This window comes from Bacillus sp. V2I10, from assembly GCF_030817055.1.
In the GTDB taxonomy this organism is placed as follows: Bacteria; Bacillota; Bacilli; order Bacillales; family Bacillaceae; genus Bacillus_P.
Genome location: NZ_JAUSYV010000001.1, coordinates 2413367 through 2528709, shown reverse-complemented (window position 1 = coordinate 2528709; position 115343 = coordinate 2413367). Strand labels below are relative to the sequence as shown.

The window sequence follows — 115343 nt, the reverse complement described above, 5'->3', positions numbered from 1 at the left end:
AAGAAATCTTTACGTTCCTCTTTAGTAGGAACATATACTACATCCTCCTCTCTGCTGACAGCGACAGGATTTAGCATGTTTGCAATCAGCAGTGCGTTTAAACAGTTTAATGGAATAGCAACAAACACATATGTTGCAGGAACCATGGATAAATAAGCCCCGATAATGGATCCGCTTATACTGCTCATGCCCATTATTCCAAATGTCAGCAATCTCTGAGTTTTTATAGCACCAAGTTGAAGACGCAAAACAGCAAGAGCTTCGGTATTTCCAAGAAACATCATCTGGATGGAAAAAAAACTCTCAAGTTTTGGCAAACCTGACACTTTTGAGATAAGCCAGCCTACTTTATCGATAATCCAGGTCAGAATACCGAAATACGATAATATGTCAAAAAACGTAATAATGAAAATAATCGGCATTAATGCACTGAAAAAGAAATCAACCTGCTCATTTGCCATTGCAGATGGGAAAACAAAAGATATCCCTTCATTTGCGCATGAAATCAGCCAGGTAAAGAAAGCTGCAATTTGATTAATGACCCATGTCCCGATTTTAGTCGATAACATGAACCAAGTAATTATGAATTCAACAACGATCAAGGCTAGAATAGCTTTCCATTTAACATTCCTTTTATTAGGTGAACAAATATAAACAATTCCAATTACAACTAGTACACCTAGTATATTTAACAAGAAATACATACTATCACCCTCCTTGATTTATCATTGCCAATATCTTTTTTTATATTATGTGAAAGATTACCGCTCTTCCATTCCATCCTGTCAGCATTGGAACAACAGGATGAAGGGACATAGACAGCGTTCCATTTAAAAATGAATGATTTATTTACAATAAGAAAAAACCTTGATGCATCAAGGTTTTTGTCCGTACAGTTGTATTATGTAATGTAAGAATTCTGTGCAGTAAAATTCGCCTATTTTAAAGAAAATAAGAACTATAAGATAATCTTATATACCCAAGATATTTTAAGTTCTATTTATCTGATTATTCCATTCTTATCTAGTCTATTTGGCCGTAATGATAAAAAAACAGTTTTATTGCTAAGCTGACGGGTATAAAAAAAGTGTAGTTAAAAATCCAAATTTATTAGGAGGAATTTTTAATGACTAATCAAAACAATGGCAAAATGAGCCGCGAAGAAGCAGGACGGATGGGCGGACAGGCTACAGCTGATTCTCACGACAAGGAATTTTACCAGGAAATCGGAAAAAAAGGCGGCGAAGCAACTGCCTCTCAGCAAAACCAATCGAATACTAACAACAGCAGTTCAGACAATAATGGTAAAATGAGCCGTGAGGAAGCAGGACGCAAAGGCGGACAAGCAAGCTCCTCTAACCAAAATCAATCGAACGCTAACAACAGCAGCTCAGACGATAACGGTAAAATGAGCCGCGAAGAAGCGGGACGCAAAGGCGGACAAGCAAGCTCTTCTAACCAAAATCAATCGAACGCTAACAACAGCAGCTCAGACGATAACGGTAAAATGAGCCGCGAAGAAGCGGGACGCAAAGGCGGACAAGCTACAGCTGATTCTCATGATAAGGAGTTTTACCAGGAGATCGGGCAAAAAGGAGGCGAAAAAAGCAGACGATAAAAAAATAGACGATAATCACACCTTCCGGTAATGGAAGGTGTTTTTTGTTAGTTGAATAGTATATGCCATACAGATAAATTGCTGAAAACCCTCTTCAAATCACAAATAACCTTTATTAAAGATATGATCAATCACACCTTCTTTTATTCATATCGAATGTACCCCATTTCCTCCACAATCTCCTGCTCCCTCTTTAACAGAACTGTTTTTAAGAATCGGTTTACTTTTTTAGTTTTCATGGTAATCTTATAACCGCAGCACTAATCCTGAACATTATGTTTACAACTTATAAACACAGTATTAAATCTTTTTAATAGCGTTTCAAACTTTTTTAAAAAATTATTGATAAAAAAATTCATGTTTTTTTTTATTAAGGGAAATATAAAACAGAATTAACTTAATGGAAGGAGTAACACAATGAATAAAAGATGGTTATCTGTACTATTTAGTGTATGTTTCTCTGCTTTAATTTTAGCTGGATGCGCTACAAATGGTGATCAAGATCCGGCACCACCAGAAGAAGAGCAAAATGATGAAGCTCCTCAAGAAGAACAAAATGGAGATGCACCTGGTTTAGATGAAGATGACGCAATGAACAAAGATGCCGAAGAAGATGCAGAGAAAGACTCAGAAGATCCAATTGAAGACCCTGAAGATATGAATGATCAAGATAGACAAGATGACTAATGAAAAAAGTCCTCCTAGGAGGACTTTTTTTCGTAGTATCAGCAGTCTGTTATTGAATGATAAAATCTTTCTCTGCTTTTACTGCACCATTAATAACAATGGATAAAGTGTGTATTCCTTTATAATGCTTTCTTGTTGTTAAATCTTTAAAAGGATGAGTTTTTGTGATGATGTTTTTTTCCCCCTGCTTCATATTGCGTGTTTTCAGCATAAATACCTTTCGATTTCGCTGTCCCCGTGATTTCACATAATCAATTGCATATTCCACCCTGACTGGAATTGTGCTTTCTGCTGAAATATGAAATGTAAATTGAATACTGTCTCCAATCTGGATAGTATCGGGATGAAGGGTCAGGTGCTCAATTTTTATTGGACTGTCATTTCCATATCCAAATAGCGCAAGTGCTTCTCTGTTTCCTTTTTTAAGTAATGAACGACAGGCATGCTTGATTATCCAATCCGTATATTTGTTCTTTCCGCTCCATTCATTCGCTATGCTTAAAACAAACTCAGAGTGTGTGTAGGAAATATCATTTAGATGATTGGCAACACTCTTGCGAACATATAAAGAATGATCATTTTTCAGGTTTTCTAAAATCGGCAATGTTTGCCGGGGGTCTTCTTTTAATGAAGGAACCGCTGCTCCCCAAGGAAGTCTTGGTCTGCTCCCCTCGCTCGCCAGTCTTCTTACATTCTCATTTGAATGGGTGGACCACTTCAGCATTTGTTCAAGCATACGCTTCCCATCTTTAATTAAAAAAGGTCGGACTGCAAATTCTGAAGTTGAGAATACTGTAAAGTAAGCTAACGCATGCATTGATTCGTCCCATTCCTGCAAACCATATTGCTCCACGTAATCGGGGAAAATGATGCCGCCAAGACCATTAAATTGCGGTGCAATTTTATATAAAATCTGGAGAGCATCCTGATAGTCCTCAGGCAGTGAATTTTTTAAACACACTGTAATCTTTCTCATCCGCTGCTTTAACGCTAAATTCTCCCAGCCTTCTTCAAAAAAACGAGTGCGGAATTGTTCGGAATCAAATAAAGTGTATTCCTGATCTATTGCATAAAGCAACGTCTCAATAAAAGCTTCATTATAAATATTTTTTAGTGCCTCAGCCATCATTTCTACCTTCTTTAATAGGAAGTATTATCTTAATTAACTATACACGAACGTATATTCGTTTACAATCCTTCTCTATTATTTCCTGTTTGCTTCCAAAATAAAAAGACAGGAAGGACCTGTCTTTCATCAATCATGAAAATTTGTACCGTCTGTTACTTCTTTTATGACTCCTGCCCGAACGGCAAAGTCTCCAAAGTGTTCTTTCTCTGTCCTCTCTTTTGCGTAGCGTGAAAGAAGGACGCGAAGTTCGCTTAAAATCTCTTCTTCCCCGATGTTTTCACGGTACATCTTGCTCAGGCGGCTGCCGTCAAAAGCTGCACCCAAATACATATTGTACTTGCCGGGCGCTTTGCCTATAAAGGCAATCTCACCCAAAGCATGGCGTGCACAGCCGTTCGGACAGCCGGTCATTCGAATGGTAATCTCTTCGTTTCGCAGCCCGTTTTCATCAACGATGGCTTCAATTTTATCGATCAGCACCGGTAAGTAACGCTCTGCCTCAGCCATTGCAAGGCCGCATGTCGGCAGGGCAACACACGCGAGTGAGCTGCGGCGCAGTGCAGAGTAATGCTTGCCGTCAGTCAGCCCGAATTGGTCAATCAGATCGTTGATTTTTTTCCTTTGATGGCTTGGGACATTAGATATAATTAAGTTTTGATTGGCAGTCAGACGGATTTCACCTTTATGGACTTTTGCAATCTCACGCAGACCTGTCATCAGCTTGTAGCCATCAAAATCTGCTACGCGTCCGCCTTCTACAAAAAGAGTAAAGTGCCACTTGCCATCCATTCCTTTTACCCAGCCATATCGGTCCCCGTTATTGTCAAAGTGATAGCTCTTTGCTTCTTCAAGATTCCATCCCAGGCGGTTTTCAAGTTCTTCTTTTACCGCATCCAGCCCTAAGCGGTCAACTGTGTACTTGAAACGGGCATTTTTGCGGACAGAACGATTTCCATAATCCCGCTGAATGGTAATGATCTTTTCAGCAACATCGACAATTTGATGAGGAGCGCAGAATCCAATTACTTTTGCAAGCTGAGGATACGTCGCTTTGTCACCGTGGGACATTCCCATTCCCCCGCCGATTGCAATATTGAACCCTGTGAGCTTACCTCCTTCAACGATCGCGATGAAGCCCAGATCCTGTGAAAAGACATCGATGTCATTTGAAGGCGGGACTGCAATACCGATTTTAAATTTACGCGGCAAGTACAGCGGCCCATACATCGGCTCAATTTCTTCCGTGTCAGGCGTTCCCGCTACTTTTTCTTCATCAAGCCAAATTTCATGATACGCTCTCGTGCGCGGAAGTAAATCATCACTCAATCTTCTTGACCATTCATACACTTCAGAATGGATATCAGATTGATAAGGGTTCGAAATGCACATCACGTTCCGGTTTACATCTCCGCAGGCGGCAATGGTATCGAGCATCGACGCATGAATTTCCTTAATGGTCTGCTTCATATTCCATTTTAAAATGCCGTGCATTTGAAAGGTCTGGCGCGTAGTCAGCTTTAACGTGCCATTTCCGTACTTTTGGGCAAGATCGTCCATGACAAGCCATTGTTCTGGCTTTGCCACCCCGCCCGCCATGCGGACGCGGAGCATAAACTGATAAGCAGGTTCAAGCTTTTGCTTTTGACGCTCATTTCGAAGATCACGGTCATCCTGCAAATAACTGCCGTGATGCTTCATGAGACGGTTGTCATCATCAGGAATTCCGCCACTGATCCGGTCCTGCATGACCTCCTTCAGTGTACCGCGCAAATAATTGCTTCTTTCCTTAATATCTTCTACATCACTTGGCGGGCCATCCGGCGCTGTTAATAGTTTGTTCACCATGCTGAAATACCCCTTTCAATCTAGATCTCAGTATACATCACGCTGATAGCGTTTTTGCTGCTGCATATCTGCAAGATACTCTTCTGCTTTTTCACGGCTCATGCCGCCTTCATTTTCAAAAATCTCAATTAAAGTGTTATGGACATCATGGGCCATGTTTTTCTCATCGCCGCAGATGTAAACAACCGCTCCCTCTTGGATCCATTTAAACAATTCTTTGCTCTGCTCAAGCATCCGGTGCTGCACATAAACTTTTTCATTCGTGTCGCGGGAAAACGCAACATCTATTCTTGTCAGCACTCCGTTTTCGAGCCATTTTTGCCATTCTGTCTGGTATAGGAAGTCTGTCACGAAATGCTGATCACCGAAGAACAGCCAAGATTTTCCTTCTGCACCTGTTTCTTCTCTTTCCTGAATGAAAGAACGGAAAGGCGCTATCCCAGTTCCAGGTCCAACCATGATGATCGGTGTATCCGGATTTTGAGGGAGCTTAAAATTTTGGTTCCGCTGTATGTAAACCGGAAGGGTATCTCCTGGCTGAAGGCGCTCTGCACATAAAATCGAGCAGACGCCGTTTCGCTCACGTCCATGTGTTTCATAGCGAACAGCCCCGATTGTCAAATGGACTTCATCAGGATTTGCTGATAAACTGCTTGCAATTGAATAAAGACGGGCCGGCATTTTTCTTAGAATCGAAACGAATTCTTCTGCTGATGCATTCCATGGTCCGAAATCGCGGACCAAATCAAGCAAATCGCGGCCTTCAAGGTATGCTTTACATTTTTCTTTCTGTTCAGACTTTGTCAGCTCCTGCAATTCCGTGCTGGACGAAAGCTTGACTGCATGTTCTAAAAGAGGTTTTGTTAAAACCGTGATTTCAAAATGGGATGTAAGTGCTGCTTTAAGCGGGAGGTCCCCTTGTTTAGTGACTGATATTTTTTCATCAGGATTCCAGTTCATCTCCTGAATAAGCAAGTCTACTAGTGCAGGATCATTTTCCGGATATACTCCCAGACTGTCACCTGGCTCAAACGAGAGACCAGATCCTTCAAGGGATAGCTCAAGGTGGTGCGTTTCTTTATTTGAGCCGCGGCCGTTTAAATTAAGATTCTCAAGCACTTCTGCACGAAACGGATTTGTTCTGGAATAGACGGATTCTGTTGCCTGTGCGGATGCTGTCTGTTCAGATGCTTCCTGACTTCTCCCCTGCACCTGTTTAAAGCTGTCAAGGACTCCCTGAAGCCATTCAGCAGCTTGATCATCATAATCAAGGTCACAGTCAGTCCGCGGGTATATCCGTGTGCCTCCAAGTTCTTCAAGTTTTTGATCAAAATCCTTTCCTGTCTGGCAGAAAAACTCATATGAGCTGTCACCAAGAGACAGAACTGAAAAGCTAAGATCATCGAGCTTTGGCGCGCGTCTTCCATGTAGGAATTCATGAAACGAGAGCGCATTATCCGGAGGTGTGCCTTCTCCATGTGTACTTGCAACGATAAGAAGGTTTTTGACCTTCTTTAATTGATTCGGCTTAAAATCATTCATCGAAGATATTGTCACCTGCAAACCCTGCTCAGCAAGTATTTTACCTGCATTCTCAGCAAGACCCTGGGCATTTCCTGTTTGTGACCCGTATAAAATGGTCACTTCTTTAGAGACGGCTGCCTCACTGCTTTGTACTGACAGCTCTGATGCATGAGTCTCCTCTTCTGTCTGAAGGATCTGAGACTGGGATGCTGTCAAATACCCTGTCAGCCAGATTTTCTGTGTTTCTGACAGCGTTGGCAGAAGCCGATTAAGGAGTTCTGCCTGCTCTTGATTGAACGGACTGTTAGTTACCTGAAGTTGCAACTTTTCCCACCTCACAAAGAAATTAAAAACGTTTAATACATCATTTTTCAGTGAAAAACCTGTTTTTTTATAGAAAGAAAGAATCATTTTGATTATCCCTATAAACTAAGTTGGTTTTTAGGGTAAAATCATACATATCGATTTACCTTTTTCTCCAATTAAAAAATACTATTTCTACTTTACCCGAAAACAGAAAATTAGTAAAATACATTTAATTTATTGTTATAATTAAGATTACTAATCATAAGGTGGGCTTCTTTTGTATTATGACGCATTAAAAACATTTGTAACCCTTGCGGAAATTAAGAACTTTACGAAAACAGCCGAAAATCTCCGCATGTCACAGCCGAGTGTAAGCTTGCATATAAAAAATCTCGAAAAAGAATTTCAGACGACATTATTTTTGCGTTCGCCAAAATTCCTGCAAATTACTCCGACAGGCGAGATTTTATATGATCGCGCAAAACGGATGATTACCCTCTATGAACAAACTAGACAGGATATCCTGGAGCATCAAAATTCAGTAAAAGGAGAACTGAAGATTGGCGCCAGTTTTACAATCGGCGAGTATATATTGCCTTCTTTACTCCTTGACCTTCAAAGTGAATACCCGGAACTTGAGCTGCAAGTTCTCATTGGAAATACAGAAGAAATCGTTCAATCTGTCCGGATGCATCAAGTAGATATAGGATTAATAGAAGGGCAGACAAATGACAAGGAACTTGCTGTACACCCATTTATGCAGGACGAACTATTTATTGTATCTTCAAGAAATCATAACCTCGCTTCAAAAGATGAGGTTACATTTGCCGATCTTCACAATCAGCCTTGGGTCACAAGAGAAGTTGGTTCTGGTACACGCGAATTTCTAAATCATGTGATTCGAACTAACGGATTAAAAGTAAAATCCCTTCTAACCATAAGCAGCAATCAGGGAATTAAAGAAACACTCATAAACGGCATGGGTCTCTCCTTTTTATCAAAAAGTGTTATAGAACGAGACGTGCAAAATAAAAATCTCTCAATCATCAAAATGAAAAACCAGACTTTTAATCGGACACTTTCTTATATCTATTCACCGGTAATAGAAGATAAAAAGATTGTCAAAACGTTTATTAATGCCCTGAACAAAAAGTGGCCAAGTGTTCAGGAGAATGGAATTAAAAAGTAACAAAGATGTTAAGTAAATGAAGAAGCGGGCCTGAGACCTCTTATGAAATCGGCAAAATGCTTCTCTTTTCGTTCATAAAACAAAAGAGAAGCATTTTTTCGATTATTTATTTATTAACTTAATTAAGCAAGACAATCTCCCTGGCCTCTACTTTTCTGCTTTCCTTGCTCTTGCTGATTTTTTTCCGATCGGCTAAAACAACTCGAATATCTAATCCAGTCGTAAAATGTCGAATCTTCAGCTTCTCACCTTGATTGTCCCGGAAAACCGTTTTAGCTGACAGCTTAACTGAACATGGGTAGGCGGCGGATTCCCTGTTTTTCTCATCTTTCAGCACCTCTTTAGAACAATCCACTTCAAAATGACCTTTTTTAATATCGCTGATCCTTCCTTCAAAAGACTTCGTTTGTGAACAACTAACTAAGAAGATGCTGACAAAGGTCATAAGAAGAATCATTTTTCTCAATATGACGCACTCCCTTATTCATTCTATGTAGTTATATAGTTCTCGTTTGAGCAGGTGATCTCCTCTTCCTTTCCTTTGGGATTTTTTAACTATAAAGAATTTTATTCCTATTAAATCACATAAAAAGACACTCCTCCCCCTCTGAAAGAAATGTCTTTTCTATTTCTAAATTTATTTATTCTCTTTTTTCTTTAAAAATAAAGCAATGATCAAACTCAATACAGAACTGAGCATCAAAGTAAGCGTTAAATAAATCGTTATCAGGATTGATTCTAAATTCCGCTCACTGACGTTCGCCCAATCAAGAAAATATGGTGCAACAAATACAGCAGCAGCAAGCAGTGCGAGCGTAACTGGAGGCAAAAACCTTTTTGTAAAAGGCATTTTCATTGTCCAGAAAAGGGATGCTGCGATGATGATCAGCGGAAGTCCAATGCGCATTAAATTAGTAATCAGTACAGAATCCAAAGGTTCTCCCTCCTCTTATTATATACAAAACCAGGTTCAATTCGGTTCAACATGAACATGTACATTGTACACGTCATGCTCATTCATTAAAATGTTTTCAACTTTTGTTGAGATATCATGTGCATCCCGAATATCCAAATTAGAATTGACGAGAATGACAATGTCGACGACAGTATTGTTTCCATAATTTCTTGCTTTAATTTCCTTAACGCCTTTTACCCCGTACAGAGAAAGAGTCGTTTCTTTAAAAGCCTGTATTTCCTGTTCATCAAAACCATCCGTTAAATGATGTGAGGCATCTCTGAAAATATCCCACGCCGTTTTGCAAATCAGAAATCCTACAACAACAGCAGCGAGAGGATCCAGCCAAGGAAGAGAGAATTGGGATCCGATAATTCCGACTACTATCCCAATGCTGACCCATGCGTCAGAAAGGTTATCTTTTGCGGCTGCAATGACTGCCTGACTATTAATTTTTTCACCAAGTTTTTTATTATAGCGGTATACGAAATACATAAGGACTGCACAAAAAATCCCTGTCCAAGCTGAAACAAGATCTGGTGATTCCCGTTTTCCTTCAAAAACTGACATGACTGCACCGTACAGAACTTGAAGCCCTACTGCCATCATAATGAATGATGCAACTAGTGAAGCCACCGTTTCCGCTTTCCAATGCCCATACGGATGATCCTGGTCCGCTGGCTTTTGAGATAGTCTTAACCCTATTAATACTGCAATTGACGCAACGATATCGGTCGCATTATTTAATCCATCAGCCTTTAAGGCTTCTGAATTTGCTGTATATCCGATCATTAGTTTTAAAGCAGATAAACACAGGTATGCAATGATGCTTATGATGGCGCCGCGCTCACCCAGTTTTAAATCCGCATATTTTTGTTGTTCCATCCAAAAGTCCTCCACTTTTTATTCCTTGACCATCTTACCAAGTAAGGACTGAGTGGGTCTACAGCAACCTTTTTTCATAATTCAACAATAGTAATGGCAGTCAAAAAAAGTTTGCTTCAACTAAAACTTCTTCCTTTAGAAAACCTTTTATTTCGTGAGGCGAAAGAACTTTTGTCTGTTAGGAAAATAGATTGAAAGAAATAGCAAACTGAAAGTTCTTGTAGAACCTTTGCGTCATTTTTGTCAATTTACAAAGGATTGGTGAATTTTTTGCAGAAAATTCTGATTGTAGTTCAACTATTAAGGATGAGGTGACTGGATTGAAAAAGAATTCATTGACAAAGATTTTAGGTACAGCTGTTTTAGCTTCTGTTCTTGTCTTTCCGCAGGCAGGAAACATGGAAGCCGCTAAACCATCTGCAGGAGAAACACTATCAACACAAGGTTTTATTGATTATGCGGAGCTTAAGCAAAGGCTTATTCAAATTGAGCAGAGCAGCAGCGGAAGAGTCTCTGTGGGTGTGGCAGGTTATACGAATCAGGGGCGTGAAATTTACACGGCCAGAGTCGGTGAAGGAGACAAAGTTCTGCTCGTTCAAAGTGAAATTCATGGAAATGAAAAAACAGGAACCGTTGCATTATTGAATACGCTTCAAAACATTGGCTCAAGCAATTCGGCTGAAGCCCGTAAAATCAGAGAAGAAATGACGATTGTGGCCATTCCAATGATGAATGTGGATGCTTCTAAATTAGATCGCAGAGGAAATGATTTAAGCTGGTCGGAGGTTGTGGAAAGATACCCTCAATTAAGTTCAGCCACGCCTTCATGGAACTATTATACGAGAGTCCTGCAAGGTGATGATTATGCAGCAAACCCAGGATTTGATGTAAACCGTGATTTTCATCCTGACTTAAACTATGTGCCAAATGCAGCTGATTTCCCTGGTGCTTCCAACAAACCAGGCTGGTACATAACACCTGAAGCTCAAACAGTAAGAGATGTGTATAAAGATCTTCAGGCAGAGTTCGGTAAAGTCGATGTATTCATGGATCTTCATCATCAAGGATTTCCATATGTAGGTGATACTGAAGAAATTGCGACCATGTCAATATCCGCACAGTTTGTTCCAGATCCAAGCACGGCTGATGGAGCAAAATATGCACAGTATGCAAGTAATTATGATTATGATTTTTCAAGACAGCTGAATGTTGCTGCATATGAAGCCCTTCAGGCAAAAGGAGACTCTGTCTTCACGAATATCTCCCTGTACCAGCAAGGTCTTGATTTGCCGGGCACTGCTCTAGGTTCATTTGCTTTAAATGGAAGCGGAACTGTTCTTTTTGAAGTAAAAGGACAAACTCAGAATTTTGGACAAAAACAAAAAGGAATGCTCGTAAACACAGTGGAAACTGGTTTAATGGGCATTATCACCGGAGTAGCAGATGAATCTGTTCATTCGCTAGATCCTGAAAAGTATGAAGAGATTCCTGAATCAACTTATTAATCTATTTAATAGATGGATCAGCATACTTTCACAATTAATTCACGGCCATTCAAAAATAATTCGCCATAATTGTGAACAAAAAATGGTCCCTTCTCTAATAAGAAGGGACCATTTTTTTATAAAGTCAACGCCTCATTTTCTTCAAAATCAAACTCTACTTCGAATCCTAAATCCTTCAGCATTTCATGGTCACTTGTGCTTTCCTGGCCTTTAGTCGTTAAATAATCGCCCACGAAAATAGAGTTCGCCGCATAAAGTCCAAGCGGCTGAAGGGATCGAAGGTTCACTTCACGTCCTCCTGAGATGCGGATTTCTTTTGTCGGATTAATAAAACGGAATAGCGCAAGGACCTTCAGGCAATAGCGCGGATCAAGGTCGTCCGTCCCCTCAAGCGGTGTGCCGTCAATCGCATGAAGAAAGTTAACAGGTATCGAGTCTGCATCAAGTGCTCTTAAGCTGTATGCCATATTGACGACATCTTTTTTCGTTTCTCTCATGCCGATGATGACACCTGAACATGGTGAGATCCCTGATGCCTTGACAGCTTCTATCGTATCAACACGGTTATCATATGTATGGGATGTTGTAATCGATTCGTGGTGTTCCTTTGATGTATTAATATTGTGATTGTAGCGGTCGACTCCTGCTTCTTTTAAGCGTGAGGCCTGATTTGGCTTTAAAAGACCAAGACACGCACATACTTTAAGTCCATATTGCTCTTTTATGTCTTTCACAGCAGATACAACCGTGTCCAATTCTTTTTCAGATGGCCCCCTTCCGCTTGCCACGATGCAGTACGTGCCAACCTTCAGATTATAAGCCCTTTCTGCTCCTGCAAGAATGCTTTCCCGGTCCATCATGCGGTACTTTTCAATCGGCGCCGTTGAAATACTGGATTGTGAACAGTACCCGCAATTCTCAGGGCAAAGACCTGACTTCGTATTGATGATCATGTTCAGCTTTACTTTTTTTCCGTAGTAGTGCTTGCGAATCGTAAATGCACCCTGCAGCAAACTTAATAGTTCATCATCATCAGAGTTTAAGATACTCAGTGCTTCTTCTTCATTTAATTCTTTTCCATCTACTACTTCGTTTGCAAGTGTTAACCAGTCCATGTTTATCCCTCCATCGTTTCCTTCTCTCTAATGGTAAAGAATGGAGTCGTTTTATGTCAACTTATTTTTATTTTAGTTTACTTAAAAACTATATTCAATGTGATTGAAAGTTTACTTTCCAAAATGAGACTTTTACTATCCGAAATGATCTGTTTACTAGCAAAAATAAGGTAAATACTTTCCGATTTTAGAGAAATACTTCCTTTTTTCCAGGCGCTTCCTAATTTCAGAAAGAAAAGAGTTTTTTGCATAAACAGAGGTACAAGTGATACCGTAAAAAACCTACCTATCGAGTCCGTTTCCTTTGACCATCACTGCTCATATATCCGGTACAATAACTGCTGGAAAATAGAAAAAGAAGAGGGATCCTCTCCTCCTCTTTCTCAGCTCTCAAGCGTATTTTTAATATCATATTCATCTTTTTTCTCTTCAAGCCATGTTGTGTAGACCGTTTGCATCTTTTGATCAAACAGTGTTTCTTTTATTTCCTCTTTTTTGTCATCAAAGGCTGCTTCTGCAGCTGCTTTTTTATCTTCAAATTTAATAACGTGATAGCCAAACTCGGTTTTGACCGGCTCGCTGATTTCTCCTTCTTTCATAGCGAATGCCACATCTTCAAATTCAGTAACCATATCGCCTTTTGCAAAGTAACCTAGGTCACCGCCTTTTTCACTGTTAGAAGTGTCTGTTGAATATTCTTTCGCAAGCTCTGAAAAATCCTCGCCTGCGTTCAGTTTTTCTTTTACTTCTTTTGCTGTTGCCTCATCTTCTACTAAAATATGACTTGCCTTCACTTGTTCAGGCTCTGCAAAGCTCTCTTTATTTTCTTCAAAATAGGTTTTCATTTCATCCTCTGAAATGGATATTTCAGGTTCAAGAAGTTTTTCGATTTTTAAATTTGTTTTTAAATCTTTTTTCACATCTTCTATAGTTCCGCCGCTAGTTTCTAACTGTTGTTTAAAGGCTTCCTCGCCTCCATATGAGTCCACAACGGATTGATATTCTTCTTCGACTGCATCATTGGATATTTTTATGTTCTTCTTATCGGATTCCTGTTCAATGATCTTTTCAGTAATCAAGTAATCGACAATCTGAGTTCCCCCTTGATCCATCAGTAATCCGTACAGCTCGTCCTTGCTGATTTTTTCTCCATTAACACTTGCAACTGCCTCATCGTTAAAAGAAGCAATTCCCCATCCGACAGCAATGCCAATGATCGCTGTCAGCAGAAAATAATAGGTCATCTTATTTTTTAAACCGTTCTTCATTACGTAATCTCCTTTGTTTCTGGTTTTCTTTCGTATTCATTTTGATACATATCTTTTGCTGAACTTGTCTCTTATCTTATCGTTTAAATATGAATAAACTATGAACAATTCGAGAAGAACTTATTAAATAAAAGAAGGGAAAGGCGAGTCCTCTTCCTTCTTATTTTATCCAATTTGTTTTGCTAAACTTGGCTGAACCATCATGGAATGTTCTTTTAATAATAGGTTTGATCTCAATATGTCACCCTCTCCCTAAATTCCCGTCATTCTGTTATACATCTCTAAAAAGGATTGGGCAGCAAAAAAAAACGCACCTCTTGAAAAAAGAGGTACGTTTGCTGATCATAAAAAGTGATTTCCTAACTCACCCTATGTATAAAATATCTAAATATTTTTCTGATGAGCAGCAAGAGAAATAGGATGGCAAGGATATTAATGAATAATCCCAGAACCCCTCCAAAAAACCCTAAATTACTAAGTAGTCCGCCAAGAAGAAGTCCAGCAATTCCTCCATAGAGCAACCCCCTCATGATGCCTCCCCTGGCAAAATTGTTCCTTCTGTTAAAATTGGAACGAGGTTGATTTTGTCTTGTATCAGGCTGTTTATAATTGCTGTTGGGATTGTAGCGGCGTTTTCCTGACTTGAAGGATTTTGCGCTTACAAATGAAGTTTTATTATCAATCAAGCTGTCTCCTATAGGTGTGAAAATAATCGATGCCATTAATACAAGTGAAACTATAAATTTTACCATCATCTGATTCTCCTTAATTTAAGATCAGGTATATTATTTCCCTGGTCGGTTCAGCCATTCAGAATCTTAACAGATGTTTTATGTGAGGACCTATCAATTTTAATATATGTGATGATGATGTCAGGAGGTATACTTTTGAAGGTTGAATGTAGAGAACTATCTGCTTTAGGTGGAATCAATATCCATGAAATGATGAAAGAAATAAGACTAGGTTACGGCAATATATTGCTCGTGAGGTTTTAATGACGGCAAGAGAAATAGGGATAAACCATTTACCTCTTATAAGTATGGAGAAAATACGGTTTCTAGGAGAAATTATTGAAAACAACAATGAAATATGCGGAGGTACATGCAAATATCGGTTTAAGCTAGAATGAATGCAGAGTTTTTTTGAAGGCATTTCTTGACAAATAAATGCCTTCAAATACATCTTCCCTTGGGGATGTAAGAATAGGCTCCAATAAATGATAGAAATATGTTACTTCCTCTGTTTCCTGCTTCGCTTTTTAGTACATCTCGTGATTCGGCGAACAAGGCAGCAATATGAGAGGTATTTGGATGACAATACCCATGATATTTTCCCGTTTGATTTTTATAATCAGTTGTAAAAGCTGTTGGAAGAATTTTTTCTTACTCGCTTTTTCGGCTGTTTCTCATTGCGTTTAACACTTTCATTTTCCCATCCTTGTTCTCTAAGAATTGATGGTACTCAGGAGATTCGACACCATAGAGGGCAATTTTCCCATCTTCATCAAAATGAAGTCCCCAGCCATATTTTTTTGGAAGCATAGAAGCCCTCAGACATGCCTGCGACTTTTGGAATAACTCGTTCCTGATTTGATCAGCTCTATTCTCGATTTCCTCCTCTGATATCGCCTTATGTCTGATATGTACTTCGTAAATAAGATCTGTCTGGGTATAGATATAGGGATTGGCAGCCAGCAATTCATATTCTATGCTGGGTTTGGTTACTTTTCCTTTCCTGACAGGCGGAACGAGTCCTTCAGATGCTGGGCTATCTAATGAAACGGCAATAAATGTTTGATAATAATTCAAATCAACATTCTTCATTTGCTTCCCCCTTTCTAAACTTAATCTTTTTCAATTGTTCTAAACTTCTTTTTATCCCTCAATCCGTATTTCTTTCCAATATGTACCTCCTTATCTTATTTATTCACTATTGAATAACAACTTGAATTTTTCATCTGAAATTCTCTTGGCAACGCTTCTTTGAGAACATTCATAGATTTTTTAATACCTGTAAGGGGTTCCATAGTCAAATCTTCCATTTCAAGAACGAATGGACCATCATAGCCAGCCATTTTAACGACCGTAAAGAATTCCTTCCACCAACTAACGTCATGTCCATGTCCAAGTGCTGCATAATTCCATGAACGAGCAGCAAAACTCTCCATTGGTTTCACATCAATAAGGCCATTTGCATCATTTATCCCTCTTTCAATCCGCACATCTTTAGCATGAACATGATACATCACACTGCCTAATGCTCTTGCTGCTGCGATAGGATCGCCACCCATCCAAAATAAATGACTAGGGTCTAAATTCATGCCAACCATGTCTCAAACTTCATTTCTTAATTTAAAAAGTGTTTCTGGATTATAAACTAAATTATACCCAAGATTTTCGATGGTAATTTTTTTGACGCCAAGTTCTTTCGCAACTTTCACAGCTTTTTCCCAGTACGGGAAGGCAACTTCATTCCATTGTCATTCTAGCGTTTCAAAATGAGAAGGCAAAATAGGATGTGTCAGCCAGTTAGGTGTCACATCGTTTTGGCCCCCACTAGGACAACCAGACATCATGACAATCGTTTCTACTCCTAAATGCCCTGCATGTTGAAATGATTTTTCAACAACTGTTTTATGAGCTTCTCCCTCTTCCGTCAGTTCGAGTTGATTTACTGAACAATTTAAAGCTGCGATTTCAAGTCCTCTGCTTTTAATAGCATCTATAAATTTTTCACGTTTAACGGTACTCTCAAGCAATCCATCTAAATCAACATGCGGCGCTTTAGACCAGTTACCTCACCCTAACTCAAGCGCTTCAAATCCCAAATCAACACATGTATCAAGCATTTCTTCGGAATGGCAAGTATCCTAAAATATCAGTTACTAGACCCACCTTCACCATCTTAATTCCCTCCTATTCAAAATATTTTTTCCCCGCTTCACTTTCATTTTCACTTCTATTCCAAACGATCATAAAAAGAGCAGCGATTACACCTAATATACCTGCAAAATAAAACCCTGCTGCAATCCCCAAATATGAATTCAAGATACCTGAAAAAAAGGGTCCAGCAAACATACCGATTGCGTACAGCGCCTGATATGCTCCCATCGCTGTGGCTCTTTTTTGATGGGGAATAGATTCTATCGCCATTCCCAACAAAAGTGGGAAAAGAAGTCCAAGCGACATTCCATTAAACCCCTGTATGGTACAAAGCCAGCCTTTTGAGTCAATAAATGGGGTAATAAGCGTAAAAAATGCAGTTAACCCAAATGCTATTTTCAAAGATTTCCACTGACCAAACAACGGAACAAATAATTTTCCGCCAAATAGAGTGGCGATGGCATGAGGGATCATAAATGAAAATACGATCAGGCTAATGTCACTGGCCTGCAGCCCAATTTTCAGTGCATAGGCAGGGATGAACCCAAACATGGTAGTAAAAATAATACTGTGTGCCAAAATAGACAGTAAAGAAATTTTCAGCAGCAGCGGTTCTCGCATTACGGAAGCCAGATCATTCAATTTTACAGGTTCTCTTTGAATTCCTTCTTTGGGTTCAAAAATAAAAAGAGAAAGCACTGCGCCCATTGTACCGAAAATTCCTCCAATCCAAAATGGAGCATGCCACCCCCATTCATCTACTATATATCCACTTACACTCATGCCTAAGAGTTGTGCTAAAACCACAACAAATGAAATGCTGCCCATGGCACGATGAATTTCCCGATCAGCAAAATAACTAGCGTATAATACTGTAAATGCAACCCAAGTTGCTGCAGCCAGTCCGGCTAGGGAGCGAGATAAAAGGACCCATCCTAAACTATCGGTTAATGAAAATGCCAAACAACTAAACGCACTTACTAACATTCCAAATATAATAAACGGTCTCCTTAATTTCATAAGATCTGAATAGATTCCAAGAGGAAACCGAAATAGAAACTGCATAAGTCCGTAGCTGCTCAGCACAAGACCAATAAAGGTATACTTCCCCCCCATTGATTCAATATAAGGAGACAAAATGGGAATATAGATAAAATGCGAAAACCAAAAAATAAAGGAAACAACTAAAAAAAGGTATCTGTCTCGAGTAGCATGTAAGGTATTCAATGTATCACTTCCCAATTACTTGCCGTCCAATATAATTTTTAATTTCTATAGTCCCGTGAATAGTAATTCGGGGAATTCTATATTTCACTCAATCAAGCTTTCTTATGGTATTTATGCCAAAAAGGGCGTCCACAGGTTTCTTTTAGGACACCCTCTTCCCTTATGCTTTATGGCTTGTTTTAAACTCTTTCATTTTGCTTTTGACCGTGGCTATGATTGCCTTTTTACCTGGTGTGATAATAGCCCGCGGCTCATATACTCTCTCGTCAGCGGCTAAAACTTCACGAATAGCTTGTCCCCAGGCTTGTATACATTCAGTATTGACATTAATCTTGGCGTGCCCGAGTTTAATCGCCTTCTGAATTTGATAACCAGGTATTCCGGAACCTCCATGAAGGACAAGTGGTACATCCGTCGCTTCAGAAATATGTTTCATCTCATCAAAGCCCAGTTTAGGTTCACTCTGATATGGTCCATGAACCGAACCCAGGGCGGCTGCCAAAGCATCTATCTCCGCTTCTTTTACAATTCGTAAACATTCATCAGGATCAGCATATTTGATTCCGCCAATCAGCCCGTCTTCCATGCCGCCGACTGTGCCAACTTCCGCTTCCACAGATACTTGTCTTGGACGTGCATAAAGAACAACTTGTTTCGTCATGGAAATATTCTCATCAATCGGATAATGGGAGCCGTCGAACATAACCGATGTAAACCCGGCATCAATCGCCTTTTTGCAGCGTTCAACACTCATACCATGATCCAAATGCAGCACAACCGGAACGGTTATCGACATTTCTTCTACAAGGCCTTTAACCATTGCAGCAATGGTCTTAAAGCCCCCCAAATAGTCAACAAGTCTGTCAGAAGCTGCCAATATAACAGGTGCGCGTTCTTCTTCAGCAGCCTCTAAAAAGGCTTGTGCGGATTCCAGGCTGTTGATATTGTATTGGCCGACAGCATAATTACCTTCCTTAGCTTTAAGCAGTATATCTTTCATTGATACTAAAGCCAACAGGACCGCCACCCTTTCATAAAGATATTAATCTTCCAAATTATACTGGCTGTAAGTCGTAATACTTGGATACCACTTTGAGTGTTGTTTCTTTTGCAGTCTTGATGGCTTCTTCAGCATCCATTTTATAGTATTCCGGCCGGAATAATTCAACAGAGACAACCTCTGAGAACCCGATTTCCTTCAATGTCGATAAAATACTGTCTAAATCGATAGCACCAAGCCCAGGCCATACCCGATCTTCATCAGTCAGAAAGCCAATCGGAAAATCTTCCGTATCATCGATATGCAGAATAAAGATCTTTGACCCATCAGCTTTTTTAAGATGTTCCAAATTTGATCCCATTGCATGGAAGTGGAAACAATCCAGTACTAATCCAACATTCTCACGATTAACGGTTTCGACAATATCGTAAGCCTGGCCGAAGGTGTTGACTGTGCATTGTGGATGTCCGACAAATTCGACTGCAATTTTCACTCCATACGGCTCTGCGATATTTGACAGCTCTTTCAGCACCTCTACACAACTGTTTTTGATATCTTGTTTCAATATCTTCTGATCCGTTACTAGCGGCACTGCTACCACATATTTCACACCTAATTTCTTGGCTGTTTCCATCATCTCTTTGAATTCATTGATAATTTCCTTATACCCGGCTTCGTCGCGATTATTGAAAAACACTAAAGCATTGAATGCCAGAGGCTTAATATGGTGTGTATTGAAGAACTCAGCCAGATCATCAATGGACTTCTCCTTTAAATACTCTGGTAATTTGTCCATTGTGCGGATTTCGATATAGTCGTAGCCGTGTTTATTGCAATACTCCAAATCTATGGCTAGATTGGAGTTTTCAAGTGTCGTAGCTTGGTTAAAACAAAGTTTCATTATTGATGATCCCCCATTATTTTTTATAAAGATCCGCAAATATTTCTTTTTGCCTTGATTCTATATCTAATCCTTTTTTTACTTCTTGCAGCATAAATCTGCTGGAGTCATCTGCTCTATCTTCTTCCCCGAACACTGCAACAGTAGCGATACCATCGAATTTTATCTCACGTAATTTTGAGAAAAGTACGTCCCAGTTAATATCCCCTTTGCCGATATCCATATGTTGATGAACGGTCGCATGAACACCAGGCGGGTTAACGACATATCGAAGGCACGAGGATGCTTTATGGTTATAAGTATCCGCAATATTAATATGCTTCAGCTTATCCCCTGCGTACTCTAACATGGAAGCGATGTCACCTTTACCATTATCATAGAAAAAGGTATGCGGTACCGCATAGAAGTAGCCAACAAAGTCTTTATCAAGTCCACGGATCAGGTCTACAGCATCATTGTTGCGTTCAATAAAATCAAATGGGTGGGCTTGAATATGAAGATTAATACCTTCTTTCTCGATAATAGGAAGCAGCTCTTCCATGGAACGCATGAACATCTGTTCACATTTATATGGTTTGTCTGAATGACCAGTAAATTCTGTATTCAAAACGTCAACGTCCATCTCAACAGCGATTTCAATACAGCGCATCCAGTTTCTAACTGCTGCTTCTCTGTCTTCTTCTTCTGGACCAGCCCAATGCTGCATAGGCAACAAGGATGAAAGTTTCACACCTGTATCACGTAATGCGTTTTTAAATTCTCTAATTCTAGCTTTGTCTACACGAGGGTATTTATAAAAAGGCAAGAAATCTTCTCGCGGTGATAATTCAATATACTCATAGCCCAAGTCAGCAACTTTTTCAACCATTTTTGGGATTGACAGGTGTCTATACATATATGGATCAAGTGCAATTTTCATTTTCATTCCTCCATTATCCATTAGTTAATTTATATCAGACCTCAAGCGAAAGGTTTTGATTATTTTGATATTTCAGACCGCTATAGCACTTGCTTTTTTATAAAATTCTGGCTTTTCTACTAATGTGACAGGCTCTTTCTCCCCTGTTTGCTGTGCTTTCAAACAAGCATCTGCTGTAACAGCTGCAATATAGCCATCCCATGAAGTCGGACCATTAGGCTCACCTGTCATTTTGATCGAATCCATGAAGTCCTGTAATTCTTTGTCATAAGCATTAATAAAACGCTGTTTCCAATCCATCAGGATGTTTGTACCCAGCTTGGCTTCCTTACGGGTGATAATGCTTGAGACTTCCGGCAGACTCACAACTCCTTCTTCACCAATAACCTCACATTGGATGTCATAGCCGTACTGGCAGTTTACAAATACTTCCGCATTTATAGTAATGCCGCTGTTTGTTTCAAGCATGATAATTTGCGGATCCTGCAAGTGAGCTGATGCATGTTTTGTTTTCTTTGGAAATACTACTTGTACAGATTTATAATCATCGTTAATCAGCCAGTGCAGGACATCAATCTCGTGAACCAAAGTATCACTAATGGCCATATCTGTAGTATAATTATCGCCAACTTCCGGGTTTCTGTGTACGGACCTGATCATTAATGGTTCACCAATATAATTACTGTCAATCGCTTCCTTTAATTGTACATACCCATTATCATAACGGCGCATAAATCCCACTTGGACTAAACGCTTGCCATGTTTCATTTCTGCTGCAACAATTCTCATGCACCCTTCTGCTGTTGTGGCTAAAGGTTTTTCGCAGAATACATACTTTCCAGCCTCAATTGCTGCCAGTACGCTTAGTTCATGGGCAGGACCCCAGCTTGCTATGAGTACAGCATCAACGTTTTCAGCAGCCACAAGCGCTTTATCATTCGGATATACAACGGCATCCAAGCCGAATTGTTCAACAACGCTATTTGCAGCATCCTGATTGACATCTGTAACAGCGACAATTTTTCCTCCAGATAAGTTATTTGTAATTCTTTTAATATGCTCTCTGCCAATCGCACCTGTTCCTATCACACCAATATTCAAAGTCATAATCATGTTCCTCCTGGTTTGTTTATTTTGCTGCTGTATGATCCTTACATTTTTTTAAGCATCGACCTTCTCTAAATAGTCCTGGGCGCCTCGATCATCATAGGTTCGGAAGTTATGTTCCAGCTGCTCAAGTGTGAGTCCCTTGGTTTCCGGCAAGTATTTCTTCACGAATGTGATTGCAGCAAGACCCAAAGCTACGAAGATGAAGAATGTTGTGGACAAACCGACCTTATCGAGCAGTACCGGGAACGTCAAGCCTATGAGGAAGTTCACTATCCATAGGCAAAACACGGTGACGCCCATTCCGAGACCTCTCAACCGCAGCGGAAATATTTCCGAGAGCATTAACCATGTTACCGGTGAAATGGCTCCCTGCTGGAAAGCAAGAAACGTGACTGTCAGAGCAAGCACAACATATGGAAGTGCAGCAGTCCCTTCAAGCATGATTGAGAATATCCCAATGAGCAGAAGTGCCGTGGTAGTTCCTATCAGGCCAGTCAGCAGCATAGGTCTACGGCCGACCTTTCCAAGGAGCCAGATGCCGACGAAAGTTGCTAAAACCGAGATTACACCATTGGCAATGTTACCGATAAGTGCGGCCTTCGTTTGGAAGCCAGCATCTTTGAGGATTTCAGTACCATAATACATAATCGAGTTGACACCCGTAATTTGCTGCACAATGGCAATTCCAATCCCGAGAAATACGATGCGGCGTACCCATGGTACAGCCAGATCCTTATAAGTTGCTTTCTTAATCCCAGACTCTTCCGTGAAAGCTTTCTCAATTTCGCTTAGTTCTAATTTAGCCCGCTTCTCATTTCGAATCTGACAGAGGACACGCAGCGCATCCCCATTTTTCCCTTTTGATACAAGCCAGCGCGGGCTCTCCGGTACTCTAATCATGCCAAAGAACAGGAAAACTGCCGGAAGTGCCGCGATACTCAGCATGTATCGCCAAACATGCGAGCTGTCACCCATTGTATTACCAATGATGGCGTTGAAGATGAAGGCCAATAGTTGTCCAGTAACAATCATCAGTTCGTTTTGGGTAACCATTCTGCCCCTGCTCTCCGCAGGTGACATTTCCGCTAAATAGGTTGGAACCGTTACAGACGCACCTCCTACAGCAAGTCCCAGCAGGAAACGGCAGATTACCATAACAGTAACGTTCGGAGCAAGGGTACATCCAAGTGTGGCTAAGAAGAACAGCACTGCAAGATAAAGAATGTTTTTGCGGCGGCCATTGTAATCGGATAGGCGGCCGCCGAGCACTGCACCGAATGCGGCTCCAAAAAGAAGCGAACTCGTAACGAAACCTTGAGTGAATGAATTGAGGTTGAGCTGATCTCCTTCAGACATATAAGGCAAAGCACCGTTGATGACGCCAGTGTCGTATCCAAATAGAAGTCCACCAAATGTAGAGACTAAAATAATGGTACGCATAAACGAATTTTGGTTTACCTGTTTATTCATGATAATTTCTCCTCGCTTCCTTTTAGGAACGAATAAGTAATTTTTCATCTATATATTTCCGAGTCAATAAAGCATATTCCAATGGATGAGCTACAGATGGATCCTGTTCAGCTTCAATTACAATCCATCCCTTGTAATTTTGATCCAGCAGCGTCTTATAAGATTCTGTAAAATCAATGCACCCATCACCTGGCACTGTAAACATGCCACATAAGAAGGATTGCAGGAACGACCTGCCTTCTTTCTTGCATTCCTCCAGCACTTTTTTTCTGGCATCTTTAAAATGGACATGTTTAATTCGATCAATATGCTTGTTTAATAGTGTCATATAATCACCGTCGGAAATGTAGATGTGGCCTGTGTCATAAAGTAAATGCACATAGCTTGAATCGGTACTTCCCATTAGCCGGTCGATTTCGGCCAGTGTTTGGACACCCGTCCCCATATGATGGTGATAAACTAATTTCAAATCGTATCGCTGGGCGATTTTCCCCAGTTCGTTTAGTCCCTCGCATAATTTATCCCATTCGGTATCCATAAAGTATGGCTTTTCAGAAAAGACATTTTTCTCTGTACACTGCACACTATAAGTCTGCTCCGACACCACCGCCACATCTGCATTGACCTCGTGTAGATATTGGCAGTGTTTGTGGAAGGCCTGAGCTACCTCTCGAATACCGTCACGAATGATAAAACTACTAAACCACTGACCTGCTACTTTTAAGTTTCGAAGTTTAAGTTCTTTGTTTAATTCTTCTGGTTCAGGAAAAAAACCGCCAACTTCAGTCCCTTGAAAACCTGCTACGACAATATCACTTAATAGGTGCTGCAATGTATTCTCTGCACCGATTTCCGGTATATCATCATTTCGCCAGCCGATAGGGGCAATTCCCCATAAGATACCTTGATCTTTCATCATCGGTCCCCTTCTATTAATATTGTTTTGCATTTTTAAGTTTTTGCTGTTTTAATTCATATGCTTTTTGAATGCCTTCTTGATTAGACACTTCAGGCACTCCAAGATTCCACCAACTGCCTTCATAGCCATCTGTCATTGTTTTTGGAAGCACTTTCATTTCTATCAAAGTAGATTTATCTTGTTTTTTTGCATCTTCCAGGGCCGCTTTTAATTCTTCTACAGTATTCGCCCGATATGCCTTTGCACCATATCCCTCAGCTACTTTTGCATAATCAATATTTAAAATTTGGTTGTCATTTGTTCTGAATTCACAAAAGTAACTGCCATTGCCAAAATCTATTTGTAAATTATTAATACAGCCATATCCAGAATTGTCGAAAAGGAGCACATTAATCTTTTTATTGTACTGAATTGCTGTAATCAATTCAGAGTGAAGCATAAGGAAGCTGCCGTCGCCAACTATTGTGTATACTTCTTTTACTGGTTCAGCCAACTTCAATCCTAATGTGCCTGACACTTCATATCCCATACACGAATAACCGTATTCAAGATGGTATGTGTTTGGTACATCTGAATGCCATAAACGCTGCAGGTCTCCTGGGAGTGAACCGGCTGCACAAATAATGATACTGTCAGGATCGATGGTGTCATTTATCGCAATCAATGCTGTGGTTTGTGCTAATTCTGTGTTTAAAACATCAGCATATTCGTTTAAAACTTCTTGCGAAAAATGATTTTTAATTTCAGGATCAAAAAACTCTCTGTTAAATATTACTTTACTTAAACGATTACGCTCGGCTAACCACTCTTCTTTTAATTCAGTAATGCTATCGCCAAACTCACTCATATAACCTTCTAGCATAGGGGTTAATGACTCAAAAGTTGTTCTGGCATCAGCTACAACTGGAAACGCATCCAATTTATAAGCTTGCATGCGACTAACATTGATGTTTAAGAACTTTGTAGTCTCAAAATCAAAAATAGTTTTAGAGGAGGTTGCGAAATCTGTAAATCTCGTACCAACACCAATAATTAAATCTGATTGACGTGCTGCTTTATTTGCCGCTAACGTACCAGTAATTCCTAGTCCCCCTAGATTGTTTTTGAACGAGGACTCAATAGTTGATTTACCAGCTTGAGTTTCTACTAATGGGATGTTGTATTTTTCCGAAAATTCAATCAAACATTCGCGCGCTTCTGAATATTTAGCTCCACCACCGACAACAACTAATGGGTTTTTGCTCTCTTTAATTAATTCAGCTGCCCCTTTTAATTCACGTTCAGTAGGTAATTTACGATCGATATAATGAACACGCTTTTCGAAGAACCTCTCATCATAGTTGAATGCTTCCCCTTCAACATCTTGTGAAATACAAATCGTAGCAGGGCCTGCTTTTGCTGGATCTGTCATCACTTCAAATGCTCGAATTAAACTGGACATCAGTTGCTCAGGGCGAGTAATACGATCCCAATATCTTGACACTGGCTGAAGTGCATCATTTGTGGTAACAGCAATACTGTATTCTTGTTCTACCTGTTGTAAAACTGGATCAGGCTGACGTGTAGCATATGTATCAGCCGGTAGCAACAATATAGGAATATTATTAGCAAGTGCTGTACCTGCTGCAGTTACCAAATTTGCTGAACCCGGTCCACTCGAAGTTGTAACAGCATATATTTTTTTACGGAGCATTTGTTTGCTGTAAGCAATGGCTGCATGCGCCATTCCTTGTTCATTTTTTCCTTGAATTACTTTTAAATGACCTGAACCTTGTTCAAGCGCCTGACCAATCCCTAAAACATTACCATGTCCGAATATATTGAAGACACCTTCAACAAAAGGGGACTCCTGTCCATCAACATGAATATATTGCTGATTGAGAAATTTAATCAAAGCTTGCGCTGCTGTCAATCTGATTGTTCCCATCAGTAACTCACCTCTACCTGGATTGCTTCACTTTCCCTAATTAATTGCTCGATTTCCTCTACTGTTGGCATCGCTTCTGAAGAACTGTGTTTGCTAACAACAATAGAAGCTGATGCACTGCCGTATTTTAAAGCGGTTACAATCTCTTTGCCGCTGATTAAAGCATATAAGAATGCTGAAGCGTATGAATCACCTGCCCCAAATGTTTTTAATACATTTGTCGGATAAACTCGGCCTTTGAATGTTTCTCCTGATTTTGTGTAGGCATATGAACCTTCTACTCCGTGTTTAATAACAATTAATTCTGGTGAATAATTAAACAGATAATTAATGGTATCCTCGTTTTTACCTTCTGTTTTGTTTTCCATCACATTGTATTCATCACGAGTACCGATCACAACATCCGCTTGTTCTGCAACTAATGAACAATAAACAGCTGTTTCTCCCAAGGAATTCCATGAATACGGGCGGTAATCCAATTCAAAAATAACTTTGACATCATTTTTTTTAGCCAGGCTGACTGCTTTCAGCACTGCTTCACGGGATGGGCTTTTTGACAAGGCTGTCCCTGAAACTAGCAGGATTTTTGATCTTTTTATGTAATCCTCATGAACCTCAGAAGGCGTCAGGTAAAGGTCTGCCACGTCTTGGCGGTACATTAAGATACTGCACTCTTCAGGGCTCTTAATCTCTGTAAATGCCAATCCTGTTTTATGTCCTTCTTTATCAACTACAATATTTGATGTGTCAATTCCAACGCCGCGCATATACTGCTCGATATATCGTCCATGCTGGTCATCTGAAATTTTACCGATAAATCCGACTTTTAATCCTAATTTGGATCCGCCAATTACAATATTTGCAGGCGAACCTCCCACATATTTTGTAAATGTCATTGTGTTTTCCATTGGCCGGTTGTACTCTGTAGCATTTAAATCGATGCATGCACGGCCAATCGCAATAATGTCATATACTTTATCAGCACCAAATTCATATTTCATCCCAGATAACATCTCCTTGCTTTTTTTGTTAACGTTTTAATATCCATTCGTGATCCGGATCGTTGTAAAACTTCCAAATACGTGTCGGTCCTGCCATTACATTTAGATAATAAGACGTATAACCATCTGGCACACCAACTGGATGATATCCTGCTGGCACGATAACCAGGTCACCGTTTTCAACAGACATAGTTTCATCAAGGGAACGATCATCAGTATAGACTCGCTGGAATACAAAACCTTGCTGTGGATTCATTTCATGATAGTAGGATTCTTCTAAAAATGACTCGTCCGGCAAGTTATCACGATCATGTTTATGCGGAGGATAGCTTGACCAGTTTCCGCTTTCTGTGTACACTTCAACGACCAGCAGACTGTTAGCAGATGGATCAGAATCAGGCAAAATATTATGCACCAAACGCTTATTGTTAAGTTTTCCTCTTTTTTCGGTACCAATATCTGAAGCTTTAATTAGTTTTGTAGGCAATTGTTTTTCAGAAGGCGAATAACATAATGCCACACGAGCCTGGCTGACTCCCTCTATTTCAAAAAGGCGATTATTTGATAGATACACACTGTCTGTTGGCACCTTATTGAATACGCTTTCACGAGTGCCCAGATTTTCAAAAGTTTTTTCATGATCAGTGACATTAATTTTTCCAGTTAGGGCCACAATGCAGCATTCTTGTTTTCCCAGTGATTCTGAATATTTGGCACCTGGAGATAAATCAACTATTTTAAATCCAACATACTCTAATGGCGAATTTTCTGTCGTTACTTCATGAACAATAGTAACTCCTTGAGAAATTTCGTTTTTTTCTGGTTTCCGGAGCAATTTACTCATAGGTACCTCCTTATTATTACGCTAAAATAACCCGTCTCAGCATCCCGTAACCATTGCGCTTTCTTTGGATTCGGTCTGTCTTAAATGGTCTTTATTATAAACCGGCCCCATCATATGATTTAGCAAATATAAGAGGCCGGATGCTCGAACTTCCAAATACGGACATCATGGTTTAGTCTATTCATGTATCAGAAATCTTGAAGAAGAAAGACCAAAACATTTCTTATTCAAATGCAGGTTCTGTATAGCGTGCTGTTACAACTTTTTTACGAGTATAGAACTCAACACTATCTTTTCCGTTGGCATGTAATGTTCCAAAGAATGACGATTTCCACCCGGAGAATGGGAAGAACGCCATAGGCGCCGGCACACCCAGGTTAACGCCTAACATACCGGCATCAATATTTTCACGGAAGTAACGGATAGATGCAGCGTTTGTTGTAAAGATACATGCGCCATTGGCAAATTCTGATTTATTGGCAACTTCAATAGCTTCTTTTAAATTCTTCACACGCATGATTGATAGTACCGGAGCAAAGATTTCATCTTTCCAGATAGTCATGTCTGTTGTTACATCATCTAGAATGGTAGGACCAATGAAAAATCCTTCATCTAATGAACGTTCGCGCCCGTCACAAACAACGGTTGCTCCTTCTTCAATTCCTTTTTCGATATAATTGATAGTGCGTTTTCGATTTTCTTCCCTGATGACTGGCCCCAACAATACACCATCATCCAGGCCATTGCCCATTTTTATAGAAGCCGTTCTCTCTTTCAACTTTGCTAAAAATTCTTCGGCAATTCCCTCTTCTACTGTGACAACTGAGCATGCCATGCAGCGTTCACCTGCTGAACCAAATGCTGAAGAAATAATATTTGTGATTGTTTCTTCAAGATCAGCGTCATTTAAGACGATGGTATGGTTTTTAGCACCTGTTAATGACTGAACGCGTTTCAAATTCTCGCTGCCTCGTTTAAACACGTATTCACCTACAGGCTTGGAGCCAACAAAAGAAATCGCTTTAATTTCAGGGTGATCTAATATTCCGTTAACGACGTCATGTGCTCCGTGTACTAAGTTGAATACACCTTTTGGAAGTCCTGCTTCAGAAAATAGCTCAACTAATTTTTCTGTTAAAAGCGGTGCTCTTTCGGAGGGCTTTAAAATAAACGTATTTCCCATCGCTATTGCCATTGGAAACATCCAGCACGGTACCATCATTGGAAAGTTAAATGGTGCAATTCCACCGACAACTCCAATTGGATAGCGGTAATTTGTCGCTTCGACATCTGTAGCAATTGAAGATAGTGAATCCCCCATCATTAAAGTAGGCGCCCCTGCTGCAAATTCAACATTCTCTATACCGCGTTGGACTTCACCTAATGCTTCCGAAAGGCTTTTTCCATTTTCTATTGTGATAAGGTGAGCCAACTCTTCTTTATGCCTCGTCAGCAATTGCTGATAGTTGAATAAGATTCTTGCACGCCTTGGCACTGCGACTTTTTGCCATTTTTCAAACGCTTTTGCAGCAACTTCTATCGCAAAGTCAACATCCTCTTTTGTTGATAGCGGAACTTGAGCAATAACCTCTTTTGTGGCTGGATTGAAAACATCTTCATATTTTGTTGTATTGCTTTCAATCCACTCACCATTTATGTAATTTTTCAGTTTTACTGCTTTCGTTACTACTTCCGTCATGCTTCCTGCCTCCTTGAATAATATGTTTTCATCTCTATCATTTAATTACAAAACATAATCCGCTTTTTGGAATAAATTTTTCACTACATAATTTCACTGTCACAATCTATTTCTTTACTCTTTTCACCTCTTTTCATATTAAAACGTTCAAGAAAGGACATAATAAGCTATCAGTCCTAACACTTTCTTGCATTTTTCTTATAAATTAGAGGGAGAGCGCTTACAAATCTTTCAATGTGATAGATTTATACATTGTTCACTCAAACGAGGATATAACTCTTCCATTTTTTCATTGCTAAAACCTTAAAGATTCCTTTGTTGATAAAATGAAACTTCATTTTTAAGCGAATCTTGATGTCAGCTAATACAGAATAACATCAGGTTTATCGATTACCCTAAAAGCAAAAAAATAATATGAAATTCTATCAATACATTCTATTCATTTTCTATATATCTTCTTATTTCCATGTAAAGATCTGTCTTTATGTCTTTTGCAATTTAGGATTATCGATTACCCTAAGATTTGTTTTTATTTTATCCTATACTCTATGATATTTCAATCGATTTTTTAAAAAAAATTTTATATTCAGATTATTTTCTATATAACCTGTTTGTATAGTAATCTTTATCTTCTCTTTTCTTTAGGTAAGATCGCAGAATTTCGTATATGCGGAAACATGAGAATACGTTGTAAGGCTCTTTGAAAAAAGGGCATTTGCTGAATGAGCCAAACATTAATAAAGCGGCAAGAAAATCCTGGTTTTACTGGATTCTCTATGCCGCTTTAGTTTATGAAATTACCACATGAGCTAAAAAATGCTTTAATGCTTATTTAATTTTCATTAAGTATTGCTGTTGACTGACGAATAACAAGCTCCGGCAGCAGAGAAATACGTTGTTTCAAGTTATCCTTTTGTTCAATTTGCTGGATCAATAGTTCCATCGCCTGTCTTCCTATTTCATGTGCCTGTATAGCTACAGAAGTTAGCTGAGGTTCTACAATCTTGCACATAACCGTGTTGTCAAATCCTATAACAGACAGTTCGTCTGGAATGATAATTCTGAGTTCCTTTGCTGCCAGCATCGAGCCAATAGCTAATATATCATTACAGCCAAAAATCGCCGTCGGCCTCTGTTCAGTATTAAGCAGCTTTCTCGCATGCATCTCCGTTCCTTCAATTGTTGGTTCATTGATTGTCATGACTAAACTTTCATCAACCTCTATCCCTGCATTCATCAGAGCCTTTTGATATCCCTTAATACGTTCCATCCCGCTTAATGTTGCTACTTCTGCAATAACTCCAATTCTGCGGTGTCCTAGAGACAACAAGTGTTCAGTCGCAATATAGCCTCCTAAATAATCATCGCCGGTTACACTGCCTACGGGAAGTTCTGGCCGTTGAAGTGCAATAAGTACTATCGGGACTTGTTCCTCAATTAATTGTTTTAAAACCTCTTCATTTTTAAATATAGAAGCTATGATAAATCCGTCAACATGTTTCTGCCTTAATAATGCAATATGCTTAGCTTCCTTTTCAGGATCACTTCGAGTGCTGCACATCACAATACTAAACCCCAGCTCTTGACCGTATTCCTCTATATATTTTAAATATTGAGCATATATAGGGTTAGTCATGTCTGGAATTAATAATGCAATTGTGTAGGTGGATTTTCCTTTCATCGCAGAAGCCAATAGATTGGGCTGATAACGAAGATCTTCTATAATTTTCATAATTTTTTCCCTGGTTTTCTCACTTATCCGTCCCTTATTATTAATTACTTTAGAAACCGTAGTTGCAGATACCCCTGCTTCTCTTGCAATATCATAAATGGTTGGTTTCATTTCTCCACACTCTTTCACCTGATCTATGTTTTTTCTTATTATAAAGTGATATAGTTTTCTAACATCTTTCTCGATTGTATATAATATGGTAAGTATATCATATGTTATTAAGGTTAGATCAGATCATACATACCCGTACAGCTTCAATAGAGCTTTTATTTCCTTTTCCTTCATTGAATCGTTGAATAGCTATAGTAAGCGGAAAGAAAGCTTGGGAACCTTGTGTTTTCTTGTGAGGCAATGAATCAATCATTTGCTTATAGCTGTCTTCGTTCGCCCGCGCTTTTTTCACATAATATCGTACCCTATCATATTGCCATCCAACCAACCAAGCAATAAGCGTAAAAATAAAGAAATCTATCGTAAAAAAAGGCTTATATGCCAAAATCTTTTGATAGGCGGTAAATAATACCGATATAAGTACCAGAATAATTTGTCCCGATTTATTCATTAGGTTGCCCCTTAAATATTTAATGCATTTACCATAACATATAGTTCATCAGAAATATTACTGATTAAAGCAAACACAAATATTATAGGTATAGCTGCATCCTGTTAGTAGCTATTCAACTTATAAAAACTGCTAAATAACAAATAAAATAAGCAGATGCATCACATCATATTAATCCTGCTTTCCCGCTTCGCCGTGATTTTCTATTTTCACATTGTCTCTCCTAATCTCCAAATAATGATCTGAAATTTAAATGATTTAAAGGAAACAAGCTGCAAAAAAAAGGTTTGACACTTATTGTAATGTTTCATATAGTGACTATAGCTAAATAAGTCTTCTGTTAGGTGAGGCTCCTGTATAGAGATAAGCTGCTGCCCAAAAATGTCGAGAGACGCCAATGGGTCAACAGGAAAAATCGGATTAAGGTTTTTCTTAATGCAGCTGGTATAATCCTATGCTATACAGTGCTAAAACTCAAAACAAGGGGAGACATTTAAAGCTTGCTATTTATGCTGTTTTATGACCCCTTTCTTATGAAAGGGGTCTTTTTAACAAATAAGAAAGTTTAAAATTTTGAGCATTGATAGCAAGCGGATCGCCCAACTCCTCGGGCAGAACAAACTATTGGCGCTTGCGTTTTTCTTTATAATGGGGGTGAGGAAATAATGGGCACAGATGACCCTAATCCGGCAGATGAAAACAGAGACAGCATAAGCATGAGGCAACCAGTGTGCACCAGTTCCTCTTTTCCTGCCAAAGAAGATCTAAGCTAGCACGTTTGCCTCGTAGAATAAACTTTTACGGGGTGTATACAGATGATTAAAACGTATCTCTATAAAAACGATACACAGGAAATGATCGCAGATATCAAAATGAATGAAATCAACAATTATTTAAGCCATTCAGACAGCTTACTATGGATTGATATGTATGATGTACAAAACCGCGAATTATATGAAGTCGCAAAAATATTTGATTTTCACCATCTGGCCATTGAAGATTGTCTCCATGACAGCCCCCGGGCTAAGATGGATAACTACGAGGATTATAAATTCTTTGTCTTTCACGCTCTCCGGTACAATGAGGAAAGCGATAATGAAATCACGACCCTTGAATTAAACGTTTTTGTCGGCCCTAATTATGTGGTAACGATTCATAAGCACAAATTAAAATGGCTTGGACAAATGGACGCGATTTGCTCTAAACACATTAAATATATGAATAAAGGCGCTGACTTTCTTTTATACACGCTCATTGACGGTATAACAGATGAATATTTCCCAATCCTTGACCGCATAGGAATCCGGATTGATGAATTAGAAGATGAGATTTATGATGAAGAAGTCCGTGGTGTAACCGAAGAATTTCTCGCCTTAAAACGAACCATCATCTTAATCCGAAGAGTCATACTCCCGCAGCGGAGAATCTTTATCAATGTTGATGGTAAATGGAAATTTGATATAAGAGAAGAAAATGTCCCTTTCTATACAGACTTAATAGATCATTTAGAACGGATTGTCGACTCTACTGAAACGTTCAGAGACTTAGTAAATAGTGCTCTCGATACCTACTACTCTATTATTAATGCGAAGTCCTCAGAAAAACTGAATGTCCTGACACTGATTTCAACCATTATGCTTCCATTAACGTTTGTAACAGGATTTTTCGGAATGAATGTTCCGCTTCCCTACCAGGACTCGCCTTTTGCGACAATCATTATCTTTTCTTTTCTTATTCTATTAACATTTGGAATGTGGAAATATTTTAAAAATAAACAGCTTTTATAACATTGGCGACAGCTCATTTGCTGTCGTCTTTTTTTATTCAAGTATATGATTTCAATTAGAACCCTGATATAATTATTCAAAAATGAATAATTATTCAAATATGAATAATATTTCTTATATTCATTCAATGGAAGGGTGAATTTCAGATGACGGCATCGACTAACTGGAATGAAAATGAACAAATTCTTCACTCCCTGAAGGATGATATTCTTGTTACCAATTTAGATGGAATTATTTTAAAAGTCAGTGAGTTTACAGGGAAAATCTACGGGGTAGAATCTGATAGTTTAATTGGAAAATCAGTCTATGATCTTGAGGCGCAGGGGCTGTTCACCCCCATTTTGACTCCAATTGTAGTGAAAGAGAAGAAAAAAATTACGTTTGTTCAAACGACGAATAAAGGAAAAAAGCTATTGGTCACAGGCATACCTGTCTACAATGAAAATGGCGAACTCTACAGGGTTGTCAGCTATTCACACGATATCACGGAACTCGCAGACTATAAGAATTTCCTCATTACAATGGAAGAAGAAATGGAACGGGTAAAAAGCGAGCTTGATCTTTTGCGGAGCAAACAGCTTTATGATGCCGGAATTATTGCAAAAAGTGACGAAATGCAGAAAGTAATCAGCACGTCCCTCCAAGTATCAGAAGTAGATGTAAACGTATTAATACTGGGTGAGTCAGGCGTTGGCAAATCCCTGCTTGCAAAATTTATACATAATAAAAGCGATCGAAAAAGCGGACCATTTATTGAAGTAAACTGCGGTGCGATACCGGATTCCCTAGTAGAAGCAGAGCTGTTTGGATATGAAGCCGGAGCCTTTACCGGAGCCAATCGGAAAGGCAAAATCGGCCTGATTGAACTTTCTGATGGAGGAACCCTTTTCTTAGATGAAATTGGCGAACTGCCTCTTGCCCATCAGGTAAAAGTATTGAAAGTCATTCAGGAAAAACAGTTTTACAGGGTTGGCGGAACAAAGCCGATTCACGTTGATTTCAGACTCATTTCTGCTACAAATAAAGATTTGCAACAGGCCATCAAAGAAAAATTATTCAGGGAGGATCTGTACTTCAGATTAAACGTAGTGCCGATAACCATTCCCCCGCTCAGACAGCGGACAGAAGACATTGTGCCGCTCATTCATCTTCTTTTAAAACAATTCGAAGAAAAATACAACAAGGAAAAGACGCTGGATGAAGCTGTTGCACATCACCTTTTGCATTACGATTGGAAGGGCAATGTCCGTGAATTGATAAATATTCTGGAACGGCTGGTTGTAATTTCTCCTTCCGCTCTAATTACGGTAGATCAGCTGCCTGAATATATAAAAGATGCTGATGCACCTGCTCTCTTTCCGATTGATGAAAATCAGACCTTATCAGAAATGATGGATGCAATGGAAAAGCAAATTCTATTAAAAGCAAGGAAAAAGTATAAAACGACTGTACGTATGGCAGAGGCACTCGGCATCAGTCAGCCTTCAATTGTTAGAAAAATGAAAAAACATCAGATTCTATAACTTACTTGGCACGGTTCTTGCAAGTGTTTAAGTATAAGCAGATTACTTTTTAAACATGATGCAGGATTGATCAAGGAGGATGAAGATGGAGAATAATTGGAGTCATTTAGTTGCAGAAATGCCGGATTTATTAGCGCCGAGCATGGCGAAGGATCACCCGAATCTGCCCGTTGTAAAGGCTGAAGGCTGTTATTACTACGGGCTTGACGGCCGAAAATATTTGGATTTCACATCTGGCATTGCGACAGCCAACACAGGGCACAGACATCCTAAAGTAGTACAAGCCATCAAGGATGCAGCTGACCAGCTGATGCATGGTCCATCAGGCGTCATTATGTATGAATCGATTTTGAAGCTTGCTAAAGAATTAAAGCTGGTTCTTCCTGAAAATCTCGATTGCTTTTTCTTCGCCAACAGCGGAACGGAAGCGATAGAAGGCGCGATAAAACTAGCAAAACATGTAACGAGAAGACCATATGCTGTCTCGTTTATCGGCTGCTTTCATGGCCGATCGCTTGGAGCATTAAGTGTAACGACCTCGAAAAGCAAATACCGTAAATTTCTTCAGCCGAATGGACTCGCCTACCAAGTACCCTATGCTGATGTTTCAGGATGCCCAAAAGGGGCTGATCCAGAGGTTTATTGCACGGAGAAATTAGAAAAAGATTTTGAAACACTGTTTAATCATCAAGTAACACCAGAAGAAGTCGCCTGTATAATCGTTGAGCCGGTCCTTGGAGAAGGCGGATATATCGTTCCACCGAAAAGCTGGCTGAAAAAAATAAGGGAGATCTGCAGCAGGCATGGGATTCTCCTTATCTTTGATGAGGTTCAAACAGGCTTCGGACGGACGGGAGAATGGTTTGCTGCTCAAGCATTTGATGTTGTGCCCGATATTATGGCCATCGCAAAAGGCATAGCTTCAGGTCTTCCATTGAGTGCCACCGTTGCTTCGAAAGAATTAATGCAGCAATGGCCGCTTGGCAGTCACGGCACAACGTTCGGAGGCAACCCGATCGCATGTGCGGCAGCACTTGCAACCATTGAAGTGCTGAAAGAAGAGAAGCTCATTGAGAACTCTAAAAAAATGGGCAAATATGCAGTAGAGAAGCTGAGATTTTTGCAAAGAACCTCCCCTGTGATCGGAAGCGTACGCGCAATCGGTCTGATGATCGGGATTGAAATTGTTGACCCTGTAACAGGAAAACCAGACGGAGAAGCGCTCATGTCCATTTTGGACCGCTGTCTGGAAAAAGGTGTGCTCTTCTATTTATGCGGTAATCATGGCGAAGTCATTCGGATGATCCCTCCGCTTACTATCAGCAAGGATGAAATTGATCATGGCCTCAAAGTATTAGAAGAAGCCGTTTATGAGTACCAAAGCTCTCATTTATCTAAAGCATTACTAAATTCGTAACCATTTAAACTAAAAAGGAGGCTTTTCACATGCAGCTGCTCGATACGCTCGTGGTTTTAGTGTATTTTGGGGTTTTAATAGGTGTTGGGGTTATCGGTTCCAAAAAAGCAAAGACATCGGAAGATTTTAACCTGGCCGGACGGAATCTTGGAATGTTCATGTATCTCGGCTGTCTCTCTGCTGTCATTCTCGGAGGCGCCGCAACAATTGGAACGGCAAAACTTGGATATATATATGGAATCTCAGGGATCTGGTTTGTCACCATGATTGGTCTTGGCATTATTATTCTTGGCACTATTTTTATTAAGAAAATTGATTCTTTGAAAATCACAACCATCAGTGAGCTGCTCGGCAAAAGATATACTTCTGAAACCCGCCTGCTAAGTGCAATTGTAGCTGCCATCTATACTTTAATGGTCGCTGTAACACAGGTTATAGGAATGGGAGCAATCATCAACGTCCTTTTAGGCTGGAATATTACGACTTCAATGCTTGTCGGGGGCGGAATCGTTCTTTTTTACACCATCCTAGGCGGCATGTGGAGTGTAACGGTTACAGACATTATTCAATTTGTTGTCATGACCATCGGAATCTTTTTCATTATGCTGCCAATGAGCATTTCAAAAGCGGATGGCTGGGGAAATCTATTGACCCAGCTCCCTCAGACTCACTTCAGCTTTTCATCTATCGGTTATCAGCAAATCTTTCAATACTTCCTGCTTTATGCCTTGGGCATGGTCGTATCACAGGATATTTGGCAGCGGGTATTTACTGCAAAATCGAATAAAATAGCCAGAAACGGCTCTATTTTTGCAGGTTTCTACAGCATTGCCTATGCCCTTGCAGGAAGCATCATCGGGATGTGTGCATTTATCGTCATCCCATCCATCAGCAATCCTCAAAACACCTTTGCAGAAATGGCCTTTGCCATTCTTCCATCGGGAATTTTAGGGCTTGTTCTTGCAAGTGTCTGCTCTGCTCTCATGTCAACAGCATCAGGAACTCTGCTGGCGTCAGCCACCCTTATTACAAATGATATTTTAAAGCAATATTTCATGAAAAATATGACGGATAGACAGCTTTTAAGAGCTTCAAGAATCACAACGCTTATTGTTGGATTAATCGCGATTACATTCTCGATTTGGATCCAGGATGTTTTAGTTGCTTTAGATGTGGCATACGCCATTTTATCCGGTGCGATCTTTATCCCGCTTGTCATGACATTCTTCTGGAAAAAAGCGACGCCGAATGCAGGCTTTTATTCTATTTTGGTCAGCACGGTCGTTGTCCTTGCCGGGTTGTTTTTTGAAGGACTTACATCAACAAACCCGATCATTTATGGAATGTCATCTGGATTTATCGTTTTAGTGGGGATTTCATACCTTACTAACTACAGAAAGAAAACAAGCAATGTGGAGTATTTAAAAGAGACAAAACAATTATAGAGAAATGTGGAACCGCCCGCCCCGACAGACAGATAAAGATTCGACAGAAAAGTCCGGGCTTGACTTTTTTGTCGAATCTTTCTGGCCGAGGGGTTGGGTGATGGAGCTGGACAATAAAAATCCAACATCGCTTTAAACACTTATTTAAAAGAAGATCAGCCCTAAAAGGAGCTGATCTTCTTTTCTTCTTATTTCGCTGTTCTCACACTCATCCTCTTTTCCATCCGCCCTAAAACAATATCTGCAAGGATGGCCAGAATGGAAGCCGGAATGGCGCCGACATAGATCCGAATGTCATTTCTGGAGTTGATTCCAGAGAAAATTTCACGCCCGAGTCCGTCACCGCCTACAAAGGGCGCAAGTGTTGCAACGCCGATAGCGATCACTGCCGCAATTCTTAATCCAGCCATGATGAATGGCATAGCAAGCGGCAGCTGTACTTTTGTTAGAAGCTGAATGTAGGTCATCCCAATCCCGTGTCCTGCTTCCGTCAGAGATGAATCGACCTGCTCGAGCCCCACATAGGTATGCCGGATGATGGGCAGCAATGAGTAAAGGAACAATCCAATGACCACTGTATAGAATCCAAGTCCAAAATATAACATCAGCAAGGCCAGCAAGGCAAGACTCGGAACGATTTGTATGATGTTAGCTACTGATAAGATAATAGGTGCCAGTTTCTTGTACCTGCTGCACACAATGCCAAGGAGCGTTCCCACAATCAATGCCAAGGAAACCCCGATGATGACCATAAGCAGGTGCTGTCCAGTGTAAAGAAGCAGCAAATCTATATTTTCGCCCATATAAGCAAATAGTTCTTTAAGAAATGTCATTTCGTTCCCTCCGATTCGTTATTCAGGAGGCCTTTTTCCGTCAGGAATTCTCTTGCCACTTCCCGTTCGTTGCGGTTTTTAATATCAACTTCGTAATTGAGATTCGTGATGGTTTCCTCATCCATCTCACCGACCAGTTCATTCATAATCGGTTTAAGCTCCGGATGCTTCTCAAGCACCTCATTTCGTGCAACCATAGAAGCATCATAAGGAGGAAAAAATCGTTTGTCATCCTCTAATGTTTTCAAATTATATTGAATCAGTCTCGGGTCAGTTGAATAGGCAAGAACCACATCGACCCGTTCATTCGCAACTGCCTCATAAACTAAATTGATATCCATGGAATAAGATTGTTCGAAGTCAAACCCGTAATGCTTGATAAAGGCAGGATATCCATCCTGTTTGCGCTCCATCCAGGATGAATCAACACCGAATTTCATATTCTCCTGATCTTTTTTCAAATCTGATACTTTCTTAAGCCCTTTTTCTTCTGCAGTCTGCTCCTGAACGGTCAGGGCATAGGTATTTTCCCAGCCGAGAGGGTCAAACCATGTAAAGTCATAGTGCTTATCAAATCCTTCCTGTGCCTGCTTTAGAACCTCTTTTCGGTCTGTCGTCTGCTTTACAGGGAAAAAGTTGCTGAAAATAACTCCTGAATACATGAGCGCCATATCCAGGTCATCTCTGCTCATCGATTTTAGAATCATCGGATTTGAGAGCAGATCAGGTGTAATATCAACGGTTAAATCTGTCCGATCTTCAATCAGTTCTTTATAAATCGCAGCCATAATCTTTGTTTCTGTATAGGTGGCGGCGCCGATTTTAATGGTTTCTTTTGAGCTGCATCCTGATAAAACCGAGGTGCATGCTATAAAAACTGCCAGTGCAGATATAATGATTGCTTTCCTCATTAAATTTCTCCTTGTGATTCTTATTTCTAAGCTGTTAAACCGTTTCTATTTTTACTGAAAAAGCCTAAAACAACATCAACGATAACGGCCAGAATAATGGCACTGACCGTTCCAGTAAAGATAAGAAAATTATCATTGTTTGACATTCCGGCAATAATCAAATCGCCAAGTCCCCCGGCTCCAATCAATGCAGCAAGAGTTGTCCAGCTGATTATATAAACGGTCGTTAATCGAATTCCTGAAAGAATGTATGGAAATGCAAGCGGAAGCTCTATTTTAAATAAACGCTGAAACGTGCCGAACCCCATTCCTCTTGCTGCTTCCACAATGCTCCCATCCACTTCTCTAATACCTGAATAGGTATTGCGGAGAAGCGGCAGCAATGAATACAAAAAGAGAGCAAAAATGGCCGGCTTCATGCCGATGCCCATCAACGGAATAAGCATCGCAAGCAAGGCAATGGTCGGAACCGTCTGGAATACATTCACAAGACCAAATACGAAGCTGTTTAAAGGGCCTTCTTTCACTCTTGTCAGTAAAATACCCGTTGTAATGGCTACTAAGCAGCCGAATAAAACAGCAAGGCCAACAATCGTTAAATGTTCTCCTGACCTTGCCAGAATATCTGGGTACCGTTCCTGCAGAAAGGAAAAATAATCCTGAATGAGTATCATTTAAACCACCTCATCTGCATAAGGAAATACCTCTGCCATTAAGCGGACCATGCTTCCTCTAGTAATCACGCCGACAAACTTGCCGTTCCTTCTAACAACCGGTACATAAGGCAGGTTATACTGGCTCATTAAATCAAGGGCAATTGTAAAAGGACTGTCAGATTGGACAGTATGCGCGAAAGGCAGCATGACATCTTTCAGCGTTTTGGTTTCATCACGGTATTGCCCCAGAAGATTCAAAATTGGGGCATATCCTAGCAAGTTGCGTTCCTGGTCAATAATAATCAGCGAATCCACTCGTCTTTGCTCCATGATTTTCAGTGCGGCAGCAAGACCTCTTTCTGGATAAGCTGTTGCAGGATTATCAACCATGACTTCATTAACTGTTGGAATTTCATCGGGATCCATCGGAAAACTTGTATCTTTATGCTCTTTTAATCGCTTCTTACCGATAAACTCTTTCACAAAATCATTTGCCGGATGCCGCAAGATCGAGTCTGGCGATCCAACCTGGATCACTTCTCCACCCTTCATTAAAATGATGTTATCCGCAATTTTGATTGCTTCGTCCATATCATGAGTGACAAACACGATGGTCTTTTTCAGATCATCCTGTAAATTCACGAGCTCTGCCTGAAGCTGATCACGGCTGATCGGATCAAGTGCGCTGAACGGCTCGTCCATCAAAATAACATCAGGTTCTGCCGCTAGTGCACGAATCACGCCAACGCGCTGCTGCTGTCCCCCGCTCAGCTCGCTTGGATAACGGCTGCGGTAGGTCTCTGGGTCTAAATTGACCATCGAAAGCAGTTCATTCACTTTCCGGGTTATCCGTTCTTCCTCCCATTTCAATAAACGCGGTACGACTGCGACATTGTCGGCTATGGTCATATGCGGAAAAAGACCGATGCTTTGAATGACATAGCCGATCTTCCTCCGCAGCTCGACTGGATTTATCTTCGAGATATCCTCATTATTTATGTATACCGTGCCTTCAGTCGGAGTAATCAAACGGTTGATGAGCTTCATGGTTGTTGATTTCCCGCATCCGCTTGGTCCGATTACTACATGAATTTTTCCTGCCTCAAGTTCAAGATTGATATCCTTTAATGCCTTAAAACCATCAGGATATTTTTTTGTAATATTTCTAAGCTGAATCATTAAATGTCTCCTTCTCTATTAGAATCCAATTGTTTTTTCCCTTTATGTTTATTCCCTTGTGAAAAAAGCTCAAACATTTTTTTTGCTTTTTGACAGTTCCCTTCATTCCATACATTTCCTTCTCTAAAATTCACTTGTGAGCCTAACCCTATTTTATCGATAATGCGGGCTTATGATCTGTTTCTTTCTGTTTTGCAACGCGACAATAAAAATGGAAATGAAGAATATACAAAAGTGCAAAAAATACTTTTATATTCGGAAGATCCTGTCATCATGAGGTTTTTAGAGCTGATGAAAACGCTGCAGAGGTCCTGCTTCGCCGGAAAGGATATTTACGAGTACCATACTATCAATTATAGAAATCATCGGAAGTTTTTCGTCATTTATGGAAAGGTATACTCGAGCGGTTTTAATATATGCGAGGGATACCTAGCTCAAGTCGGCCGGTTTGGATAATGTTGGGACTATCATTTGCGGATTACAGGTGAAGGTATACAAGAAATCAAGAAACGATTTTTTAAAGGACTGGGTAGAAGATACTGGTTAAAAGCTGTCAGAAAAAGACAAAGCTTTAAGAAACGAAGGGCACAGACTATCAGCTGGTTTTTTCAACTGGAGAACCTTTAACAAAAGAGGTCTCCTTAATAAAACAGACTTAAAACCATTCGTCATAAAAACCCCCTGCTTCATTCCTGGCAATCAGCTGATAAAGGCACTGATTGAGGTTAAAAAGCAGGGGGTTGCAATTGACATATTATCCCTGATAAAACGGATGCATGGTTTACGAAGCCACCGAGCTATCCGAAACAGATGAAAATACCTGAATGGATCTATTATTATTTATAGGCAGGAACACTTGATGTTTTTCTTTTACCAAGAAGATATCCAAATGCAATCCCGATGACTGCCGGAATGAGCCAGCCGATTCCCTCTTGATACAGCGGCATTGCATTCAGAACCGGACTCAATGCTTCTGTCAATAATGTTTTATTTACTGTATCCAGGATGCTGAACAGTCCGACAACCGCGACAGTTGTAACATATATATAAGGACTGTTTTCAATATACTGATGGATTAGTGCAAGGAAGATCAGCACAATCGCAATTGGGTAAATCATGCCCAGAATCGGCACGGACACTGTAAGAATCTGAGTTAAACCTAAATTCGCAACAGCTGTGCTAGTCAGACAAAGAATCAGAACCCAGGCTTTATATGGAACTTTTGGCACTGCACTAGCGAAAAACTGACTGCATGAAATCACAAGACCAATGGAGACGCAGAAGCATGCAAGTGTAAAAACAATTCCTAAGATAAGAGTACCGCTTTGACCGAAGAGATACCCCATAATATTTGTCAGAATCTGCGCACCGTTTTCTGATTGGCCAAGAGATGCGCTAGTAGCACCTAGATATCCAAGGATAATGTAGATGACAGTCAGCAGGATTCCAGCTCCGATTCCTGCGGAAATCATATAGTGCGACAGCTTCTTATCATTCCCTACTCCCTGTGCCCGAATCGTATTGGCAATCACAATGCCAAATGCAAGGGCAGCAAGGGCGTCCATCGTTAAATAGCCATCCAAAAATCCCTGAAAAACAGGACTATTTCCATAATTGCCTGTTGGAAGTTCAAAAGAACCAATTGGAGTGATCAGGCTTTTCACCAAAATAATCACAATAAGTGCAAGCACAATCGGCGTAAGCAGTTTTCCAAACAAATCCACAAGCTTAGATGGTGACATGCTCAGCCAGTAAACTAGACCAAAAAAGACAAGTGTGTAAATGAATAGTGCTGCAGGATTAACGGCTAATCCTTCAGGAAGAAATGGTGCTGCTCCCATTTCGTAGGCAAGACTTCCTGCTCTAGGGATGGCAAGCCCCGGTCCGATTGAAATATAAATGATAAATGGAAAGATAAGAGCAAATAGCGGGTGTACACGGGAATTCAGTGTATGAAAGCTCCCTGCTTTCGCAACAGCCACAACCCCGAGGATCGGCAGTCCTACTGCAGAAACAATAAATCCTGCAAGTGATGGCCACATATTATCCCCGGCAGCCTGTCCAAGAAAGACTGGGAAAATTAAATTTCCTGCCCCAAAAAACATTGAAAATAGCATTAAACTAATAAGTACAAGTTGTTTCCCAGTAAATTCCTTCGTCATGTAAAAAGCTCCTTTGATGTAGTAGTTCCTATAAGAAAATAGTCATAAAAATAATAGTTCAAAGTATATCAGCTATTAAATTGATTGACTAGTTCATTTTTTCAGTACTCTTTTGCAAAAAAGGAACAAACCTTTATGTATCAGGATTGAATGCGTTTACTTTATTCCGATAAAATTTCTTCCAATTAAAAAGACAATGCCTTATTGGCATTGTCTTTTTTTACCTATTAAAACTCAATGTTTATTTCCTGTGCTTTCTCCTCTATCTGTTGATCTTCATTTAATAGATCACTCGTCAAAATCTTAATACTCTTAACCTCTTTATCAGAATGATCTAAGATAAATCCGATGTTCCCCTGTTTAGATCCATTTGCCGCAAGTTCGCCATTTAACTCCTCGAGGTAAATATCAGACTCCCAATCTTTATGCTCGCCTGTATTCGTTTCAAGGACAGCTAACGGTGAGAAGAAAACAGGCTGATCTGACGTATTCTTAACTTCAATCTTTACTTTCACAATATTAAACGTTTCTTCATGTGTAAAAGAGTGAAAGAAATCGATCATGCTGTAGGCCGGTGTATGCTCGATAATTTTGACATCATGGATCATTAGTTCAACATCGCCGACTTGGTACGTTTCATTGACTTTCTTTATAGCTTTTAACTCTGCTGCTCCTTTGTCGTCCTTAAAAGTCTGGCCGACTTCAAGCAGCTCGCGGTCATCTGTAATTTGAGGGTTTGGAACGTAGACATCATTTGCAGATTGTTTATTTGCTGAGGGTTCAGATACTTTTTCTTTCTCTTCTTTAGCAGCATCTTTTGGTGCTGAAGCTTGAGCTGAACATGCTGTAAGAATGAACGTTAATGATAGGAGTGTCCATAATTTTTTCATTTGTAATCCCCTTTTCTCTAGGAGTGGATATAGATTATAAGTTGTTCTGCTTTTGGCAGATATGGGTCCGGCGATGAAGATCTTTTTAGGCTTCATCGCCGGGGCAGTTCGTAAGAGTCACCGACGAACAGCGGATTCCTGCTTATTTCTTTTTGTTTTTCTCTAAAATCTTAAAGATTATTTCTGCATGATCCGTGTTGTCTTTTTGGCCTGCAAACATTTCTGATCCAGGTCCATAAGCAAATACAGGTACATCTTCTCCTGTGTGTCCGCCAGTTGTCCAGCCTGTGTTTGTACGCTTGTTAAAAATAGCTTCAATTGCATTATCTACTCTTAAAATGCCTTTATCTTTATCTGCTTTTCCTTCCTCAGCAGACTTTTTAACAGAATTAATCTCTTCTGCCGTCAGATCTAAATCGATGTTTTGCTTTAATGTTTTTTCTGCATCTGCACCTTTTGTGACAATTTCATTAGCCATGAAATCAGGTGTGCGCTTAGCAGCTTTAATCGGTTCACCGAACCAGTTGTAGACACCGTTAGCGCCAATTGAATATCCGCCAGTTGAATGATCAGCTGTAGCAACCACTAGTGTATGTTTGTCCTTTTTAGCAAACTCGATCGCTGCTTTGTATGCTTTTTCAAAATCCTGCATTTCACTCATGGCTGCGACGATATCATTGTCATGACCTGCCCAGTCAACCTGGCTTCCTTCAACCATAAGGAAAAATCCGTCTTTGTCCTTATTTAATCTTGTCAATGCAGAGTTTGTCATGTCTTGAAGTGAAGGTGTTTCATTGTTGCGGTCGATCATTTTTGGCATACCGCCTTCAGCAAACAATCCAAGTACTTGCTCATTTTTATCCTTCAATAAATCTTCCTTGTTAGTTACATAGCTGTATCCGTCTTTTTTGAATTCTTCTGTAAGGTTGCGGTCACCGCGGATGAAATTGCTTATACCGCCTCCAAGCATCACGTCTACTTTGTGCTTGCCGTTAATCATTTCATCATAGTAATCATCTGCTAATGAGTTCATGTTTTTTCGGTTCATATCATGTGCTCCGAACGATGCCGGAGTGGCATGCGTGATTTCAGAAGTTGCAACAAGTCCAGTTGCCTTTCCTTTTTCTTTTGCAGATTCTAAAACCGTTTTAAGTTCCGTTCCATCGTTGTCTACAGCAATCGCTGCATTGAACGTTTTGTAGCCAGTTGACATTGCCGTTGCCGCTGACGCTGAATCCGTTACATTTTCTGCCGGATCTTCAGGATATGTCATCTGATTGCCGACAAGATGTTTATCAAATTCCGTGCGTTCAGCCACTGGTGTATTTGGATTATCCTGCAGATAGCGGTAAGCCGAAGTATAAGATACTCCCATTCCGTCACCGATTAGAAAAATAACGTTTTTGATTTCACCTGTTTTATTAGAGGCTGCTTCTGGATGATTCGCTTTCGCTTCAGGAAAGCTTCCAATTAAACTCCCAGCAACCACTGCTGAAAGTACAGCAACCGGAATGACTTTTTTTCCAAACTTTCTATTAAACAATGAAACGACCTCCCAATAGTATAGATTAGTAATCTCGATTTACATTCTATTGGTTTTTCTTTAAGTAAGTTTGTTGACTTTGTAAATTCTCGTTGTCCGTCCTTTACGATACATTTACAAAAAAGACAAAGAAAACGCATGTTTTTTTACATTAAATTGAGGAAAAGCTGTCTCTTGCTTAACCCCTGCTTAATCAGCCGGCTGAACTGAAAGTCTCCTTCTTAGTACCTTCAGGAATACAGCGCCTGCGCCTGATACTATACATATCAGGATCCCAACGGATAAAAACAAAGCAGAAATCCCAATTTGCGAAGCGCAAAAAGTTCCATACAAGATCCCCAAAGGAGCGGCCGCTTTTGTTAACAAGAACCTAACCGACAGAATTTGTCCAAGAATCGAATCAGGTATCAGCCGCTGATAGAGCGTCGTGCTGTAGATGTTCCAAAAAGGCATGACGGCGCCAGCAATGACTTCTATTAAAATAGCAGCCCATAAAACTTTAGTGACTCCTAACGCTAAATACGTGCAGCCTCCAATAAATAGTGCAGAAGTCATGACAATATAAAGTGATTGTTTTGGTTCTCTTATTTTAGCGGCAGCATAGCTCCCAAGAATATAGCCAAATGGAAAAGAAGCCGCAAACAGACCATATTCAAATGCAGAGCCGCCCGATTATCTCAGCTATGTAAGGAATGTACATCGTTTGCGAGGCGTACACTCCAAAACTAGTAACGAAAATAAATCCTCCTAAAACAAGGAAAATCCGATGTTTTCGATAAAGTGTGAAACCCTCTTTAAATTGAGCTTTCCAAGTATTCTTTTTCGTTTTTCTGATAAATGGCTCATTGATCTTCAGTATCATTGTAAAAGAAATGAAAAACATAATAGAAATGGATAATAGAGCCTCCTCATAATCAACAGCGGTTACTATCAAACCTGCAGCTGGAAGAGAAATAAACCTCATTAGCTGGACCCCGCCTGAGATTTTCGCATTCACTTTTACTAATTCCTCATCTTTAACGAGTTTAGGTATAAGCGCTGCAGAAGCAGAGTCATAAACAACAATTGAAGTTATAAAAGCAGCAAAGTAAAGAAATTCAACCTCTGCATTTCCGGAAAAAATGATCATCCACAATAGAAAATAAGCTGAACATCTTATCCATTCTGAAGCTTTCATCATACTCGTTCTTTGAAAACGATCGATATAGGGACCCGCTAAAAATTGGATCAGCAGCTGGCCGGCAATGCTCACCAGCCAAAGTCCTCCCATCGCAAACTTAGAGCCTGTTTCCCCGTAGACAATCCAGGAAATGCAAAAGGTGCCAAACGTACTTGCGAATGTTGAAATCAGCTGATTGTAAAAAAGCATGGAAACACTTTTCATCCATTCAGCTCCGTTCTAAATAAGTCTCAATCTGGGTTTCAATACCTTGGAAAGCCTGTTCTGTTACTGAATAATAAGCACCAGTCACTTTTACAATTCCTGCAGAACGCAATAATGATAAATGGTGATGGACCGTTGTTTTGCCCATTCCAAGTAAAGCTGTAAGCTCCTTCAGCGTTTTCTCTTTTTCAGTAAGTAGCTTAACGATCCGCAGACGTTTTTCATCGCCAATTGCTTTAAGGCGCCCGACAAGCTGTGCAGACGGCTCGTAAGGATCTTCTGATTCATTCAGACTGTTATCACTGACAGGATAATAGAAGACCTTTGTTTCTTCTAAATTAGCCTGAATGGTCCATGGCCGGTAAATGTGATGCGGGATCAGCAACACCTTTGTAATACCTGGTTCCGGTTTGTAATCTACACCTGTTGCATGAAGAACAATCTCTTTAGGACTCTGATTTTTGAGCCATTGTTCCTTTTCCTTTTGATCACGCTCGAGAATGGTGCTCATTTCCAATTCCTGTATTTGAATAAATTCTTTATACCAGCCGTTTGTTATTTCTTTTAAATGGTTTCTAAGTTCTTTTAAGTCACATCTGCAGATAAAATGAATCATTTGCGGAAAAAAAGCGTGCCCTTTACAAGCAAGGATCATCTCATTTTCAGATTCAGCATCTCCCCCGGAAGCCTTCAGACGGTTCTCTTCCTGAGTTTGATCCAAGTAAGGAAGTATCAAGTATTTCAGGTGCTGATCAGGAAGATCATCAATAAAACCATGTAGATCTTTTAAAGAAGAAAAATTCTTCTCGTGCAAAAGCTGCAGCAGCATTTTCCACGTATTGTGTTCCTGACAATATTGCAGCTCGGCAGTCAGACTTTCAGAAAGATTATTTCGGATGTGATCCAAGTCCTGCTTTGGCTTCACCAGCTGGTTATGCAGTTTTGGATATGTAATCATGGCAATTCCAAGCACACATTCAAATAATATCGAATGCTTTAGTTCTACTTCGTATGATTTTCTTTCAAAGGATGTATTTAATAAATTCATTTTTATCACCTCCTTATTTTTATTCTAAATAAATAGAACAATTAATTCAATGTATTTAGAATTTATTTAGAGATTTTTATCGAATCATCTAAAAGGGCAATTTGATAAAAATCTGAATGTCACTTTTCTTGAAAAAAGAAAACGCAAAAATGCTCAGAATTTTCCACTCTGAACATTAACTATTTCAGATTCAATTGATGTTCTTATTGCTGATCTCTTTATTAAGGGATATTAATTTCACTCTGCCCTTTCTTACCTAATGTTGACGAACACTAAGTGCTTCTGAGGCCCGCTATTCTGGAAAAAGGATATTTACAGCTTAGTAACTATTATCTTCCTATACATTCCGTCGAACATGATCCCTGTATCCTCTTTAATACGCAGTTTTACTTTTTGTTTTGCAAATAATTCTTCAAAATTCAACCCCATATCAGTTCCTAAAACCTTGATAAATGGCCTAATGATTTTATTTATTAAGGAGAGCCTCTTTGCTTTAGAGGAAAACTTATCAAACAGTATGATTTCACCCTCTTTTTTCAAAACCCGCGACATTTCTCCAAAACATTTATCTGCGTCTGGTACTACGGAGAGTATTAAACTCCCTACTACTATGTCAAATTGTTCATCAGGAAAATTCATTTCTTGAGCATCCATTTCTATGAAATGGATAGAAGAGCTGGGAAATTTCTCTTTTGCTTTGTTAAGCATTTCAGGTGAAAAATCTATAGCGGTAATATCTAGTCCATTGTGATGAATCTGTTCTAAATCTGCTCCTGTTCCTACACCGACAAAAAGGATTTTTTGTGTACGATTAAATGTCCTTTCTTGAAATATTTCCTTTCGGGCATTGAGAAAGCGACCTGAATTGAAAAAATTATCGTAAACTGGAGACCAAACCCTATAGATCACTTTGTTCCAAGCATGATTCATTTTTCCACCCTCTTTAAAAATCTTAAATTGTATTTCACTATAAAGACCGTAATCCCAAGAAAAATAGGAAGATATCCTGCAATTCATTCATTAATGGCTGAATTTACACCATTTCCAGCTCCTGAATGCTTTATAAATTTTTTTATTTTGTGATTCTTTTACAACAATTAGTATTGAAGAGCCCGTTCTGACAGCTTTTATAAACGTAACCCTTCTCGCTCCGGCAAAACGGTCCCACCTATGTTTATACTTAAGGTATGTTACACTTAAGACAGGTCAAAAATTGATCGGAGGAAATCATCTTGCAAATCAGTGTCTTCTTAGATGATTACCGAACGTGCCCGAGCGGATATGTCTTGGCAGAAAATATAGATCAGTGCATCTGTCTTTTGCGCAATAACTGTGTTGACCATCTTTCACTTGACCATGATCTCGTAAACAAAACGAGAAACGGTCTTATGCTTGTTGAATACATGGTTAAATATCAACTTTATGCCAACCGCATCACGATTCATTCAGCGAATGCTGTCGGAAGCAAGGCGATGTATAAGTATTTTAAAAAAGCACAGGATGAATTTAAAATGCCGAAATCTATTAAAGTTATTCTAAAACCCATGCCCCTTCATTCAATTGCTGCCACCCGCTAATTCCCGTCTGCAAAAATTCCATATAGCGTTTTTTATGAGGTATTACTTAAAAACTGATGCCTCTTTTTAATGGGTTTAAAATCTTTTTTCAACTATCAGTTCTCCTTCTTTTGCATGAATAAAAGAAACTTTCCCTTTAAGCTCAGAATAAATAGGTTTATTAAACAAGCTGATAATACCTTTCAGAGTTGTCTTTATACGCTTTAGCCCATTGCTTTTCAATCTGGAAGACTGATCCAAATATCTCTATAGCTTTATCTTTAGAAATTTCCGGATGAGGATCAATGGACAAAAGCAGCCGAGGCAGAACTTCGGGCCCGAGATAGTGAGTGATCTTACCAGTTGTTCGGTTAACGTTGATTCTGGCTGCTCCATACCTTACAGATATACCATGGTGTATGAGATCAAATTGAAAAAGGGCTCTTCCCTCATCACTTTCTATCTGCATCAGATCCATCTGGAAATAAAGATGAGCATCAGGATATATGGCATTTAAAAATTGAACAGCAGCCATTTCACATTCTTTTATGCTCAGCCATTGATTCCCCACAGTTTCAATAAAAGAAATGAATCCTATTAATTTGCCGGTTTCTTTATCACGCTTTACTTTTATTGTATTTTCATTTCTTTTGTTAAAAAAAGTCATGATGCTATGATCTGCTGCAGCTGGCTCGTCTCCATGTTTTCTATATACCTCTCCAATCGCATCCCCGAAGTCCTGCTCTCGAATTTTCGCAAAGCCTGCACCCAGTTCTGTTAACGCTTCTGGAGAGACTCCAGATTCTAACTTTGGTAATCTTTTATAAATTTGTTCTTTATCTTCTTCATTTTCAATAAATACTTTTTGTTTCCCATCTACCGGGATCTCATAAAAAAGCAATTCTGGTTCATACACTAAGTGAGGAAGATTGTCCCCATTTTCATATAGTTCTCTATTAAGATGGACAATTATCAGATTCATTTTCATGTCTTTCAGAAATTCACATTTAACTTTTTCTTCAGGGAGCAGGAACTCGGGAAAAACAATGTGTTCTGCCGGACCATCATAATGAAACTGCATAATTTCCCCGTGTTCATTAATATCTATGTAAAAACCGGTAAATGGCAAAGGCAAATCCAATTCCATCTGGATATAAGATATACGGAGATTCTCATCTATTTTGTGTACATGCTCTTCCATAAACATATTAACAGCACCAGGATAATGAATCTCTGCAAATTGCAATGCTTTCTTTTTTAATTCATCTTGATCAAAGATATCGTGATGAACCTCTTCAGTTGATTTGTCTTTTGTTAAATCAATCAGATGACCGTTTCCATCCAGCTCAATCCAGATCCCCATCTCTTCCTCATCTGGATGTTTCCATGCGAAAATCGCCCGGCTTCCATCCTCTGAATAATCTTCAATTTCAAGCTGATATTCACTAGGAATCACACAAATCTGCCTTGCTTTATCTAAACAATCCTTATGTTTCCTATAAAACCATTAAAAAGAGACTGCCTGCGCAGCCTCTTTTTTACTTGCTTCTAAAATTTTTTAGTCCTTCTTCTTCTGCCCGCTTTTAGCACGATTGCTGTCTAACTCTGCAGCATATTCTTCTTGTGATTTGCCCTGCTTTTGACTTTCGGATTGGATTTTTCTGAATTTGTTATCATTTAAGTTTGGCATGTTTGCACCTCCTCATAACAGAAATATTTTGTGCAATAAGCCATACGTTCATTCCTGTCATGAGAAAAACAAACATGATCTCCACAATCAGTAAAAAAATTTGAATCTACTGGTTAATCCGCAAAATAAATAACTCTGCAAATTTAACGATGTAATAAAGACCCGTAAATAGAATAACAGCTGAAGAAGCACCTTTAATAAACGGATGAAGTTTTTTTAAAAGGAAGTTATGATTTCCATTTATTTATCGAGCGCTGGTTCGTTACTTCTTTATACGATTCCTCTTTTTTCACATCATCAAGCGGCTGCAAGTACACAGCTGCACCGACAAAGAGAAAAGTTGGAATTAAAAAAGAAAGCCAAATCATTCGCATCACTTCTTTGGGAAAGATTATTATTTGTTGAATTCAATCAAAACAAGGTAGATCCTATTTTCATTCCTCAGCAAGTTTTATAATAAAGAATAGTTGTATCAAGCTTTCCCCCCGCTGATTCAGCAAAGAACGGGATGCGGCCGCATTCAGTAAAACCCATTGAGTTGTAAAGTTGATTCGAGACATCGCCTTCTCTTGTATCGAGAACTAAAAGGGATCTCTTTTCCTGTATTGCCCGCTCTTCGGCTTTTTGCATTAATAACCGGGCGATGCCTTTTCTGCGATAGTCCGGATGTGTGATCAGTTTTGCGATTTCTGCTCTATGGCCTCCGTTTTGTTTCATGCATAAATGAAGCTGAACGCTCCCTGCAATTTCATCATTCACCTTCGCGATTAGGAGAATCACACTGGGTTCTAAAACGGATTCCCAATATTCTGTTGCCTGAGAAAGGCTCATTGGGGGCAAAAACCCTATTGAAGCACCTCCCTCTACTATCTTGATCAAAAGATCAGCAAGCTGCTCAATATGTTCATCTAACGTTTTCAATTCTGAGATTTCCACTTCGTATGACAGCTTTATTACCTCCCTCTCCTTTTATTTTATATGTTTTCTAAAAAGAATGGAGCATGCCTTGGCAAATAACCTCTCCCGTAAATGATTCATTTTGCGGCCATACAGTAAGCATTGATCAAAACCGCGATCCCGCTTGTAGTCCAGTTAGAGGACTCAATCGCTTTCTATGAGTACCCAAAAACCGGGAGGAGTCCAGTTTGAGGACTCAATCGCGCTCTTTGAGTATCCAGAAACCGGGAGGAATCCAGTTTGAGGACTCAATCGGTTTCTATGAATACCCAAAAACCGGGAGGAGTCCAGTTTGAGGACTCAAACACGCTCTATGAGTACTCAAAACCCGGGAGGAATCCAGTTTGAGGACTCAACCGCGCTCTATGAGTCCCCAAAACCCGAGAGGAATCCAATTTGAGTACTCAATCAAACTACTATATGAGTTCTCAAATCCCGAATTCGTTCAGTTAGAGTTGCATGCGCCTGATAAGCAAGCAGTATCCATTGTAAATCTGCTCCAAATGCTTTTGAACTTGTTCATCCAATTTTAAATGAAAAGGACTAAAAACGACAAGATATTTCCTTAAAATTCTGTAAATATGGGAGGAACTAAAGAATTGCTGGAGAAATAAAAAGATCTAGATGAGTTTACGTATGAAGGATCCCGTGACTAAGTTTCATACTGCTAAAGAAATGGCAGCTTTTATGCTGGACCTTTACGACAGTGAAAAAACGGTCGGCATTATGGACGGGAATACATATGAGTTTAAACTCTCTGACCCCATCTTTAATTATGCCGAACGATCCACCCGCACCGATTTATAAAAGAAAAAAGCTAGAGCGGACTTTCCAGCTCTAGCTTTTTCTATCGATTGTATGCGTTCTCTTTTCCAACAAGCCTAACAAGCATATGTGCCAAATGATGCCGCTGTTCCTTCCCGCCTGATTTCCAAAGTTCCTGAAGCAATTTTTCTTCTCTATTTCTCGGTTCCTCATTTTCAGCAAGGTAAGCTGCTACCTTTTCAGCTGTTTTGGCTAATTGCTCTTCATTTAGTCCAAGTTTTTCGCCTAGTGCCACCCTTTTCCCCAAATACTGTTTAAAGCTTTCAAAACTCCCCAGAATATCTTCCATCTTTTCATCAGGAATCGTCGCTATGCGGCTTTCAACTTTTTCTGTTTCAAGACTTTCATTTTTATTAATAATATGATTTTGTTCTGACATTTGAATCCATCCCTTCTTTATATAAGCGTCGTTCTATTAGTTTAATTACCCTCTTTTTTCTTATCGAAACTCGTTAACTCTTTACTGCCTGACTAATGAAAAACAGGGATACAACACCAAATTTTCGTATAAAACCCATTTTTTTACTAAATACTAACTTTTATTAATAACAATGGGGGAAAACATGCGAATTCAGCCAGGAATTGCTCCTATCCATATATATTTCATGATTATCATGTCTTCCGGATTAGTCAATCACGTTCTTATCTTACCGCTTATTCTTTCGGCTGCTGGACGAGACTCATGGCTCAGTGTTGTTGTTTCAATCGTTCCCTTATATCATTTGGATTCTATTAATAGGTGCAGTTGCTAAAAAGATTGGAAATCAAAACCTTTTAGACTATTTGAAATCTCGTCTTGGAAGTGTACCTGTTTTCCTGTTATCAGTGATTTTGTTCCTATATTTTTATTTAAATGCTGCAGTGACCTTCAGAGATACAGTTACTTGGACAAAAACGAATTATTTGATGAATACTCCACTGCTTGTTCTTTGCATTTTGTTAGGCTTGCTGTGTTTTTTCGGAACATATAAAGGTATTCAGGAATTAGGCATTGTTGCTATGATTGCTCTTCCGCTGGTTGTTGCCTTTGGTTTTTTCATCGCATTTGGAAATATTCAGCATAAGGATTACTCCATGCTTCTGCCCATCGCTGAACATGGACCAGGACCAATAATAAAAGGCACAACTTTCGTTTTTTCTGGACTTACAGAACTAAGTACGCTTTTATTTCTGGTCCATTATACAAATAAGCCTTTGAAATGGAAGCATATTTTTCTGGTGGCTTTTATCTTAATGGGACTCATGCTTGGTCCCTTAATGGCAGCAATCGCCGAGTTTGGGCCATATGAAGCCAGCAAGCTCCGCTATCCTGCATTTGAGCAATGGAAGCTTCTTACCATCAGCAAAGAAATTACCAGAATGGATTTTCTGTCGATCTATCAATGGATTTCAGGAGCGTTTATCCGTATCAGTTTACTGATTTATATAGGATCACATTTGATTAAAGCAAGGAAATATAGAATTTGGATAATAAGTCTTTTATACATATTGGCAATTGGCTATACACTTGCACCAATATCTAACCTTGTCATTTTCAGGTATCTCTACCATTACTTTTTCCCCTTCCAGATGTACGTTATGATTCCACTGATCAGCATCATCTGTATTTACGTCCTACTTAAGAAATGAGGAAACTGTATGACACATAATGCTGCCACTAATGTCAAAGCTATTGAACTAAATGAATTTTTGTCCTATTTTCAAAACAATATGGATGTGGTCATTAAGAAACGCTTATTTACTGAAGAATTTCCTTGCGGTTATACGCTTTTGTTTTGCAAGGGGTTAACAGATGTTCAGATTATGGAAGAAACGCTGCTTCCATTTTTGACATCAATAATCGAAAAAGGTGAAACTTTAGATTGTCAATCGATAGGAAACCGTTTTACAGTAAATAAGCTTTCCCTTACTGATCAAGAGCTTCAGATGATTGAACGCAGCCTGTTTTCAGGCAATGTTCTAATAACAAATGATCATGGAAGCTATGTTTTTTCAATTGATTTATCAAACACACCTAAAAGAAGCCCTGAAGAATCCAATACAGAAATTTCGATTAGAGGAGCGAGAGATGGTTTTATTGAGGATTTAGATACGAATTTCGCACTAATTAGAAAACGATTTAAATCTTCTTCGCTTTATAGTAAATCCTATACGATCGGAAGGAGAAGCCAGACTTCTGTATCTCTGCTGTATGTAAATGATATTATCGATCAGGATTTAGCAGGACGGGTCCATCATCGTCTCACACAATTAGATCTTGATGTTTTGGTGAGCAGCAGTGATTTAGAAGAAGCTTTATCGGATCATTCCTTTTCTATTTTCCCTTTACTCGATAATACAGGACGTCCTGATTATGCCGTTCAATCCTTGGTTCAGGGTCATTTCATCATTATTGTCGATGGATCCCCGACGGTCCTGATAGGGCCATCGACACTCGGGGTTACATTAAAATCACCTGAGGATACAAACGCAAGTTTTTATATGGTTTCATTTGAACGGCTGCTCCGTTTTACGGGCTTGTTTACTACGATTTCTCTGCCAGGTCTGTGGGTTGCATTAACAACCTTCCACCAGGATCAGCTCCCTTATCCGCTGCTTGCGACTCTTACTCTTTCTCGAACCGGATTGCCTTTATCCTTGCCGCTTGAGATGATGATTATGGTCGTATTGTTCGAATTGTTTAAAGAAGCTGGCGCAAGGCTGCCGAGGGCTGTCGGTCAGACTGTAGCTGTATTGGGAGGGTTAATCGTCGGAGATGCAGCCATTCGTGCAGGTCTTACTTCCCCTACTACACTTGTTGTCGTAGCAATCTCCATGATCGCAAGCTATACATTCGTGAACCAATCGTTAAGCGGGAATTTGCTTTTTTTACGTGTTTATACCCTCTTGATGTGCGGTTTGTTTGGATTATTCGGCTTTTTTATATCAATGCTCAGCTTATTTTTGCTTCTGGGGTCCTTGCGTTCATTTGACTATCCTTACTTGGCAACATTGGCTACACCTAATGTTTCAGATCTTCTAAAAACATTTCTCAAACTGCCTTTTCCGCTTATGAAACAAAGAGATAAATCGATGTTTCCTCAGGACTCATCCCGTCAAGGTGACAACAATGATCACTAAACATATAAAACTTTTTCTGCTGCTTTCTTCGATCAGTTTAGTTCTGAGCGGATGCTGGGGAAGCCGTGGAATTAGCGATCAGCTATATATTGAGGCATTAGGAGTGGACTATAAAGATGGAAAGTATATTGTATACACAGAATCTGCCGTTTTTTCTTCCATAGCAAAGCAAGAAGGTGGAGGATCCCAGCCTTCGGAATCCCCAGTACTGGTAGGAAAAGAAGAAGCAGATAGTTTAACGATGGCGTTCAGGAAATTGGAGAAGGCATCCCAATATCCCCTGTACTATGGCCACATACAGGTAATCTTGCTAAGTGAGAGGGTTATTAAGCAAAAATTAGAAGAAGTTATCTCTCACATAGGTCATGATCCGTTAATCAGGTATACCTCTTGGGTGTTCGGCACATCTGAGGATTTGTCAGAAGTATTGAAAACAAAGTCTCTCTTTAATCAGGCACCAACATATAAAGTCATGTTTCATCCTGACATTATGCTTAGCCGGAATCATGCTGTAAATCCTTTAAATATGCAGATGCTGATGAGAGGCGGAAATGAGCCTTATGGATCGATCCTCATTCCCAATGTTATTATCTCTGAGGGAAAATGGCAGGAAGATGAAAAAAACCCCCCCACTCCTCAAGTAAATGGAGGTTTTATTGTATCCAAGATGAAAGCCAAGGGATTCATGACTTACGAAGACCTTCTTGGATTACAATGGTTAACAGAGGAGCAAAAAGAAAATAAGCTAGAAATCCCTCATGAAAAAACGGTCGTTGAACTCTTGGTGAAGGGCTATAAAGTCACTCTTCATCAACCTGTAAAGGATGGATTACACTATACTGTCCAACTGAAAACCAAGGCTTTCATTGATGAAAGTGTAGATGAACCTTCACTGAGCAGTTTAAAGAAAAAAATCAAACAAGAAATTAAAAATGATATGCAGCGTACTTATGAAAATGGAATAAAACTGGATGCAGATTTGTATAATTTGACTGCATCCACATACCGCTCATCACCTGAACTCACAAAAAAATATAAGCTGCAGGAAGATTCTCTGTCTGACATCCAAATAGAAGTTGTAATTGTGAATGCCGGCAGTCAGAAATACAAAGAGTAATATGCTGTTAGTTAAAAGTCTCACTTTAACCCAATAAGAATAAGATTAAGCGTCGTTTCCCTGAACCATGTACCGCGGGAGGATCCAAGCGGATTTCATTGCATGAACCGGATCTTTCACAGCCGATTCCATCAGTCTATATGTATACCTGCCCACCATAAAAGAACAGGTATTTCTAGCCGTTTTCAAAGTAAAAAAGGGTGTGCCAAAAGTTAGCCTCATGGCACACCTCTTTTATTCAATTTACCTCAATTATTTCATTACAAAGGTTGATGTTATTTTTACTTTGTGAAGTGCTACTTTAAAAAGTTAAGAGCAGAAAGAGTGTAGATTTGCACAGTTTCAACGAGCTCATCAATATCTACATATTCATCGGCATGATGGGGGATATGGCGGTCACCTGCTCCTGTTGTAATGATCGGCACACCTGCAAGATGAAGGAACGTCCCGTCTGTCGCCCCAGGGACCCCATTGTATACGGGTTCTTTGCCTGTAACTTCCTTATAAGCCTGCGCTACCGCCTGTACCACCTCATGATCTTTCGGTGTCTCTGTCCAAGGTCTGTCTTCAATCAGTTCAAGTGTCGCTTTGAAATGTGGATCTTCTTTCCCCAGCCGTTCAATAATGACTTCTATTTCTTTCCTCAATTCATGATGCTCCTGCCCGGGAACCGTCCGAATATCTAGTGTAGTCATACATTGTGCAGGAACTACATTGATTTGCGCTTCTCCCTTAACTGGCGCTTGTAAGATAGTTGGCGTAATACTAGGCCACCCAAGATAGGGATGTTCACCCATACGTTCTTTTTCCCGATGTTCCAATTGATCCAATTCTACGATTAATTTGGCCATTCGTGTATTTGGATTAATTCCGGTGAGCGGCATCGCACCATGAGCCATTTTTCCGTAAGTTTTTAATACAATGCGCATCGCCCCTTTTTGTGTAATACAGAGCTGATTCTCCTCAGGTTCACAGATAATGGCTCCATCAACTCCATCTGCCCAGCCTTTTTTAATAAAATCTTTAATTCCGATCATCATTCCCTCTTCGTCGCAGGGGATACAAAGGATCATTTTCCCTTTAAATGCAGCGTCTGATTTTTTTATAGAATGAACAGCAGAAATGGCAGCAGCAAGGTTTCCTTTCGTATCACAAGAACCTCTGCCATAAATTCTGCCATTACTGACTTCTCCGCCAAAAGGATCATAGGTCCATGAATCAATATCTCCTTCAGTCACTACATCCGTATGTCCTTCAAATAAGAGGGTTTTGCCTGGAATGCCAGAGTCATAAACCGCAATAACATTTGGCCGTCCCGGCACCACTTCTTCATAATGAACATCTAATCCGATGTTCTTAAGGTATTCAACTATGAAACGGGCAGCCTTTTCTTCGTTTCCACCCTCGACATTTGGCCGATAGACACTTTGTATACGAATAAGACTCCTTGTCAGTTCAATCACTTCTTTTTTATCAATAAAAGGAAGAATAGATTCTATCGCTGCTGTCATTGCAATCGTCCTTTCTTAATGAGATTCATTGACTTCTTTACTTGATGGAAAGCCTTCAATTCCTTCAGCATTCTGAACAGCCAGGATGACTGCTTCTGCCAAAATGTCAGCAGCAATTGTCCCAATCAGGTCAACTGATGCACTCATATCCCCTGTACTCAAAGAAAAGATCGTGTCTCCATCAAACATCGTATGCACAGGATAAATGGTTCTGGCTAATCCATTATGTGCCATGGACGCTACCTTAGAGGCCTGTGATTTAGTTAACTTCGCATTGCAAGCGACAACCCCTATTGTTGTATTGGTACCAGGCTTTAGGGGAATGGCAGGCTGTTCTAGCATCCATTCTAAACTGCTCTTTATTTTCCCCTGATCATCTCTGGCACCGGCAATCACTTCTCCATTTTCGGGATTTCGAATTTCCCCCATTGCATTTACTGCAACAATGGCTCCTACAACTAAACCATTTGGAAAAACTTTAGACGCGGAACCAAGCCCGCCTTTCATAGCCCGATGGTGGCCAGCCACTTTTCCAACCGTGGCCCCGCAGCCCGCTCCTGAATTACCTAACGGGAAATATCCTCTTTTTGCGTTTGATGCAGCCTTATAACCCATTTTCTGATCTGGACGAACTGAAGGGTCCCCTGCGGGTAAATCAAACAGGACAGCTGACGGTACAATCGGAACAACTCCTGCACCCACATCCAGTCCAATACCTTTCTTTTCCAAAAACTGCATAACACCACTTGCTGCATCAAGACCATAGGCACTTCCTCCCGCCAGGCAGATACTGTGAACCCGGTCTATAAGGTTCACTGGATTTAATAAATCGGTTTCCCTTGTTCCAGGAGCTGAACCTCTTACATCTACACCGCATACAGCACCTTTCTCCAACAATAAAACGGTACAGCCCGTATAACCTAAATTGTCCTCTTCATTCCCGACTTTAACGCCAGGAACGTCTGTTATGTTATGAAATCGTTCCACTACATTTCTCCAGAAATCTTTGATTTCTTGTTTCCGCTATGGTCCAGCTTTTTCCATGCGACAACCACTGCCAGCGTAATGATCACGGAAACAATTGCTTCCGGTATTCCGTTTGTTACAGCAATCGTAACCGCGACACCTGGAGCAATATATCCTCTAATGACCGCCATTGTCAAAACAAGCAGCGTATTGGTAAACGCTCCTACAAATCCCGCCACCCCAATAGCGGCATACTCGTTGACTCTCTTCAAGGAAATGTAAGATAAATAGGCTGTTACTCCAATAAATAATCGCGGCAGTATAGCAACCAGCGGGTCTTTAAATAACGGAATGGTTGCATCAAGGAACGAAGACACACCGAAGATCAGTCCAATGACCAGTCCAACAAACGGGCCTTGCATGACTCCTCCGATGATTGCCGGGACATGCATGATGGTAGCGTTTCCTGCTGCAGTTGGAACAGGAATAAAACCTAATCGGGTGACACCAAGCAAAATAGCTACTGCTCCTAATACTCCAGCAATGACAATCTTTCTAGTGGTTAGACCTTTTTCCATTCAATTACCCTCCTTATTTTTTTCAGATAGCTAGAATGGTATTCCATTTTTTAATAATAGATATGGATTAAAATCTAATAGGGAAATGGAAATGCCAATAATAGAATAGTAAACAGAATACAGAAAAGAAGTGCACTATAATCCCTGCTTTGAGCTTTATACTTTGTATAAATTGACCGTTCACTCCCCGGGGTATAGCATCTGGATTCCATCGCAAGCACTAAATCTTCAGCTCTCGCCATCGCAACATTGAATAGTGGAATGATAATCGGAAATACATCCTTGGTTCGCTGGATAATTCTCCACCATGCTCCTGTGCCAAATTCTGCACCTCTAGAGGCTTGAGCTTTCATCATTTTTTCCATTTCCATTGCAAATGTAGGAACAAAGCGAATCGCAATCGTAATGATTAAAGCAAATTCATGAACCGGAAACTTAACATGCTTTAAAGGTCTTAACAGACTTTCGATCCCATGTGTAATTTGAGTGGTTGAAGTGCTTAAGGTTAAAACACTGCTTAAAAAAATGATTTCTATAAAACGAAGGGCTGAAACGATTACCAGACGAACGCTGTCACTAGTAATTAGAATAAATCCATAATCGACAAAAACCGTTCCGCCTGAAGCAATTTCGCTATAGAATAACAGCTGCAATACCGCTAATATTAAAATGAAAGGTACAGCCGGTTTGACTCCTGACAAACCATAGCTAATTGGAATACGTGATATATAAAATAAATAACATGCAAAAGCAAGCGCGATTATGTTTCCCCCATATGTGTCACAAATAGCCATTGCAATGACAAGGATGGTAAATGCTAAGAGCTTCATCCGGGGATCCATACGATGAATGAGTGAACCTGTCGGCAAATACTGCCCTATGGTAATATTCCGGGTCAACTCGAATTCAAAACCAGCCATTTTCCTCACCTCCTATTTGACTGGATGACAGAAACCAGTTCTTTTGCTGCAGCCTCTATTTCATATGCATTAAGATTGACAGTATATCCCCGATCTTTTAGCTGCGCCAGAATCTCCACAGTTTGCGGTGCTCCAATATGATGTTTTGCCAGGATTTCAGAATTACCGAAAATGTTTCCCGGTGTTCCTTCAATCAGATTTCTTCCTTCTGCTAAAACGTAAATTCTATTTGCTAAATACGCCACTTCTTCCATGTTGTGAGAGACAAAAATGACTGTCATATTTTCCTTTTTGTTCAACTGAACGATTTGCTCCAAAAGTTCCTGTCTTGACCTCGGATCAAGGCCTGCTGTCGGCTCGTCCAATACCAAAATTTCCGGCTTTAAAGCCAGCACTCCGGCCAGAGCGACTTTTCTTTTTTGGCCGCCGCTTAAGGCATAGGCAGCACGGTCTTTCAAATCTTCAAATGAAAGCCCAACCAATTCCATTGCCCATTTCACACGGTCTCTTACTTCTTTTAAAGGAAGTCCCATCTTTAATGGGCCATAAGCAATATCATCACCGATCAATTTTTCAAAAATCTGATCCTCTGGATTCTGAAACACAAGGCCGACCTTTCTCCGCAGCGCTTTTACATCTAGCTTTGGATTAGATAAATGCTGGCCATTCACTATCACATTACCCTGCTGGGGCCGCATCAGCCCATTAAAGTGCTGAATTAAAGTCGATTTACCTGACCCTGTATGTCCAATAATGGCTATACATTCTCCCTTATCAACACGTAAACTTACTCCAGAGAGGGCCTTGTGTTCAAGAGGTGTCTTTTCCATATAGATATGGTGTAAGTCCTTCACTTCAAGAATGGGAAATTCGCTCAACCTGCATACACCCCTCTTTTAGCTGATAAACGGATGACCTCTTGAATGATCTCGTCATTATGAATCAAATCAGCCTCATATTCATTGTCATGTTTATGAATCAGCCTTGCTAATTGGCTGGCTACAGGGACATCCAGCTGCAATCGATGCAGCAGTTCATGCTGCTGAAAAATTTCTCTTGGTGCACCATCCATTACGATTTGACCTTTTTCAATGACAATAACCCGGCTTGCTTCAGCTACCTCTGACATATGGTGGGTTACAGTAATGATCGTCATTCCGTCGTTATTAAGCTTGCGGACGACATCCAGAATATCTCTTCTTCCAAACGTGTCAAGCATACTGGTTGCTTCATCCAGCACAATGCAATCAGGCTTCATCGCAAGGATCCCTGCAATAGCAACCCGCTGCTTTTGGCCTCCTGAGAGATGATGAGGAGGGCGTTTCCGAAATTCACTCATCCCAACCGCTTCTAATGCGAAATCAATTCTTGCCTTCATTTCTGAAGCAGGTACTCCGATATTCTCCAGCCCAAAAGCTACATCATCTTCAACAATAGTCGAGACAATCTGGTTATCGGGATGCTGAAAGACCATCCCTACTTTTTGACGAATCTCACGGAGCAGTCCGCTATCTCTGGTATTTAAACCATCCACATAAATATCGCCCAGCTGCGGTTTTAGAATTCCGTTAAGATGTTTGGACAGCGTTGATTTTCCAGAGCCATTATGTCCGATTATCGCCACATATTCACCCGGATGTACATCAAAGGAAACGTTCTGCAGAACAGGAACTGTCTTTTGGTTGTTAATTGTATATTCAAATGAAATTCCATCTATTTGGATGAATGGTTTACTCATTACACTCCCCTTCCCCCATCAACATTCATGATTTCCCCAGTAACAGCCCTGGCGAGATCAGAAGCAAGATATAGTGCCGCTTGGGCAATATCCTCCGGCTGAATTAACGTACCTAAAGGAACACTTTCAAGAAAAATTTTCTTTTTATCCTCTTCTACTTTTTGGGAATTTCCCGGTAAAAATCTCTCAAGCATTGGTGTTTCAGCAGGGCCTGGATTAATGGCATTGACCCGTATTTTAAAAGGAGCCAATTCTAGCGCCAATGCCCTGGTTAACATAATCGCTGCTCCTTTAGATGCACAATAGGCATTTAATCCAGGCCTTGCTCTTATTCCTGCAATCGATGCAATGTTTATAATCGATCCTTTTTCCTTTCTTTTCATAATTGGAACAAGATGACGTGTGGTTAGAAAAATCGATTTCAAGTTAACCGACATAATTTTATCCCATTCACCTAAGCTCATTTCTTCTATCGGGGTAAAGAATTGCGGAACGCCAGCACAATTAATCAGAACATCTATATCTTCAAATTCATTAAATGCCTCTTTGACAAGATTTTGGACGCTTTCGTCATCTCCTACATCCGTGTGAACCGTTTTAACGTGTCCTGTGCGTTCTATTTCTTTCGCCGTCTGGTCTGCTGCATCTTTATTTATGTCAGATAGAACCACGTTTGCCCCTTGTGCTGCAAACAATTTGGCTGCAGCTTTTCCCATACCTGAGCCCGCACCTGTAATAATGGCTGTTTTTCCTTCTAACAATCGTGCAGTCACAGGTTCATCACCACCATTCGTTCATCTGTCATTTCTTGAATCGCATAGTGCGGCCCTTCCTTCCCAAGGCCACTGTTTTTCACTCCCCCATAAGGCATAACGTCATTACGATAAGTGGATACATCATTAATAATGACTCCACCGTATTCCAGCACTTTTGCCGCCCTCATAGCCAGCTGCAAATCACGTGTGAAAATTCCTGCCTGTAAACCATATTCTGATTGATTAGCCGAATGAAATGCCTCTTCAATATCTTGATAAGGGATGATACAAACGATCGGGGCAAAGACTTCTTTACACACCACCTTCATGGCAGGATTTGTGTCAACAAGTACCACTGGATATAAGACCGCCCCTTCCCTCTTTAATGGAAGCAAAGATTTGGCTCCTTGTTCTATGGCTTCTCTCACCCATTCCTCTGATCGAATAGCATCTTTCTCACTGATCATCGGGCCCACATCTGTTTCTGTTTTTTCAGGATCGCCGACTATCAGCTGCTGAACATGCGATAAGTAGTTTTCCGTAAACTCTTTTAATACCGATTGATGGACATATAAGCGCTGTACAGCTATACAGGCCTGTCCAGCATTATGAAAACTCCGGCTGGCTGTCAGTTTTGCAGCAAGATTGAGATCTGCATCATGATGAACAATATTTGGAGAATTGTTTCCCAGTTCAAGCGCTACAGGCCTCAGTCCGCTTCGTTCTTTAATATGCTTGCCTACTTCACCAGAACCCGTGAACGTATACATGGCAATTCGTTCATCTTCCAATAGCCATTCACCCACTTCACTTCCTGCTCCGGTTATGATGTTCACATATCCCTTAGGAAGACCTGCCTCTTCTAAGAGTTCTACTAACTGAAAGGTTGCAAGAGGAGTTGAAGTTGCAGGCTTAATTACAATGGTGTTTCCAGCCGCAAGAGCGGGCGCTATTTTATGGATGCCCAATAATAAAGGATAATTGAATGGGGTAATCACTCCTATGACCCCTTTAGGAACACGAATGGTAAATCCCAGACGTTTATCTGAACCTTCCGTCGCCTGAAGAGGAATCATTTCTCCTGCTATTCGTTTAGCTTCTTCAGCAGACAAACGAATCGTGTTAATCGTGCGATCCAGTTCCCCTGATGCATCTTTGCGTGTTTTTCCAACCTCTCTTACTAATGAAATCTCAAAATCCTCCCGTCTTTGTTCCATTAAGTCTGCTGCTTTTGATAGAATATTAGATCGTTGATAGGCAGTTAATTTGTCTGATTTAAAGATTTTTTCAGCTGCACTCACAGCTTGATTCACATGTTGTTTTTCCGATTTAGAGATTGATGCAATCACTTCACCTGTGTACTTATGGTAGACAGGAATATGATCGACAGTGTGAATTTGTTCTCCATTAATGTATAAATGGAAGTTTTTTTGATTCAGCAGGGAAGTTTGTGTCTCAGTCATCATTTTCATCTCCTTATATAGAATTCATGCTCATTTTGGTCATTTTCTGGTGAATGGCTTCTCCAAATTCACTTGTCGTATTTTTACCGCCGAGATCAGGGGTAGACACTTTTTGTTCAAGAAGAACCTCTTCAATAGAAGAAACGATCAAGTCGCCTATATCAGAAAAGCCAAGATGCTCCATCATTAAGCTAATACTCCAGATTTGTGCAATAGGATTGGCAATTCCTTTTCCGGCGATGTCAGGTGCAGAACCATGAATCGGTTCGAACATCGACGGATAGTTTTTTTCCGGATTAATGTTTCCAGAAGGCGCAAGACCAAGGCCACCGACAATGGCTGCGCCCAGATCAGTTAAAATATCGCCAAACAGGTTGCTGCCAACAACTACATCCAATTCTTCCGGTCTTGTAATAAAGTAAGCAGCCAGTGCATCAATATGATAAATATCAGTCTTGATGTTCGGATGATGCATGCCGACTTCTCTGACGATTTCATCCCAGAAAGGCATCGAGTGATTTATACCATTCGATTTTGTTGCTGCCGTCAGCCTTCTCTTAGGTCTTTTTTCAGCAAGCGAATAGGCATATTTGATGACTCTTTCGCTTCCATATCTCGTAAAAACATTATTTTGTACCGCCAGCTCAAAAGGAGTATTCTCGTGAAGGCGCCCTCCCATGTTGGAGTATTCCCCTTCAGTATTTTCACGGACAACAACAAAATTCAAATCATCATGAGCTTTATACCGGAGGGGACTGTTCAAACCTCTTAATAGTTTAATAGGCCTCAAATTGATATACTGCTGAAAGGCCCTGCGAATGGGCAAGATCAGTTGCCATACTGAAATGTGATCAGGCACAGTTGGAGCACCAATTGCTCCAAGCAGAATGACATCGTAATCCCGCAGAATGTCCAAGCCATTTTCCGGCATCATCTTTCCATGTTTTAAGTAGTAATCACAATTCCAATCAAATGTGTCTATGGAGAAATGAATTCCTCCGTGGAGTTCCTCAATTCTCTTTAATGTTTTTAATCCTTCTGCCATGACTTCAGGTCCAATTCCATCTCCAGGTATGGCGGCTATTGAGAAATGTTGCAAGCTATCACCTCTTTTTGTTCTGTTAATAAATTATTAATGCAAGTTCCATGCCAATTCTGTTAATTTAAAATATTCTGAATTATAAAGGCGTTTTAAAGTATAAAAATTCTGAGCATCTATTATTAATGTTTCATTTTACATCATGTGTTTCAGATTAAAACACTAAAGCTTATATTCTTTGATTTTCCGCCAAAGGGTCGATCGATCAATTCCAAGTGATTTTGCTGCTTCTGACTTACTTTCATATTGCTGGAGCGCAACTTGAATTAAATCTCTTTCTTTTCCTTTAATGGTTGCATTGCCAGCAGTTGTGTGGGATCTGTTTATTCTAAGTTTTGGATAAAAAAACGAGGCATCTTTTGCAGATATGACTGAATCTTGTTGAAGCAAGACAATTCGTTCCAGGACATTTCTTAACTCACGGATATTTCCCGGCCAGTGATACTCTTGTAATACTGAAAAAAAGTCTTCATCAATCTTTTCTATTTGTTTGCGATGCTGTTCATTGAATTGCTGGATAAAATGGCGGGTAAGGAGGGGAATATCCGCAAGCCTTGTGCGTAATGGCGGCAAATCAAGTGAAAGCACATTTAAACGATAGTATAAATCATTTCTAAACCGCTTATTTCCAATTTCGGATTCAATATTTGAATTGGTTGCTGCGATAATACGGACATTCACGGGTATAGTACGCTTGCCCCCAATCCTTCGAATTGACCTCTCCTGTAAAACTCTTAATAAGTGCGCCTGAATTTGCAATGGCATTTCACCTATTTCATCTAAAAATAAAGTTCCGCCATGCGCCAATTCAAATAGTCCTTGTTTTCCTCCTTTTCTTGCTCCAGTAAAACTACCTTCCTCGTAGCCAAATAGTTCACTCTCCAGTAAACTTTCAGGAAATGCGGCACAATTAACTGCAACAAAAGGTCCAATTGCTCTGGTGCTTTGTAAATGAATTCCCTGGGCAAATAATTCTTTTCCTGTTCCAGACTCCCCTGTAATTAATACCGTAGCGTCTGTTTTCGCAAAAATCTTTGCCTGTTCCTTTGCTTCACAGATTTTTTTTGCTTCTCCAACAATGTCATTAAGCGTATATTTAGCCTCCAGACCATTCTCATGCAGCTTTTTCCTTAACTTCATTTCCAGCCTTTGCAGGTCTGTAATCTCTTTAAAATTGGATACTGCTCCTACAACAGTGTTATTAAGAATAACCGGATACCGATTAATCATGAATTGCCGGTCCTGAATTTTGGCTACATCCCCTATTTCCTTCTTACCTGTTTGCAGAACTCTCAGCATATCTGAATTTGGGATATAATCTGCAATATTTCGCCCTATAACTTCTGCTTCCAAACCCAGAAATACTTTCGCATTATTATTGGTCAGCGTGATTTTCCCTTGCCGATCAACTGCTATTAATCCATCATGTGCAGAATCTACAATAGCCTGCACTTGATATTTTTCTTTAAACATCTCTTTTGTAACATCGATTAATTGGATTGCCTGACGAATAGCGGAAATAATCGTATCCATTGAAGGCTGAACAAAAAAGAGATGTTTCTTCAATTGTTGTGCAAATGAAAGGTTATTTTCCCAAGAAGGAACAAGAATGGTTGTGTTTTTCTTTGCGTAACCGAAGTGAACCTGTTCCCTGCTGCAAATTTCATAACGATTTTGATGCCTAAGATGATTTTCAGTGTCTAACCACTTTTTTTCTTCTTCTGAGACTATAATAAGGGGATTTTTCTCATTAAGATCATGGTCTTCTATTGTTTTTTCGAAATCATTTAAGTGAATGGAAAGTGAAACAATTGGAATGGAAAGTGAGTGAACCTCGTTTACATAAGTTAAGGGCGTAATTAGAACAAATGGGTTCATCATATGATCTATAACTGTTTTTTTTGAATGGAAGCAGGAAGGCTTATGACCGTGTTCACTTAATATCTGAGTGACGGTTGCTTCTAGTGATTTATTCAATTTATACAATGCGATCAATTTCTCCACTCTCCTTTCTTTTTTATAATTTATCATATTAATACATAAAAAAAGAGCCCAATTCTCTTGAACTCGTAAACAAACCCTATCATTCAAGATAAAGAGCAGACCATTCTATCCTGCATGAATGCAATGGTGGAGCATGATAACTTTCACGTCCAGCAAATTCTTGGCTTTTCAAATGAAAAGAGGCATAATAGGGAGCATCTATTGCTCCCTTTTTAGAAGTTTCTTATCTGGCGTTTATCTCCCTTACCAATACTCCAATAGCGTCCTTCTTCTCAAGTGATGTCATTTTCTCCTTCATAGCATCTCTTCTTTTCTTTAAATCAGCAAGATGTATAACCAATGTATCCACTGATAAATTTTCTTCCTCAAGCATCATGGCATATCCTTTTTCCTGAAACGATCTCCCGTTTAATATCTGATCTCCCCTGCTTTGATTTTTCGTAAGAGGAATGATGAGCATAGGGATTTTTAATGCAAGGAATTCGAAAATGGAATTCGAGCCTCCTCTAGTAATGACAAATTCCGTTGCTGCTAAATAATGAGGCAGCTCGTCATGAACGTATTCGAATTGTTTGTAGTCCTTCAAATTTGCATAGTTTTCATCAACATTGCCTTTTCCGCATAAATGAATAATCTGATAATCTTTCAGCAGCGGCAATGCAGCTCTAATAGTCTCGTTGATTTTTTTTGCCCCGAGGCTGCCCCCCATCACTGTTAAGACCGGACGTTTGCGGTCAAAGCCGAGCAGCTCCGTTCCTTTGTATGGAGATCCTTTTAAAATCCCTCTGCGAATCGGTGATCCGATGGCAGCCGTTTTATCTTTTGGAAAATAGTTCAGCGTTTCATCAAATGAAGTAAATATTTTTGTAGCGAAGCGCTGTGCAATTTTATTGGCAAGTCCCGGAGTCATATCGCTTTCATGAATCAGAACAGGAATTTTCAATGATCTTGCTGCAATAATGACCGGTACGGAAACAAAACCGCCTTTTGAGAAAACTACAGCAGGCTTCAGTTTTCTTAGTACTCTCCTTGCATCCATACAGCCTTTTAACACACGAAAACTGTCAACCACGTTTTCAAAATCGAGATATCTTCTCAGCTTTCCGCTGGAAATTCCATGATAGGGAATAGAGATTTTCTCAATCAGTTCCTTTTCAATCCCTTTTTTAGAACCTATATATTGGACGTCCCAGACGCTTTTATCGAGCTCATCCATAATCGCGATATTTGGCGTGACATGCCCTGCTGAACCGCCTCCTGTAAAAACGATCGTTTTTTTCATATAAAATGCCCTCCTTTTAAATTCTGAACTGCGAAAGAAATGCTAAAAATTCTTTTTGCTTTTTATGTGTGTATTTCATGATGGCATATGTATGAGCTTCAGGCAATGGAATAGAGGGACAATCGACCTCCAGCAGTCTTCCTTCAAGCATTTCTCTCCTTACAGTTGAAGCTGGAAGAAACGAAACGCCAAGTCCTTCGACAATAAACCGTTTCGTAATGTGAATTTGGGAGACCTCCATCATTCGAATGCCGGGATAGTTTGTTTTTACAGCTCTGCACAGGGAATCCCAGTATACAGGATGATTATGAGTGAGAAGGTAATTTGATGTTAAAACCTCTTCCTCATTAAGAGGGAGTGCACTTTCAGAATCCATTCCATCGTGTGGGGCGACAAGTAATACCTTATCTTTGTACAGAAGCTGACAGTTTATATCTGGATGCGTGCTTTCTGAACAGGACAAACCCAGATCCACCTTTTCATTTTGCACCGCCTTTTCAATCTCGCTTGATTCAATAATTTTAACGGAAATTTCTACCTCAGGAAACTGGTTGCAGTATTTTTTAAGTACATAAGGAAGAATCGTGTCCGCAATCAGCGGGGAAATAGCCAGGGTAAACTGCGATGTAAACCCCTGCTGAAAGGATTGAAGCTTTACTAGCCCATTCTGATAAACTGAAAGAAGCTCCTTTGCATGCTTCAAATAAAGCCTTCCCTCTTCTGTCAGCTTAATTCTCCTGCCATCTCGCTCAAATAAGGAAACCCCGAGCTCTTTTTCAAGTAGTTTGATATGAACGGAAACAGTTGGCTGGGAAATGTAGAGAAGCTCAGCTGTTCTTCTGAAATTTTCGCATTCTGCAGCCGTGACAAATGTTTGGAGCCAAGTGAATTCCATATGCATTCTCCTAATTAAGATTCTTAATCAAACGATTTATATATATTTAATTTTCTTAATACTTATTATTTTATAAAATAAACAGTACAAAGGAAAGGAGAGATTTTCATGGTTATCAAAGGATTAAAAGGCGTTGCAGCTGCTGAAACAGCAATCAGCCATATTGACGGGGTAAATGGCCGATTGATTTACAGAGGATTTGATATTGGGGAATTGACGAAAATTCATTCGTTCGAAGAAGTATCGTATTTACTTTGGCATGGAGAATGGCCAGACCCCAGCCAGCTCCTTCAGCTGAAAAAAGAACTGAAAAAACATCGTGAGCTTCCTGAGTATTTAGAAAATCTGCTAATCAGTCTCCCGGCTGAGATGGATTTTATGAGCGTTTTGAGAACAGCGGTTTCAGCAGCTGGTCCTTCAAATAAAGATAAGCCCTCTTATTCAGACAGCATCCGGTTAACGGCTATGATGCCGACAATCATCGCATGCAGAAAAAGCCATTTAGAAGGCAGACCCTTTGTCCGCCCTTCAGCAGAGCTTGATCATGTTGAAAATTATCTTTATATGCTTAATGGAGAAAAGCCTGCGGAATCCAAACGCAAGGCTCTGGAAACCTATATGATTTTAACTCTAGAGCATGGAATGAATGCTTCTACATTCTCGGCCAGAGTTACTGTCTCTACCGAGTCTGACATCTATTCAGCGGTGACCTCCGCTATTGGCACGATGAAAGGTCCGCTTCATGGAGGAGCCCCTTCTGAAGTCATTGCCTTTTTAGATGAAGCGGCTAAAAGCGGTAATATTGAAAAACTGATTCGGGAGAAAATAAATCGCGGGGAACGATTAATGGGGTTTGGCCATCGCGTATATAAAACGCATGACCCAAGAGCTTCGGCACTGAAATCAGTTTTACTTGAGATTGCAGGCAAGGATGAATGGCTTAGTCTTTCCCTAGATGTGGAAACAGCTGCTGTCAGCCTGCTTCAAGAGCTGAAACCGGGAAGAGCATTATACACAAATGTTGAATTTTATGCTGCAGCCATTATGAAATCTATTCAAATGGAAACTGAGCTTTTCACCCCGACTTTTACAGCAAGCAGAGTTGTCGGCTGGACGGCTCATGTCCTGGAGCAGTCTGAAAATAATACGATTTTCAGACCGGAATCTCACTATATTGGGAGAATGCCTGTGGTTTAATCTCAGATATTTAAAGAGAAACGCAGATTGCGTTGATTTTGTATACTACAGATAACCGGAAGCGGTCCGAAGAGTGCATAAAAAATGTGGCTTTTCGCACAGAAAATGCGGATTTGGCACAGCTCGATTAGGTACCAATTCCAAGGTATGCCGATTAAATCCGTTTACTGTTTTTAAAGAATCATCCTTTAATCAAAAAAGACACAATAAGCATCGCTCATTGTGTCTTCTCTTTACATTTTTACTTCAGCTGGCTGCTCAGACCACTTTTTATTATCTTCGGCTACCGGCTTTTTTGACCAATAGGTTGCAAGAATTGGACCGGAAATGTTATGCCATACTGCTCCAAGTACACTTGGCAGCGCAGCTAGCGGACCGAGATGGGCAGTTGCGAGCGCAACCCCCAGGCCAGAATTTTGCATGCCAATCTCAATTGAAATCGCTCTCCTCGTACCTTCATCAAGTCCAAGAACTTTGGCAGTCAAATACCCAAGCAAGAGTCCGAAAGTATTATGCAGGATGACGGCTGAGAATATAAGCAGACCAGACGAAACAATACTCTCAACATTGGCAGAAACGACAGCAGATACAATAATGATAATGGCTAAAACTGAGATGAGCGGAATAACCGTGATGCTCTTATCAACTGCTCCAGGAAAAAATTTTCTGATTGTAATTCCTAAAATAATAGGAACGATAATGACCTGAGTGATTGACATAAACATCGATACTGGATCAATTGGCATCCACTGACCTGCAAGCATTAATAAGATTAACGGTGTTGCAATCGGTGCAATGATGGTCGATAGTGACGTCATGGCGATGGACAAAGGAAGATTACCTTTTGCAAGATAAACCATTACATTTGAAGCTGTACCGCCTGGAACAGCCCCGAGGAGGACTAGCCCGGCTGCCAATTCCGGCGGCAATTTCATACCGTATGCAAGCAGGAATGCTACTGATGGCATAATGACAAATTGGGCACAAACCCCGATGATGACCGGCAGCGGTTTTGTTGCGACAATTTTAAAATCAACCGCTTTAAGCGTCAAACCCATACCAAACATAACGATGCCGAGCAGTATCGTTATATAACCATTAAACCAAAGGAAAGGCGCTGGGATCATGAAGGCGATAAATGCAACTAAAATGACCCAAAGAGCAAAATATTTTCCTGCTAGATTGCTGATCGCTTCCAATACCTTCATAGACTCATCCCTCTCTTTTCACTCTAACAATTTTATTCGGGTTCAGAACATTTTGAGGATCGAGCGCCTGCTTGATTTTTTCCATGACACGCAGCGCTTCGCCATGCTCTTTTTCCTGATACTTCATTTTCCCCACTCCGACTCCATGCTCCCCCGTACATGTTCCTCCGCGTTCGAGTGCATAAAGCACGATGGTTTCATTTAATTGATCCGCTTTGCTTACTTCCAGAGGATCCGCCGTATCAAGCATTAATAAAACGTGAAAATTCCCGTCCCCAACGTGACCTACAATCCCGCCGTCAAGGCCAAGCTCATCGATGGTTTTCCTAGCCTTCCGTATCGCACCAGCAAGCTCTGAAATAGGCAGGCACACATCCGTCACCATCAGCTTTTTCCCGGGAAATCCGTGAACATAGGCATAAGCCAGATGGTGTCTTGCTTCCCAAAGCTTATTTCTCGCAGCATTATCTGTTTCAAATTCAATTCTTTCACAATGCAGATCAGCAACAATCTCTTTCGTAAACTCAACGTCCTGTCTAAGTCCTGCTTCATTTCCATGGAATTCAAGGAAGAGAGTCGGTTTTTCAAGGTAGTCTGTTTCACTGTAAAGATTGGCCTGCTTCATGGAAGGCTCATCAACAAGCTCTACTCTTGCAATGGGAATTCCCGCCTGCAGAATGGAAACCACTGCCTGAACAGCATCATTGACCGTTGGAAAAGATGCTCTTGCTGCCATTACGTGCTCAGGAATACCGTATACCTTCAATGTAAGCTCCGTAAAGCAGCCGAGCGTTCCCTCTGAGCCTACGAAAATCCCATTCAAATGATAGCCGGAAGAAGATTTTTCAGCCGAATTTCCTGTGTGAATAATCGTTCCATCTGCAAGGACCGTTTCAAGGTCTCTTACTTGATCCCGCATGACACCATAGCGGACTGAAGTTGTGCCGCTTGCATTTGTCGCCGCCATCCCCCCAAGAGTTGCATCTGCTCCTGGATCAACTGAAAAGAACAGGCCGTATTTCTTAAGTTCTTTATTTAATTGAGAGCGCGTGACGCCAGGCTGGACTCTTACAAGAAAATCCTGCTCCCTTACTTCAAGAATTTTATTCATAAGGGAAAAATCAATCGTAATCCCCAAATCATAAGGAATCACATGTCCTTCTAAGCTCGAGCCAAGTCCAAATGGCACAACAGGCACTTGATATGTATTTGCGAATTTGATAATTTCGCTTACTTGTGCAGTCGTCTCAGGAAACACAACCAAATCCGGGAGACTTGGTGCGTGATACGATTCATCCCTGCTGTGCTGTTCTCTCACTGTCGCATTAATAGAGACCTGACTTTCAGGAAGGATTTTTTTTAAAGCTTCTGCCAAATTAGCAATTTCCAGATTCATTCCACTCTCTCCCCTAAATTAATATGTAATCGTTTGCAATTCGTTTATAATGATGATAGCGGTACTACCAATTCCAAATTGGTCTAACCACTTTCCATTATACTTAATTATCTGAAAAATACAACAACTCTTTGAGGAGTGAAGGTTCATTGAAGCAAAATAAACGAACGTATGAAATCATTGTGGAACAGCTCAGAGAATTTTTTCTGAACGGTGACTTAAAACCAGGAGATAAACTCCCTTCTGAGCGTGAACTCGCAAGCAAGTTTAACGTTAGTCGCACATCAATCAGAGAAGCTCTGCGGATGCTTGAGCTGCACGGAGCGATCGACATTCGCAGAGGCGGCGGAAGCTATATCAAATCAACAGAATTTCCCCTTTCAACAGAGGAATTATCTTCTGTCATCACTAAAGCTGAAAGCCATCTGGTCTATGAAATGCTCGAGCTACGCCGTGCCCTCGAAGCAGAATCTGCCTATTTGGCAGCTCAAAGAGCGAATTCTGCGGACTTAGAAAAAATTCGAAAAGCGCTAGAAAAAATGGCAGCTTCAAAAACTGACGTGGAATCGGGACTTGAAGCAGATCTCAACTTTCATTTATCGATTGTAAGAGCAACACACAACTCCTTATTTATTGAACTGATTCAAACCATGAGTGAGCACATGGAAGATACCATCCGCACAACCCGCAGACACCGCCTGGCTGACCCAGCCCGTGCTCAAGACACACTGGATGAACACAAAAGAATCTATTTGGCTATTGCTTCCGGAAATGCCGTTCAGGCCAGAAATCTTGTTGAAGAGCACATTGCCCGGATTAGAAGTGAATTGAGTGAGACATTATTATCGGAATTAGGTGAATCGATATGAGGAAACTGCTTTTAACATCATGCAGAGTTTATAATGGAAGCATTAAAAAAAGAGAACTGCACAGAGATATTAAATCATGATTGACCCTTTACAATTTGAAAAATGTATTTTCTTTAGATACAAAGGAAACTTTAATAGTGTAAGTTCAAGATACTTGAAAGGAGTAAATCACCGTGAAAAAAGAAGGAAACCAAGTTAAAAGAAATACTGAAGAAACGCAAGAGGAACTGCAAACAATTAATGATATTACTGCCAGCGATAACGGTCAGCCGGTACCGCAGCCTAAAGATTACGATGAAATAGAATATTAAATTAAAAGATAAACAAATGTTCAGCTAAAGATAAGTCTATAATAAAAAAAGGGCTGACTGAAAGTGATATACTTTACAGTCCAGTCCCCTTTGTTAAAATCTTTGCAAACTCAATCAATACTACTGAGAAATCATACTCATCATTCCCCTTGCATTATTCTTTTTCCGGCAGCGGAATGTTTCTTATGAAAATTCTCGTTTGTCTAACTAAACTTCAGATCTTCTTTTATGATTGAATACATATATAAATCATCAAATTTACCGCAAGTATACTCATAATGTCTCAGCAAGCCCTCTCTTTTAAACCTTTGCTTTTCTACTAATTTTTGTGATGGGAGATTAGCAGGTTCAATTAAAGCCTCAATTCTTTCTAGCTGAAAGTGATGATAACCATACTTCACAACAGCTTCCAAAGCTTCACCGGCTATCCCTTTTCCCCAGAATGTTTTGCTTAATTCAAAACCTACTTCAGCCCGATAATGTTTGGAAGCCATATTAAGAAAACCACAGCTTCCGATAACCTTACCCGAATTTTTAAGTGTGATTCCCCATCTAATTCCTGTGCCTTCTTCATATATAGATTGATACCAATTAATTTCATCCAAAACGTCTTTAACTGTTTGGCAAGGTGCTAGTCCCATATGTTTGACAACATCATTATCAGATAGATAGTGAAAGATATCATCAGCATCCTCTGATGTTGCTGCTCTTAGGATTAATCTTGCTGTTTCTATTATCGGAAATTCCTTTTCCATTGATTTCCCTCCTCAATCCATGTTCTTAATATCCCATTTAGATATTTCAATGCGATAAAGTTTCTAAATAAGAGTGGATCTCTTTCTTATTCTTCAGCATGATTATGTTTTTTTGAGAACCCGTTCCTTTGAAAGCTTGAAGCCTTGTTTCCATCTTTTTCTTACGGGGATAGTAAGTGGTACAGATGAACTTAAGAAATTGGAAGTCTAATTTTTCCTTACACCCCTCCCCCATGTCAGGTCTCGTTTTCCCAATGTTTTGAATCCAGCGCTTGAAAACTCGATACAAACATACAATTAAGGGAAGCTCCAGATAGATAATCGTATCTGCATTCTGCACTCTAATATCATATGTATTACTATAATTGCCCTCTATAATCCATTGATCTAGAGAGACAATTTTTTGCTGATCATCTGCAAACTCTTCTAATGAAGCTTCTTCCCATTCTGGTTTCCAGTATAAAGCATCAAGATGGTAGACAGAGATTTCTAATAATTCTCCTAACTTGCGTGCAAATGTAGACTTTCCTACCCCTGCTGATACTCCCATAACCATAATGCGGTTCATTTTACAAATCAGCTCCCCTCTTTTCCTGCTTCAAGGAATGTGCCCGTTAGTTTTATGAGGATCATTGTGTTTTAGTTTGATAGTCTCTTCAGAACTGTTCACTTTTTAATTCTGCTGATTTCCAATATTATAACTTTTATAAAAAGATTATATATCAAAATTTACAAATATAAGTAGATGAAGAGTGGCATCTCTCTGATTTCAATCGCTCTTATTATCTATTTTTAATCTCAAAACAGAGCTTTGTATTAAGATCAGTCAACATTAGCTGGCTAACCTTACAATGTAATCTGCTATTAAATGCAAAAAGAGCACAATCCTTATTATTGGAAAGCGCCGAAAGTATCATATCAATATAAAATTGTATTTCCGAAAGTAACTTTCTTGTTACTAAAAGCTCCCGGTACAAGAAGATTAAAATCCCCAATTTATCAAAAAAAGCTTTATTCCATTTACTGTTCTTCAAGAATAATCTCCTTATAATATGAGCCTTTGTAATAGATTGTTTAATAAATATAATATGTTTATTACTATTTAAAGTATCCTTCTTCTGGATTAGGTCCTTGCTGGTTTTGTGGTTTCATAAATACTGCTCATGCCGATCTCATTCACTTAAATTCAGTTTACCAATTTTGTTGCATTCTAACGCAACCCATACGGAACCATCTTCCCCAAATGCAATACCATGCGGCTCTGCATTTTCTGTTTGAATTTGATATTCATGAATCGTTTGGTCACTTGTAATCCTGCCAATTTTATTTGCACCCCATTCAGTGAACCATATTTCGCAATCTTTTCCCTTGGTAATTGCGTGTGGGCGTGCGTTAGGAGTTGGGATATCATATTCGCTAATCACCCCAGAAGTAGTGATTCGACCTATTTTGTTGCCCATAATTTCGACAAACCAGAGTGCACCATCGTTACCACTAGTAATACCCACTGGCCCTGCTTCTTGTGTAGGCAGAGGGTATTCAGTTAACTCTCCAGTTTCAGTTATTCTTCCAATAGCATTATTTTGGTTTTCTGTGAACCATAGTGCGTTATCTGAACCTAAAGTAATATACGAAGGAAAGGAACCCTTATTTGGAAGATCATATTCATGGATATCACCTTCAGTGGTCAATTTGCCTATACGATTCCCACTCAATTGGGTAAACCAAATATCACCATTTGAGCCTTCAGTTATTCCATAAGGAGCTGAATCCGGCTGTGGCAGCGGGTATTCAATAAAAATACCTGATGTTGTAAGCCTTCCTATTTTATTGGCTCCATTCTCTGTAAACCATATGTCGCCCATGGATGATACAGTTAAACACATAACTTTAGCATCAGGTGTAGGAACTTTATACTCTTTTACCTCACCACTTTGATCTAGACAGCTGATTTTGTTTGCTTTATGTTGTGTAAACCATATCTTTCCGTCTTGTGCTGAATCTATACCGTACGGACCTGAGTCGGGAATTGATAAATTAAATTCTCTAAAATCAAATTTCATTTAAATCCCTCCATCAATAATTTTCGAACAAAAAAAACTCCTATGCCCATTTTCTGAGATAGGAGGTAGTGTAGTTCATAGTACAGACTTAAAATAGGCTGTTTATCCAATGCCTGATTAGACTGTCTAAAAGTACATTACAATAAACCTATCCCAGAAAAAAAACCGATAAAATTGATATTTTGAATTCAGATTGAAATAAAAGTGCATCCTGAATATAAATATAGAAAATAATATCGATTCTTCTTAAAAGTTAGGATTATTGAATCATGTCCTTTTTTCACCCTTCCGTCTTTTATTAGGTTCACTTTAAACAATCCGTTCGGTACAGTCAACTATTTTTACATCTTATTTTAGTTTCCGGAGTTTCCTTCCGGGTTAAATAATCTGTATTTTATGATAAAGACCTTATTCAAATACTTGCCAGATTGCTGAACAAGAAAATATCCTGCATAACACAGGATCTTTGATCAAAAATTATTATATTAACTGTACTATGATTTTAGAGGATAATTAGTTCAGGATTTTGAAAAATTGTACTTAAATTAACGAGGCAGCATTCCTGTAATAACTGAAAATGAGGTTTGAATGAAAAAAGACCTCTTGATAAGATGAATATGTCCTGAGCTGGCCAGCTAAAAAGGACAAAAACATCTATTTGGAGGCCTCATAATGAATTATAACCAAAATCATAAAATCTCTCAAATTACTTCCGAAACCTTAATTGTCGGAGTTGACATCGCCAAGCACAATCATGTCGCGAGAGCACAAGATTTTAGAGGATTGGAACTAGGTAAAACGTGTTTCTTTGAAAATACGAAAGCAGGATTTCATTCGTTTCTAGATTGGATTGACCAACTAGTTAAAGGATGTAAGCTAGATCAAGTGATTGTAGGCATGGAGCCAACCGGTCACTACTGGTTAAATCTAGCTTATCTACTAAAAGAGAATAATATTAAGTTCGTATCTGTTAATCCACTACATGTTAAACGAAGTAAAGAATTAGACGATAATTCACCTACAAAGAATGACGTGAAAGATGCAAAAGTCATTGCACAGTTAGTCAAAGATGGAAGATACGCCGAACCAACAATTCCACAAGGAATTTATGCAGAACTCCGAGTGGCAAAAAAACTTCGCGATCTTCTCAATGTTGACTTACAGGTCGTTCAGGGACAAGTTCATAACTGGATTGATCGTTATTTTCCCGAATTTTTGACTGTGTTCAAAAGTTGGGAAGGCAAGGCAGCTATTCATTTTCTAAAGCTAGAATCCTTGCCATATGAACTTGTAAAGTATACGGATGAAGAGCTTTTACTTTCCTTAAGAAAAGTGGTAAAACGCAGTATAGGTTTGAAGAAGATACGAGCACTTAAAGAAGCAGCCAATCGTTCGATTGGTATTCGCCAAGGGTCAGCTATGGCGAAATTAGAGTTGAGTGCTTTACTAGAGAAGTATGAATTTATTCAATTAAAATTCGAAGAATTAGATCATCAATTAGATCAGTTATTAGACCATATCCCAGGTGTCACACAGATGTTAGAGGTGTCAGGGATCGGTCGAGATACAGTAGCAGGGTTTTTCGCAGAGGTCGGCGACCTCAGAGACTATCAACATCCTCGCCAAATCGTAAAATTAGCAGGTTTAAGTTTAAAAGAAAACACATCCGGAAAGCACAAGGGCCAGACCAAGATTACCAAACGGGGACGAAAGAAATTGAGGGCTCTCTTATTCCGAGCAGCCATGATACTGGTGGCAAAGAACAAGGCTTTTAAAGCTCTTCATATCTATTACACAACACGTTCTCACAACCCTTTAAAGAAAATGCAATCTCTAATCGCCTTGTGTAACAAGCTTATTCGAATTCTGTTTTCAATCGGTAAAAACAATTTACGTTTCAAGAAGACAAGATGTTAAAGGATATCCCTCATATGGCAACATTTGTGGTACATCAAACAGTCGCATAGTTCATTGAATTTTAAGGTTACACAATCATTTAATTAATACTCATTTACAAGTGAAGCACGGATTAGTCGGCAAAGCAACTAACGTGAGGGCTTAGATCCTGTGGGGCAGCATGACCGACATCCACCTCATGGAAAGGTTGAACGAAGGAATGTAGGAGCATCGACTCTGTGAGGCATGGGAGGGTTGACCTCCATGAGACAAGTGGACATCCAAAAGTGCGATCATAACGATACTTAACCAATTTCTTCCTGTAATTGGCTAGCTTAGTATACACTTTTTTCGGTAAATCCCTATCCATGAGGAGTAATGCTGATCTTACTTAGATACTGGTTAATGATATGGCTATGAAATCCTAAGAATTCTAGAGCAATCGTGAGATTGTGGTTAGTTTATTGAGGGAGTTTAGTTCAAGAAGGTACTAACGCAGCTGTTTTCAATACTTCGGAGGCAAGTTAACTAAAGAACCCTCCAAGTTTTGAGAGGGTTTTATTTTTATTTAATAGTTTGTAGATTTTGGGAGTAAGTATGTCTCATATGATTGCTCAAATTCTAAGTCACATAAACAACCGTTTTGATATATTTTCTTAGGGTTGAAAATCCGCTAATACTGTGATGCTACCTAAATGAGTAAAAAGTTATTTGGAGTAATATGATTTTTTCTACTGTCAATTAAAGCAATACAGTGAGCCAATCGCTCTACCCCTAGTTTAATTTGACTCTCGTTCACTTGAGAGATGCTTAATCGAACGAGATTTTCCTTTTTATATTCTGCTAAAAACATTCTAGAGGCATCATCAACATATATATGCTGCTCGTTTAGCATATGAACTACCTGTTTCGCTTTCACATTCTCTGGCAAACTGATGGATAGATAGAATCCTGAAGTTGGTTTAGAAAAATAAGTATTAGCCGGCAGCAATAATTCACATGCTTCTTGAAGGATTTGCATTTTAGTACGGTATACCTCTTTTACTTTTTTGAGATGGCTATTAAACATACCACTTTTTAAATAGATTTCTAGCGCACCTTGAGAAAGTGCTGAACTATTAAAATCCGAACTAAATTTATATCGTAAAAAATTGTTAATCATTAATGCAGGAAGAACGACAGTACCAATCCTTAACCCTGGGAGAAAAATTTTCGAAAAGCTTTTAATATAAATCACTCTCCCAGAAGGATCAAAAGAAAATAAAGGATCTGATTTTGGACTTGGATCAAGGTCTCCTAAAATATCATCCTCCACTATATATACATCGTATTTTTCAGCTAACTCAACGATTTTTTTCTTTTCGCTATTCGTGTAACAATGTCCAAGTGGATTGTGAAATCTAGGGATAATATAGAAAAATTTTATATCATTATTTCGAAAAATGTATTCCAGACGATCAAGATCAATCCCTTCCATTGATAATTCAATTCCAAAAGCAGTAGCTTGATGCAGATTGATGGACTCAATGAATCCGAAATAAGTAGGCTGTTCAATTAGAATATTGTTTTTTCCATTTGGAAATGGCATAGAAACTAATAAATTAAGGGCTTGCTGCGAGCCAGATACAACGACTAATCTTTCAGGTTGAGTGAACACCTGTAAATTTTGCAAATATTTCACTAACTGTACTCGTAGTGAGTAAAGTCCTTGTTGATCGGAGTATGTAAAAAGCTCTTCTTTATATTGGTCAATTGCTTGATTCATACAATGTTGAAATTCCACATAAGGCATAACATTTTTATCTGGACCGGCAGACAAGAAATCAATCACCTCATTTTCTTCCGTCGCTTTTTGAAATTCATTCACAACATAGTAGCCGCTTTTAGGAACAGAATAAATTAAATGCTCTTTTTCAAGTTCGGCGTATGCTTTAATGACCGTATTTTTGCTACATGAAAAATTCTCAGATAACTGACGAACAGATGGGAGCTTACTGCCTGCAATTAGCGAACCATCTCCTAACTGAATCTTAATTTCTTCCATTATCTTAATATATTTTGAGTTCATGTATTGATCCTCCTTTAACTGTACCAGGACAGATGGGTAAAAAAATGGTTTATTTTTATTGTATGTACTCATAGTATGTTAATTATATCAGAACTGTTTTTAAGATAAGAAAAAAATGGTACAGATGTGATACAAAATATAAAGATTGGGGTTGGATAAGATGCAGGGAGTAACCAGAGAGAAATTAGGACTATTTTTGGGATTAGTAGGCGTCATTTGTTTTAGCTTAACGCTCCCTTCTACAAGTATTGCAGTAGAGTATTTTGGGACTACGGTCGTCGGTTTAGGAAGAACAATTGCAGCCGCTATTTTAGTAGCCGTGGTATTGATTGTTCGAAAAGAAAAACTACCTTCTCCTCGCCAATTCAAAAGTCTACTTATTGTTGCTTTTGGTGCAGTTTTAGGATTTCCTCTCCTCACGTCTAGGGCAATGGAATCCTTGCCTGTTTCTCATGGAGCTGTGGAATTAGCTCTATTACCATTAGCCACAGCCGGATTTGCAATGTTTAGAGCTGGTGAAGTCCCTTCTCTCAAATTCTGGATTTCAAGTATAATCGGCTCTTTAGCTGTTATTGTGTATGCACTTTATCTAGGGTTCGGTCAATTACAATTTGCCGATTTAGCTTTACTAGCAGCAGTGATTATACTTGGACTTAGTTACGCAGAAGGTGGGAAATTAGCGAAAGAATTAGGTAGCTGGCAAGTAATCGCTTGGGCGATAATGATCGGTGCCCCATTTTTCATTATTCCAGTTGGGCTAAACCTTACAACTGAAATGCTCCATGCTCCAATACATGCTTGGGTCAGTTTTATTTATCTCGCAGTTGTTAGTCAATTTCTAGCATATGTTGCTTGGTATAGCGGAATGGCTATGGGCGGAATAGCAAGAGTTAGTCAGATTCAATACTTACAACCATTTTTAATGATTCTATTTGCAACAGTATTTCTAGATGAATCCATCACATTTTTCACTCTTGTAATAGCAGTGATTGTTGTCTTTTCTGTTATATTAGGCAAAAATGCTCCCGTATCAAAAAAAGGATCTGTATCAGAGAAAAACTAGCTGCATGTTGAATAGCTAAGTAATTAAATAAAAAGGAATGAGGCTTATCAATATTATATTCATAGAGGGTTTTGTAGGAAAAGCCACGGGTTTTTATATTAAATTAATAATAGTTACTGACTAACAGGTGCGATTATTGAGCAAGAAGTAAAAGGGCGATTCATATTATACATGACTAATATGTATCACCTTTTATTTTTTATGGCTTTCTACGATTTAGGTGAAATCAGGTTTTATACTTCAAAAAAGCGCTATCCATACTTTGGATAAGCGCCTAATTGTTAAAATAAAACTAAACTTGATTATCAGCAAAAATGTTTCATCTTGAAAAAATCATAAAGAACCAATTACAATTCTTCCATGCTTATTCTTGATGTCACGTACCGCAAAAAGTTTTGTAAGGACTTGATGAATCCGGCGGCAGTGTGCAGTATTCAGCCTGTTCAGGAGAATGCGCGTACGGGCTGGAAATTACACCCAGAAGCCTCTCCATAACGCTGTAGTCTCCTTGTTTTACAGCAGCATCTAAGGCCTCTTCTACTCGATGGTTGCGGGGGATTACTGCAGGATTGCTGCTGCGCATTAATTGCTGCGAGATGGTTTTCGGTTCCTCCTGCCTTCCAAGTCTATCCTGCCACTGCTTATGCCACTCAGCAAATTCTTCAGAGCCAAACAGCATCGTATCCTCCATTTTATCAAAAGTTAATGCAACGAATGTATTAGTATAGTCAGCGCGATGCTTCTGCATCAGATTCAGGAGTTCGTTAATTAGGGCTTCATCCTGAATCTCTTCATTAAATAATCCCAGTTTTCCTCTCATTCCAACAATCCAATTTCGTCGGTACAGCTCAATAAAATTTGAAATTTCGTCCTGTGCAAGTTGGACAGCCTGCTCCTGATCGGCATGCAGCAGCGGCAATAAGGTTTCCGCAAATCTAGCAAGATTCCACCCGGCAATAAACGGCTGATTTCCATAGGCATACCTGCCTTGAATGTCAATGGAACTGAAAACTGTTTCCGGGTCATAGGCATCCATGAATGCGCAAGGACCATAATCAATTGTTTCCCCGCTAATGGTCATGTTGTCTGTGTTCATCACTCCGTGAATAAAGCCAACCAGCTGCCATTTGGCAATCAGTTTGGCATGACGCTTAATTACTTCCCGAAGCAGAGAAAGATGTCGGCTCTCATCCTCATCCACGTCTGGAAAATGACGCTTAAGTGCATAGTCAGCAAGGACCCGAAGTTCCTCGACTGATCCCCATTTTGCAATATATTGAAAAGTTCCAAAGCGCAGGTGACTTGCAGCCACACGGGTCAAAATCGCACCCGGCAACTCAGTTTCGCGAATTACCGGCTCACCGGTTGTCACCACAGCCAGGCTTCGAGTGGTAGGAATACCAAGCGCATGCATGGCTTCGCTTATGATGTATTCGCGCAGCATAGGTCCAAGTGAAGCCCGTCCATCGCCCCCGCGGGAATATGGCGTTCTGCCTGAACCCTTTAACTGAATATCAATCCGCTCACCTTGGGGAGTGATTTGCTCACCAAGCAGCATGGCCCGTCCGTCCCCTAACATGGTAAAGTGGCCGAATTGATGCCCTGCATAAGCTTGAGCTAGAGGCAAAGCACCTTCAGGACTCTCGTTGCCGGCAAGCGCCGCAACTCCATCTTCGCTTTTTAGCGCCTGTATGTTTAATCCAAGGGATGCTGCCAAAGGGTCATTAAGAGTAATCAATTTCGGTGAACTTACAGGGTTAAGATTTACGCTGGTAAAAAAAGATTTCGGCAGATTGGCGTAACTGTTGTCGAAGTTCCATCCTGTTTTTATTTCTTTTTTATTTGTCATCGTATCTCCTTCTCTTCTTTTTGTCGTTTATGTATTAGTAAGAGTTTTTACTCACGAATAACAATCGAAAATTTATAGTTAACATGTTCGTCAACCGGATCAGGAACTATTATGCGTCTCATTTGAAGGGAAAAGACATTCCAATAAATAACATTCCAAAATTATTTTTTACATATACTTGTTCCAGTTCTTTTATCATTTGTTTATCAGCACCATTAAATTCATAGGAAGTTTATGTGGAAAACGCTCTATTCCTCTCCATAGTATCCTATAAATAATGGATAATAAAGTAAGGTCTTGTTTTGCCGCATTCATCCATCAAGGTTCACTGTAAGGAATTGAATAATAAATGCTCAGAGAATTTCCTCTCTGAGCATTTAGATTTAGTGAAAACTTCTCTTTTCGTTAGTCCGTCCGATATTTTTTCAAACCCTTCATGCCAATTTTGGTAAATATAAATCAAAACAGAAACAGCTGCCATTAAAATTGACATTGTAAAAACCGACATCTTTCCCTTGATAATACCAGCTATTTTAATCCAGTTTGCACTTTAAAAAAACATGAGTATTCATTTTAAGATTTTGATGAGAATTGGTTACTAATGATTTTTTATCCTATTTTTCACTTCTGATATTTTCCCATTCACTTAAATACATGACATCTCGTTCCACATTCTTCTTTTCGGGAAGTAAACAAAGAAATTCTAAAGAATTCCCGTCTGGATCATAAAAATAGAGATTAGCAGAAGGTGTCCAAGTATGAACCATTGGTTCAGAGGGTTTAAGCCCAAAAGCAGGCCTTGGACTTATACCTTTTGCAAGAAGCCATTCTCTTGCATGAATGATATCCTCATAGCTAATCTTAAATGCAAAGTGGCTTTTATGAAATTTTTCTTCTGAAACCTCCCAAACGCCCAGCATTTGTTCTCTCTTTTTCTTTTTATCAAACCAAAAGAATGCTGCACGGCGTTCTTCAATATAATGAGCTAGATCTAATCCTAGTTTTTTATAGAATTCTATTGCTGTTTCTAAATTTTTTGTTTGAACATGTGTTTCATATAGAGTTCCTGGAAACATTATTAAGTCCCTCCTCCTTTTTAAAAAAGGATTATTTTTCCATATTATAACAAATAAGAAATGAGAGAGACATCGTATATTTGACTGAGCATGTGTCCGTTTTTAGTCGTACGACTATGGACTTTACTCGCAAATTGTTCAAATGAAACTGATCCATTTTATTTCAAATCACAACAATTCACAGACACTATCCCAATTTCGTGCCCAATTATAGAATAGAGGAATTGTCACTTTAATAAATGCCCATTAAGCTTTATCAAACTTATTTCTAATTAAAAACAATTTAATGAAAAATATTCTTGAATCGTTTTCTTTTATTAACCTCCTTATTTAAGAAGAGTACCCGATTGTTGACTATAAACTATTCACAAATGAGATTAGATTCTAAATACGCAAGCATTTCTTTCTTATTCATCATCTCAATAAATATTAATTAACACTTACAAATCATCAGAAGATTTCCATCAGGGTCTTTAAAATTAAAATAATGATTATGTTGAATTTCAGTCATTACATCAATCTTCTTATTCTTCATAAACGTATATGCTTCTTCAATATTTTCTGTATTGAAATGGAATAAGGGGGTTTTTATTAGGTTTTGTTCTGAATAAATCTTGCTGTCTAATACAACTCCCGTACCATTCATAGGTAAGACGTAAATATGACCAAATTGAATTTCTCCATCTGCTTGTAAACCTAAAATGTCACAATACCAATCTCGTGCTTGTTCTATGTTGCTCACTGGAATAAAGACTGCTCCGATTTGATTTAAAATAGGGTTAATCAAATAATCACCTCCCTAATTATTTACATAGTTTCCTTATCTATTACATTCGCTTTTTTGTTGAACTAACCTGCTTCAAAAGTTCAACAATTAAAAGGAGCTATTAAATGATTTTATTACCGTTACGATGCAGTATGCTGTTTGAGAATAGGATAGAGGTTTAATAGTAAAGAGTGTTGCCGAAAGATTGGAGTTAATTGCTTCTACTAACACATTTTAAAGGCGTATCCTTGACAAGTCTCGAAAAATAACAACGCAGTAAAAAATTCTTTTTAAAAAAATAAATTATTTCAAACCGTTTTGTGTTTTTTCTCGTTACCTATAGTGATACTTGTAAAAAAAGGGGGATGGAAATGAACAAAACCGTTTTTATTGCTGGATTATTATTAATAATGCTAGTATTACTCGGGCTTTCGGAAGCAGCGGATTCGAAACAGGCTCAGACCACCCGAAATTATGATGAAGTTGTAAACGTTTACGGACCAGGAGGACCTCTCGGGCCAATGAAAGAGCAGGCGGAACGGTTTACAGAGGAAACGGGAATAAAAGTGAATGTAACTGCTGGTCCAGAAGCAAAATGGATCGATAAAGCCAAACAGGATGCCGACATTATTTATGGAGGCTCCGAATATATGCTTCGTGACTTGATGCTCAAATATCCCGGAATGATTGATGAAAAAACACGTATAGAGCTGTATCCGAGAGCGGCAGGCATTTTAGTCAGAAAGGGAAACCCAAAGAACATTCGATCGTTGGAGGATTTAACGAAAAATGGCGTTAAAATCATTGATGTCAATGGTGCAGGCCAGCTTGGACTGTGGGAGGATTTGGCGGGAAGAAAAGGGCTTATTCCTGGAATTGACCGCAATATTGCCATTTCAGTAAAATCAAGCGCGGAAGCCATTGAGCATTGGAAAGCTAATTCCAAATATGATGCTTGGATTACATACGAGTCTTGGCATTATCGGTTAAAAGACGAGACAGATTTGGTTCTGTTCCCTGAAGAAGACAAACTGTATAGGGGAACACCTATTAGTATAACGAATGATTCGAACAATAAGAAAAAAGCAAAAATGTTTATCGACTACTTAAAAACAGAAGCTTCACACCAAGTTTTTCAAAAATGGGGATGGAAATGATAACTAGTATAAGGAGTGGTTGGAGATGAAAAAATGGATGTTTGTTTTATCAATTTTTGCTGCTATATTTGTTTTAGGCGCCTGTGGAAATGAAGCTAAAGAAACGGCAAAGGGAACTCAAAGCGAAACTGATGCAGCATCGGAAACCGTTGCTAAAGAAGATGACGCGGCAAGTTTGCAATTGCTTAAGAATGAAGCGGTAGGTGAGTATCTTACTAATTCAGAGGGGAAGGCGCTATATTATTTTAAGAATGACGTCTCCGGAAAAAGCAACTGCACTGGTGATTGCTTAGCAAAATGGCCGCCATTTACAGAAAAGGAATTTGAAGTGCCGGATGGGTTCAATAAAAAAGACTTCGGTACGATTACAAGAGAGGATACTGGGGCGGAGCAGGTAACGTATAAAGGATACCCTCTGTACTACTTTGTGAATGACAAAAAAGAGGGTGACGTAAACGGCCAGGGTGTGAAAGATGTATGGTTTATTGTAAACAGTGAAACAGTCTTTCAATAAATATAAAAAGGATCAGGAACTTTCACAAGAGTGATGGTTCCTTTTCATCATTCTATTGTATGGTTTTAACCAATAATAAAGATATCAATAGTGAGGAGTGCAGGTACGATTGAAGAACAAACGTGATGACGAATTAATGAGATTAGTGAAAAAAAAGCATCGTCCTGCTCTAGAAGAACTTTATGATCGCTACATTAAATTAGTCTATAGCTTTGGATTTAAGTTTACAAACGGCAATGGAGATAAAACGAAAGAAATTGTCCAGTTAGTATTTTTAAAGCTTTGGACGACAAAAAGCAGTTATGACCCATTAAAAGGAAGTTTTATGAATTGGCTTCTGACTGTTACCCGTAATGTTTGCGTTGATTTTATCCGGAAAGACAATATTCATGCCCAAAACAACCGACAAATGGATCCAAGTTGGTCAATTGAAATAGCAGATCCGAACAATGAAATTGAGAAAAGGCTGATTTTCAGTGAAGTGGCCAAGGCAAAAAGCAAATTAAATATGTCGCAAAAAAGATTAATCGATTTACTATACTGGAAAGGCTATTCTCTAACAGAAATTGCTAAGATCGAAAACGAACCGGTAGGAACCGTTAAGAGCAGGCTTCATCAATCTCTCAAACAATTAAAGAAGCATTTGGAAATGGGGGATTTGTAAATGGGCAGAGAATGTGAAAACCTGCTTTCGTTTATAGCGGGTGAGTTGGATGCAAAAGAAAAAAGAAAATTTACAGAGCATTTACAGCATTGTCTTGAATGCTCAAGGGAGTATGAACAAATGACAGAAGCCTGGAATTCATTACATTGGGACTTTGAAGAAAAAGAAGTACCTGCATCCTTAAAGGCGGAAGTAATGGATTTTGTGTTCGAGAGTGAGAAAAAGAATGTTAATAAGTCAATCCAAGCAAAGCTGGAAGAATGGGGCAGCTTTCTTCAAAAGCAGTTTACCCCCATAACTGCTGTTATCATGATAGTCTTTATGTGCCTGTCAATCGGTCTATCAATTTCAAATGTCAAATTGAGAAATGAACTTGTGAATGAAGAAAACTTAAAATCCGCTCCAATTGAAGTTTTGTCAACACTTTCATTACAGAGCGCCAATCAAGCGAACAGCGACGTGAGGGGCCATGCTTCTATTTTGCAGCAGGGCGAAGACAAGAAGCTGGTTGTACAAGTCAATAATTTGCCTAGGTTAGAAGGATCGGAAGTGTACCAGGTGTGGCTATTAAAAAATGGCAAGCGGGAGAATGCCGGGATTTTCAAGCCGGATGAAAAAGGGGCAGGAGTGTTAACCTACCAGCTTGCACAAAACCCCGATTTTGATCAGATCGGTATTACCGTCGAACCGGACCAATACAGCACCCAGCCAAGAGGCAAAAAGATTGTGGGATCGTCGTGATATTTCATTTCTGGAAGCAACACGGACTTTCCTATTGTGGTGAGTCCGTGTTGTGTCCTGATTTTTGGGCGATCGCCGAAATCTTTCGATTTTCGCCGAAAAATTGATATTTCACCGATATATTCAGAAAATCAAAGACAACCAGCATCTCCTCCTGCAAATCAGCAGGAACCCCTTCTGTATCTCCTCTAATCAAAAATACAACTATTTCCCTTATAAAAAATATCTTAATTTTAATATTTATTCACCATGTTTAGCTTGTTAATCATATTGTAGCATGCACCATATAAACCAGCATCATTGCCCAGCATAGATGGAAGAACTAACGAATCATGTTCGTAGTACTCCATTACTTCCTTTTTTAAATCTTTGTTAATATCTATAATTAAACGGTCAGCTTTTTCTGTTATTCCGCCGCCTATAATAATGGCTTCTGGATTAAGCAGGTGAGTGATGTTTGCAAGGCCTATGCTAATAAAGTGAACAAATCGGCTGTAAACGGAAAAAGCTGCAGGATCATCATTCATAGCCAGCCGAATAATTTCTTCCCCTGATATGTTCTTTTTTACATCTTTACTCTTATTTTCTTCTAGATAGTCTTGGACGAAAGCTGAGGTAGATGCATATCTTTCATAACATCCTTTTCTTCCGCAGCTGCATGATCTTCCATTATAGACAATTACAGTGTGACCTAACTCTCCGGCTAATTTGGTTGAACCGTTAACCATTTTTCCATTTATTACAATTGCACTGCCTATTCCTGTTCCTAATGTTAGAAAAACGACATTTTCCCTTCCTCGGATTGCACCCTTCCACATTTCACCAAGACATGCACTTTTTACATCATTTTCGACTCTTACTGGCAAAGTGGTTATATTGGATAAAAGCTCAGCAAGTTTCATCCCTGTATAACTTTTAAGGTTATTAGAAAATAAGATTTCACCCTTCTCGCTGTCAATTAGCCCACAAGAAGAAATACCTATACCGGATATAGGAAAATTTTTTTTTAGTTCATTGATCTTTTCGCATAATATTTCAAGTAAGTGTTTTTGAACATTTCCTTTTGGTGTTTCTATCTTGTTCTTTTGCAGCAAATGGCCAGTACTATCTATTAGTCCATATTTAATATATGTTCCTCCGATATCAAAACATGCAATATAGTTCAACTTAATCCCCTACCCTTAATTCAATGACTTTTATATCTTCTGCAAATCGATTAACTTGAGATATATTTATAGATCCGGTTTTCTCTGATACAGCATTAGATATCCCACATGCACAAGCCCATTTAAGTGCTCTTTCAATGAGAAAGTCCTTAGAATGAGCATAAGTAAAGCCAGCGAGCATACTATCACCTGATCCTACCGGATTAATTACTTTTACTTTAGGAATGGAAGCCTGCAGGATTATAGCATTGCTTACTAATATGGCTCCTTCCTGACCAAGTGACAGCAAGACATATTGGACTCCGTTCCGGCAAATTGACTTTGCATGCCTGATCATTTGATCAATGGTCAAGTGTTCCAGTCCAACAAGCTGTTTAAATTCTTCCATATTTGGTTTTATCAAAAATGGCTTTCCGGTTATACCTTTCTCAAGTACAATTCCACTTGCATCCATAAGTAAATATTTCCTTTTCTGGTTTGCCTTCTCAGCAAGTATCTGATAAAAATCAGCTTCTATCCCTCTCGGCAAGCTGCCAGAAACAATAACATATTCTGCTTTTTCAAGGATAGATTCATAGATTTCAAGAAAGGCAGCGATTTCATTTTCTAAAAGATAAGGTCCTTTTTCAAGAATTTCAGTTTGTTCATTTTTGGATAAGATGGCAAGACACGATCTCGTTTCACCCTCTATGGCCACAAATCGGTCTATTAACTTCCCATGAGACAATTGATCAGCTATCCATTCCCCGCTCTTCCCTCCTAAGAAACCTGTGCAAATGACCTCAGTTCCTAATTGAGATAAAACCCGGGACACATTTAACCCCTTTCCCCCAATCGTCTTATCAACGGAGGAGACACGATTTACCTGACCTTTCTGAAAGCCAGAGAGATTATATCTTATATCAATGGCAGGGTTTAAAGTAACCGTAGCAATCATATGCTTATCCTCGGTTCATACTGCCGCACATCTTAATTTTAGCCTTAATTACCTTTTTCATTTCATCTACTCCATCTTGGAAATAGTCTCTAGGATCATTTGCATCCGGGTGGGATAACAGATAGCTTCTTAAGCCTTTAGCAAAAGCAATCTTTAATTCAGTCGCAACATTTACTTTGCAGATTCCGCGTTTGATCGTTTCCTGAACTAAATGGCTCGGCAATCCGGATGCGCCATGAAGAACAAGCGGGATAGCCACTGTATCTTTAATTGCCTCTAAACGCTTTATATCGATTCTTGGTTCGCCTTTATACAAGCCATGAGCTGTGCCAATTGCCACGGCTAGAGAATCAATTCCAGTTCGAACGACAAATTCATGTGCTTGCTTTGGATCGGTAAAAATTTGATCTTTCTCGTCTATAGTAAGTTCATCTTCTATACCGCTTAACCGGCCCAGTTCCGCTTCTACTGAAACACCAAATTCAGCTGCATACCCGACAACTTCCTTAACGATTCGTATGTTTTCCTCAAAGTCATGTTTAGATGCATCTATCATAACCGATGGAATGCCCATATCTATCAGTGTTTTTATTTCTTCTATTCTTTCATGGTGATCAAGGTGAAAACAAATAGGAATATCGTATTTTTTCTTTGCTGCCTTCATCATTCCAATTAGAAATTCTTGACCTATATATCTTACAGTACTTGGTGTGGCTGCAATTAGCACCGGTGAACGCAGTTCCTGTGATGTATCCAGCACGGTTTTCATCGTTTCTAAGTTATGAATATTAAAGGCAGGAACTGCATACCCGCTTGCAAGTGCGTTCAGTAAAATAGAACTTTTAGAAATGATCACAGCCAATCTCCCCCTGCTTTTGGTTCATTTGTGGGATAAGCATGTATGGTAACACCTTTTACAACCCTATTAACTACTCCTGTAGGTGAAGGGTTATCTGGAGAGAAACCAAGCTGAAGGGATTTATGCATAGCTAAAAGCTGACCGAACAAAATATACGGGAAAGCAAGCAGGATGTCTTCCTTGATATCATCCAGTTTGACATTTATAAAATAATCACAATGTCGCTTTGCTTCTTCATCCGCAATGGAAGAAAGAACTATGATCTGCCCTCGGTCCGTTTCCCGGCTGATTTCACGCAATATATCAAGGTCATATTGTCTTGTGTAAGAGTGACTGGATAAGAAAAGAATAACGATTGTCCCGCTGTCTAAAATCGACTTTGGACCGTGCCTAAACCCCAATGAAGTATCATAGGTTGGCGGGATTTTTCCTCGAGTCAGTTCTAAGAGTTTCAAAGAAGACTCTCTGGCTAAACCTTCGAATACCCCTGAACCCAAGTAAACAATTTTAGAAAAAGATGTCTCAGCAAGCTGACGAATGGCCGCATCATGGTCACGAATCATTTTTCCGCCAGCTTCAGCCATTTTCTCAATATCTTTTTTCAATGTATCCAGATCCATATTGTGAAATAATAGGAAAGCTGACAGCAGCATGGTTGTAAAGCTGCTTGTCATGGCAAATCCCTTATCATTAGCCTCTTTTGGCATACAGATTACTAAGTGATTCTTGTCGTGCTTCTTTTTCATGGCCAAAAATCCGTCTTCGTTGCATGTTAGAATAATACCGTAAAAATCTTCTATGATTTGTTCTCCAAGGTTTACCGCAGCGAGGCTTTCAGGACTATTTCCTGAGCGGGCAAACGATATCATAATAGTAGGAAAGCTTGAATCCAGATAGTTGTAAGGATTGGACACGATATTAGTAGTTGGAATACATTCCAGGCTTTTCACTTTATTGTTGCTGATTTTTTTTAGATAAGGCAGAATTGTTTCACCAACAAAAGCAGATGTCCCTGCGCCTGTCAAAATGATTCTAAACTGATCGTGTTTTCTTTCTACTTCATCAAAAAAATGCATGATTTTGCTGCTGTATCCTGAAATAAGCTCTAATGTCTCTTTCCAGAGTCTAGGCTGTTGAGCTATTTCTCTCACTGTGTGGATGGCACTGGGATGAATTGGTGGCAGGTTATTCGACTCTAACAATTCCATTTTTCTCCTCCTCATTAAGATGCTGTTCATGTCATCACTACCAGTTGAATTGAAATAGAAACATAAACGTTTCTATTTCAATTCAACTGTATAAGTAAATTTATCTCCTCTGGCTATAGAGATTGTATATTCAATAATCTCTTCTTGTTCAAAAGTTATCCGTTTTAGCATTAGACAAGGTGACGAATTTTCAATGTTTAACATTTCACTTTCAACATTGCGCGCGCTCACTGCTTTAAAACTCTCAAGCGCACTTGTAATGTTTACGTGATATTCTGATCTAAAGATCTCATACATTGGAGTTTGTTCTAGTTCATCACTAGAAAGTTTCTTAAACCTCTTTACTGGAACATATGAAGTTTCATAAATCATCGGCTCCTGATCAGACAGCCTTAATCTTATTATTTTAAATACTTCATCTTGGGTGGTAAGATTCATGGCTTTGGCTATCTTATTATCACAGGTCATTTTCTCGAATAAAATGACTTTTGTTGAAGGGTGTTTTCCTGCCTTTTTCATTTCCTCTGTAAAACTATAAAACTTTACAAGACTTTGATTGTAGGCTTTTGGTGAAACAAAAGTCCCCTTACCGTGAACTTTATAAATGTATCCTTCTTTTTCAAGTTCCTGCATTGTTTGCCTTACTGTTGTACGGCTGACCTTGTAGGTATCGCATAATTCCCGCTCTGATGGCAATTGGTCATTTTCTGCAAGATCACCGTTCTCAATTTTTTCTATGATGATATCCATTAATTGATAATACAAGGATAGCCTTTTATCTTTATCTATCATGACAAAACTCCTTCTAGTGGTATCTATGTCGTAACCAGTTAAATCTATTATACATTAAATGGCATTCAATACCACTAATCTTGTCATAGGAGATTAAATTAGATTGCCTCTTCCTTCATTCTTTTTATATTTTCAATATAATTCTTAATAGAGACAGTCTTCCCCGTAATTCTTGATTCCTCCGCTGCATATGCAATAATATGACTCTGTGCAGATGTTTTGGCAGAAGTTAAACTGCCTTTATCCTTATTGTTCACTCGATTGATAAAATCCTGCATAATACTGGTGTCAGCACCCATATGCCCGCCATTTACTGTTTCTGGATGGATGATTTCCTTTTTGCCGGAGAAATAATTAAGCTTTAAGACGTTTTCTGCATCATTTCCAATAATCTCGCCCTTAGTCCCCATGATTTTAAAGTTCCTGAATGTTTTATCTGTAAAAGCAGTCATAGTAAAGGAAACGGTTACTTCATTATCAAATAATAGATTTACAACCTGATGATCGACTACATCATTATCACAATGATAGACACAGCGTCCGTATTGCCCTTCTTGGAGTGCTTTTAATCTGCTTTTGAGACTTGGATCCGGTGAAACCACATTAGCTGGCCACTCATCCCTCTCATGTAAATACCATTTAGCCGCCGAATATGGACAAGATTTTTCAACCTTACACCCATCCAGGCAACGATATGCAGAACCTTCAGGAGCATTTTCCTCTTTAAAATAACTTAATGATCCGTAGGAAGAGACACTCTTACACTCAGTACCTATCAGCCATGCAAGCATATCCATGTCATGACAGCTCTTTTGCAAAATCATCGGACTAGATTCCGCTGAATTTCGCCAATTGCCCCGAACAAAACTATGGGCATGATGATAATATCCAACATTCTCATTCCATTGAATTGACATGATGTCCCCTATGACCTTCCGGGTAATTAACTCCTTTAGGGATTGATAAAAAGGAGCATACCTCATGACATGACAAACACTCAGCAAGGTATTGTGAGATTCAGCAGCCTCAGCAATTTCCAATGTTTCAAGTGGTACTGGCGACATTGGCTTTTCAAGCAAAATGCTGTATCCTTTTTCAATTGCCTTCATGACAGTTTTATAGTGATCCCGATCAGGGCTGCAGATTAGTATTCCTTCACAAAGTTTTTCTTTTGCCAGCAGCTCTGTCCAATCTTCGAATCTCATGTGTTCTGGAATATGATGAAGATCTGCAAATTTTTCTCTCTTTTTTTTATTTGGTTCTGCAATTGCCACAAACTGAATCTCGTACGGATATTGAAGAGCATAAGAACCATAAGCATAAAAACCTCTGCTTCCAGCTCCGATTAATGCGGCTTTCATCGTTTTCCCTCCTCAAGCGGTAGGTTTATTTGCCTCCTGATAACGCAACGCCTTCTATAAACTGTTTTTGTAAGAACATAAATAAAACTAACATAGGAAGCACGGCAAGAAATGAGCCCGCCATCATAATTGGATAATTGGTTGAATATTGTCCTTGAAGAGATGCCAGCCCAACAGAAAGTGTCATTGCATCTTGTGAACCATTTACGATCATAGGCCACATGAGTTCATTCCAGGACCAGAGTATTGTAAAGATTCCGAGGGCAATAAGACCAGGTTTTGCAAGAGGCAGCATGATGCGCCAATAGATTTGAAAATGGTTGCATCCGTCAAGTCTGGCTGCTTCCTCTAACTCCTTTGGGATTCCCATAAAAAACTGACGCAGCAGAAAGGTGCCAAATGCACTGAATAATCCTGGAACCACTACAGCCTGCAAGGTATTTAACCAGTTTAATTTTACAATGATTAAATATTGAGGCAATAAGAAAACTTGACCTGGCACCATTAATACTGATAAAGCAAGCACAAACAAAATATTCTTTCCCGGAAATGCAATTCTGGCAAATGCATAAGCAGCCAGAGAGCATAAAAACAACTGGCCTGCAGTCCGAAGGATCGTTACAATAAACGTGTTTAACATAAACTTAAAGAAAGGCAGAAGAGTAAAGATTTCCATATAATTTCCCCATTGCAATTCTTCTGGAAAAATAACAGGAGGTACTTGAATAGATTCAGCATACGTTTTTAATGAAGTAAGAATCATCCATAAAAACGGTACGACCATTGCCACTGCACCCAAAATTAGAATAAAGTGAATGTGAAGAGACTTCTTCTTAGCAAACTGTATGGCTTTGCCCAATGGGTTTTCCTCCTTCATTCATAATGCACCCATTTCTTCTGCAGTACCATTTGCAAGACGGTAATAATTAAAATGACAGCCAATAGTAAAACAGCAATTGCTGCTGCATACCCTTTATCATTTAAAATAAAGGCATGCTGGTAAAATAAATAAACAATGGACTGTGTGCTTTCAATAGCTGTACTGCTCTTTCCTATCATCATAAAAATCAAATCAAATACTTGAAACGCTCCTATGAAAGATATAATGGTAACAAAGAATATCACCGGTGAAAGTAAAGGCAGAGTTATTTTGAAAAACATCGTGACCGGCCCGGCTCCGTCGATACGAGCTGCTTCATAATACGTTTTTGATATATTTTGCAATCCTGAAAGAAAAATGACCATGTTATATCCTATACCGCTCCAGATAGCCACAACAATGATAGAATATAAGGCTATTTTCGGATCCGTTACCCATTGCGGGCCTTTAATCCCAATAGAGGCTAACATATAATTCAATAGTCCATAGTCAGAATTATACAGCCATTTCCATACTACCGCTATGGCCGCCGGCATTGTTATGACAGGCAAAAAGTATAGCGTCCGATAGATGGATTTCCCTTTAATATTTTGATTTAAAAGCACAGCGACCAAGATTGATAAAAAAATACCAATAGGTACTGTGAAGAGGATATAGATACCAGTGTTTTTAAATGACTGCAATAAGTTCGCGTCCTCAAGCAGCCTCTTATAATTATCAAGTCCAGTCCACACGTACGTTCCAAATGCTCCCCATTCGGTAAAACTAAAATATATGGTTTGAACGATTGGCCACAGATAAAAAATAAACAATCCCAACATTGTAGGAGCGATCATTAGGTACGCCCAGAAAAAGTCCGTTCGCTTTTTTGTTTTTGCAGAACTACTGATGTTCACGAATTTTTTTATGTTTTTATTAACTTGTAACGGAAGTTCTTTCAACGCATATCTCCTCCTTTGTAAAAAAAGGGAGAAGAGAAGAAAAGATCCTTCTCTTCATCGTGATTCTAATCCTTGGATAATGCCTCGTTTGCCTTTTTCGTTAGTTCTGTAACGGACTCTTCTACGCTTTCTTCACCGCTCCATGCCTTTTTCAGAATGTCTGTTTCATATTGCCAGATTTCACCTGTATTTTTAACGCTCGGAAGAGGCCTGCCATATTCAGCTCCATCAATATAAGCTTTTAAATTCAGACTAGGTACGGATTTTAACCAAGCTTCTTGTGTACCGTTATAGGCAGGAATAACAGTTCCTGAGTCAGCAAAAACTTCTGCAGCTTCTTTAGATCCCAAAAACTTCACGAAGTCCCATGCCGCTTCCTTATGTTTTGTATTTGCTGCAATAACATTTGAAAGGCCATGAATAGAAACCGCTCGCTGCTTTCCTTTAGGAACAGCAGCAACATTTAAGTCAGGATTTTTTTTATATTCTGAAACCATCCATGGCCCATCAAACATCATGGCTATTTTTCCTGATGAGAATAAATCCGCTGCAGATGTTTCGGTCATTTGAGCCTGAGTCGGGGAAATCCCCTCTTTTATAAAGCTGATGTTATACGTAAGAGCTTCTATCGCTTCAGGCTTGTCAAAACCTGCCTGCTTGCCATCCTCTGAAACAATATAACCGTTATTTTGCCAAATCAAATCATAGTATCCGCCTTGGTTGCCCATTACAGCCGCAAAACCCCAAATCCCTTTGTCTTTGTTCGTAAGCTGTTTAGAAACTTCTTTCAGTTTATTCCAGTCCCAAGTTTCATCCGGATAAGGGATACCCGCTTCATCAAACAATTTTTTGTTATACCATAAACCAGTTGTGTCATAGTCTTTAGGGATTCCAAATACTTTATCATTGACAGTATAAAGATCAACCAATGATTTTGGGTAATTCTCCAGACTGAAATTGTCTTTTTTTGCAAGATCACTTAACGGCAAAATGACTTTTCCTTCAGCATATTGAACAACGTGAGCTCCATTCATCCAAAGAACATCCGGCAAAGCCCCGCCTGTAGCTGCTGTTTCAAGCTTCTGAAAGTATTGTCCATAAGGGATAAGTTCCGTTTTTACTTTAATGTTTGGATGCTTTTCGTTAAACAATTTTATGATCTCTTCAATAGCTGGCACCTGTTTCTTATCCCAAAAGCCATAACTTATCTCAACTTTTCCATCAGATGATGCTCCTTGCCCGCTGCAGCCGGCTGCCCCGAACAACCCCAATACTAAACATAAAAGAATTATCATTTTCTTTTTCACTAATATCCCCATCCTTTTATTGAAAGTTTAGTACATTTACAAGCTGAATTTTTTCTCTGAATTCTCTTTTTGAATTGTCATGACGTTATTACCAGTTAAAATGTAAGTGGTTACAAAAGTTTCTATATGATCATATTTTTTTCCTCCTAAAAAAGATTCAACTCTTTTGATTATCATGATGTCATTACCAGTTGTACTGAGTATAGCATGCATTTTTTATTAACGGAATATATTTTTTAAATTTTTTAAAAATTTAAGGTTCGTTCTAAATATTTAGAAGGAAGAGTTTCAAGCTCTTTAGAAAGATTATAGACAATGTGCCCATCCATTGTTGTCAGACTAACACGAATGAATAAAGGAGAGTGATTATTTTTGTTGAAGTTTTAACTGTGAAAATTTGAGAAAAAGGAGAGCTATTATGAAACAAAAAGAACTTTCCGGCAGTGAAATGAATCTAACGATGCTAACAAAAGACCTTGCGAACTACAACCTATGGGCAAATACGAAAATGACCGAGTGGCTCAAAACAAAACCGTCTGAAAAAATGGTACAGGAAGTCCCATCGAGTTTTCCAACTATCAAGCTGACGCTCAAGCATATTGCGGATGTTCAAAATTTTTGGCTGCAAGTGATTAAGCAGGAATCACCGCCAGATATGGGTCAGTTTGGAGAGAAATCCAATCAGTCAATGGATGAAGTGTTTAGTATGGTGGAGAAAAGTTCCAAAGAGTTATCTCAATATGTTCATTCACTTACCGAAAATTCCATAACAGGAGCTTGTCAAGTTGAAACTCCATGGTTTAATGAAACTCGACCCAGATTTGAATTTATCCTCCAAGTCATGAATCACAGTACTTATCACCGAGGTCAGATTACAACGATTGGCCGTAATGCGGGATTAACAGATGCACCTATGACAGATTTTAATGTCTATAGTTTTTCAGGAAAGCCATAATGTAACTAATGGGTTTCGCTGAAATCTGTTAGACATTGCTATCAATCAAAACTTTAAAACCCTTCCAAGCTATTCTGTTTGAATAAATGGAAGGGTTTTTGCTTCCTGTTCTAACGGCATTTCCAGTTGTAAGCTATGACCCTTATCGGATTAACGCTTCTTTTGTTGCAGATAAATCAAGAATGATGATTGTCTTTCTTTTCTGATTGCAGTAATTTCATGTAAGTAATCCAGGCTGTTAAAAGACCTGCACCAAGGAGGATGACATCAGATTCAAACCTGCGGATGAAAGAATAAACAATTTATTAGTATTTTCATTTAACAAGTTCAACCCCCTAGTGTCAGAAAAAATTCTATAAAACTTTTCACCTTAAAAGCTATTGGTCATATTTCTATTATTTGAGATTACAAACTTCTATTAAAAAGCAATCCCTATCTTTTCTTCTAATTCCTGCTTCTGACGTAAATGATGACGAAAATGCATGTCGACAAGATCGAACCATTCCCTTGCGTTGAGCCAGCCGAAGCCCCCATGTTTTACTTTGAAGTTTGGATTGATGGCATTTACCTTCTCTTCCCACACTCTCATTCTCTTCTCTACTTGAATGAGCCCCTGCATAAGTTCCTCTTTCCTTTTGGTATTGCTTGGTGTGTTTTCTGGATTGTCCGGCAGCTTGATTTTAATAGGAGGAAATCCTCCGCGTTTGTACAAATTCTCTCCGGCTTCCGTCTTTCCCAGTTTTTGTTCTTCAGATGCTGTTGAACAAGCTTCAACATTATCAAGATACTCAAACGCAACCTCAATCAAGTGGAGATACATTTGGCCGAGAGACCAGGTCCCTTCATCAGAAATATGTCTTAACTGATCCTTCGAATAGTGTTGCAGGTGGTTTTTGTAGATTTCAATTGTGTGATAATTATTCAAATTAAACACCTCTTTTATATTCATTGATTTCAGTTTTACAGTTACTAAATTGTTTACTGCCAATCATTTATAGAACTATACTAATCCGCCTGGTAAAAAAGCGAATGCTCATTGTTCAGCAATCGCGCCCGATTGTTGAATATCATACTAACTTCTATTAGCTAGTTTAGCTTAAATTTTCTTTTTAAAGGAAGTTAGAGATAAACGTTCATTTACTCTTGTTTCACCTTTTTTTGAGAATCCGTTTTTTTCATAGAAATTTACTGCTGGTGTATTTTTGGAACCCGTTGACACTATTATTGTTTCAATGCCTTCTAAATTGCTTTCAATGAAATCCAATAACAAAAGGAGAGAATCAGGTGTTCTCTCCTTTTTATCTATACTAATTGCGGTAACTCCACGCTAACTTCTCTTCCTTGCTCTGATGATCGTAAAATACCATCTATAATCGCTTGATTAATGACAATTTGATCACCTGGGATAGGCGCAGAAGTACCATCTTTAATAGAACCGACGAAATCTCGAACCTTCTCATTAAATATATTTAGTTGATGATTTTTAACTGGAATGGTTGACTCAACATGATGGCCCTTTATGTCATGGAATAAGCTGATCGATCCGATTCCACCATCCCACACACCGCTCCATGGACCACTTCCAGCTGGTGTTAACTTTAAGCCAGCATTTGTTCCAAGGAATAAAGTTGGTCCAAGGGAATCCATATGCATCGCCCATGATATTTTAAAGTTTAAAACGATTCCTCCCTCCAAACGAATCATTGCCACACCAAAATCTTCAACTTCAAACTTTTCTGATTCACTATGATAAGCAGAATTCGTTCCAAAATGATTGGACGTGTATGCGGAAACCGTTAATGGCTTAGGATAACCAAGAGCATTCAGAGCCAAATCTAAGGAATAACAGCCAATGTCTGCCATAGCACCTGCACCAGCTAATTGTTTATTAATAAAGGTACCCCCGGGCATTCCACGTCGTCTTCCTCCACCAACTTCAACATAATAGACATTTCCTAACTGGCCAGACTGTACGATTTCCTTTACCGCTTGCATATTCGGATCATACCTTGGCTGGAAACCAACTGATAGCATTTTACTAGTCTTTCGGGATGCTTCAACCATTTCAATCGCTTGTTCAAGCGTAACAGCCATTGGCTTCTCAACTAACACATGTTTTCCGGCATATAATGCATCAATACTCGTGTAATGGTGAGCAACATTTGGTGTACATACACTGACACCGTCTATATCCATATTTAGCAGCTCAAGATGATCATCAAACCCTTTGGCATCTTTTAGTTCCAACTGTTCAATGAATAGATTGGCCTTACCCGGAATCACATCAGCAACAGCTACAATTTTGACATTAGGTATTTCCTTATATGCTCTAGCGTGTGCAGATGCAATTCCCCCGCTGCCAATAATTCCAATGTTAATTGTATTGGACATCACATTTCCTCCAACTCATTTTTCTTAACATCCTAAAATTTAAGGAGTACATTTAATTTATTTCAATGTCAATTATTTAATGGATGTAATAGACTTATATCCTGCTGATTGATAAATTCTCTCCGTGAGCTTTACCACTTCTTTTGCGAAGTCTCCAGGTACCATAACATTGTGATGACCAAGGATCGCATCGATAAAACTTTTATCCGAATTAGTCGTTTGCTGAGGAAGCTCAGGTATGACGGGTTCTTTACCATTCAGACGAAGAACAATCTTACCGTTGTCAAAAAAAATCGCTCCATTTTCCCCACAAAAAACATATGTTTCATGCCAGCATGGGGCATTCCCAACAATATTTAGGCCTGCAACTACATTATTTTCAAAACGAATCGATGTAAATGAATCCTGTTCTACTGGAGTATGATGCTGTTCGATTTTTGATTCAACTTCGATCGGTTTTAATCCTGTCGTCCATAAAAGTACGTCTACAATATGACTGCCAGAATCCATTAGCATTCCTCCACCAGATAACGATGGATATTGCCGCCAGGTACCAGTGGTTAGATGTTTCCAATCCTGATATAGAGAAGCTGTTACCGATGTGAGATTTCCGATTGTGCCGCTTGAGATTACTTCACGAATATAAAGAAATGCTGGTTCAAAATGTCTTTGGTATGAAACTTGTAGAACTCTGTTTGCCTTTTTTGCTATTTCAATAAGATGTTCTGCTTCCTCTAGCGAACAAGCCATTGGTTTTTCAATCAGAACATGACAATTATGGTTAATTGCATCCATCGCTTGTTTATAATGAAGGGTGTGTGGTGAACAAATAAGAACTGCATCCATTGGAATGTTCTCCAACATGTCAAGATGATCATCAAACTGTGCAATACTATCAAGGTTAAAACTCTTAATCAACGTATCTCTGTTACCGATATTTGGGTCGGCAATCGCTACAATCCTAGCGTTCTTTAATTCTCCCAACTGTTTACCATGTAAATGTGATATACCCCCTGTACCAACAATACCGATTTTAACACTTTCCATTTAAATCCCTTCCCTCATAAAAGGATGCCTGACATTTGAAAAAATTAATCTAAACTGACCACATGTTGGTAAAAATGGGAGTTTATTTTATTTATTAGATACAAGACTTGATTGTTCTTCAAAATAAACAGCTTTCCTAGTTTTTGCAGATTCATAGATTGCTTCTAAGATTTGCGTAACGACAAATGCTTGTTCTGGTTTTACTACAGGTTCTGTATCATTGATGATATTATCAATCCATAGGCGAGCTTCTAGGTCAGCATCTGTTTCTGATTTTCCATCGTAAAATGCCACTCCATCTGAACCTAGTTCAACATTTGTCGTGTAAAGTTCACCGAAGTCTTCCCGGTTTATTCTAAGGCCATCCTTCATATCTGCTCCACCTTCTGTTCCACTAAGTGAACATTTCGCTTCATCGACATCTAAAGAGTTCAATGCCCAACTCGATTCTAAAACAATTGTTGCACCATTTTCCATTGTGATAAAACCAAACGCAGAATCTTCAACTGTGAACTTTTCAGGATCCCACTGTCCCCAAGCATTAGCCGCATCTTTCTTCTGACTTAATTTATGATAAGTCGTACCCATAACCGATTTTGGCTTATAGTTGTTCATCATCCATAATGTTAAATCAAGAGCATGTGTACCAATATCAATTAATGGACCGCCACCTTGCTTTTCTTCATCAAGAAAAACTCCCCAAGTAGGTACGGCGCGACGGCGAATGGCATGTGCTTTAGCATAATAAACCTCCCCAAGATCTCCCCGTTCACATACCTTATGTAAATGCTGGCTGTCCGGACGGAAACGATTGTTGTATCCAATTGTTAGTTTTTTACCAGAGCGTTCAGCTGCCTCCAACATTAGACGGGCTTCAGCTGCCGTTTTCGCCATTGGTTTTTCACACATAACATGTTTCCCTGAATCAAGGGCAGCAACAGTGATCTCAGCATGGGAATCATTCGGCGTAAGTACGTGAACCACCTCGATCGACTCATCCTGAAGTAACTCTTGATAATCGTCATAAACCTTTGCATTTTCAAATCCGTACTCAGCTGCTGCTTTTTCAGCTCGATCAACCAGTACATCACAAAATGCGACCAATTCAACATTTTTTAGTTTTGATAAGCTTGGCATATGTTTCCCATTTGCAATACCACCACAACCGATAATCGCTACTTTTACACTTCTAGACATATTTTTTCCTCCCATTACCATTGTATTATTTAAAATAAATTGCAAGATGTTCTTTTGCTTTTATGATTCCTTGACGCTCTGCCTCTAGAGAACCCCAATAACGATGATCTTCAAGTTCAATACTGATTGGTCCGGTGTATCCAATTTTTTCTAAACGCACAGCAACTTTTCCCCAGTTTACATCACCTTGTCCAGGAATTGTGTAACGCCAAGAACCCTCTGAAAAATCATACTTCGAACCAAAAGTAGCCTGAATGACACCGCATTCATATAACTCATCATGTAAAATTTCAGTATCTTTCCCATGACAGTAATTGACTCTTTCTCCAAATTCACTCAAAGCTCTTAAATGATCGATACCCAGTCTAACTAGATGGGATGGATCATAGTTAATCCCAAAATGTTTTGAAGGAATTACATTGAACATGGCTCTGAGCATTTCAGGTGTACAGCCTAAAGTTGGATAATATGGTGCAGGTCCTGGCCATCCTTCTAATGCTATGTAAATATTCTGTTGCTCAGCATGCTTTACAATACTAGGAAACGTTTCTTTCCAAATCTCAAAAGCTTTCTGACGCGGCATTGTAATATCATCTGGAACAAGACACATAAACATCACTTTGCCGCCAAGCCCCGAGACTTCAGTCATTTGATTTTTAAGTGCTTCTACTGCCTCTAATCGACTATTTTCATTCTCGCTTAATAACTTTGTTTGACCAACTGCACCCACGCCATCAATCGAGCCGACTTCAAGTCCTTTTGCTTCCAAAACAGCTTTAACTTCTTCGTTATAATATGGTACATCTATCACATCGATCCCATTACTAGAGGCCCAACTTGCAATAGACTCCATTCCACCTGCACCCATTTTTGACGGGATTCTCATACCTATTTTTTTGATCATAACCACAACCTCCTGCTAGAATAATAATTTTTTAAAACTATTTAATTCCACTAAATGTAATACCTTGAATAAATGTTTTTTGTAAGAAGAAGAACAATATGATCATTGGTACTGTCATCATTGTGGATACCGCCATCATTAAGCCCCACTCAGTACCCATTTGAGTTTGGAATTGCTGGAGTCCTAATGACAAGGTATATTGAGTTTCGTCTGTTAAGTAGAGTAATGGGCCAATAAAATCTGTCCAGCTAGCCATAAACTGGAATAATCCAACTGCAAGAACTGCCGGTTTTGCTAACGGAAGCATAATTTGCCAATAAATCCGAAACTCGCTTGCTCCATCTATTTTGGCCGCATCCCGTAACATATCTGGTAATCCTAAGAAGAACTGACGTAATAAGAAGATGTAAAATGGTACACCAAAGAACGCAGGTACAATTAAAGGTAAAGGTGATCCTACCCATCCAATCTTGTTAAATATTAAAAATAATGGAATCATTGTTACCTGACCTGGAATCATCATGACTGCAATGGTTATGAAAAATAAAACGTTACGCCCTTTCCATTCCAATTTCGCAAAGCTGTATGCTACAAGAGGACAAGTAAGGACAACACCAAGTGTACTGAAAAGAGTAATAACAACTGTATTATTTAGATAGGTAAAAAACGGTATATAATTAATTGCATCTAGATAATTCGACCACTGAAATGGGTTTGGAAGCCATTCCGGCGGAAAGGACATTACTTGTTTTAAAGGTTTTAATGATGTTGATACCATCCATATAAATGGAACAATGAAGAGGACTGATGCGATAATTAAAACAATGTGTGTGAAGACTTTCTGTAATTTAATTTTAACTTTTGGATCCATTTACTATTACTCCTTTCTACTTTCCTTGATAGTGAACCCAACGATTTGAAGTCATAAAGATTACTGTAGTTAGGGCCATAATAATGACAAAAAGAATCCAAGCCATCGCTGAAGCGTACCCCATTTGGAAAAACTTAAACGCATTATCGTATAAGTGCATTACGTAAAAAGTTAAGGAGTTTGCTGGAGTCCCCTGACCTTGGGTCATAGTGTACGGTAATGTAAACTGTTGAAATGCTCCAATAGCTCCCATTACCAGGTTAAAGAAAATAACAGGAGTAAGTAACGGCAATGTTACATGGCGTGTTTTTTGCCACCAACTGGCACCATCGACTTCAGCTGCTTCATAAAGTTCCTCTGGAATATCACCAAGTCCAGCTAGATAAATGATTACTGCTTGACCAATCCCCCAAAGAGACATCAAAACAAGTGACGGTTTAGACCATATTTCACTTCCGAGCCAGTTCGGCCCCTGTAATCCAATCATATCAAGCATCCCATTTACGAGACCAAAACCAGGATTTAATAGCCACATCCATAGAACTGCTAAAGCAACGTGTGGTACAAGCGTTGGTAAAAAGAAAATCGTACGATAAATTGCCATTCCTTTTATCTTCATATTCAACATCATCGCTAGACCAACCCCGAATATAATGCTTAAGGGGACAAAAAAGATTGTAAAATAAATTGTATTGTAAATAGATTTCCAGAATAAGTCATCTTTAAAAAGATCTTGGTAATTTTGAAAACCAACGAATTCCCCTGGTTTTAGAATACTATATGTTGTGAAACTAAAATAAATCGAAGCTATAAGCGGAAAAGCAAAAAACACTAACAAACCTATAATCCATGGTGAGGCAAAAAGCCATCCTTGAAGATTTGATTTTGTAGATAACTTCTTTCGCTTCACAACTACTGATTGTTGAACACGAGTACTTTTAGTTACTTCCGCCATATAGAATCCCCCTTTCAATTTTTAAAGTATAGGCAAGAAGAAGAAGTCTCCTTGCCCTAAGAATTATTTATACTTCTCTAGTGCCTTGTTAACAGCTTCTGTTGCTTTATCTAAGTTTTCTTGCGCTGTACCTTTACCTCTGACGGTGTTTTCTGTTGCATCTACTAATTCATTCCACATCAATTGACCTTCAGGTATAACTGGTCTGCTATGAGAGTTTGGTAAGATATCGGTAAATTGCTTTAACATTTTATTATCTCCACGACCTAACTTCTCGTTAACACTAGGTATTACAGAAAGATCGCCAGGAAGCTCTGCGAAGTATACCTCTTGTCCTTCTTCAGAACCGAAATACTTTGCGAATTCCCAAGCTGCTTCTACATTTTTTGCACCTTTTGGCAGGACAATAGCGTGACCACCAGACCAAGTAGTGAAGTCAGTTCCAGTGGGAGTAGGAATAGGTGTTACTCCATAATTCAAGTCTGGTTTGTATTTTTCAATAGAAGATATTGTCCAGTTTCCATCCACTTTCATACTGATTTGTCCTGAAATAAACGGGTCCATTGCCCCAGTACCTGCAGAACTTTCAAATCCAGCAATGTCCTCTACACCGAATTTTTGAGCGACACCTGCCATCCACGTTAGCGCTTCAGCAATTTTAGGATCATTTGCTGTTACTTCACCGGTTTCTTTATTGTAGAATTCTCCACCATAGCTCCATCCCCAGCCATAAAGCCAACCTTGACCGTACCATGGGATAAAACCAATTTGTTTAAAACGTTTTCCTTCTTTTTTCGTTAACTTTTCTGCAGCTTCTTCCAATTCTTTAGTAGTTTTAGGTGGATTTTCTGGATCTAATCCAGCTGCCTTAAAATGGTCCTTATTATAATAAAGCATGCGTGCATCTGTTGTATAAGGAAGTCCATATAATTTCCCTTGATAGTTCGCTTCCTCCCAAGCATATGGATAATAAGTATCCCCTTTTATGCCGTCTTCAGCAGCCATATCAGTTAAATCTGTAAGTGCATCTTGAGTTGCCCATGAACCAACCTTAAATCGGTCAAAAAGAGCTACGTCAGGTGGATTACCGCCAGCTACAGCAGTTAAAAGTTTTTGGTCTGCTCCTTCACTAGCTTCGGTATACACCATTTTCACTTTAATATTAGGATTTTTTTCTTCGAAAGCTGCTACCATTTTTTTCAATGCCTGTAAACCAATATCAGTATAACCATGCCAGAGAGTTATTTCTGTCGTGCCTTTTGCATCTCCACCGTCATCTGAAGCACCTGATTCCTCTGACGAACACGCAGCTAAAACTAAACTGAAAATAAGAAAAATAGACATGCTCAAAATTCCCAATTTTTTACCCCGAATTTTCACAAAAACTTACCTCCCCTTTGTTTGTTAATTTTCTTTTTTGATTCCCCTAAAAATAGTAAACGTTTGCAATCCCCCTTATTTAAAATCTTTATATATGATAAATCAAACCTATAATAAGTTTGACTTTACCCAATAACAAGAAGTGATCACCACCAAATGAATACGCTTACATATAGGTGTAAAAATTTTTCCCTTTTAATATATTGCTTAACCTTCATGCTTGGACATAATAACGCAATTTAAATTTCAGGTTTGAAAAATATAGATAAGATGACTATTATTTTGCAGTTTCAAGAGAATGAAACAATCTATGTAAATATGGATATCATATCAAGCTACTAATATATCAATTGTTATGATAACCATATTCTCCTCTATGTTAGTATATCAATTTAAAAATACACATGTCAACGCTTTTTTAACAACATTCTGAAAATTCAAACATAATATGCCAGAGCTCCTGGCTGAGTGAATAAGAGTATTTTTAATTAAAATAATTATGACAAATAACTTACCTCCCGTCCGTTCTTTTGATTTTAGTTGATTTTCCATTTTTAAGAGCAAAGGCAAAAAATAAAAAGCTATATTTAATAAATGAACATAGATTCTATACTTGAACTGCTTTCATTGATCTAGATTGTGTAGATCTACCTTTTATTACCTTAAATCCAACCTCGGAGTGAATTGGAGGCGTATCGTTTTCTTGTAAGTGTTTAATTAACATATCCACTGCATTACAACCCATTTTTTCTTCGTCTTGCAATATATGTGTGAAAAGCGGTTCGATTATCATATCTGTGGGCGAATCAAAGCATGCAATAGAATAATCTTCTGGTACCTTTTTACCTAATGAGGCTAATACTTCATAGAGAGTAACAGAAACCAAATACTCACTTGTTATGAAAGCTGTGATTTCAGGATTATTCTCAATTATTTTTTTTATTTCGTTTCTATCATTTTCATCAATTGTTAGCTCTCTAAGATTAATACTTGAACATTCTTGTAGTGAACTCCTCATATTCTGTAAGATCGTATCAGGTATAATTCTTACACCTTTTTCCGCCATTGCGACATGAAATCCCATTAGTCTATCTTCAAGAGAAGAAGTTCCCCCAGCTGGAGGTGAAAGATATGCGATATGCTCATGTCCAAGTTCTAACATATAGTTTGTTAACTCAATTGCTGCCATTTTATTATTAATACAAACTGAACTAGAAGGTATTCCTGTTAAGTACCTATCTACTAAAACAAGTGGGTAATTCTCTATAATTAACCTTAGTAATGCATTACTATAATGCTTTCCTGGAGAAGGCCATAAGATTAACCCCCTAACTCCAAGGTTTACTAATGAATTTATTGCTTTTTCTTCTAATTCAGGTTTACCTAATGTTTGTTTAATGACTACAGCTAGATTATGTTTAGAACATTTTTTCTCAATCGAATCGAGAAGCTTTATGCCATAATCATTACCAATCCCCGGAAAGATAAACCCAACTAATTCTTGTTTGGAATTTGAATCAGTTAAAAAAGTATTATTCTCTTCCTCTACCGTTGAATTAATTGTAGTCGTGTTAATATCCGAAACATAAGATCCTTTTCCCTGAAAACGTTCTATTATATTTCTTTGAGCTAACATATCTAACGCTTTTTTTGTTGTGATACGGCTTACATTGAACTTTTCGGCAAGCTCATTTTCCGAAAGAATTCTATCTCCAGTTTTCAATGTTCCATTTTTTATTTCTTCTAAAATATCAAGGTAAATTTTCTTATATAATTTGCTCATCTTAAACTCCTCGCAATACTTTAATTGATATACCAAGTATAACAAGCAAAATATACTTTGACAACTATTCTATCTTAATATAAATACTTATTTGAATTTATTGAATAAATTATTAAAAAAATCCTGGAACATAAAAGTCCAATTGAATGTAGAAGAAGTAGTAATTTTAAAAAATCTGAGGAGGTATGTTTATGTGTAGGACTTCTACCGCCTCTGAACATAAGGAGAATCTCAGTCTTGCAAAAGACTACCACGTTAATAGCTTCATAGTGGTAAAATATTACACAAAAGGGTGAGCACGCATGAGGGGTTTGCTCGATGCAGCATTATGGGTAATAGAATAGTCTGGAGGAACAGGTTCACAAACAAGAGGTAGAACATCACCTGATTTAGCTTCGTTCAACCAGTATGACATTCCAAGTCAACACTTTATGGGGTACAGTCAGGAAAACGCAGATTTACAATAGCAGTTACGAAATAAAAATATCGGTGTTTTAAAAACGTTAAGGTTTTTGAAACAAGTCTAATGAGACCTATGAAGTCTAATTCAGTAGTATTCCTACAGTATATCAATAGACTGTAGGTAGAATAAGAGAAGGAAAAGTGGTAAATGGATGTTCGTAAGATGGGATCAAACTAAAGGTCGGTATTAAACTAAAGGTCGGTATTAAACGTTCTAAAAAGTGTATGAAAAACGAAGAAAGTTCATAAAGTGTTTTTACATTTTTACAAACGCATTATAAGGGATTTCACAGAAAAAAAACCCGTTCGAAAAGTGTACTTTTTCGAACGGAGCATCACTTTGAATCATATCTATATCAAAGTCACCAAACCCAAATATGTTGTTCATTTTTAATTAAAATCGTATACAATAATAGTAATAACTTACAAGGAGGCCATTTACATGAAAAACATGACGTATCAAACAGCTCCAACATATAAGGGTGAAACACTTTCTTAAAGTAATCGGTGTACTCTCCCCTTATATGTGTACTTAAATAACACTAAAAGGGGTAAATCATGCGTTTTCCAGTAAAAAAATTTTTCTCCTATTATAAACCGTATTTAACGGTGTTTTTTTCAGTATTGGCGTCCGCCTTTATCGTATCAGCTGTGACTTTGACGTTTCCTTTACTAGTCAGGTATATCACGAAGGATGTTCTGGAAGGAGATTTGTCCATTGCGCTAAGTAAAGTGTATTGGATTGGCGGGCTGATGCTAGTGTTAGTCGCAGTTCAGAATATCGGGAACTATTTTGTGGACTACAAAGGACATGAAATAGGTGCGCGTATGGAAAGAGATTTGCGAAGCGAGCTGTTCACGCACATGCAGAAGCTTTCTTTTAGCTTTTACGATAAGGAAAAGACAGGTCAGCTCATGTCGCGAATAACAAACGACCTGCTGCTTCTTTCCGAGCTGTACCATCATGGTCCAGAGGACTACGTCAAATACCTTGTCCGTTTTATTGGGGCATTTGTTATATTGTTCTTTATAAATGCCCCATTAACGATTGCCGTCTTCTGTTTTCTGCCATTCTTAGGTGTCTTTGCCCTATACTTTAATAAAATGCTGAACAGGGCATTACGAAGCAATAAAGAAAGAATTGGGGACGTAAACGCACAGGTAGAGGATAGTTTATCTGGAATTCGCACAGTAAAGTCATTTGCCAATGAGCAAATAGAGATCGAGAAGTTCGACCGGGAAAATAATCGTTTTCTTCATAGCCGAAAAAGAACGTACCAGGCTGAAGCACTCTTATACAATAGTTTTGAAACGATTATACAGCTGATTACGATCACAGTGATTATCTTTGGCAGTGCCAGTATTGTCAACAACACATTAGATTTAGCGGATTTGATCACTTTTTTACTGTATATCAGCTTTATGATCGAGCCAATTCAGCGATTGACTCATATGAGCACGCAGCTTCAGGAAGGAATCACTGGATTTCAGCGTTTTATGGAAATCATGAATCTGAGGCCGGCAATTGAAAATAAACCGAATCCTGTGACCTTGTCAGAAGTATCTGGTGAAATTGAGTTCAATCAAGTTTCCTTCAGGTACGAAGAACATTTGAACAATGTCATACAAAACCTGTCGCTTCGAATCCTTCCTGGAGAGTATGTTGCGCTAGTTGGTCCGTCTGGCGCTGGAAAAACTACTTTATGCTCACTCATCCCCCGCTTTTATGATGTGACAGATGGAGGCGTTTTCCTTGACGGAGTCAATGTCCGCGATATTGATCTGGAATCATTAAGAAATAGTATCGGTATTGTACAACAGGATGTTTACCTATTTGCGGGAACAGTAATGGAAAATATCCGATACGGAGATCCGGCAGCCAGTGATAACGAAATTATTGAGGCAGCTAAGCTTGCCAATGCACATGACTTTATCATGAACTTGCCAAAAGGCTACAGTTCCGAAATCGGACAACGAGGTGTCAAACTGTCTGGGGGCCAAAAGCAGCGGCTTTGTATTGCTCGTGTATTTTTAAAGAATCCGCCAATTCTCATTTTGGATGAGGCAACGAGCGCACTAGATAACGAAAGTGAAAGCATCATCAAGGAATCACTGGAATTATTAGCAAAAGGCCGTACAACTATTGTCATTGCCCATCGCCTTTCAACTATCCGTAATGCGAAGCGGATTATCGTCCTAACGGAGAACGGCATAGCGGAACAGGGGAACCACAATTCGCTGCTTGCATGTGATGGGTCGTATGCAAGACTTTATTCTAAGCAGTTTGAGTTACTATAATAAGCTATCTAACCAAAAAAGCTGCTCTTCTTAACCAAAGGAGAGTAGCTTTTTTTGCTTTTCTCTCATTGTTCATTCCAACAAAATCAGCTTTGCTGGTATTACTAATGGTTAGCCCATTCAGGATATTTTTTTCGTTTCACTACATAAAGCTGCCATGGCAAGATTATGCTATTCTTTCTGTAAAATGGCACCCGGTTGTTAAGGCACAATATATAAACAATCTTAAATATTATCTGTTATTCAGCCAAGGTATAAGGTCTTCGTGTTTATATGCATTCTCCGTTTCTAAAATAAGCTGAGTAAGGAGAATATCAAGGGAATCTGTTAATGAGTTTAGCGTCTGTTGAACAAATCCTTTCTCAAATTGATCTAATGGCTCTGGTAACTCATTCTCGTCTAAAATAAAGAAGTCTCCATTAGGAAGAACAATTATATCAATAATCAAATCCTCAAAGGATACCACCTTATCCGTTATGTATGTATTTTTTACAATATTAAAATAGGAACCTAGGTAATCCCCTTTATGATCTCTCCAAATGTATAAATTATATGGACGATCGCTCCAGTAATACGCTATTGT

At 39.2% G+C, this 115343-nt stretch carries 103 protein-coding genes, 5 pseudogenes and 1 riboswitch (2 of these 109 running past the window's edge); of the genes and pseudogenes, 25 read left to right on the top strand and 83 right to left on the bottom strand.

Annotated elements, in window-relative coordinates; all coding sequences use genetic code 11:
- Positions 1 to 704, bottom strand: partial view of a nucleoside transporter C-terminal domain-containing protein gene (locus tag QFZ72_RS12625; protein WP_307433769.1) — the 5' portion only. 490 nt of this gene lie to the left of the window's left edge; the window shows 704 of its 1194 coding nt (coding positions 1–704); its start codon is at positions 702 to 704; the stop codon falls past the left edge of the window.
- Between the two features lie 422 nt (positions 705 to 1126).
- On the opposite strand from QFZ72_RS12625, the pseudogene QFZ72_RS29775 reads away from it, so the two are divergent.
- The 3 genes and pseudogenes from QFZ72_RS29775 to QFZ72_RS12615 form a co-directional block, all read left to right on the top strand.
- Positions 1127 to 1249, top strand: a pseudogene (locus QFZ72_RS29775) (KGG domain-containing protein); the annotation flags it as partial.
- 258 nt (positions 1250 to 1507) lie between these two features.
- Positions 1508 to 1615, top strand: a pseudogene (locus tag QFZ72_RS29770) (KGG domain-containing protein); the annotation flags it as partial.
- A 420-nt stretch (positions 1616 to 2035) separates the two neighbouring features.
- Positions 2036 to 2305 (top strand): hypothetical protein, encoded by a 270-nt coding sequence (locus QFZ72_RS12615; RefSeq protein WP_307433765.1) that lies wholly within the window; start codon positions 2036 to 2038, stop codon positions 2303 to 2305.
- A 49-nt stretch (positions 2306 to 2354) separates the two neighbouring features.
- Here the strand turns inward: QFZ72_RS12615 and QFZ72_RS12610 are convergent, their stop codons facing one another.
- The 3 genes from QFZ72_RS12610 to QFZ72_RS12600 form a co-directional block, all read right to left on the bottom strand.
- The gene (locus QFZ72_RS12610) at positions 2355 to 3431 is read right to left on the bottom strand and encodes a DNA alkylation repair protein (RefSeq protein WP_307433764.1); all 1077 of its coding nucleotides are present in this window, start codon (positions 3429 to 3431) and stop codon (positions 2355 to 2357) included.
- A 129-nt stretch (positions 3432 to 3560) separates the two neighbouring features.
- The gene (gene cysI / locus QFZ72_RS12605) at positions 3561 to 5279 is read right to left on the bottom strand and encodes an assimilatory sulfite reductase (NADPH) hemoprotein subunit (protein WP_307433763.1); all 1719 of its coding nucleotides are present in this window, start codon (positions 5277 to 5279) and stop codon (positions 3561 to 3563) included.
- A gap of 27 nt (positions 5280 to 5306) precedes the next feature.
- A complete protein-coding gene (locus QFZ72_RS12600; RefSeq protein WP_307433761.1) occupies positions 5307 to 7127 on the bottom strand; it encodes an assimilatory sulfite reductase (NADPH) flavoprotein subunit in 1821 nt (606 codons plus the stop codon).
- A gap of 259 nt (positions 7128 to 7386) precedes the next feature.
- On the opposite strand from QFZ72_RS12600, the gene QFZ72_RS12595 reads away from it, so the two are divergent.
- Positions 7387 to 8298, top strand: coding sequence for a LysR family transcriptional regulator (locus QFZ72_RS12595; RefSeq protein ID WP_307433759.1), 912 nt, complete (start codon positions 7387 to 7389; stop codon positions 8296 to 8298).
- Between the two features lie 118 nt (positions 8299 to 8416).
- On the opposite strand, the gene QFZ72_RS12590 is transcribed toward QFZ72_RS12595, so the two are convergent.
- From QFZ72_RS12590 to QFZ72_RS12580, 3 genes are all read right to left on the bottom strand, one after another.
- Complete coding sequence (locus QFZ72_RS12590; protein ID WP_307433757.1) at positions 8417 to 8764, bottom strand: hypothetical protein; 348 nt, start codon at positions 8762 to 8764, stop codon at positions 8417 to 8419.
- Between the two features lie 171 nt (positions 8765 to 8935).
- The gene (locus tag QFZ72_RS12585; RefSeq protein ID WP_307433755.1) at positions 8936 to 9232 is read right to left on the bottom strand and encodes a hypothetical protein; all 297 of its coding nucleotides are present in this window, start codon (positions 9230 to 9232) and stop codon (positions 8936 to 8938) included.
- Positions 9233 to 9268: 36 nt separating this feature from the next.
- Positions 9269 to 10138 carry a cation diffusion facilitator family transporter gene (locus tag QFZ72_RS12580; RefSeq protein ID WP_307433753.1) on the bottom strand — a complete coding sequence of 290 codons (870 nt, stop codon included), beginning with the start codon at positions 10136 to 10138 and terminating at the stop codon, positions 9269 to 9271.
- A 320-nt stretch (positions 10139 to 10458) separates the two neighbouring features.
- Between QFZ72_RS12580 and QFZ72_RS12575 the strand changes: the two genes are divergently transcribed.
- Positions 10459 to 11643 (top strand): M14 family zinc carboxypeptidase, encoded by a 1185-nt coding sequence (locus QFZ72_RS12575; protein ID WP_307433751.1) that lies wholly within the window; start codon positions 10459 to 10461, stop codon positions 11641 to 11643.
- 116 nt (positions 11644 to 11759) lie between these two features.
- On the opposite strand, the gene bioB is transcribed toward QFZ72_RS12575, so the two are convergent.
- The 18 genes and pseudogenes from bioB to QFZ72_RS12485 form a co-directional block, all read right to left on the bottom strand.
- A complete protein-coding gene (gene bioB / locus QFZ72_RS12570) occupies positions 11760 to 12758 on the bottom strand; it encodes a biotin synthase BioB (protein ID WP_307433748.1) in 999 nt (332 codons plus the stop codon).
- Positions 12759 to 13141: 383 nt separating this feature from the next.
- On the bottom strand, positions 13142 to 14026 hold the full coding sequence (locus tag QFZ72_RS12565) for a peptidylprolyl isomerase (RefSeq protein ID WP_307433746.1): 885 nt from the start codon (positions 14024 to 14026) through the stop codon (positions 13142 to 13144).
- Between the two features lie 359 nt (positions 14027 to 14385).
- Entirely contained in the window at positions 14386 to 14778 is a 393-nt protein-coding gene (locus QFZ72_RS12560) for a hypothetical protein (protein ID WP_307433745.1), read from the bottom strand.
- Between the two features lie 630 nt (positions 14779 to 15408).
- Positions 15409 to 15849: a DUF6157 family protein gene (locus QFZ72_RS12555; RefSeq protein WP_307433743.1), complete on the bottom strand. Its 441-nt coding sequence runs from the start codon at positions 15847 to 15849 to the stop codon at positions 15409 to 15411.
- A 95-nt stretch (positions 15850 to 15944) separates the two neighbouring features.
- A pseudogene (locus tag QFZ72_RS12550) lies at positions 15945 to 16926 on the bottom strand (sugar phosphate isomerase/epimerase family protein).
- 15 nt (positions 16927 to 16941) lie between these two features.
- Entirely contained in the window at positions 16942 to 18135 is a 1194-nt protein-coding gene (locus QFZ72_RS12545) for an MFS transporter (protein ID WP_307433741.1), read from the bottom strand.
- Positions 18136 to 18295: 160 nt separating this feature from the next.
- The gene (gene fba / locus QFZ72_RS12540) at positions 18296 to 19150 is read right to left on the bottom strand and encodes a class II fructose-1,6-bisphosphate aldolase (RefSeq protein WP_307433738.1); all 855 of its coding nucleotides are present in this window, start codon (positions 19148 to 19150) and stop codon (positions 18296 to 18298) included.
- Positions 19151 to 19190: 40 nt separating this feature from the next.
- Positions 19191 to 20036, bottom strand: a complete 846-nt coding sequence (gene iolI / locus QFZ72_RS12535; RefSeq protein WP_307433736.1) for a 2-keto-myo-inositol isomerase — start codon at positions 20034 to 20036, stop codon at positions 19191 to 19193.
- Between the two features lie 16 nt (positions 20037 to 20052).
- On the bottom strand, positions 20053 to 20955 hold the full coding sequence (locus tag QFZ72_RS12530; RefSeq protein ID WP_307433734.1) for a sugar phosphate isomerase/epimerase family protein: 903 nt from the start codon (positions 20953 to 20955) through the stop codon (positions 20053 to 20055).
- Between the two features lie 72 nt (positions 20956 to 21027).
- On the bottom strand, positions 21028 to 22062 hold the full coding sequence (gene iolG / locus QFZ72_RS12525; RefSeq protein ID WP_307433732.1) for a bifunctional inositol 2-dehydrogenase/D-chiro-inositol 1-dehydrogenase: 1035 nt from the start codon (positions 22060 to 22062) through the stop codon (positions 21028 to 21030).
- 54 nt (positions 22063 to 22116) lie between these two features.
- Positions 22117 to 23535 (bottom strand): sugar porter family MFS transporter, encoded by a 1419-nt coding sequence (locus tag QFZ72_RS12520; RefSeq protein WP_307433729.1) that lies wholly within the window; start codon positions 23533 to 23535, stop codon positions 22117 to 22119.
- 22 nt (positions 23536 to 23557) lie between these two features.
- Positions 23558 to 24451, bottom strand: coding sequence for a myo-inosose-2 dehydratase (gene iolE / locus QFZ72_RS12515; RefSeq protein ID WP_307433727.1), 894 nt, complete (start codon positions 24449 to 24451; stop codon positions 23558 to 23560).
- A 16-nt stretch (positions 24452 to 24467) separates the two neighbouring features.
- Positions 24468 to 26381, bottom strand: a complete 1914-nt coding sequence (gene iolD, locus QFZ72_RS12510) for a 3D-(3,5/4)-trihydroxycyclohexane-1,2-dione acylhydrolase (decyclizing) (RefSeq protein ID WP_307433725.1) — start codon at positions 26379 to 26381, stop codon at positions 24468 to 24470.
- Positions 26381 to 27382 (bottom strand): 5-dehydro-2-deoxygluconokinase, encoded by a 1002-nt coding sequence (iolC, locus tag QFZ72_RS12505; RefSeq protein WP_307433723.1) that lies wholly within the window; start codon positions 27380 to 27382, stop codon positions 26381 to 26383. Before iolC ends, iolD begins: the two co-directional genes overlap by 1 nt.
- Positions 27383 to 27410: 28 nt before the next feature.
- Complete coding sequence (iolB, locus tag QFZ72_RS12500; RefSeq protein ID WP_307433722.1) at positions 27411 to 28226, bottom strand: 5-deoxy-glucuronate isomerase; 816 nt, start codon at positions 28224 to 28226, stop codon at positions 27411 to 27413.
- A 223-nt stretch (positions 28227 to 28449) separates the two neighbouring features.
- Positions 28450 to 29925: a methylmalonate-semialdehyde dehydrogenase gene (iolA, locus tag QFZ72_RS12495; protein WP_307433720.1), complete on the bottom strand. Its 1476-nt coding sequence runs from the start codon at positions 29923 to 29925 to the stop codon at positions 28450 to 28452.
- An 832-nt stretch (positions 29926 to 30757) separates the two neighbouring features.
- Positions 30758 to 31768, bottom strand: coding sequence for a LacI family DNA-binding transcriptional regulator (locus QFZ72_RS12490; RefSeq protein ID WP_307433718.1), 1011 nt, complete (start codon positions 31766 to 31768; stop codon positions 30758 to 30760).
- Positions 31769 to 31886: 118 nt separating this feature from the next.
- Complete coding sequence (locus QFZ72_RS12485; protein ID WP_307433716.1) at positions 31887 to 32219, bottom strand: hypothetical protein; 333 nt, start codon at positions 32217 to 32219, stop codon at positions 31887 to 31889.
- 329 nt (positions 32220 to 32548) lie between these two features.
- Positions 32549 to 32713: riboswitch (M-box (ykoK) riboswitch) on the top strand.
- A 321-nt stretch (positions 32714 to 33034) separates the two neighbouring features.
- Here QFZ72_RS12485 and QFZ72_RS12480 point away from each other — a divergent pair.
- The 4 genes from QFZ72_RS12480 (at position 33035) to QFZ72_RS12465 (ending at position 38391) form a co-directional block, all read left to right on the top strand.
- Positions 33035 to 34006 (top strand): magnesium transporter CorA family protein, encoded by a 972-nt coding sequence (locus tag QFZ72_RS12480; protein WP_307433715.1) that lies wholly within the window; start codon positions 33035 to 33037, stop codon positions 34004 to 34006.
- Positions 34007 to 34152: 146 nt separating this feature from the next.
- A complete protein-coding gene (locus QFZ72_RS12475) occupies positions 34153 to 35529 on the top strand; it encodes a sigma-54 interaction domain-containing protein (RefSeq protein ID WP_307433713.1) in 1377 nt (458 codons plus the stop codon).
- Between the two features lie 85 nt (positions 35530 to 35614).
- Positions 35615 to 36946 (top strand): aspartate aminotransferase family protein, encoded by a 1332-nt coding sequence (locus QFZ72_RS12470; RefSeq protein ID WP_307433712.1) that lies wholly within the window; start codon positions 35615 to 35617, stop codon positions 36944 to 36946.
- 29 nt (positions 36947 to 36975) lie between these two features.
- Positions 36976 to 38391: a sodium:solute symporter family protein gene (locus QFZ72_RS12465; RefSeq protein ID WP_307433710.1), complete on the top strand. Its 1416-nt coding sequence runs from the start codon at positions 36976 to 36978 to the stop codon at positions 38389 to 38391.
- A gap of 188 nt (positions 38392 to 38579) precedes the next feature.
- On the opposite strand, the gene QFZ72_RS12460 is transcribed toward QFZ72_RS12465, so the two are convergent.
- The 11 genes from QFZ72_RS12460 to QFZ72_RS12410 form a co-directional block, all read right to left on the bottom strand.
- The gene (locus QFZ72_RS12460; RefSeq protein ID WP_307433708.1) at positions 38580 to 39224 is read right to left on the bottom strand and encodes an ABC transporter permease; all 645 of its coding nucleotides are present in this window, start codon (positions 39222 to 39224) and stop codon (positions 38580 to 38582) included.
- Positions 39221 to 40135 (bottom strand): glycine betaine ABC transporter substrate-binding protein, encoded by a 915-nt coding sequence (locus tag QFZ72_RS12455; protein WP_307433706.1) that lies wholly within the window; start codon positions 40133 to 40135, stop codon positions 39221 to 39223. Before QFZ72_RS12455 ends, QFZ72_RS12460 begins: the two co-directional genes overlap by 4 nt.
- Positions 40136 to 40161: 26 nt before the next feature.
- The gene (locus QFZ72_RS12450; RefSeq protein WP_307433704.1) at positions 40162 to 40809 is read right to left on the bottom strand and encodes an ABC transporter permease; all 648 of its coding nucleotides are present in this window, start codon (positions 40807 to 40809) and stop codon (positions 40162 to 40164) included.
- Positions 40810 to 41970 carry an ABC transporter ATP-binding protein gene (locus QFZ72_RS12445; RefSeq protein WP_307433701.1) on the bottom strand — a complete coding sequence of 387 codons (1161 nt, stop codon included), beginning with the start codon at positions 41968 to 41970 and terminating at the stop codon, positions 40810 to 40812. It abuts the gene before it with no gap.
- A gap of 836 nt (positions 41971 to 42806) precedes the next feature.
- The gene (gene brnQ, locus QFZ72_RS12440; protein ID WP_307433699.1) at positions 42807 to 44132 is read right to left on the bottom strand and encodes a branched-chain amino acid transport system II carrier protein; all 1326 of its coding nucleotides are present in this window, start codon (positions 44130 to 44132) and stop codon (positions 42807 to 42809) included.
- 227 nt (positions 44133 to 44359) lie between these two features.
- Complete coding sequence (locus QFZ72_RS12435; protein ID WP_307433697.1) at positions 44360 to 45022, bottom strand: DUF4352 domain-containing protein; 663 nt, start codon at positions 45020 to 45022, stop codon at positions 44360 to 44362.
- 142 nt (positions 45023 to 45164) lie between these two features.
- Positions 45165 to 46565 (bottom strand): alkaline phosphatase, encoded by a 1401-nt coding sequence (locus tag QFZ72_RS12430; protein WP_307433695.1) that lies wholly within the window; start codon positions 46563 to 46565, stop codon positions 45165 to 45167.
- 189 nt (positions 46566 to 46754) lie between these two features.
- Complete coding sequence (locus QFZ72_RS12425; protein ID WP_307433693.1) at positions 46755 to 47120, bottom strand: MFS transporter; 366 nt, start codon at positions 47118 to 47120, stop codon at positions 46755 to 46757.
- 97 nt (positions 47121 to 47217) lie between these two features.
- Positions 47218 to 47949 carry an MFS transporter gene (locus tag QFZ72_RS12420; RefSeq protein WP_307433690.1) on the bottom strand — a complete coding sequence of 244 codons (732 nt, stop codon included), beginning with the start codon at positions 47947 to 47949 and terminating at the stop codon, positions 47218 to 47220.
- A 4-nt stretch (positions 47950 to 47953) separates the two neighbouring features.
- A complete protein-coding gene (locus tag QFZ72_RS12415; RefSeq protein ID WP_307433689.1) occupies positions 47954 to 48997 on the bottom strand; it encodes an ArsR/SmtB family transcription factor in 1044 nt (347 codons plus the stop codon).
- A gap of 312 nt (positions 48998 to 49309) precedes the next feature.
- Positions 49310 to 49927 (bottom strand): class I SAM-dependent methyltransferase, encoded by a 618-nt coding sequence (locus QFZ72_RS12410; RefSeq protein WP_307433687.1) that lies wholly within the window; start codon positions 49925 to 49927, stop codon positions 49310 to 49312.
- Between the two features lie 302 nt (positions 49928 to 50229).
- Here QFZ72_RS12410 and QFZ72_RS12405 point away from each other — a divergent pair, with 302 nt between their 5' ends.
- Entirely contained in the window at positions 50230 to 50574 is a 345-nt protein-coding gene (locus tag QFZ72_RS12405) for a cyclic-phosphate processing receiver domain-containing protein (RefSeq protein ID WP_307433686.1), read from the top strand.
- Positions 50575 to 50734: 160 nt separating this feature from the next.
- Here the strand turns inward: QFZ72_RS12405 and QFZ72_RS29470 are convergent, their stop codons facing one another.
- From QFZ72_RS29470 to QFZ72_RS12385, 5 genes and pseudogenes are all read right to left on the bottom strand, one after another.
- Positions 50735 to 51220, bottom strand: a complete 486-nt coding sequence (locus QFZ72_RS29470; protein ID WP_373464688.1) for a YcdB/YcdC domain-containing protein — start codon at positions 51218 to 51220, stop codon at positions 50735 to 50737.
- 405 nt (positions 51221 to 51625) lie between these two features.
- Positions 51626 to 52018: pseudogene (locus QFZ72_RS29465) on the bottom strand (YcdB/YcdC domain-containing protein); the annotation flags it as partial.
- 93 nt (positions 52019 to 52111) lie between these two features.
- The gene (locus QFZ72_RS12395; RefSeq protein WP_307433684.1) at positions 52112 to 52243 is read right to left on the bottom strand and encodes a hypothetical protein; all 132 of its coding nucleotides are present in this window, start codon (positions 52241 to 52243) and stop codon (positions 52112 to 52114) included.
- Between the two features lie 227 nt (positions 52244 to 52470).
- The gene (locus QFZ72_RS12390) at positions 52471 to 52611 is read right to left on the bottom strand and encodes a hypothetical protein (RefSeq protein ID WP_307433682.1); all 141 of its coding nucleotides are present in this window, start codon (positions 52609 to 52611) and stop codon (positions 52471 to 52473) included.
- Positions 52612 to 52684: 73 nt separating this feature from the next.
- Positions 52685 to 53191 (bottom strand): GNAT family N-acetyltransferase, encoded by a 507-nt coding sequence (locus tag QFZ72_RS12385; RefSeq protein ID WP_307439733.1) that lies wholly within the window; start codon positions 53189 to 53191, stop codon positions 52685 to 52687.
- Between the two features lie 645 nt (positions 53192 to 53836).
- Between QFZ72_RS12385 and QFZ72_RS12380 the strand changes: the two genes are divergently transcribed.
- Positions 53837 to 54007, top strand: coding sequence for a hypothetical protein (locus QFZ72_RS12380; protein ID WP_307433680.1), 171 nt, complete (start codon positions 53837 to 53839; stop codon positions 54005 to 54007).
- Positions 54008 to 54047: 40 nt separating this feature from the next.
- Here QFZ72_RS12380 and QFZ72_RS12375 read toward each other — a convergent pair whose 3' ends face one another.
- Complete coding sequence (locus tag QFZ72_RS12375; protein ID WP_307433678.1) at positions 54048 to 54404, bottom strand: DUF3243 family protein; 357 nt, start codon at positions 54402 to 54404, stop codon at positions 54048 to 54050.
- 311 nt (positions 54405 to 54715) lie between these two features.
- Between QFZ72_RS12375 and QFZ72_RS12370 the strand changes: the two genes are divergently transcribed.
- Genes QFZ72_RS12370 through QFZ72_RS12360 form a run of 3 tightly spaced genes read left to right on the top strand, consistent with a single transcriptional unit; the run spans position 54716 to position 58262 of the window.
- Entirely contained in the window at positions 54716 to 55654 is a 939-nt protein-coding gene (locus tag QFZ72_RS12370) for an endospore germination permease (RefSeq protein WP_307433676.1), read from the top strand.
- 9 nt (positions 55655 to 55663) lie between these two features.
- Positions 55664 to 57145, top strand: a complete 1482-nt coding sequence (locus QFZ72_RS12365) for a spore germination protein (RefSeq protein WP_307433674.1) — start codon at positions 55664 to 55666, stop codon at positions 57143 to 57145.
- A complete protein-coding gene (locus tag QFZ72_RS12360) occupies positions 57135 to 58262 on the top strand; it encodes a Ger(x)C family spore germination protein (protein WP_307433673.1) in 1128 nt (375 codons plus the stop codon). The genes QFZ72_RS12365 and QFZ72_RS12360 overlap by 11 nt, the downstream gene beginning before the upstream one ends.
- 296 nt (positions 58263 to 58558) lie before the next feature.
- On the opposite strand, the gene QFZ72_RS12355 is transcribed toward QFZ72_RS12360, so the two are convergent.
- The 12 genes from QFZ72_RS12355 to QFZ72_RS12300 form a co-directional block, all read right to left on the bottom strand.
- Positions 58559 to 59773 (bottom strand): M20 family metallopeptidase, encoded by a 1215-nt coding sequence (locus QFZ72_RS12355; protein WP_307433670.1) that lies wholly within the window; start codon positions 59771 to 59773, stop codon positions 58559 to 58561.
- 15 nt (positions 59774 to 59788) lie between these two features.
- Positions 59789 to 60760, bottom strand: a complete 972-nt coding sequence (locus QFZ72_RS12350; RefSeq protein WP_307433669.1) for a P1 family peptidase — start codon at positions 60758 to 60760, stop codon at positions 59789 to 59791.
- Entirely contained in the window at positions 60760 to 61317 is a 558-nt protein-coding gene (locus QFZ72_RS12345) for an ECF transporter S component (protein ID WP_307433668.1), read from the bottom strand. The genes QFZ72_RS12350 and QFZ72_RS12345 overlap by 1 nt, the downstream gene beginning before the upstream one ends.
- 74 nt (positions 61318 to 61391) lie before the next feature.
- Positions 61392 to 62237 (bottom strand): energy-coupling factor transporter transmembrane component T family protein, encoded by an 846-nt coding sequence (locus QFZ72_RS12340; protein ID WP_307433666.1) that lies wholly within the window; start codon positions 62235 to 62237, stop codon positions 61392 to 61394.
- A gap of 5 nt (positions 62238 to 62242) precedes the next feature.
- Complete coding sequence (locus QFZ72_RS12335; protein ID WP_307433664.1) at positions 62243 to 63115, bottom strand: energy-coupling factor transporter ATPase; 873 nt, start codon at positions 63113 to 63115, stop codon at positions 62243 to 62245.
- Positions 63112 to 63975 carry an energy-coupling factor transporter ATPase gene (locus QFZ72_RS12330; RefSeq protein ID WP_307433661.1) on the bottom strand — a complete coding sequence of 288 codons (864 nt, stop codon included), beginning with the start codon at positions 63973 to 63975 and terminating at the stop codon, positions 63112 to 63114. The genes QFZ72_RS12335 and QFZ72_RS12330 overlap by 4 nt, the downstream gene beginning before the upstream one ends.
- The gene (locus tag QFZ72_RS12325) at positions 63975 to 64748 is read right to left on the bottom strand and encodes an SDR family NAD(P)-dependent oxidoreductase (protein WP_307433659.1); all 774 of its coding nucleotides are present in this window, start codon (positions 64746 to 64748) and stop codon (positions 63975 to 63977) included. The genes QFZ72_RS12330 and QFZ72_RS12325 overlap by 1 nt, the downstream gene beginning before the upstream one ends.
- Positions 64745 to 66193, bottom strand: a complete 1449-nt coding sequence (locus QFZ72_RS12320; protein WP_373464489.1) for an aldehyde dehydrogenase family protein — start codon at positions 66191 to 66193, stop codon at positions 64745 to 64747. The genes QFZ72_RS12325 and QFZ72_RS12320 overlap by 4 nt, the downstream gene beginning before the upstream one ends.
- Before the next feature lie 13 nt (positions 66194 to 66206).
- Positions 66207 to 67292 (bottom strand): tartrate dehydrogenase, encoded by a 1086-nt coding sequence (locus QFZ72_RS12315; RefSeq protein ID WP_307433657.1) that lies wholly within the window; start codon positions 67290 to 67292, stop codon positions 66207 to 66209.
- Positions 67293 to 67454: 162 nt separating this feature from the next.
- Positions 67455 to 69287, bottom strand: coding sequence for a sigma-54 interaction domain-containing protein (locus QFZ72_RS12310; RefSeq protein WP_307433656.1), 1833 nt, complete (start codon positions 69285 to 69287; stop codon positions 67455 to 67457).
- Between the two features lie 232 nt (positions 69288 to 69519).
- A complete protein-coding gene (locus QFZ72_RS12305; protein WP_307433654.1) occupies positions 69520 to 70578 on the bottom strand; it encodes an undecaprenyldiphospho-muramoylpentapeptide beta-N-acetylglucosaminyltransferase in 1059 nt (352 codons plus the stop codon).
- Between the two features lie 16 nt (positions 70579 to 70594).
- Positions 70595 to 71473: a LysR family transcriptional regulator gene (locus QFZ72_RS12300; RefSeq protein WP_307433652.1), complete on the bottom strand. Its 879-nt coding sequence runs from the start codon at positions 71471 to 71473 to the stop codon at positions 70595 to 70597.
- Positions 71474 to 71581: 108 nt separating this feature from the next.
- Here QFZ72_RS12300 and QFZ72_RS12295 point away from each other — a divergent pair, with 108 nt between their 5' ends.
- Positions 71582 to 72670 (top strand): citrate synthase/methylcitrate synthase, encoded by a 1089-nt coding sequence (locus QFZ72_RS12295; RefSeq protein WP_307433650.1) that lies wholly within the window; start codon positions 71582 to 71584, stop codon positions 72668 to 72670.
- Positions 72671 to 72903: 233 nt separating this feature from the next.
- Here QFZ72_RS12295 and QFZ72_RS12290 read toward each other — a convergent pair whose 3' ends face one another.
- Positions 72904 to 73878, bottom strand: coding sequence for a bile acid:sodium symporter family protein (locus QFZ72_RS12290; protein ID WP_307433648.1), 975 nt, complete (start codon positions 73876 to 73878; stop codon positions 72904 to 72906).
- A gap of 4 nt (positions 73879 to 73882) precedes the next feature.
- Positions 73883 to 75274 (bottom strand): FAD-binding oxidoreductase, encoded by a 1392-nt coding sequence (locus QFZ72_RS12285; RefSeq protein WP_307433646.1) that lies wholly within the window; start codon positions 75272 to 75274, stop codon positions 73883 to 73885.
- A 149-nt stretch (positions 75275 to 75423) separates the two neighbouring features.
- Between QFZ72_RS12285 and QFZ72_RS12280 the strand changes: the two genes are divergently transcribed.
- Positions 75424 to 76143, top strand: a complete 720-nt coding sequence (locus QFZ72_RS12280; RefSeq protein WP_307433644.1) for a FadR/GntR family transcriptional regulator — start codon at positions 75424 to 75426, stop codon at positions 76141 to 76143.
- 173 nt (positions 76144 to 76316) lie between these two features.
- Entirely contained in the window at positions 76317 to 76454 is a 138-nt protein-coding gene (locus QFZ72_RS12275) for a hypothetical protein (RefSeq protein WP_307433642.1), read from the top strand.
- Positions 76455 to 76657: 203 nt separating this feature from the next.
- Here QFZ72_RS12275 and QFZ72_RS12270 read toward each other — a convergent pair whose 3' ends face one another.
- The 4 genes from QFZ72_RS12270 to QFZ72_RS12255 form a co-directional block, all read right to left on the bottom strand.
- Complete coding sequence (locus tag QFZ72_RS12270; protein WP_307433640.1) at positions 76658 to 77209, bottom strand: GNAT family N-acetyltransferase; 552 nt, start codon at positions 77207 to 77209, stop codon at positions 76658 to 76660.
- A gap of 46 nt (positions 77210 to 77255) precedes the next feature.
- Complete coding sequence (locus QFZ72_RS12265) at positions 77256 to 77777, bottom strand: P-loop NTPase family protein (RefSeq protein WP_307433638.1); 522 nt, start codon at positions 77775 to 77777, stop codon at positions 77256 to 77258.
- A gap of 214 nt (positions 77778 to 77991) precedes the next feature.
- Positions 77992 to 78243: a hypothetical protein gene (locus tag QFZ72_RS12260; RefSeq protein WP_307433636.1), complete on the bottom strand. Its 252-nt coding sequence runs from the start codon at positions 78241 to 78243 to the stop codon at positions 77992 to 77994.
- A gap of 138 nt (positions 78244 to 78381) precedes the next feature.
- Positions 78382 to 79272: a Vgb family protein gene (locus tag QFZ72_RS12255; RefSeq protein ID WP_307433635.1), complete on the bottom strand. Its 891-nt coding sequence runs from the start codon at positions 79270 to 79272 to the stop codon at positions 78382 to 78384.
- 672 nt (positions 79273 to 79944) lie between these two features.
- On the opposite strand from QFZ72_RS12255, the pseudogene QFZ72_RS12250 reads away from it, so the two are divergent.
- Positions 79945 to 81239 (top strand): annotated as a pseudogene (locus tag QFZ72_RS12250) (IS110 family RNA-guided transposase).
- A gap of 620 nt (positions 81240 to 81859) precedes the next feature.
- Here QFZ72_RS12250 and QFZ72_RS12245 read toward each other — a convergent pair.
- A complete protein-coding gene (locus QFZ72_RS12245; protein ID WP_307433632.1) occupies positions 81860 to 83236 on the bottom strand; it encodes an aminotransferase-like domain-containing protein in 1377 nt (458 codons plus the stop codon).
- A 160-nt stretch (positions 83237 to 83396) separates the two neighbouring features.
- Between QFZ72_RS12245 and QFZ72_RS12240 the strand changes: the two genes are divergently transcribed.
- Complete coding sequence (locus QFZ72_RS12240) at positions 83397 to 84299, top strand: DMT family transporter (protein WP_307433630.1); 903 nt, start codon at positions 83397 to 83399, stop codon at positions 84297 to 84299.
- Between the two features lie 376 nt (positions 84300 to 84675).
- On the opposite strand, the gene QFZ72_RS12235 is transcribed toward QFZ72_RS12240, so the two are convergent.
- From QFZ72_RS12235 to QFZ72_RS12225, 3 genes are all read right to left on the bottom strand, one after another.
- Positions 84676 to 86148: a protein adenylyltransferase SelO gene (locus tag QFZ72_RS12235; protein ID WP_307433628.1), complete on the bottom strand. Its 1473-nt coding sequence runs from the start codon at positions 86146 to 86148 to the stop codon at positions 84676 to 84678.
- A gap of 614 nt (positions 86149 to 86762) precedes the next feature.
- Positions 86763 to 87224 carry a VOC family protein gene (locus QFZ72_RS12230; protein ID WP_307433626.1) on the bottom strand — a complete coding sequence of 154 codons (462 nt, stop codon included), beginning with the start codon at positions 87222 to 87224 and terminating at the stop codon, positions 86763 to 86765.
- 433 nt (positions 87225 to 87657) lie between these two features.
- Positions 87658 to 88011, bottom strand: coding sequence for a VOC family protein (locus QFZ72_RS12225; RefSeq protein WP_307433624.1), 354 nt, complete (start codon positions 88009 to 88011; stop codon positions 87658 to 87660).
- Between the two features lie 350 nt (positions 88012 to 88361).
- Between QFZ72_RS12225 and QFZ72_RS12220 the strand changes: the two genes are divergently transcribed.
- The 4 genes from QFZ72_RS12220 to QFZ72_RS12205 all read left to right on the top strand — a co-directional run bounded on the left by QFZ72_RS12220 (position 88362) and on the right by QFZ72_RS12205 (position 91066).
- Positions 88362 to 89147, top strand: coding sequence for an extracellular solute-binding protein (locus QFZ72_RS12220; RefSeq protein WP_307433622.1), 786 nt, complete (start codon positions 88362 to 88364; stop codon positions 89145 to 89147).
- A 25-nt stretch (positions 89148 to 89172) separates the two neighbouring features.
- Positions 89173 to 89661: a COG4315 family predicted lipoprotein gene (locus tag QFZ72_RS12215; RefSeq protein ID WP_307433620.1), complete on the top strand. Its 489-nt coding sequence runs from the start codon at positions 89173 to 89175 to the stop codon at positions 89659 to 89661.
- A 109-nt stretch (positions 89662 to 89770) separates the two neighbouring features.
- Entirely contained in the window at positions 89771 to 90325 is a 555-nt protein-coding gene (locus QFZ72_RS12210; RefSeq protein ID WP_307433618.1) for an RNA polymerase sigma factor, read from the top strand.
- Positions 90326 to 91066: an anti-sigma factor gene (locus QFZ72_RS12205; protein ID WP_307433616.1), complete on the top strand. Its 741-nt coding sequence runs from the start codon at positions 90326 to 90328 to the stop codon at positions 91064 to 91066.
- A 233-nt stretch (positions 91067 to 91299) separates the two neighbouring features.
- On the opposite strand, the gene QFZ72_RS12200 is transcribed toward QFZ72_RS12205, so the two are convergent.
- The 9 genes from QFZ72_RS12200 to QFZ72_RS12160 all read right to left on the bottom strand — a co-directional run bounded on the left by QFZ72_RS12200 (position 91300) and on the right by QFZ72_RS12160 (position 100517).
- Positions 91300 to 92232 (bottom strand): ROK family protein, encoded by a 933-nt coding sequence (locus QFZ72_RS12200; RefSeq protein WP_307433614.1) that lies wholly within the window; start codon positions 92230 to 92232, stop codon positions 91300 to 91302.
- Between the two features lies 1 nt (position 92233).
- Entirely contained in the window at positions 92234 to 93169 is a 936-nt protein-coding gene (gene pfkB, locus QFZ72_RS12195) for a 1-phosphofructokinase (protein WP_307433613.1), read from the bottom strand.
- 4 nt (positions 93170 to 93173) lie between these two features.
- Positions 93174 to 94025 (bottom strand): tagatose-bisphosphate aldolase subunit GatY, encoded by an 852-nt coding sequence (gatY, locus tag QFZ72_RS12190; RefSeq protein WP_307433611.1) that lies wholly within the window; start codon positions 94023 to 94025, stop codon positions 93174 to 93176.
- Positions 94022 to 95236: an SIS domain-containing protein gene (locus QFZ72_RS12185; RefSeq protein WP_307433609.1), complete on the bottom strand. Its 1215-nt coding sequence runs from the start codon at positions 95234 to 95236 to the stop codon at positions 94022 to 94024. Before QFZ72_RS12185 ends, gatY begins: the two co-directional genes overlap by 4 nt.
- A gap of 72 nt (positions 95237 to 95308) precedes the next feature.
- Positions 95309 to 96028 (bottom strand): GntR family transcriptional regulator, encoded by a 720-nt coding sequence (locus QFZ72_RS12180; RefSeq protein WP_307433607.1) that lies wholly within the window; start codon positions 96026 to 96028, stop codon positions 95309 to 95311.
- A gap of 98 nt (positions 96029 to 96126) precedes the next feature.
- Positions 96127 to 97389, bottom strand: a complete 1263-nt coding sequence (locus QFZ72_RS12175) for a Gfo/Idh/MocA family protein (protein ID WP_307433605.1) — start codon at positions 97387 to 97389, stop codon at positions 96127 to 96129.
- Between the two features lie 25 nt (positions 97390 to 97414).
- Complete coding sequence (locus tag QFZ72_RS12170) at positions 97415 to 98173, bottom strand: carbohydrate ABC transporter permease (RefSeq protein ID WP_307439728.1); 759 nt, start codon at positions 98171 to 98173, stop codon at positions 97415 to 97417.
- Positions 98174 to 98262: 89 nt separating this feature from the next.
- On the bottom strand, positions 98263 to 99177 hold the full coding sequence (locus tag QFZ72_RS12165) for a carbohydrate ABC transporter permease (RefSeq protein WP_373464687.1): 915 nt from the start codon (positions 99175 to 99177) through the stop codon (positions 98263 to 98265).
- Positions 99178 to 99275: 98 nt separating this feature from the next.
- The gene (locus QFZ72_RS12160) at positions 99276 to 100517 is read right to left on the bottom strand and encodes an ABC transporter substrate-binding protein (RefSeq protein WP_307433601.1); all 1242 of its coding nucleotides are present in this window, start codon (positions 100515 to 100517) and stop codon (positions 99276 to 99278) included.
- A 418-nt stretch (positions 100518 to 100935) separates the two neighbouring features.
- Between QFZ72_RS12160 and QFZ72_RS12155 the strand changes: the two genes are divergently transcribed.
- Entirely contained in the window at positions 100936 to 101472 is a 537-nt protein-coding gene (locus tag QFZ72_RS12155) for a DinB family protein (protein WP_307433599.1), read from the top strand.
- A gap of 418 nt (positions 101473 to 101890) precedes the next feature.
- Here QFZ72_RS12155 and QFZ72_RS12150 read toward each other — a convergent pair whose 3' ends face one another.
- The 9 genes from QFZ72_RS12150 to QFZ72_RS12110 form a co-directional block, all read right to left on the bottom strand.
- Positions 101891 to 102406 (bottom strand): DinB family protein, encoded by a 516-nt coding sequence (locus QFZ72_RS12150; protein ID WP_373464686.1) that lies wholly within the window; start codon positions 102404 to 102406, stop codon positions 101891 to 101893.
- Between the two features lie 368 nt (positions 102407 to 102774).
- Positions 102775 to 103863, bottom strand: a complete 1089-nt coding sequence (locus QFZ72_RS12145) for a Gfo/Idh/MocA family protein (RefSeq protein WP_307433594.1) — start codon at positions 103861 to 103863, stop codon at positions 102775 to 102777.
- A 72-nt stretch (positions 103864 to 103935) separates the two neighbouring features.
- Positions 103936 to 104910 carry a Gfo/Idh/MocA family protein gene (locus QFZ72_RS12140; protein WP_307433592.1) on the bottom strand — a complete coding sequence of 325 codons (975 nt, stop codon included), beginning with the start codon at positions 104908 to 104910 and terminating at the stop codon, positions 103936 to 103938.
- Positions 104911 to 104997: 87 nt separating this feature from the next.
- On the bottom strand, positions 104998 to 106107 hold the full coding sequence (locus tag QFZ72_RS12135; RefSeq protein WP_307433590.1) for a Gfo/Idh/MocA family protein: 1110 nt from the start codon (positions 106105 to 106107) through the stop codon (positions 104998 to 105000).
- 25 nt (positions 106108 to 106132) lie between these two features.
- Positions 106133 to 107011, bottom strand: a complete 879-nt coding sequence (locus QFZ72_RS12130) for a sugar phosphate isomerase/epimerase family protein (protein WP_307433588.1) — start codon at positions 107009 to 107011, stop codon at positions 106133 to 106135.
- 37 nt (positions 107012 to 107048) lie between these two features.
- Positions 107049 to 107882 (bottom strand): carbohydrate ABC transporter permease, encoded by an 834-nt coding sequence (locus tag QFZ72_RS12125; RefSeq protein ID WP_307433585.1) that lies wholly within the window; start codon positions 107880 to 107882, stop codon positions 107049 to 107051.
- A gap of 16 nt (positions 107883 to 107898) precedes the next feature.
- The gene (locus tag QFZ72_RS12120) at positions 107899 to 108837 is read right to left on the bottom strand and encodes a carbohydrate ABC transporter permease (protein ID WP_307433583.1); all 939 of its coding nucleotides are present in this window, start codon (positions 108835 to 108837) and stop codon (positions 107899 to 107901) included.
- Positions 108838 to 108900: 63 nt separating this feature from the next.
- Positions 108901 to 110217: an ABC transporter substrate-binding protein gene (locus tag QFZ72_RS12115; RefSeq protein WP_307433581.1), complete on the bottom strand. Its 1317-nt coding sequence runs from the start codon at positions 110215 to 110217 to the stop codon at positions 108901 to 108903.
- A 607-nt stretch (positions 110218 to 110824) separates the two neighbouring features.
- The gene (locus QFZ72_RS12110) at positions 110825 to 112000 is read right to left on the bottom strand and encodes a GntR family transcriptional regulator (RefSeq protein WP_307433578.1); all 1176 of its coding nucleotides are present in this window, start codon (positions 111998 to 112000) and stop codon (positions 110825 to 110827) included.
- Between the two features lie 1020 nt (positions 112001 to 113020).
- On the opposite strand from QFZ72_RS12110, the gene QFZ72_RS12105 reads away from it, so the two are divergent.
- Positions 113021 to 114760: an ABC transporter ATP-binding protein gene (locus QFZ72_RS12105; RefSeq protein ID WP_307433575.1), complete on the top strand. Its 1740-nt coding sequence runs from the start codon at positions 113021 to 113023 to the stop codon at positions 114758 to 114760.
- 232 nt (positions 114761 to 114992) lie between these two features.
- Here the strand turns inward: QFZ72_RS12105 and QFZ72_RS12100 are convergent, their stop codons facing one another.
- On the bottom strand, positions 114993 to 115343 hold the 3' portion of the coding sequence (locus QFZ72_RS12100) for a ribonuclease FAU-1 family protein (RefSeq protein WP_307439726.1). 180 nt of this gene lie beyond the right edge of the window; the window shows 351 of its 531 coding nt (coding positions 181–531); the start codon falls outside the window, past its right edge; it ends in the stop codon at positions 114993 to 114995.

Excerpts from the sequence above, each read along its gene's own strand:
- QFZ72_RS12380 (WP_307433680.1), top strand. The coding sequence starts at position 53,837 with ATGAAGGATCCCGTGACTAAGTTTCATACTGCTAAAGAAATGGCAGCT.
- QFZ72_RS12300 (WP_307433652.1), bottom strand. The coding sequence starts at position 71,473 with ATGGAATTCACTTGGCTCCAAACATTTGTCACGGCTGCAGAATGCGAA.
- iolI (WP_307433736.1), bottom strand. The coding sequence starts at position 20,036 with ATGAAACTTTGTTTTAACCAAGCTACGACACTTGAAAACTCCAATCTA.
- QFZ72_RS12290 (WP_307433648.1), bottom strand. The coding sequence starts at position 73,878 with ATGAAGGTATTGGAAGCGATCAGCAATCTAGCAGGAAAATATTTTGCT.
- QFZ72_RS12375 (WP_307433678.1), bottom strand. The coding sequence starts at position 54,404 with ATGTCAGAACAAAATCATATTATTAATAAAAATGAAAGTCTTGAAACA.
- QFZ72_RS12480 (WP_307433715.1), top strand. The coding sequence starts at position 33,035 with ATGATTAAAACGTATCTCTATAAAAACGATACACAGGAAATGATCGCA.
- iolG (WP_307433732.1), bottom strand. The coding sequence starts at position 22,062 with ATGACTTTGAATATTGGTGTGATAGGAACAGGTGCGATTGGCAGAGAG.
- QFZ72_RS12445 (WP_307433701.1), bottom strand. The coding sequence starts at position 41,970 with ATGATTCAGCTTAGAAATATTACAAAAAAATATCCTGATGGTTTTAAG.
- iolE (WP_307433727.1), bottom strand. The coding sequence starts at position 24,451 with ATGAAAGATCAAGGTATCTTATGGGGAATTGCCCCTATCGGCTGGCGA.
- QFZ72_RS12265 (WP_307433638.1), bottom strand. The coding sequence starts at position 77,777 with ATGAACCGCATTATGGTTATGGGAGTATCAGCAGGGGTAGGAAAGTCT.
- brnQ (WP_307433699.1), bottom strand. The coding sequence starts at position 44,132 with ATGACGAAGGAATTTACTGGGAAACAACTTGTACTTATTAGTTTAATG.
- QFZ72_RS12490 (WP_307433718.1), bottom strand. The coding sequence starts at position 31,768 with ATGAAACCAACCATTTATGATATTGCAAGAGAAGCAGGGGTATCTGCA.
- QFZ72_RS12555 (WP_307433743.1), bottom strand. The coding sequence starts at position 15,849 with ATGAAGAATGTTGATTTGAATTATTATCAAACATTTATTGCCGTTTCA.
- QFZ72_RS12245 (WP_307433632.1), bottom strand. The coding sequence starts at position 83,236 with ATGAACTCAAAATATATTAAGATAATGGAAGAAATTAAGATTCAGTTA.
- QFZ72_RS12395 (WP_307433684.1), bottom strand. The coding sequence starts at position 52,243 with ATGCCAAACTTAAATGATAACAAATTCAGAAAAATCCAATCCGAAAGT.
- QFZ72_RS12215 (WP_307433620.1), top strand. The coding sequence starts at position 89,173 with ATGAAAAAATGGATGTTTGTTTTATCAATTTTTGCTGCTATATTTGTT.
- QFZ72_RS12420 (WP_307433690.1), bottom strand. The coding sequence starts at position 47,949 with ATGAAAAGTGTTTCCATGCTTTTTTACAATCAGCTGATTTCAACATTC.
- QFZ72_RS12435 (WP_307433697.1), bottom strand. The coding sequence starts at position 45,022 with ATGAAAAAATTATGGACACTCCTATCATTAACGTTCATTCTTACAGCA.
- bioB (WP_307433748.1), bottom strand. The coding sequence starts at position 12,758 with ATGGACTGGTTAACACTTGCAAACGAAGTAGTAGATGGAAAAGAATTA.
- QFZ72_RS12140 (WP_307433592.1), bottom strand. The coding sequence starts at position 104,910 with ATGGAAAGTGTTAAAATCGGTATTGTTGGTACAGGGGGTATATCACAT.
- QFZ72_RS12175 (WP_307433605.1), bottom strand. The coding sequence starts at position 97,389 with ATGAAAGCCGCATTAATCGGAGCTGGAAGCAGAGGTTTTTATGCTTAT.
- QFZ72_RS12470 (WP_307433712.1), top strand. The coding sequence starts at position 35,615 with ATGGAGAATAATTGGAGTCATTTAGTTGCAGAAATGCCGGATTTATTA.
- QFZ72_RS12615 (WP_307433765.1), top strand. The coding sequence starts at position 2,036 with ATGAATAAAAGATGGTTATCTGTACTATTTAGTGTATGTTTCTCTGCT.
- QFZ72_RS12145 (WP_307433594.1), bottom strand. The coding sequence starts at position 103,863 with ATGTCCAATACAATTAACATTGGAATTATTGGCAGCGGGGGAATTGCA.
- QFZ72_RS12180 (WP_307433607.1), bottom strand. The coding sequence starts at position 96,028 with ATGATAGATAAAGATAAAAGGCTATCCTTGTATTATCAATTAATGGAT.
- QFZ72_RS12285 (WP_307433646.1), bottom strand. The coding sequence starts at position 75,274 with ATGAATCTGGAAATTGCTAATTTGGCAGAAGCTTTAAAAAAAATCCTT.
- QFZ72_RS29470 (WP_373464688.1), bottom strand. The coding sequence starts at position 51,220 with ATGACTTTTTTTAACAAAAGAAATGAAAATACAATAAAAGTAAAGCGT.
- cysI (WP_307433763.1), bottom strand. The coding sequence starts at position 5,279 with ATGGTGAACAAACTATTAACAGCGCCGGATGGCCCGCCAAGTGATGTA.
- QFZ72_RS12120 (WP_307433583.1), bottom strand. The coding sequence starts at position 108,837 with ATGGCGGAAGTAACTAAAAGTACTCGTGTTCAACAATCAGTAGTTGTG.
- QFZ72_RS12355 (WP_307433670.1), bottom strand. The coding sequence starts at position 59,773 with ATGACAGCAGCGATAGAATCTATTCTTCCTTTTATTGATAAAAAAGAA.
- QFZ72_RS12205 (WP_307433616.1), top strand. The coding sequence starts at position 90,326 with ATGGGCAGAGAATGTGAAAACCTGCTTTCGTTTATAGCGGGTGAGTTG.
- QFZ72_RS12520 (WP_307433729.1), bottom strand. The coding sequence starts at position 23,535 with ATGAATAAACAGGTAAACCAAAATTCGTTTATGCGTACCATTATTTTA.
- QFZ72_RS12170 (WP_307439728.1), bottom strand. The coding sequence starts at position 98,173 with ATGGTCGTACCGTTTTTATGGATGATTCTTACTTCATTAAAAACGTAT.
- QFZ72_RS12530 (WP_307433734.1), bottom strand. The coding sequence starts at position 20,955 with ATGAAAATTGCACTTGATCCATATATGTATAGACACCTGTCAATCCCA.
- QFZ72_RS12610 (WP_307433764.1), bottom strand. The coding sequence starts at position 3,431 with ATGGCTGAGGCACTAAAAAATATTTATAATGAAGCTTTTATTGAGACG.
- QFZ72_RS12465 (WP_307433710.1), top strand. The coding sequence starts at position 36,976 with ATGCAGCTGCTCGATACGCTCGTGGTTTTAGTGTATTTTGGGGTTTTA.
- QFZ72_RS12295 (WP_307433650.1), top strand. The coding sequence starts at position 71,582 with ATGGTTATCAAAGGATTAAAAGGCGTTGCAGCTGCTGAAACAGCAATC.
- QFZ72_RS12110 (WP_307433578.1), bottom strand. The coding sequence starts at position 112,000 with ATGAGCAAATTATATAAGAAAATTTACCTTGATATTTTAGAAGAAATA.
- QFZ72_RS12425 (WP_307433693.1), bottom strand. The coding sequence starts at position 47,120 with ATGACTTCTGCACTATTTATTGGAGGCTGCACGTATTTAGCGTTAGGA.
- QFZ72_RS12105 (WP_307433575.1), top strand. The coding sequence starts at position 113,021 with ATGCGTTTTCCAGTAAAAAAATTTTTCTCCTATTATAAACCGTATTTA.
- QFZ72_RS12365 (WP_307433674.1), top strand. The coding sequence starts at position 55,664 with ATGACACATAATGCTGCCACTAATGTCAAAGCTATTGAACTAAATGAA.
- QFZ72_RS12305 (WP_307433654.1), bottom strand. The coding sequence starts at position 70,578 with ATGAAAAAAACGATCGTTTTTACAGGAGGCGGTTCAGCAGGGCATGTC.
- QFZ72_RS12390 (WP_307433682.1), bottom strand. The coding sequence starts at position 52,611 with ATGATTTGGCTTTCTTTTTTAATTCCAACTTTTCTCTTTGTCGGTGCA.
- QFZ72_RS12360 (WP_307433673.1), top strand. The coding sequence starts at position 57,135 with ATGATCACTAAACATATAAAACTTTTTCTGCTGCTTTCTTCGATCAGT.
- QFZ72_RS12125 (WP_307433585.1), bottom strand. The coding sequence starts at position 107,882 with ATGGATCCAAAAGTTAAAATTAAATTACAGAAAGTCTTCACACACATT.
- QFZ72_RS12345 (WP_307433668.1), bottom strand. The coding sequence starts at position 61,317 with ATGGAAAAAGGTCTAACCACTAGAAAGATTGTCATTGCTGGAGTATTA.
- QFZ72_RS12460 (WP_307433708.1), bottom strand. The coding sequence starts at position 39,224 with ATGACATTTCTTAAAGAACTATTTGCTTATATGGGCGAAAATATAGAT.
- iolD (WP_307433725.1), bottom strand. The coding sequence starts at position 26,381 with ATGGGAACAATCAGATTGACAGCAGCGCAAGCTTTGATTAAATTTCTC.
- iolB (WP_307433722.1), bottom strand. The coding sequence starts at position 28,226 with ATGAGTAAATTGCTCCGGAAACCAGAAAAAAACGAAATTTCTCAAGGA.
- QFZ72_RS12255 (WP_307433635.1), bottom strand. The coding sequence starts at position 79,272 with ATGAAATTTGATTTTAGAGAATTTAATTTATCAATTCCCGACTCAGGT.
- QFZ72_RS12230 (WP_307433626.1), bottom strand. The coding sequence starts at position 87,224 with ATGTTTCCAGGAACTCTATATGAAACACATGTTCAAACAAAAAATTTA.
- iolA (WP_307433720.1), bottom strand. The coding sequence starts at position 29,925 with ATGACGGAAGTAGTAACGAAAGCAGTAAAACTGAAAAATTACATAAAT.
- QFZ72_RS12450 (WP_307433704.1), bottom strand. The coding sequence starts at position 40,809 with ATGATACTCATTCAGGATTATTTTTCCTTTCTGCAGGAACGGTACCCA.
- QFZ72_RS12235 (WP_307433628.1), bottom strand. The coding sequence starts at position 86,148 with ATGACAAATAAAAAAGAAATAAAAACAGGATGGAACTTCGACAACAGT.
- QFZ72_RS12340 (WP_307433666.1), bottom strand. The coding sequence starts at position 62,237 with ATGGCTGGTTTTGAATTCGAGTTGACCCGGAATATTACCATAGGGCAG.
- QFZ72_RS12455 (WP_307433706.1), bottom strand. The coding sequence starts at position 40,135 with ATGAGGAAAGCAATCATTATATCTGCACTGGCAGTTTTTATAGCATGC.
- QFZ72_RS12485 (WP_307433716.1), bottom strand. The coding sequence starts at position 32,219 with ATGAATAAATCGGGACAAATTATTCTGGTACTTATATCGGTATTATTT.
- QFZ72_RS12415 (WP_307433689.1), bottom strand. The coding sequence starts at position 48,997 with ATGAATTTATTAAATACATCCTTTGAAAGAAAATCATACGAAGTAGAA.
- QFZ72_RS12320 (WP_373464489.1), bottom strand. The coding sequence starts at position 66,193 with ATGACTGAGACACAAACTTCCCTGCTGAATCAAAAAAACTTCCATTTA.
- QFZ72_RS12580 (WP_307433753.1), bottom strand. The coding sequence starts at position 10,138 with ATGGAACAACAAAAATATGCGGATTTAAAACTGGGTGAGCGCGGCGCC.
- pfkB (WP_307433613.1), bottom strand. The coding sequence starts at position 93,169 with ATGATTGCTACGGTTACTTTAAACCCTGCCATTGATATAAGATATAAT.
- QFZ72_RS12240 (WP_307433630.1), top strand. The coding sequence starts at position 83,397 with ATGCAGGGAGTAACCAGAGAGAAATTAGGACTATTTTTGGGATTAGTA.
- QFZ72_RS12560 (WP_307433745.1), bottom strand. The coding sequence starts at position 14,778 with ATGGTAAAATTTATAGTTTCACTTGTATTAATGGCATCGATTATTTTC.
- QFZ72_RS12185 (WP_307433609.1), bottom strand. The coding sequence starts at position 95,236 with ATGGAATTGTTAGAGTCGAATAACCTGCCACCAATTCATCCCAGTGCC.
- QFZ72_RS12135 (WP_307433590.1), bottom strand. The coding sequence starts at position 106,107 with ATGTCTAGAAGTGTAAAAGTAGCGATTATCGGTTGTGGTGGTATTGCA.
- QFZ72_RS12565 (WP_307433746.1), bottom strand. The coding sequence starts at position 14,026 with ATGAAGAACGGTTTAAAAAATAAGATGACCTATTATTTTCTGCTGACA.
- QFZ72_RS12270 (WP_307433640.1), bottom strand. The coding sequence starts at position 77,209 with ATGGAAAAGGAATTTCCGATAATAGAAACAGCAAGATTAATCCTAAGA.
- QFZ72_RS12410 (WP_307433687.1), bottom strand. The coding sequence starts at position 49,927 with ATGAATCATGCTTGGAACAAAGTGATCTATAGGGTTTGGTCTCCAGTT.
- iolC (WP_307433723.1), bottom strand. The coding sequence starts at position 27,382 with ATGAAATATGAATTTGGTGCTGATAAAGTATATGACATTATTGCGATT.
- QFZ72_RS12475 (WP_307433713.1), top strand. The coding sequence starts at position 34,153 with ATGACGGCATCGACTAACTGGAATGAAAATGAACAAATTCTTCACTCC.
- QFZ72_RS12220 (WP_307433622.1), top strand. The coding sequence starts at position 88,362 with ATGAACAAAACCGTTTTTATTGCTGGATTATTATTAATAATGCTAGTA.
- QFZ72_RS12155 (WP_307433599.1), top strand. The coding sequence starts at position 100,936 with ATGAAACAAAAAGAACTTTCCGGCAGTGAAATGAATCTAACGATGCTA.
- QFZ72_RS12130 (WP_307433588.1), bottom strand. The coding sequence starts at position 107,011 with ATGATCAAAAAAATAGGTATGAGAATCCCGTCAAAAATGGGTGCAGGT.
- QFZ72_RS12330 (WP_307433661.1), bottom strand. The coding sequence starts at position 63,975 with ATGAGTAAACCATTCATCCAAATAGATGGAATTTCATTTGAATATACA.